Here is a 115343-nt window from a genome sequence, read left to right as displayed (position 1 = left end):
ATGAGAACGCCACCGGCTGGACCAGCTGGGACAGCATCGTATCTCTGGAAAGAATAAACAGCACCAGTGAAATCACCGCGATCTCCCTGAGTCTGTCAGCCACCCGCCCGCTGAGGGCAACCAGCGTGCCGAAGAAAAAGTAGCTGGACAGGCTGACAAATTGCTTTGCCAGCATATCCGCTTTAGCCCCGCTGTAGACCCAGGTGAAATAGTAAAACCAGCCGCAGGAGATCAGGTAAATAATCAGCCAGCAGGTGAACGGCCGGGATTTCATCAAAGGAAAAACCAGCGGCAACAGCGCATACAACGTCAGCTCTGCCTTAATGGTCCACAGCGAACCGTCCATTGACTGGACGGGATTGTTGAGAAACACACCGGGCAGCGAGGGCTGAATAAAATTCATAAAGCTGATATTGGCAAGGGCATATTTCAGCGTGGTTTTACTGAGAAAGAACTCGCTCAGCGGATAAGACGTCAGTGCTGCACCGCTGATAATGCAGGCAACAATAGTAAGCAGATAGGCAGGAATAATACGCCGGGCGCGTTTTTCAGCATAATCGCGCCATGACCTGCATCGGTGAAAACTGAGGGCAATCAGATAACCGCTGATAGCGAAAAAACCTTTTACTGCAAAGCTGCCGCTGAACAGCTGCAACAGAAAATGCAGTGACTCAGAACGCGAAACCGCCGCCCCATGAACCAGCAGAACAATAAAAGCCAAAACCAGTCTCACCAGGTCAAAATTATTTTTATTACTCATCTGTCTGCTTCCTTTCAACGCCCTGAACAGACGGCACAATCAGGCTAACTTCCGTGGTAACTGCTTAAAACGCTAAACCGGATGGATCAGCATAAAAGTCCCGGATACATGATAGCCAGTAACGGACTGTTTTCTGGCGACGGTGTTGTAATAGAGGTAATACAGGAGCATCAGTACCGTTATCGTAACCGCGATAACGCGCAGGATTCTCCGGCATTCAAATACGCAAATGGAGAGCAACACGGGTTCAACTTGCAGAATATAATTCGCCAGTCGTCCCCCGGAGGCATAATCCTGCAGTGCCATTCTCAATCCGCTACCGATAGCAAAAGTCAGTACCAGAAGGTAAAAAAATGCAAACTTCTCAGGCGCGCTATTTTTAATCTTGTCATTCAACAGTAATGCGCTGTAAATAAAAACAAACAGAATGTTTTTGAGATTAGATAAGGTGAAAATTCCCTGTTCCTGTGCCGAATCCCGATCGGCATAGCCCATTGCCCGTTCTCCCAGTGAGCCAAGGTGGGACGAGATAAAGGCAATCACCGACTGACTCCCCATCATAGCCAGCGGAATACAGACCAGGACAATGGCTGCCGGGATATATTTGTTTTTTTTAATTATCAGTGCGGCAGGGATTAACAAAGCGACGATCGCTGTGGCATGGCTGATAAATGAGAGAAACAGTAACCCTGCACTCCCGGCCTTGTTCCTGATGCTCAGGTGATAGACAAATCCCAGAAAAAAGGCGGAGCTGAGTCCAAAGCGGATCTGGTTCAGATCCTTGTTGATAAACAGATGGGCTGAATAGACTGCCAGCGCAACAATCGGTAACGGTGAAAGCTTTCTGAAATAGTGCGCATTGACGCAGACGGAGATCATGCAATAAAAGAAGATAAACACATCAGCGTTAGTGGTGAATATCCTGACCAGGCAGGAGATCAAATAAATGGCTGGCTCATAGCGAAACTGATCCATCGCCGAAGCAAGTCCCAGAATAGTGATTTTAGCGTTGAACTCCTGGAAAAATCTTCGGTACTGGTAGTCATCAACGCCGGAGTGAACATCCCGAATGCCGCCAAAAATAAAAACGACACAAACCACGATAAAGTATATATACATGCGCAGCCATCGCGTTTTTTCCCGTTTGGCAAGGAACACTTCAAGAATGCCCAGTGCGCAAAGAGACAGGCTGATAATCCAGTACATTTCCATTTAATTTTCTTTTCTTTCCCTGAAGAAAAATAATTTATAGCATATCTCTTGACGACAAAAACAGGCATAAAATCTTAATTAACCGACAAATAAAGGAAACAATACTCAAAAAAACAGCAAAGATAATTCCCCAAAATCCTTTTCGGGAAACCTGAAATAAAAATAGTTAATAAAAATATTCAGTCGTGAGTTTTATTCTTGCAGTCGTTCAACCAGGCCACTGCGGCGCAGAGTGCGCATTTTTACCGCGTTATTAAACACGCCACTATCGACATATAAAGTCAGGCGCTGTTTTGCCCGGGTAATCGCGGTATAGACAAGTTCACGGGTCAGCACCGGCGTGAACTGACCCGGCAGTACCAGCAGGGTATGATCGAATTCAGATCCCTGCGATTTATGCACGGTCATGGCAAAAGCGGTATCGTGCGGCGGCAACCGGCTGGGCTGCACCGCTTTAATGGTGCCATCGGGCAGCGGGAAAAATACCTTCAGCGATCCTTCCTCATCATTCATCGCAATACCAATGTCGCCATTAAACAACCCCAGTGTGCTGTCATTACGGGCAATCATCACCGGGCGGCCGACATACCATTTGCCGCTGGCACTGGCACGCTGGATCAACCTTTTCTTCTGCAGCGACGCCTCAATTCGTTCGTTGAGCCCCATGACACCAAATGGTCCCTCGCGCAGCGCGCACAGCAGCTGGAAACGGCCAAAAGCCTCAATCACCTGCTCAGGCATCGCACCCTGCCCCAGCAGTAACAGATAGTCCTGATAACCTGCAACACAGCTGTCAAGAAGATGCAGATACTCTTCGCTGCTGCTGAGAGAGAACCGTTCAATATCGCCGAACCCTGCAGCAAAGACTTTCTCCACCAGGCGGATATCACCGGCATTTACAGCCAGCGCCAACTGCCCGATCCCGGAGGAGGCATCAAAGCGGTAGCTTTTACGCAACAGGCAAATGCTGTCCCTCACAGCGGGCGCGGACGGATTTTCGTTCCCGTCAACCACACAACCGGTAAGCCGCATCAGCTCTTCAGCCCTCCGGCTGCTGTAACCCGTTTCAGCGCAGCGACAGATATCGCCCAGCACCGCGCCTGCTTCCACTGAGGCCAGCTGATCGCGGTCACCAAGGAAAATCACCCTTGCCTGCGGAGGCAGGGCGGCGATCAGATTGGCCATCATCGGTAGATCGACCATCGAGGCCTCGTCTACTATCAACAAATCCAGATGCAGTGGGTTACCCGCGTGATAACGCATGCGCTGGCTGCCGGGTACTGCACCGAGCAGCCGGTGTAAGGTGGTGGCCTCGGCAGGAAAACGCTGCTTTTCAGCCTCGCTGACATCCAGCCGTTGCAGGGCTTTGCCCAGCGACTCCGTCAGCCGCGCGGCGGCTTTACCGGTCGGCGCGGCGAGACGAATACGCAGAACCCCGGCTGAAAGCTCCAGTAATGAAGCCAGCAACTTTGCCACGGTGGTGGTTTTTCCGGTACCCGGCCCGCCGGAAATCACCGCAATCTGACGGGTGATAGCGACTGCCGCAGCAATTTTCTGCCAGTCTTCGGGCTGCTGGCCGAAATGGCGATCCAGCGCAGCCCGCAGGCGGCCTTCATCGAAACCAACCAGCGGCGCATCTTTAATGATAAATCGTGCCACCTGCCCCTCAGACTGCCACATCCGGTGCAGATAAAGGCGCTGCTGGTGCAGCACCAGCGGCGTCGCACGGGAGCCATCGCTCACCGCCTCAGCCGCTGGCAGAAGGGTGTCCCAGTCAGGCTCTCCGGCCATCTGCCAGAGCTGACGGGCCAGTTCCGGATGGCGTCCGCCAAATAACAGCGGTTCAGTAAACCCGCTCAGAGGCAGGCAGACATGCCCTTCCCCTGCCTCAGCGCTGACACAGGCAGCCGCCAGCATCAGCGCGGGCTGATCAGCACCGGCAATCATACGGGCGAACTGAACGTCCAGAGAACGCAGCAGCCGCTGGTCGCAGGCCGCCATCAGCAGCTCAGCCATTCCGCTCATCCTTCTTCCCCTTCTTTACCGGCAAACAGAGCATCCAGCGAGGCAACAAACTCTGCCTGCGGCCGGGTGCGATACACACCGTTCTCACTGGCAGTACCGTCCACGCCGCGCAGGAACAGGTAAATGACACCGCCAAAATGCTGCTGATAGTCGTAATCCGCCAGGCGGTGCCGCAGATAGCGGTGCAGCGCCAGCGTATAAAGCTGATATTGCAGATCGTACCGGTGCGACTGCATGGCCTGCGCCATTGCCGTTGGGGTGTAATCCTCACCCGACTCGCCCAGCCAGTTTGATTTGTAATCCAGCAGATAATATTTTCCCTGCCAGCAGAAAACCAGGTCGATAAATCCCTTCAGCATGCCCTGAACCTGCTGGAAATTCAGCGGCGGGCAACCTGCCGACAGCGGGTCATAGCGGCGCACCAGCTTATCGAGGCTGTGAGCACTCAGCAGGCGCTGGATGGGCAGATAAAATTGCAGCTCAACCTGACGGCTGGTGTCCGGAAGCTGATTCAGGCTGACACCAGAATCATCCAGCGGCGTTTTCAGCACACGTTCCAGCCATTCGGTCATCACCGGCAGCCAGGCGGGATCGTGCCCCTGCGCAGCCAGCTGTTCGCCCAGCCACGCCTCATCAACAGGTTGGGTAAAATCCAGTTCTTCAAACAAGCTGTGAAGAAACGTCCCCGGCGCAGCCCCTCGCGGAAAAGTATGTGGCGTGAGCTGCGCAACTTGCTGGCCGTGCGCCTCACCTGCCGCATCCACATCCAGACGCGGCAACAAATCGAAAGTGACGGCGTGTCCCTGCTGCTGGAGGCCCGAATAGCTGGTCACCCGCCACTCGTCGCGCAGCGACCGGTTAATTTGCTGGCTGCCAAGCTCAGGCAGGGTAGCCTGCACTGGCTGCCAGGGTTCGCTCGCCGGGGCGACTGCCTGCGTGACCGCTACTGCGTCATTTTCCAGCGCCAGCAGTTGCTCACGCAGTTGAGAGGCATCAGCGGCTTCCCCCCGCTGAAGCAGATAGCCAACCGCACTGTGGTGCAGATCGCTGGCACCCTCTTTTTTCCGGTTGCCCTTCACCAGAGGCGCAATTCCCACGCTGCAGTGCCAGACCGAACGGGTCAGAGCAACGTAGAGCAGGCGCAGATCTTCCGCCAGCCGCTCCTGCTCTGCCAGCTCAATACTCTCGGCATCATCGTGTAAATCCAGCAAAGCCTGGAAACTCTGCCGGTCATGATAGATGCCCTGTCCAGCCTCGCGGTAATTGGCGACAAAGGGCAGCCAGACCAGCGGATACTGTAAGCCTTTGGATTTATGAATGGTGACAATCTGCACCAGATGACGGTCGCTCTCCAGCCGCAGCTGCTGGCTGGCCGACTGACCGTTAGGCTGTGCCACTTCCTGCGCCAGCCAGCGCACCAGCGCATGCTCGCTGTCCAGCTGTGCGGATGCCTCCTGCAACAGCTCGCCCAGGTGCAGCAAATCTGTCAGACGCCGCTCTCCGCTTTCAGAGGCCAGCAGGTTTTCGGCTATCTGCCGGTGCGCCATCAGCTCACGCAGCATCGGCAGTACGCCACGCTTCAGCCAGCGCTGCCGGTAGCGGTCGAATTCGTCCACCAGTGCATCCCACTGCCGCTCGTCCTGGCTGAGGGCCTCCAGCGTCAATGCATCCAGACCAAAAATGCTGGTCGCCAGCGCACTGCGTAAGATTCGCTCCTGCTCAGGAGCCAGCACGGCCTGCAGCAGCCACAGCATTTCACGGGCTTCCTGCGTGGTGAACACGCTGTCGCGACTGGAGAGATAAACGGACGGGATGTTGAGGCCATTCAGCGCTTCACGCATGACCGAAGCTTCACCCCGGCTGCGAACCAGAATGGTGATATCTGATGCCTGCACCGGCCTGAGCTTGTCACCTTTACCAACCAGCGCCGTGCCCTGCTGCCCGGCAGTCAGCCAGTGGCAGATCTCGGCCGCGCACTGGCGGGCCATAAATTGTTGGTAATCACTTACCCCCACGCCATCACCCGGCTGTAACCAGAAGCGCAACGCGGGTTGTTCTTTCCCATCCACCATAAAGCGCAATGCGGCATTTGGCCCGGCAGACTGCACGGCAATAAACGGGATCTCGTTGAACAGGAAGGGATTTTCCTGGCGTTTGAACAGCTGATTGACGCTGTTAACCATCGCCGGAGACGAGCGCCAGTTTGTCTCAAGGGTGTAGTGGGCGCTAACTTCGTTACGCGCCTTCATATAGGTGAAGATATCCGCACCGCGAAAGGCATAAATTGCCTGCTTGGGGTCACCAATCAGGAGCAGCGCATTGTCAGGCTGCCGGCCATACAGCGTGCGGAAGATACGGTACTGCTGCGGATCCGTATCCTGGAATTCATCAATCAGCGCGACCGGATAGCGCCCCCGAATAGCCGCGGCAAGTGCCTCTCCACCGGGCTGATGCAGAGCGCTGTCCAGCCTGCCCAGCAGGTCGTCGAAGCCCAGCAGTGCGTTGAGCCGCTTCTCTTTCTGCGTGGCAAAACGGATTTCGCTGAGGGCACGGGCAATCACCAGATCGCGCAGCGACAGCGGCTCTGCGAGAAAACGGTCGATCTGATCAAACAAGGGATGCTGAGGCGGCTCCCCTTTTTTGGTCTTCTCCAGCAGTATCCGCTGACCAAAGCGCTCCAGTTCCTTCGGAAAGGCATAGTCGGCCGTCTCTTCCTGCGCCCACTGAGTGAGTTTTTCCAGCCAGTTAGGTAAGTGCTTACTGCTGTAACTGCGCTTGTCCACGCCTGACAGGGCAATCAGATCGTGCAGATTACCCGCCGCCAGCCACGCGGCTTTCAGCTGGTCAATCTGCGCGATGATTTTCTCATGGCGCTCAGTAAAGGTTTCCTGCAGATCTGGCGGATACTTCAGCGATGGGGCTTCGCCGTTCAGCCACGGTGAGAGCGTTGCCAGCAGCTGTTCCGGTCCCTGCCACATCTGGGTCATCACGCGGGCAATCGGCAGCGGCAACGGATAGCAGTTGCGACGCCAGAAATCCGCCGCTGCCTGACGCCGCAGGGGAAATTCATCCTCTATCAGCTGCTGCTCAAACAGCATGCCGGACTCAAACGCATTAAGGTTCAGCATGCGCTGGCAGAAGCCGTGGATGGTGAATATCCCGGCATCATCCATCTGCCGTTCGGCGGCCAGCAGCTGAGCAGCGGCCTGTGGCAGATCGCCGATCTCCTGCAGCAGCAGGCTCAACATACCATCTGAAGAGTGACCACGGACGCAGGCAATTCGCAGCTGGTGAATATTCTCGCGGATACGGCCACGCAGCTCAGCGGTGGCCGCCTCGGTAAATGTCACCACCAGGATCTCTTCCACTGCCAGCGGTCGGGCATAAGCAGCTTCACCACCCAGCCCCAACAGCAGCCGCAGATAAAGCAGCCCGATGGTGAAGGTTTTTCCGGTACCCGCCGAGGCTTCGATCAGCCTTTCGCCCTGCAGCGGCAGCGTCAGGGGATCAAGACGCTGGGCTGCTGTCATGGCTTATCACTTTTCACCGGGAAAGACTGTTGCAGTTTCGACACTTCCTGCCAGGTGGTGAAACCTTCCGGCGCAGCATAATCCGCCTTGTCGTGCTGGCTGCCGGAGATCTGCGACAGCAGCATCAGGCCCTGCGGAGCAATCACCGCATCATGGAAGAAGGTAGCCAGTTTTTCTGGCGTCAGCGCCTGGATCTGCGCAATCACTTTGGCGCGCGTGTCGAAGTTGTAGTTTTCACGGTTAAAGTCTTTGCTGAAACGTCCGGCCTCTTCATCCAGCGTTTGCGGGCGCTGCTTCAGTTCGTTGATCATCGCCGCCTGATACTGAGCAAAATCTTCTTTGCTCATCTCACGCAGCCGCTTCTCGGCGGTCGGATAAAATGCCTGGAAACGGGTCAGCAGGTAAGCCGGTTGCCTGACGTTACTCTGCAGCAGGAAGCCAATTCCCCACTGACGACCGACCGGCATCTGGAAAGAGAACACCGCGTAACCGAGCTGCTCTTCAGTACGCAGCTGGTTGTAGAACCATGGCTGGATAATCTGGCTGAGCATGGCGCTGCTGGCCACGCTGGTATATTCCTCGTAGCCCAGCGGGATATAGAGCGCGGCCAGCGCGGAATCAGTGCTGCTGCCTGCCTGCTGCAGATTGGCTGACGTTTTCTTGTCGATAAAGAGATACTGGCTGTGCCACCAGCTTTCGCCTGAGCAGTTCAGCTGGGCTTTTACGTCACTGGCCAGCGATTTTACGCTGTCCGCCGTCATATTGCCGACCACCATCATCTCCGGGGTCGATTTCTCCAGCAGCATTTTGCGATAGACATCCAGATCCTGCAGGGTAATTGCAGGGACCAGTTTGCGGCGCTCTGCACGCTGGGTATACGGCAGTTGTGACACCATCTGCGCAGGCTGGATTGCCAGCTCGAAGGCTTTGCCTTTCTCTGCGGCAGCCAGTTGCTGAAGGTACCAGGATTTGGCCTGATCCAGCTGCTGCTGCGTCGGCTGGTAAGTGGCATAGCTTTTCAGTAACGCTTTCATCAACTCCGGCAGATGCTGCGTAAAGCCGCTGGCGTTGAAGGTGACGCCATCATCCTCACTGGTGGAGAAACTGATGCCACCAACGGAAGCCTGCGAGTTCAGCTCATCCAGCGCCAGACCGGCCAGATAATCATTCAGACCATACATCACCTGATTTTTCGCCGTGCTCATCGCCTCTTTGTTACGCAGCGAGAGCGTGATATTGGCCTTTGGATCGTCAGCATAATACTGGCTCGGCATATAGAACACGCGAAGGCCGGGCTGATTGACCAGCTCCTCCGGATGGTCATACTTGCGGTCGGGTTTAATCAGCGTGAAATCGTCCGGAATGTACGGGTTAAGCACCGGCAGTGACAGAGAGATTTTATCGCTGGCGGCCTGCCAGTCGGCAAAGCGCTGTGGAGTGATGGTATCTACCTGATATGGTGCATTAACAAAGTAAGCCATCTTGTTATGTGGCTCGTCCGGGCTGATAAACCAGATGCGGGCATTTTGCGGCGTCATGCCGTCCAGCCGGGCTTTAATCGCCACCGGATCGTACCGATCGGCGATATAAGGCGCATCCAGGGTGTCAGCAACCGGTACACGCAGCATAGTGTCAGCCAGCCACTCGATGTAATCCATATCGCGGGTGATGGACGGGTAGCGGAAGTCCAGGTTCAGAACATGCGCCACTTCATCGAAATAACGTTTATCGATACCGTCGGAGCGCAGCTTATTCAGATAGCTGAACACTGCCGCAATTACCTCATCGCGGTTAGCCAGCCCTTTATCGGTCAGCGAAACGGAAATGGAGAACACCCCACCGTTACGGTCAATGACCGGATCGGCTCCGGCATCAATCGAGTCGGCCAGGCCGCTGCTTTGCAGCCAGTCGGACAACGTATTTTGACTACGGTTACCAATCAGGTAGGCAATCAGCGTGTCGGTTTTGCTGCGGAATTTGTCGCTGTTATTTTCGATACGGAATTCAATTTTCAGCTGCTTACGCGGCTGGGCAGGCACGTAGTGGATAATGATGCCTTTCTGCTTATCGGTTGCTACCGGCACGGTGATATCTGGCACCGTGGCATTACGATTATCCACACGTCCATAAGTATTGGCGGCGATTTTCTGCAGTTCTTCCAGCGGTTTGCTGCTGTAGATCACCGCTTTCATCAGATTCGCGGAATAGTAACGATGGTAAAAACCTTTCAGAGCCTGATGCAGGTTGCTGTCCGGTTTGTCCTTAAGCGTTTCCAGATTCCCTCCTGAAAACAGTGAACCCGGGTGTTCAGGGTTAAGCGTTTCTGCCCCCACCTGTGCCATACGCAGGCCATCACGGGAGCGGGCCATGGTCAGTTCAGCATTCACCGCATGGCGCTCGCGGTCCGCATTGACCGGGTCCAGCAGCGGCTCGGCAATGGCGTCCGCCAGCCGGTCAACGGCAGGCTCCAGCGCGTCATTTTCGACCTCAAGGTAGAAGGCCGTGCGATAAGAGGCAGTGCTGGCATTGTGGCTACCGCCGTGCTTTTTGAGGAATTCAGCGAGGTTATCAGGCTGTGGATAGCGTTTTGAGCCCATCAGCAGCATGTGCTCAAGGTAGTGCGCCAGCCCCTGCTGGTTACGCGGGTTTTCCAGCGATCCCACCGGGATAGTCAGCGCCGACAGGGATTTGGTTGCCTGCGGATCGGAAACCAGCAGCACCGTCATGCCGTTATCAAGGCGGATAGCCTGATACTGGCGCGGATCTTTTTCACTTTTGCGGATCGTTTCAGGGATCGGCTGCCAGCCTGGTTGCGCCTGAGTCAGTGGACTCCAGAAGGTGACAAGCAGAAACAGAGTGGTGAACCAGACTGCATAACGACGCATTCAAACTCCTCAACGTTCTAATCTTCTGTCAGGCCTGCGCAACGCACAAAACGACAGATGTTTATCCCAGAAAGCTCACTTTCGGCTGTGTTTGATAAGCGAGCAGAAAAAAACTCGAAAAATAAGGTTATAAAGTAACACTACAGGATGTCTGACTTAATGTCATTGATCTGCAGCAGCGGCAGCAGCCAGGCTTCCGCGTTAGCCGTAATAACCTGAACGGTGTCCTCATCCAGCGTGCGGAACAGGCGTGCCAGACTGGGATCGCTACTCTCACCCTCCATCTGCATATTCCCCTGCCAGGCCTGCAGCAGTTTTATTCGCGCTTTTGCCTGAGTGCCTTCATCATGCAGAACGGTCAGGGATTTTTCATCAAAGCTGGCCTGCAGCCAGGCTCCACCGGTGCGGGGCAGCAGCAGCAACGGCGCAGACATGCCCTGCCGGTATCCGGCAACGTAACGCTCCAGCCATTCACCCGCCTGCTCCGGCTGCAATGCCGGGAAACGCCACTGGCTCTCTTTACGGCCATACATACGGCTTTCACCGGTTCCGCCAGAGAGACAGTAAACCAGATGCTCAAGCCACAGCGCCAGGCCATCGGTAAAATTCAGCTGGCCGGGACGCCAGCGCAGCAGCCCGTCATCCTGGACCATGGGCAACCAGCCGTTCAACTGCAGCCCACCGACCTGCAGATTGATTTCCTGGCTGGTGGACTCTTTACGTTGCGCCCGGATCTGGCTGGCCAGCTCATTCATATCCGCCAGTTGCTCCTGCCAGAACAGCTCGCCGTAAGCGCCGTACGGCAGGTTCCCGGCCGCACGCTGCCGGTCATACAGTGGTTCAGCGGGCTGATCATCAATCAGTGAATTCAGCAGTTGGGTATTCACCTGGTAGCGGCTCAGGTTGTCCAGCGCGAACGGCTCGGCATCCGGCAGTTCGGGATCGGACAGCAGGAAACTCACACCCAGTCGCTGGCTGAAGAAGGCCCGAACCGGGTGACGCCAGAAGCGGACCAGTTGCTCAAAGTTAAGCTCGGTGATTTCCGCTTCCGGCAGCGGCTGCATAAACGGCGGATGCGGCACTCCGCTGGCATTGGCTGCTGGCAACCACTCTGCCGCGTAACTTTGATACTCAGCCTGTGGTGAGAAGTTTTCAGCCGCGAACGGCATGCGGCTGTGCAGATGCTGAAGATGCTTCTCCACTGCGGCAGCGCTGCTGTCCACGTCGAGATCCTGGTCACCGGGCAGACAGAAACTCTGGCTGATGTATTCCACCAGTTCGCTGACCAGCACGGAAGGGAAGCGCTCTGAGTTGTCCTGGATCGTCCGCCCGATATAGCTGATATAGAGCTGCTGCTGCGCGGAATTCAGCGCCTCCAGGAACAGATAGCGGTCATCGTCCCGGCGGCTGCGATCTCCTTTTTTGGGCTGTTGGCTCATCAGGTCGAAACCCAGCGGCGGCAACGTCCGCGGATAAACACCATCGTTCATTCCCAGCAGGCACACCACCTTAAAAGGGATGGAACGCATTGGCATCAGGGTACAGAAGTTGACCGGTCCAGCGAGGAAGCGCTGGCTGATCCTCTCCTGATCAAGCCGGCCTGCCAGTTCATCGCGCAGCAACGTCAGCGGGATTGGCTGCTGATAGTGCGCCTGGATGCCGTAGCTGATCGCCTGCTGCCACTGCTCTTCTATCAGCGCCAGCGCCGCTTCGGTATCGGCATCTCCGGTGAAAAAGTCAGTGAGCAATTCACGGCACAGCGGCAGCCAGCTCTCCAGCCCGCGCGGCGAGGTCAGCTGTTCACGCCAGCGACGAAGACGCATCAACAATTCCGCCAGGTTTCCCGCCAGCTCGGCAATCAACCCGCTGGATTCATCATAGGGCAGGATCCCCTGCCAGTGCCCGGTCTCGCTGTTCATGGCGTAACCCAACAGCATTCTTGTCAGGCCGAACTGCCAGGTGTGCTGGCCGGTTGGCGGCAGATCCAGATCCCGCACCGTGTCATCATCCAACCCCCAGCGAATACCGGACTCTCCCACCCAATGCCGCAGGCGTCTCAACCCCTCTTCGTCAATGGAGAAATGCGCGGCAACCGCCGGAACCTCCAGCAGCGCAAGGACCTCTTCCGAAGTGAAGCGGCTGTCCGGCAGGCTGAGCAGAGAGATAAATGCCTGTAACGCCGGATGGGCCTGGCTGGCTCGCCGGTCGGAAATTGAAAATGGCAGATAGCGTTCAGACGGAGCGTTGCCAAATACCGCCTGGATAAAGGGCGTGTAGGCGTCGATATCCGACACCATCACAATAATGTCTCGCGGGGAGAGACCGGGATCTTTGGTCATCATATCCAGCAGCCGATCCTGCAAAACCTCAACCTCGCGCTGCGGGCTGTGACAAAGGTGAATGCTCACCGAACGATCGGCAGGATCCAGAAGCCGCTTATTACGGCTGGTTTCCCACTCTTCCTGCTTCAGCCCAATCACCGCCCTGTCTTCCAGCTCCAGCAGGTCATGCTGCAGGCTTTTCAGCAGGGAGACCGGTTCGATATCCACAAAGGCGTCAATCTCCTGGCACTCCATTTGCGCCAGCAGGAACAGGTTGTCGCGCCCCAGTTTGCCCCATGAAGCCAGCAGAGGATTACTGAGCTGCTGTTCGCCCGCCTCGTTAAACAGGCCGGAAGCATCCGCCTGACGGAACAGCGAGCTTTCGCTTTGTTGCCGGTAATGCTGACGCCGCCGGCTTTGCAGCTTCGCCAGAAAAGCATAGTCCTGAATATCGCCCCAGTACTGACGGCAGGGATTGGTGAACAGCAGATGAATATCAATATGTTTACCCAGTGCCTGCAGGGCTTGCAGATACACCGGCGGCAGCGCGGAGATGCCGCAGATAAACACGCGGTCAGGCAGATCGGCCGGGCGCTCGAGGCTCTTTTCCAGCGCAGAAATAAAGCGCGAGTAGAGATTGGCACGGTGCCACTCAGGTTGCCCCAGCTCGCGGGTATACTCTACCAGCGCGGCCCACAGCGGAGCCTGCCACTGCTGCGCTTCACCCAAACCGTCAACGCTAAGCCCCTTTTCCCAACTGTTCAGCCATTCAGGCCGGTAGACCAGATACTGGTCAAACAGGTCTGCTACACGTGAGGCAAGCTGGAATAACTTGCGTTTGTCCTCATCATCAGTCAGATAGTGCCTGAGCATGGCAAATTCATCGCGCGTCAGCATATCGGGCAGGATCGCCATCAGCTTCCAGCTCATGCCTGACTTGTTAAACGCACTCTCTTTCGGGATATCCGGCAACACGCGGACAAACATATCCCAGATAAAGGTGGCGGGCAGCGGAAACGCGATATTAGCGGCAATGCCAAACTGCTCCGCCAGCGACATCTGTAGCCACTGTGCCATCCCCGGACTCTGCACCAGCACCACTTCGGACTGGAAAGGATCGCGCAGCGGCTGGTTTTCAATCTGCCATGCCGCCAGCGATTTCAGCAAATCCAGCTGATTTGAGTGGTAAACGGTAAACATCACTGCTCCTTTTCCGGGGATCGTCTTCTGCGCGAACACTGTAACCCGTCCGTCGTCTGTTGCAAAACATCAGGGATCACAATGCAACTGCTTCAGTTCCGCTTTGCGGCCCAGCGGGCTGATGACCGTCACTGCCAGCAACAGACAACCTTCAGGGCCTGGCCTCTGCATCAGCGAGCTCTGCCAGTCAACGGCCTGATAACCTTCAAAGCGCAGCCATGCCTGCCGCCAGGCCTCCCTTTGCTGTAGCTGTTGCTGAGCCCCTTTCGCCAGCGCCAGCTGATAATGCATCAGCGCAGTGAAACTGAGGGTAAATAACAGTAGAGCCACCAACGTTTCGGGCAGGCTGAAGCCCTGTTGCTCACTCATCCGGCTCACATTCTGCCTCCACTGATAGCGGGCAAAAGTCCAGCCAGCCGTGGGCACTCTTTTCCAGAGAGCCAGCACTGCTCCGCTCCAGCCACTGATAAAAGGCTATTGTGCCTGCTCCACTGTCTCCCCGCAGCAGTACGGGCAGTTTCTCCTGCTCCAGCAGGCAGGCACGCCACGCCTGCGAAGCCAGCGTTTTGCACTGCCAGCCCAACAGTGGAGACCACGATTGCTGCTCGCCCCATGCCAGTGCCGACAGGGCCTGACTGGCCTGCTGAAAATACTGGCGCTCATCCGCCACCAGGCTCAGTGACTCGTCAAGCTGGCGACGGGTGGTGTTCAGTAATGCCGCTGACATCAGCAACAACATAATCACCATGATCATTGCCCCGCTCCCTTGCTCCTTCGTATACCACATCTCTGCTCTCCGGGGTTGATGAGGTTACAGCCGGAGCTCCGTTTACCGACTCTCCTGCGCGGATACATTCACGGCCGTCACCAGGCTTTCCAGCGTCAGAGGATACTGCGGAAAGGCCAGTACATAGCCGCTCAACCTGAGCCGCACCAGCTGTCCTGCCCTGACGACCAGGAATTCTGCCATCTTCGTGGTTGCCGGATCGTTGAGTTTCTCCCAACCACCTGCATCGCACCTCTCCACACCACGCTGGGCTTCGAGATTTCCATCGCGCAGGCGAAAACCGTAAAAATCACTGTTTTCATTTTCCACCCCTTCCCATTTGCCATTGCTGTTTTCATCCCAGCGCAGCAACAGGCAGTTGCCCTGCGGATTGATTGTCAGCGCTTCTCCCGGACAGTCTCCCCGGCAATAACCCGCCCGGCGAACAGCCTTTTCCAGCGTGCTCATCATCAGCCGCAGCTCTTCATGGAGCTGAATACTCATCAGAGTGCGCAAATTCGCCATCTGCAGCGCAGGCAAAAACCTTGCCGCGCCGATCATCAATATCCCGCTGATGACCAATGCGATCAGCATTTCCAGCAGCGTGAAGCCAGCCTGTTTCATGGGCACGAATCCTGGCAAATGCGGACCCTGGCGCGGGAAGATACGATGATATGCCGCTCCCCGGCTGCGTTGGCTATCACTATGCGTCCCGGTTTCGCCACGTTACGGCGACCATAAAAACCCATTCCTTCCGTCACTGAACGCAGCGTTATTTCCGGCCAGGGCGCAACAAAGACCCGACGCTGGCGCTGGCAGGTTAGCTGCAGCGGACCGCTGCCCACACACCAGTTATTGCCGCTGCGTTGCCACAGCAGTTGCTGTCGGTTGTGCCAGTTAGCCTCATTGCGCAGCCTCAGCAGGAAATGCTGGAGCTGGCGCGCGCTGGCATTCAGCCGCTGCTGCTGCTGCCAGTTCTGCCAACCGACCAGGGCAGTCAGCGTCAGCGTGCTGGCGATAATCATCACCACCAGCAGTTCCAGTAAGGTAAAACCGGGATTGATTTTCATCAGCGCAGGATGGTCTTCATCTTAAAAGTCGTCCAGCGTTGAAAAATAATCCTGCGAGACGCCTTCAGCGCAATATCAATCTGTCGTTTGCATTGGCAAAATAGTTGCGGGATATGCCGCAAAAACAGCATGATGTTGCCCTTCTGGCTGGCGAATGCACCAGCTGCATCACCCGAAAAGCGGTCTGGCTCAGGGCATCCACCGCCATTCGTCCGGGAAAAGAGAAGAATGTTATACAGGGTTTGTTATGACTGATGAGTGTGAACTGATTGATTTGGCAGTAACTTTTCCACAACTGACCATCGATATGAAATACGCCACCGCCGACAATATCTGCGGCCAGCCAGTCTACTGTGAAGATCGCTGCCTGCTGCATCCCGATGCCGCAGCGGCGCTGGAAAAAAGCATCAGCATCGCCGCTCTGGCTGGCTATACACTGCTGGTTTATGACGCCTATCGTCCGCAGGCTGCACAGCAGAATTTATGGCAGGCTTGCCCCGACCCCGCCTACGTAGTGGAGGTTTCTCTGGGTTCAAATCACAGCCGAGGTACTGCCGTTGACGTCACGCTGATCGACAGCGAAGGTCAGGTACTGGATATGGGCGCAGGGTTTGATGAAATGCACGAGCGTTCCCACCCTTATTACCCCGGACTTACCCGCGAGGCACTCCGAAACCGGCTGATGCTGAACGCTATTATGTTTGGCGGCGGCTTTACCGGTATCGCTACCGAATGGTGGCATTTTGAACTGCCCGATTCCGGAAGTTACCCCCTGCTGACGGATCGCTTTGCCTGCTATCCGCCCGCCTGACCTGTATTGCTATCAGGAGCGGCGAGTCGCTCCTGATCGAACTCAAATCGCCACTGGCGCTTTAATCGCCGGGTGCGGATCGTATCCTTCGATCTCAAAATCTTCGAAGCGATAGTCAAACAGGGAAGCAGGTTTGCGCTTGATCACCAGCTTTGGCAGCGGGCGCGGCTCACGAGTCAGCTGCAACCGGGTCTGTTCCAGGTGGTTGCTGTACAGGTGCGTATCGCCACCGGTCCAGACAAAGTCACCCACTTCCAGATCGCACTGCTGCGCCACCATATGCACCAGCAGCGCATAGCTGGCGATATTAAACGGCAGGCCGAGGAAGATATCGCACGAACGCTGATAGAGCTGGCAGGAGAGCTTGCCGTCCGCCACGTAGAACTGAAAGAACGCATGGCAAGGGGCAAGCGCCATCTCATCCAGCTCGCCAACGTTCCAGGCGGAAACGATAATACGGCGTGAGTCCGGGTCGCTTTTCAACTGCTGCAGAACTTTGGTTAACTGGTCAATCTCGCAACCATCGGCGGCACCCCAGCTGCGCCACTGTTTACCGTAAACCGGTCCCAGGTCGCCATTCTCATCAGCCCACTCATCCCAGATGGTGACCTTGTTTTCCTGCAGATAAGCGGTATTGGTATCGCCATTGAGGAACCACAACAGTTCATGAATGATTGAACGCAAATGACACTTTTTGGTGGTGACCAGCGGAAAACCTTCCTGCAGGTTGAAACGCATCTGATGACCAAAAATCGACAGCGTGCCGGTACCGGTGCGATCGTTTTTCGGCGTGCCCTCAGCGAGCACTTTCTGCATTAAATCCAGATACTGTTTCATTTTTCCTCACGAAGTTGCTGAGCGCCGCGACGGCGATAGGCCCAGATCATCATCACAATACCGGCGAAAATCATCGGTGTGGAGAGGATCTGCCCCATGCTGATACTGTTGTCAAACAGGCCAAGCTGAGCGTCCGGCTGGCGAAAGAATTCCACAATAAAGCGGAACGCGCCGTAGCCGATCAGGAACAAGCCGGAGACGGCCCCCATCGGGCGGTTTTTACGGATAAAGAAATTCAGGATGATAAACAGCACCACGCCTTCCAGCAGCAGCTCATAAACCTGCGAAGGGTGGCGCGGCAGCACGCCGTAGGTAGACAGCAACGTCTGCCATTCAGGATGCGTTGCCGCCAGCGCGACGTCTTCGCTGCGGGAGCCAGGGAACAGCATTGCCCAGGGCAGATCCGGTGCCACGCGGCCCCACAGCTCGCCGTTGATAAAGTTACCCAGACGGCCGGCACCCAGACCAAATGGGATCAGCGGTGCGATAAAATCAGAAACCTGGAAGAAGTTACGTTTGGTGCGGCGGGCGAACCACAGCATCACGCAGATAACCCCAATCAGACCGCCGTGGAACGACATGCCGCCATCCCAGACTTTGAACAGATATAGCGGGTTATCGAGGAACAGCGGCAGGTTATAAAACAGCACATAACCAATACGGCCGCCAAGGAAGACCCCAAGAAAGCCTGCATACAGCAGGTTTTCCACTTCTTCTTTTTTCCAGCCGCTGCCGGGCTTGTTGGCACGGCGCACCGCCAGCCACATGGCGAAAATAAAGCCTACCAGATACATCAAGCCGTACCAGTGCAGGGAGATCGGTCCGACGGAGAAAATCACCGGATCAAATTGGGGGAAAGCCAGATAGCCGTTAGTCATCTTTCACCATTTTTAGAGTCTGTCCTGACCGGCAGGCGACGGAATTTATTAACCAGTGCGCGCACGACGCTGCATTAAGGCGCGCATCATAGCACAGCGCGAATTAGCGGATCCGGCGGAACTGTAAACTTTATTAAGCTACGGAGATCCCGGATCAGATTATGTCGGGATTGCGCCGGGGGAAACTTTAGCGTCCACCCCGGATCAGGCCACCCAACCCGCGACGTTCCATAAAGGCAGCCACCTGATGGCGGACCTCGGTCGCCAGCTGCGCCCGCAGACCAGATTCAGCCAGCTTGCGTGCCTCTTGATAGTCGAGATGGTGCAGGAGGTACTTGACCCGCGCCACGTTACGACCGTTCATGCTCAGATGGTGGTAGCCCAGGCCGATCAGCAGCGCAACGCAGGCCGGGTCCCCGGCCATTTCGCCACACAGGCAGAGTTCTATTCCGGCCAGCTTCGCCTCTTCCGCAATGGTTTTCAGCGCTCTGAGCATTGCCGGGTGCAGGCTGTCGTACAGGTTAGCCACACGGGTATTGTTGCGATCAACCGCCAGCAAATACTGCGTCAGATCGTTAGTGCCTACCGAGATAAAATCGACCCGACTGGCCAGATGACCGATCATAAAGATCATCGACGGCACTTCAATCATCACCCCGATACGCGGTTTCGGGATCGTATAGCCCAGCATCTCCTCCACTTCCAGCGCGGCGCGGTCGATTAACCGGATCGCTTCATCGATTTCGTCAATGCTGGTGATCATCGGCAGCAGAATACTGAGGTTGTCACTGGCAACGTTAGCGCGCAGCATCGCCCTCACCTGCACCAGGAAGATCTCCGGCTGATCGAGCGTCAGGCGGATGCCTCGCCAGCCAAGACACGGGTTCTCTTCACTGATTGGCATATACGGCAGCTGCTTGTCGGCCCCGATATCCAGCGTGCGCAGGGTGACCGGCTTTTCCAGGAACAGTTGCAACATGCCCTGGTACTGTGCTACCTGCTCTTCTTCAGAAGGGAAGCCGTTTTGCAGCATAAACGGGATTTCGGTGCGGTAGAGGCCCACGCCATCCACCCAGCTCCCCAGCGCTTTTTCGTGTTCGGCACTCAGGCCTGCATTGAGCATAACCTTGACGGGTTCGCCGCTTTTCAACGCGGCCGGGCACTCGACCACGTCTTCAGCCAGCTTGCTCAGTTCGTTTTCTTCGCTGATCAGCCGCTGATATTCCAGCACCAGCACCGGCTCAGGATCGACCAGCAGCTCACCGCGATAACCATCGACAATCAGCAACCTGCCGTTCAGCAGTTCGGGCTGAATATCCGCGCCCATCACCGTCGGGATCCCCATCGCCCGAACCATGATCGCCGCGTGGGAGTTAGATGCGCCATCCCTGACCACCACCCCCGCCAGACGATCGTGCGGCAACTCGGCAAGGGTTGTAGCCGTCAGCTCATCGGCCACCAGCACAAACCGCTCGGGCCAGGTATTGGTGCCCTGCATGGTGTCGTCAAGGTGGAACAGCAGACGTTGGCCAAGCACGCGCAAATCGCCAGAACGCTCACGCAGGTAACTGTCCTGCAGGCTGGCAAACTGGGCGGCAAATTTTTCGATCACCTTTTTAACCGCCCACTCGGCTACCGATCCTTTGTCGATCTCGGCATAGAGATCTTTTTTCAGGCGGTTATCACTCAGCAGGTGGGAATAAAGATCGAAGATTGCCGCGCTCTCTTTGTTGACGCTGGCAGTGAAACGCTTGCTGTAGCGGCGGAACTCGCCAGAGGCTTCATCCATAGCCAGAGAGAGCCTCTCCCGCTCACGCGCCGTATCCAGCGTTGAAGCTGCGAAAACGTTGTCCAGCGAAGGCTGGGTGGTGTCGACCCACCCTGCGGCAACAGCAACGCCCGGAGCAGCCGCCAGCGCGCGAACGCGGGTCTGCCGGTACTGGCCAAACAGGGCATTAAGCTGTGACTGGGAAAGGATGGTCGCCATCTGGGTGGCGAGCGTGACAAGAAACGACTCTTCGCTTTCGTCAAACTGGCGGTGTTCACGCTGCTGCACTACCAGCACGCCAAGCAGCTGGCGACGGCTGATGATCGGCACGCCCAGGAACGAACGGAAGCGCTCTTCTTTGACCGAAGGAACGTATTTAAAACTGGGGTGACTCTGCGCATCTGCCAGGTTGATTGGCTCAGCCAGCCGTCCCACCAGCCCGACGATCCCTTCGTCGAAGGCCAGCGCGACGGTACGGCCACGCGGCTTTTTCAGTCCGCGGGTCGCCATCAGGTAATAGCAGCGGCGATCGTGGTCGGCGAGATAAACCGAACAGACTTCGGTTTCCATCGCCAGGCAGATCTCGTTGACCAGAATATCAAGCGCCTCGGTCAGCCTGGGTGCCCCGGCCACTTTTTCAACTATTTCGCGCAGCTGTGTGAGCATAATCTACGTGGCTTAACCTCTCTTCCGTCGGTAGAGCGCATTTCGCTGTACGGCATTCTCCTGCAGCGGCATTACCACGCCGGCAAACTCCTTCATCACCCGACGATAAACGTCGCGCTTGAAGGACACCACCTGGCGTACCGGATACCAGAAGCTGACCCAGCGCCAGCCGTCAAATTCCGGCGTACTGCTGGTTTGCATGTTGATATCCGCGTCATTGCACAATAATTGCAGAAGAAACCACTTCTGTTTCTGGCCGATACAGACCGGCTTTGTGTCCCAACGCACCAAACGTTTTGGCAACTTGTAGCGTAACCAGTTGCGGGTAGAGGCAAGAATACGCACATCCTTGCGGTGCAAACCGACTTCCTCGAAAAGTTCTCGATACATCGCCTGTTCCGCCGTCTCCCCGGGATTAATTCCCCCCTGAGGAAACTGCCAGGAGTGCTGGCCATATCTTCTGGCCCACAACACTTGTCCCTGCCTGTTACAAATTACGATACCAACATTCGGGCGGTAGCCATCATCATCGATCACTGGACTACCTCAAACTAAAACTCGGATGTTCTGATTGTTTCATACTCCTTACAGGTGGTAAACCACTGGTTTTCGCCGTCAGCACCCGGCAGATGCGGGATAACTCACAGAGTTGAGCAAAGTTATAAACAGAAATCGCCGTTTCAGGGCGATCTTATTCACCTTTTCTGTGGATAGCTTTGTGCAGAACTCTGTTAACCCATGGGGAAAACTTTCTGAACCCTGGCAGGACCTGATCTGAGCCTGGCGGTTAACTCTCTGTGGAAACTAGGATTTATCCGGATATCCCCTCATTACCAACCCTTTTCATCCCTCTGTCACACTCATACTATCCCTCACTGGTGAAAGATCGAACACTGGGGTTTTTATCCACAGGTTATACCACTAAGATGTACAAAAAAGCGCTTAAAATGGGCAAAACTCCCTACGTCAAGGCTGTAAATCGAAACAGTATTATCATAAAAGCCGAGTTATCCCATTTTTCTGTGGATAACAGGGTGTAAGATCCTGTTCATTGCCAGTGACAACTCTGGCATAACCTTAAGCTGGCCTGGGAAAAACTCCCGATTCAGGAATAAAAAAACATGATTTATCATGCTATTATTTCACTTTTGCACAATCTTCTGTGCCAGTGCAGGGAAAGCAAAAAAGAGTGGTCTTTTTTTGAACGGCAACAGAGAGTGATTCATGACCCAACCCTTTATACCGATCCTTCCGCCGGAAAATGAAGCGCAGCTGCTGGAGCGTGCGCGACTGCTGGCTGGCTACACGCTGGGCGAACTGGCACTGCGGGCGAATATTGCCATCCCCCGCGACCTGCGTCGGGATAAAGGTTGGGTGGGAATGTTGCTTGAACGCTATCTGGGTGCCAGCGCGGGCAGCAAGCCGGAGCAGGATTTCGCCGAGATCGGCGTGGAGCTGAAAACCATTCCTGTCGATTCACTTGGCCGACCGCTGGAAACCACATTTGTCTGCGTGGCTCCCCTCACCGGCAATACGGGCGTAGTGTGGCAGACCAGCCACGTTCGCCATAAGCTGGCTCGTGTGCTCTGGGTTCCGGTTGAAGGCGATCGTGCCATTCCGCTGGCTGACCGTCGGATCGGGGCGCCGCTGCTGTGGAGCCCCGATCAACAGGAAGAGGCGCAGCTCAGACAGGACTGGGAAGAGCTGATGGATATGATTGTGCTGGGCCAGGTAGAACGGATTACTGCCCGTCATGGTGAAGTACTGCAGATCCGCCCGAAAGCGGCCAACAGTAAGGCGCTGACCGAGGGTATCGGGGAAAACGGTCAGCCGATCATGACGCTGCCTCGCGGGTTCTATCTAAAGAAAACTTTTACTGCTCCCCTGCTGGCTCGCCATTTTCTGCTGTAACCCTCATAACCAGATAAATGCCCGCTATTTACCAGGATCATGGGTATAGCTTCTGCTGGGCGGGTTGAGTATCCTCTTCGTTTACTTCTCGTTTAGGATGTGATGCTTATATGTTTGAATGGATTGCCGATCCGAATGCCTGGCTGGCGCTGGGTACGCTGACGATTCTGGAAATCGTCCTCGGTATTGATAACATTATTTTCCTGTCTCTGGTGGTGGCGAAGTTGCCAAAACAGCAGCAGAATGCCGCACGCCGTCTTGGCCTGGCCGGTGCGATGATGATGCGTCTGGGTTTGCTGGCCTCGATTGCCTGGGTGATCCGCCTCACCCACCCCCTGTTCACACTGATGGATCACAGCTTCTCCGCCCGGGATCTTATCCTGCTTTTTGGTGGCCTGTTCCTGCTGTGGAAATCAAGCCAGGAGATCCACGAAACGATCGAAGGGAGCGAAGAAGAGCATACGACCAACGTTAACTCCTTTGCCGGTGCCATCGTGCAGATTATGCTGCTGGATATTATTTTCAGCCTGGATTCAGTGATAACCGCAGTGGGCCTTTCTGACCATCTGATTATTATGATGGCTGCAGTGGTGATTGCGGTAATGGTGATGATGTTTGCCGCCCGCAGTATTGGCGAATTTGTTGAACGCCATCCTTCGGTAAAAATGCTGGCGCTGGCCTTCCTTATTCTGGTTGGTTTTACCCTGATTCTGGAAAGCTTCAATATTCACGTTCCGAAAGGCTATATCTATTTCGCCATGTTCTTCTCAATGGCTGTTGAGTGCCTGAATTTACTAAGAAATAAAAAGAATCACACCGGATAAATACTGGCCGGGGTCCCGGCCAGCCTGTCATCCTGTAATATCACTTTACGAAAAAAGTCAATGACACCCCGTGCTTGCTGCACATTTTCGGAGTGTTACGATAGCCGCATTGTGCTTTAGAGCGTAATAATGTCAGACAGATGACAGGCTAAGGGAGCTGAGTATGAAGTGGATGTTTGGCGCGGTTGCGCTGGTGCTGGCAACGCTGGTCAGTGGCTGCAGCAGTGATTACGTGATGGCAACAAAGGACGGCAAGATGATCATGACCCAGGGAAAACCGGAAATTGATAAAGAGACCGGGCTGGTGAAATATACTGATAATGCCGGTCATGAATTACAAATTAACGGCGACGATGTTTCCTCGATTGTCGAACGCTAACGCAAATTTCTGCCACCTGTTGCCGTAAAACGGGTGGCCTCACCGCATTTCCCGATAAATCCCCTCTTCCCCCTGTTGCACACGACGGTTATAGTCAAATGCCGGACCTGGCTGCGCGCCGTTAAGCGCTACCTGAGCGTGAAGTTCGCTGCCAGGTTCCAGACCTTTTAATAATGAAAAAAGGAAGCCGGCAAATGCACTATCATCGTATCCCCCACAGCACTCTTGAAGTCAGCAGCCTGGGGTTGGGCACCATGACGTTTGGTGAGCAAAACAGTGAAGCCGACGCCCATGCTCAGTTAGATTTAGCGCTCAGCGCTGGTATCAACCTTATTGACACCGCCGAAATGTATCCGATGCCTCCGCGCCCGGAAACCCAGGGTTTAACCGAAAAGTACATTGGCAGCTGGCTGAAAGCCCGCGGCAACCGCGAAAAAATCATTCTCGCCTCAAAAGTGGCCGGTCCGGTCCGTGGCGCAGATGCCTCAATCCGTCCGGGTCAGGCTCTCGATCGTAAAAATATCCGCGAAGCGCTGGATGCCAGCCTGAAGCGCCTGAACACCGACTACCTCGACCTGTATCAGCTGCACTGGCCACAGCGCCAGGCCAACTATTTTGGCAAGCTGAACTATGAATACAGCGACAGCACGGCGACCGTAACGCTGCTGGAAACGCTGGAAGCGTTGAATGAGCAAGTTCGTGCCGGGAAAATTCGCTATATCGGCGTGTCGAATGAAACGCCATGGGGCGTGATGCGTTACCTGCAGCTGGCTGAAAAGCATGAGCTGCCGCGCATCGTCAGCATCCAGAACCCCTACAGCCTGCTGAACCGCAGCTTTGAAGTGGCACTGGCGGAGATCAGCCAGCACGAAGGTGTTGAGCTTCTGGCCTACTCCAGCCTGGCGTTTGGCACGCTAAGCGGCAAATACCTTAACGGGGCAAAACCGGAAGGGGCTCGTAATACGCTGTTCAGCCGCTTCACCCGTTACAGCAGCGAGCAGGCGCAGCTGGCAATCGCTGAATACGTCGCGCTGGCGAAACAGCACGGTCTGGATCCGTCACAAATGGCTCTGGCCTTTGTGCGTCAGCAACCTTTCGTTGCCAGTACCCTGCTGGGCGCCACCACGCTGGAACAGCTGAAGATTAACATTGACAGCTACAACCTGACGCTGAATGAGGATGTCCTGCAGGGGCTGGAGGCGATCCACCGCCGCTATACTTTCCCTTCTCCTTAACGCCTTGCTGGCGGGCGGAATTTATTCCGTCCCTGTGGGTAGATTGCAGGGGGCGTTCATTCGCCCCGCCAGGAGGCATCAAAATCTGAAGTTATTCTCACCGCGCGACACGAGTGCGTTTCTGAGCCAGTTGCCATCCCCACAGCACAGCAATCGCCAGCGCGAACAGCGCGCCAAAACCTACCCCGGTAGCCACCGGCGGCGATCCCAGCTTAATTGCCAGCGAATACAGCCCCAGCATCAGCAGCATTGCGCCGTTTTCACCGAGGTTCTGTACCGCAATTGCATTACCTGCCCCCACGCTCTCTTTACCACGCATTTGCAGCAGCGCATTAAGCGGCACCACAAAGAAACCGCCCAGTGCACCGATGGCAATCAACAGTCCATAAGCTCCGGCTGCCGTATGTTGCAGAGAGAAGCAAACCACCGCCACACCGATCAACACGCCAGCAGGCATGCAGCGGCCCACGGTTTTCAGCGTCACCAGCTTCGCTGCAGCGCCAGCACCAACCACTATCCCGATCGCGACCATTGCATTCAGTAGCGTCGGCGTTTTGTTGTCGGTAATGCCCAGCGCCACCGGCACCCACAGCACCAACAGGAAACGCAGCGTGACGCCCGCTCCCCAGAACAGGCTGGTCCCCACCAGCGAGAAGCGGGTTTCGCCGTCACGCCACAGCACGCGGCAGGCACGGAAGAAGGTAGTGGACATCTGTACCGGATGCCAGGTCTGACCCGGCCGGGCCGCTGACAGTGTCGGGATCAACAGATTTGCCGCCACCGCCAGCCCGTAGGCCAGTACGCAGGCAATCAGCGCTGCCAGCAGGTTCCAGTCAGCCAGCACCCCACCGGCGACAGAGCCAATCAGAATAGCTGCAATAGTCGAGGATTCCATCAGGCCATTGGCCTTCACCAAAGTTTCACCGCCGGAGATCTCTCCCAGAATGCCGTACTTCGCCGGGGAGTAGGCTGCAGCCCCCACACCGACCAGGCTGTAGCCGATAAACGGGTTGAAGCCAAAGCAGATCACCAGCGCCCCGAGCAGCTTCAGTGCGTTAGCGAACATCATCACCCGCCCCTTGGCAAAGCTATCCGCTATCTGACCAACAAACGGCGCAAGGATGATGTAAGTGGCGACAAAGACCATCTGCAATACGGGCTGACTCCAGTCCGGATACACCTGCTGCTTAAGGACTGCAAGAGTGGCAAACAGCAGGGCGTTATCGCCAAAGGCAGAGAGGAACTGGGCGGCAATCACCGCCATCATCCCTCGCGACATGATCCCTTCATTGCTGGCGGCATTACTCATCGTTATTGTTCTCCGGTTGCTCAGCCATTTGTTTCAGGGTCACAAAATCTGGTTTGCCGCTGCCCAGCTGCGGCAGCTGTTTCAGAAAACGAATATCGCGCGGTACTGCCAGTTCAGGGCTGCCGATTTCACGGGCGGCACGCTGTAGTTTATCGCGGGTCAGCTCACTGTCCGTGGTAAACAGCACCAGCGCTTCCCCGCGATTTCCATCCGGCTTCATTGAAGCAGCATGCTGCTTCTCAGCCGAAGCCTTCAGCGCAATTTGTTCGACGGTTTCCAGCGAGACCATTTCACCGGCTATTTTGGCAAAACGCTTCATCCTGCCCTGAATCTGGCAAAAGCCGTGATCGTCAAAGTCGACAATATCCCCGGTGTCGTACCAGCCTGCTTCCATCTGACCTTCGCCATTATCCGCCTGTGGCGCTTCCAGCACGCCTGGGTTATCAACGCGCAGATAGCCTTTCATAATGTTAGGGCCACGAAGCTGCAACAGCCCTCCCTGTTCAATACCCGGAACAGAAATAAGCCGGGAATCCATACCCGGCAGGATGCGCCCAACGGTGTGATTTTTCGCGGCCATCGGCACGTTGATTGCCACGACAGGCGCACATTCCGTCACGCCGTACCCTTCAAGAATACGAATACCAAATTTGTCCATCCACGTCTGACGGGTGCCTTCCTGCAATTTTTCTGCCCCGGCCACCACATAACGCAGTCGTGCGAAGTCATAAGGATTGGCAAAACGAGCGTAGTTGCCAAGGAAGGTGGAAGTACCAAACAGCACGGTACAGTTACGGTCATAGACCAGCTCCGGCACGATGCGGTAATGCAGCGGGCTGGGATACAGAAAGACCTGCGCACCGGTCATCAGCGGCGTGAACAGGCCAACCGTCAGGCCAAAAGCATGAAACAACGGCAGCGCAGACATAAAACGATCGCGGGGGGTGAAATCTGCCACCGTCCTGATCTGCTCGACGTTCGCCAGCAGGCTTTTATGCGAGTGCACCACGCCCTTGGGGTTTCCTTCCGAACCGGACGTAAACAGTACCATGGCCGCATCTTCCGGCTGCTGCTTAACGGCAGCCAGTGAAGGGAACAGCAAACGGCTCAGGATCCACAGCTTGTCCTGAGTAGTGACGGTCTCTTTCAAATCCTCCAGGAACACCCATTTAACGTCGGTGATCCCTTCCGGCAGATGCCAGAGCTTGCCTTTATCAAGGAACTGCCGAGAGGTGAATACCGTCTTCACCCCGGCAGCCTTCAGTGCACTGGTCAGTCCTTTCACGCCCGCCGTGTAGTTGAGCATCGCCGGAACGCGACCGCGCATTGAAGCGCCCAACAGCGCGGCAGCAGTCACCGTAGCATTCGGTAGCAGCAGACCAATATACTCACCCTGGGTGGTATAGCGCTCAAGAATGCGTCCGACACCCAGCGTTTTTTTCAGCAGGCCGGTATAGCTGTCTGGCGTGAAATTAACGTCTTCAATGCAGGGTTTGAAATAGCCATAACGCGAGCGGGCGGCCAGAAATGCCTGGTAAAGCGTCTCACGCGGTCGCACCGCCATGCGCGCTTCCATCATAATATGGTGCAGATGCTCACCTGCCAGCTTGCGACGCTCGCGCGCGGTTTTTGCTTCCGGCATTGGCAGTGTGGTCGCAGGCAGAACGGTCAGGCTGATCCGTGGGAACAGGCGACGTTTAAACACACCAGCCAGCCGACCAAACAGCGAGAATTCTGCCCCTTCGATCCGCAGCGGCACTACGGTCGCCTGGGATTTGGCGGCAACAAAACCCGCCCCGTCGTAGATTTTCATCAGCGAACCGGTCACGGTAATGCGACCTTCCGGGAAAATCACCACCGGGCGGCCCTGGCCAATCATCTTCACCAGATGTTTGACCGACATGGGTTTAGTCGGGTCCAGCGGGACAAAATCAATCACCGAACGAACCCAGCGCATATACCACCGATCGCTGATGGAGGAATAGACAGCGAACACCGGTTTTACCGGCAGGAACACGGCCAGCAGCACCCCGTCAAGAAAGGACATGTGATTAGGGACAATCAGGACTTTTTCTTTCGTTAACCCGGATAAATCGCCCCTCAGGCTGCAACGAAACACCAGCCGGAATAGCAGACGAAAAAATGAAAATAACATGCCAACTCCTTGAGCTTAAAAGTTGGCTATAACGATGCAGGATGCAGGGAGATAACTCAATGCGCTGAAGGGAAAAATCGCGTTTCAGGCTGCCAAATTTGAAAGGAGAAGGGGATTTCTCTTATCTGGCAGGCCAGCTTTCAGTGGTCATATGAATTTAATGTGACAGTGCTCAGCTTTATGCCGGGTGCAGAATCGGGTTTCAACGGGTTAAGCCTGGGGGACATTATGGATAACTCTCTAATTTCTAATTAGTTGGCGGGTAAGAAATGGGGGAGTTCTTCCACGACCTTCCCTCCTGACAAAGGTCTGCTGTCTTCCACAGCTAACAACCCTTTTTCTTATCACGACGGACAAATTGTCCTTTCCGCCATAAATACAAAGACCGTACAGCATTATTAATTGCGCCAGATAAACTCGATATAGCAGAATTATAAACCTTTAAAAAAGAAATAAACCACACTTAACGCTGACAATGAGTTTCACGATGTGGCTCTTGTGGTCATTTTTTAGCTGTTTTACATGCTACACGTTCTAGTTTAGTTTGAAGGCAACCTGAACAGAGGGGAGAAAAAATATCTTCTCAGCTGCTGCCCGGGGCCATAACAACTCAAACTACTTTTGGAGCACCGCTATGACGTCCATTTTCCAACATCGGGGATATTTTCTGGCCGCCGGCCTGCTGGCCGCTGGCGCATCATTCAGCAGCGTAACCTTCGCCGCTGACACTAAAACCTGCGAGAAAACCTACACCATCGGTTTCAGCCATCCGGTGGGAGAGTCGCAGTTCGCCATTGCGCTGAAGAAAAAAGTGGTGGCCGCCGGTGAGAAAAACGGCTGCGTAAAAGTGCTGCTGGACAACACCCATCAGAGCAACCTGGAATCTCAGCGCGCCACGCTGGAAAGCTGGGTAACCCGCCGCGTGGACGCGATAGTTGTACTGCCAGTAGAAGCCACCGCGCTGGACGGTCTGCGGATCCAGGCGCAGAAGAAAGGCATGAAGTGGCTGACTTATGCAGGCGCAACCAAAGGCTCCGACGGCTCAGTTGGGTTTGATAACGTGCAGAGCGGCGATCTGGTTGCCAAAGATGCCCTTGCCTGGGTGAAGAAACGTTATCCGGACGGGAAAATTACCGCCGCCGTCACCACCCTCACGCCGCTGAAAGGCTTTGCCGGACGCTGGGAAGAACCGCTGAAGCAGTTTAAAGCAGCCGGGCTGACGGTCGTCTCGCAGCAGGATTGCGCCACCCAGGCCTGCGGTATGCAGATTGCAGAAGACACACTGCGTCAGCACCCCGATCTGCGCGTGTTTATCGGCATCAATGACGATGCGGCTCTGGGTGCCCTGCGCGCCTTTAAAAATGCCGGGATTAAACCGGAAGACGCTTACATCGCCGGGCAGGACGGTACTGTGGAAGGTCTGGAAGCTGTGAAACAGGGCGGGGCTTACCGTGCTTCTGCCGCCATCCTGCTGGACGATCTTGCCCAGTCGATTATCGATAATTCGCTGGCGGCGATCACCGGCAAAGGCCGCACCAACTACGAAACTGCGGTTGAACTTGGCACCCAACGTAACCCTCAGCGTCTTGATGCCCTTATCGCGCAATATAAGGACTGAGTATGAGTCTCGATCTGACCCCGAAGTGTCTGACTATTCGCCAGCTTCGTAAGTCTTTCGACGCGCAGGAAGTGCTCAAGGGCATCGACCTGGAACTGAAAGCGGGTGAAGTTCATGCCCTGCTCGGCCCCAACGGGGCCGGGAAGTCCACTCTGCTCGGTTGTCTGAGCGGCGCGGTAACGCCGGATTCTGGTGAAATCGTTATCGGCGATACGGCCTATAAACAGTTTACTCCCACCTCCGCTTTCGAGGCGGGAATGGCCAGTATTTATCAACACTTTCAGCTAATTGGATCGCTAAGCGTCAGCGATAACATTTTTCTGGTCAATGAGATGCGCACGGCCTTTGGCACCACCCGCCAGCGTGCGCAAAAGAACCGCAGCGTGGAGTTACTGGAATCGCTGGGCGTGGATGTCGATCCCGCCAGCCTGGTGGAAGATCTCAGCGTTGGCGAGCAGCAAACGGTGGAAATCGCCCGGGCTTTGCTGAAAGAGCCTTCCGTACTGATCCTCGATGAACCCACCGCCGCGCTGAGTGAAAACGAAGTGACCGCGCTGCTGGAGCTGGTCCGCCGGTTGGCTCAGGATCATGGCCTGATTGTCATCTACGTTACTCACCTGCTGCGGGAAGTGCTGGAGGTGGCGGATAAAGTCACCGTGCTGCGTGACGGTAACGTCCTGTGGACACGGGAAATTAACGCTCTCAACCTTGCCGATCTGGTTCACGCTATTTCGCCTGAGAGCAATTTCTCACGCGAGCAACAGCAAAAGCAGATTGGCCCACCGCTGTTCACGCTGGACGCATACCGCTCTTCCTGGACCGGTCCGGTGGACCTGACTTTGCATCAGGGTGAAATCGTCGGCGTTTTTGGCCTGCTGGGTTCCGGCCGCACGGACCTGCTTGAAGGGCTGGCTGGTGTGAAGTCAGGGCACGGCGGGCTGAGGCTTTATGACCGTCAGCTGCTCTGCTCTTCCCCGCAGAAAGCCCGGCAGCAGGGGATTGTGCTGGTGGCATCTGACCGTAAAGAGCAGTCTCTGTTTGGCAGTATGAGCGCCAGTGAAAATCTGCTGCTTCCCCACTACTCTGCCCTTTCCCGCCCCTGGCGCCCGGTGAAAAAGGAGCGGGCGATCTTCCACAGGCTGGCAAAGCGCGTTGGCCTGATGCCTGCCGATCCGGACCGGGAAGGCGCTAATTTTTCCGGCGGCAATGCGCAGAAGCTGATGGTTGGCCGCTGGATGACCGACATTGACAGCAGCCATCTGCTGCTGCTTGACGAACCCACTCAGGGAGTGGATGTCGGGGCACGACAGGATCTGTACAGCCTGATACGCGACTATGCCGCACAAAAGGAACACGCGGTGATCTTTGCCTCCAGCGATCCCGAAGAGATTGTGGCGCTGGCCGACCGCGTCATTGTGCTGGTCGATGGCGAAGTGGCCAGCATCGTCGATCCCACTATCGGCGAAGAGAAACTGATAGCCCTGGCGCACGGCTGATCGTGTGTCGCTTCCCTCTTTTTATGGCGAATAATTATGTCTGATACCTTAAAAACACCTGCAGGATCTTCGCTGAAGCGCAGCAAACCGCGATCCTCTCATGGCCTGAAAAGTCTGGGCCTGATGATTACCCGCTGGATCCTTCCCGTGGCTACCGTGGCGCTGATGGCGTGGTTCTCATGGCAGACGCCGGTTTTTTTCACCACCGATAATCTGCTGGCCATCGCCACCCAAAACGCGCCGACGTTTATCGTGGCCGCCATTTTCGCCATGCTGATGATGGCGGGCTATGTGGATCTGTCAGTCGGTTCCGTGCTGGCGCTGGTTGGCGTTTCAGCCGGACTGGCGCTGAACAGCTGGGGATTGGTCCCCGGCATTCTGGTCGGGCTGGCGGTTGGCATAGCCGCAGGCTTGCTGAACGGCGTGCTGATTGGCCTGCTCTCGTTCTCTCCAATTGTCGTTACGCTGGGTGGCCTTGCCGCAGCCCGTGGGCTGGCGCAGTACCTCGGCCAGGGTTCAATCTATGGCTTCCCGGATGCCTTTGCCAACTTTGGTTCTGACAGCTGGCTTGGCCTGCCTAACCTGGCCATTTTCGCCGCAGCGATCTGCCTGATCAGCGTTATCGCCACCACCTGCTTCCCTGTTGGCCGGCAGATTATCGCCATCGGCGTGAATCCCCGCGCGGCCTTTCTGATCGGCATCCGCGTCCGACTGGTGGTCACCCTGTTGTACACCCTGACCGGGCTGGCGGTGGGCATCGCCGGACTGCTGCAAATTGCCCGGCTGAACAGTGCCCCTTCAGGCACGCTGGGCGACGGCTTTGAGGTCATTATTTTGACGGCTGTCCTGCTGGGCGGCGTGCCGTTTACCGGCGGTAAAGGCAGCATCTGGCGCGTACTGGTCGGCGTCTGGCTGATTGGCACGCTGCGCAATGGGCTGATTTTGCTCGATATTGGTACCGAACTGAGCGGCATTATCACCGGTGGCGTGCTGGTGATGGCCGCCGCGCTGGAAGCCATCCGTTACTACATCCACAAAACAAAATAAGGAGGCGCTATGTACCTGATTGGCTATCTTTCTGCCCTGAGCTGTCGTGCCGGAGAAGGTGTGGACGTGATGATCGGCAGCAGCGTCAGTGAAGTCAGCGTTGATGTGGTTCGCCTGATCCACGGCGATGATAATCCGCTGGGGCCAGGTTTTCTCTACCAGCCGGTTGAGCAGATTGCTGCCCGGCAGGTTCAGGCAAGTGAACAGCAGACGCCGATCGGCTCATGGGCTATCAGCCAGCAGCCTGTGCGGCTTGGTCAGCAGGAAACGCTGCAGCTGAGCCTGTCACTGTGGCCCACGCTGCCACCAGCAGAAGGGCTGCAGGGGATCTGCAGCCTGCCTGAGGCAGAGTTCCTGCTGGCGCTGGACAGTGAAGGCTGTCTGGTACTGAGCTGGCAGCAACAGGTTATGCTGAGAACAACAGCGCTGCCGCTGCGCGAGTGGTGCCAGATTGAGATTGAGGCCACAGAGAGTGCCTGCTGGCTGAGGATCAGCGACAGCAGCGGGCAGTCTCCGCATTTTACCGGGCCGGGCGTGCAGTTCAGTGGCAGCAGCAAAGTGCTGCTGGCGGCGGCATCGGTTGAATCCCGTGGTCAGCAGAATTTTCCGCAGGGCGTCTACAACGGCAAAATAGCCCAGCCGGTTATCAGCGTTGCCGGGCAGGTAGTGGCCCGCTGGGCCTTTGAACAGGAGATGAGCACGCAATCTGTTCCGGACAGCAGTGGCAACGGCTGCGAGCTGCAACTGATCAACGCCCCGACCCGCGCCATGACCGGACCTGACTGGCGTAACGATGTTCATGACTGGAAGCAGGAGCCGTCGCAGTTCGATGCGATCCATTTTCATGACGACGATCTGGCCGACGCCTGCTGGCCGGTGACCACGCACGTCGATATCCCGGCCTCACTGGGCAGCGGCGTCTACGCCATCCGGCTTCAGGCTGCCGGGCTGAAGACTGATTATGTTCCGCTGATCGTCCGGCCTGCCGCAGGTATCGCTGCGGCGAAAATCGCCATGGTGATGGCAACCTATACCTATATTGCCTACGCCAACGAACATCTGACCGAAGGCGACTTTGAACAGGGAAGCGAGATCCCGGTCCAGACCGGCGACTGGGAAGATCTGGTCGCCATTCATCAGGAGTGGGGAAAGAGCCACTACGACCTGCACAATGACGGCTCCGGCGTGGCCTACTCCAGTTCGCTGCGCCCCATTCCCAATATGCGCCCCAACTATCGGTTCTGGGGGTTTCATGCTCCACGCCGTTTTTCTGCCGATCTCTATATGGTCTGGTTCCTGACGCAGATGGGGGAAGAGTTCGACGTCATCACCGAGCATGATCTTCATGCAGAGAGCACCACCCTGCTGGCCGGTTATCAGACCGTGATCACCGGCAGCCACCCGGAATATTACAGCGCACCGATGCTTGATGCCTTTGAACAGCATGTTGCTCAGGGCGGCGGGCTGATGTATCTCGGCGGTGACGGATTCTACTGGGTTACCACCCCGTTTGAGGATTTGCCGCATTTGCTGGAGGTTCGAAAATCAGAGGGCCTTCGCCACTGGGATGCCGAACCGGGAGAGCGCTACCATGCCAGCACGGGTGAACTGGGGGGGATCTGGCGAAGCCGCGGCCGCAGTGCGCACCAGCTGTTTGGTGTGGGAATGGGCGGACACGGCTGGGACAATAAAGCGCCGGGTTACCGCCGCAGTGAACGCTCTTATCAGCCGGATGCCGCCTGGGTTTTTGAGGGGATTGAAGATGAGGTGGTGGGCGATTTTGGGCTGATCATGAACGGCACCAGCGGCGATGAAATTGACCGGGCTGACTTCCGCTATGGCACCCCGGCACATGCCATCATCCTTGCCTCTTCAGAACCCCACAGCGAGTGGTATGTGCCTGTTCCGGAAGATGTGACAACTGTATCGAACCGCCTCAACGCACGATATAATCGCGATGTTCGTTCCGATATGGTCCTTGTGGAACATGCTGGCGGCGGCGCGGTATTTTCGGTGGGGTCGATCATTTTCACCGGCGCGCTCCCGGTGAATAACGGGGATAATAACGTCGCCCGCCTGCTGGGAAATGTTATCCGTAACTTCACTGCCAGAAGGTAATATTGACGCCTCCGTGATCGGGAGAACAGCGATGGCGCACTGACTATGAATAATAAACAGACCAGCATGCTTACCAGCTCCGGCTTTGCCCTGGCGGCGGCCGATCAGGTCAGCACGGCGCTGTGGCGAAACACCATTAATAACCGGTTTACCCAGCCACAGTTTCTGGCCCTGAATGGCCTGCTGTATAAACCGGGGATTGGTCATTATGAGCTGGCGGATCGCGTTGGCGTCGATCGGGCGACCATTGGCCCGATTCTCAAGCGCCTGATGGAGCAGGCGCTGGTGGAGCGCAGGAAAGATCCGGCAGATTCACGCCGTTCCATGTTATCTCTCTCTTCTGAAGCCCACGACCTGCTGGCTGAAATGGCTTCGCTGGTGGAAACCGTTGACCGCCAGTTGATGGAGCCGCTCAGCGCGGCCGAACAGGCGGCGCTGGTGCAAAGCTGGGCAATGCTGAGCGAAGAGAACAGCCTGCAGGAGAGGATCGGGTTTGACGATCAGGCAGCCGATCCGGTGATCCCTCCCCTGGCACACTACCCGTGGTTTTTTCTGCGGCAAGCCTGCCGCAACTACCGTCGCCTGTGGCGGGAGCGGGTGGATGAGAACATCAGCACATCACTGTTTACGCTGATGGAAGTGGTTGCAATGAAACCGGAAATTGATATTCGCACCGCCGCGCAACTGGCCTCGATTGAAGAGAGTAACGCCGTCCGGATGGTGATGCGCATGGTGCGAACCCGCATGATGCGTGACCCGCGAGATCCTCATGATGCCCGTCGCTCGCTGCTGTCGCTGACCGCCAACGGGCTGGCAACTTTTCAGGCGCTACAGGCACGCTTTCCGCTGGTGCAGCGAGGCTTAACGCAAAAACTGCCGCCGCTGGCCGTAGAGGAGTTTCACCGCCTGACCCGGCTGGTCGCCAGGCTGTGATCAGCGCATTCTTAATGGCAATCTCATACAGATTGACCACGCTGAATTACTCCGGCAAATTCTTCGCATCCCAACCGCCGCCCAGCGCGGCAATCAGCTCCACGCTGGCAACCCACTGGGTGCTCTGCAGCGACAACAGGCTCTGCTGCGAGCTGAGGCTGGTGTTCTCGGTGGTCGCCACATCCAGGTAATCAATCATTCCGGCCTGATACTGGTTATAAGTTACGCGGGCCGACTCTTTCGCCGCCTCCGTGGCACGCTGCTGCGCCAGCATCTCATCCTGCAGTGTATTCAGTTGAACCAGATAGTTCTCCACTTCCTGGAAGCCGGTCAGCACCGCCTGACGGTAGCTGGCCACCTCTGCATCATAGCTCGCCCTCACCTGCTCAACTTTCGAAGAGGTGGCACCGAAGTCCAGCAGCGTACCGCTGAGTTCCGGTCCCAGCGACCAGACGCGGTTCGGCAGTGAGAGCAGGTTATGGAATGTCGAACTGGAGAAGCCGCCGGACGCGCTCAGCGTCAGGTCCGGATAGTAACCGGCAATCGCCACGCCCACGGCCGCATTGGCAGAGGCTACGTTACGCTCGGCATAGGCGATATCCGGGCGACGCTGCAGCAGTTCGGAAGGCACGGATTGCGGAATGGCGGGCAGCGTGGCGGTGAGTTTAGCGGCTGGCAGGCTGAACTCGGCTGGCGTCTTGCCAGTCAGCATGGCGATGGCGTGCTCAGTCTGCGCCCGCTGCCAGCTCAGATCCAGCGCCGAGGCGCGGGCACTTTCAAGCTGCGCCTGTGCCTGCGCCAGAGTGGCGCGGGATTCGCTGCCTGCCTGGTATTTGTTATTGATAATGGTCAGATAGCGCTGATAGGCATCCACGCTCTGCTGATACAGCGCAATCTGCTGATCCATGATCCGCAGCTGGAAGTAGTCCTGCGCCAGCTCGGACTGAGCGCTGAGGGTGATATTCGCCAGTTCAGCAGCGCTGGCCTGTGCGCTGGCTGTGTTCTCTTCCAGCGTACGCCTCAGTTTACCCCAGATATCCAGCTCCCAGCTGGCGCTGGCCTCAAGGGAGTGGCTGTTGCTGGTGGTTCGCTGCCCACTGCCACTTGTGCTGTTGCCCGCACTGCCGCTGCGGGTAGAGGAGCCGGTATAAGTGGCGCTGGGGAACAGATCGGATCGCGACTCAGAAACCAGCGCCCTCGCCTGCCGGTACTGCGCCTCATACTGCGCGACATTCTGGTTCGAAATCGACACCTGACGCAGCAGCCCGGAAAGGGTTTCATCATGGTAAACCGACCACCACTCACCCTTGCTCTCTCCATCCTGCGGCTGCGCCTCACGCCAGCCTTTCGCCTCTTTATACTGAGCGGGCACATTAGCCGTTGGGCGGTGATAGTCTGGCCCGACGGCACAGCCGCTCAGTAACAGCATCAGCAAAACAGGGGTGAGTTTATTCATTTTCTTTATCATCTTTTATTCAACATGACGCAGGCGGGCCCACTGACGTTTTGTCGCCCGGCTGGCCCGATCAAGATAGAGGTACACCACCGGCGTGGTGAACAGGGTTAACAGCTGGCTCAGCGCCAGGCCACCGGCAATCGCCAGGCCCAGCGGGCTGCGCAGATCGGCATCGCCACCGCTGCCCAGCGCCAGCGGCAGTGCACCGAAGAAGGCTGCCAGGGTAGTCATCATAATCGGGCGGAAGCGCATCAGGCAGGCCTGGGTGATCGCCTGCTGCGGCGTTAATCCCTGCTTACGTTCAGCCGCCAGTGCAAAGTCGATCATCATAATGGCGTTTTTCTTCACGATGCCGATCAGCAGCAGGATGCCGATCAGTGCGATCACCGTCAGTTGGGTATTGGTCAACAGCAACAACAACAGTGCCCCGACACCCGCCGAAGGCAGCGTGGAAAGAATGGTCAGCGGATGAATATAGCTTTCATACAACACCCCCAGCACGATATAGACCGCCGCCAGCGCCGCCAGGATCAGCCACGGCATGGAAGCCGACAGGTCGGCAAAGGCCTTCGCCGTGCCCTGGAAGCCAGCCTGAATGGTATCCGGCAGCGCGATTTTCGCCATGGCGTTTTTAATCAACGCCGACGCCTGTTCCAGCGACACGCCATCCGCCAGATTAAACGCAATGGTGCTGGTCGCCGACTGTCCCTGATGCGCAACGGACAGCGGCGCATTCGCCCCGCTGAAGGAGGCAAAGGCGGAGAGCGGGATCTGATTGCCGGAATCATTGACCACGAACATTTTGTTCAGCATATCCGGGTCACTGGTATAGGAATCCTGCAGCGACATCACCACGTGATACTGATTCAGCGTCTTATACAGCGTCGCCACCTGACGCTGGGCAAAGGCGTTATTCAGCAGCGTATCCAGCATGTTGACGTCAACGCCCAGTCGTCGGGCGCGGTCGCGGTCAATGTTAATCATCACTTCCTGACCGCCAGTCTGTGAATCAGAGTCCACGCTGGTCAGCTGCGGAATGGCTTCAAGCGCCGCTTTCACCTTCGGCGTCCAGATGCGCAGCGTGTCCAGATCGTCGGCCTGCAGGCTGTACTGATAGCTGGCGTTGGCGCTACGTCCGCCGATATGAATATCCTGCGCAGCCATCAGGAACAGCTGCACTCCCGGCACGTTCATGGCCTTCCCGCTCAGGCGATTGGCGACTTCGGTCGCCGTCGCATCACGTTTGTCGTAATCCTTCAGATGGACAAAGAAGTTGGCGGTGTTACGTGAGCCAAACATACCGCTGCCCATTGAGGCCATCACGCCATCCACCGCCGGATCCTGGCCGATCATTTTGGCAAACTGTCTGAGCTTCGGTTCCATCGCCTGGAAGGAGATATTCTGATCGGCGCGCAGCGCCCCCATCAGCAACCCGGTATCCTGGTTCGGGAAGAACCCTTTCTGCACCACCGAGTAGAGGAACAGGTTGAGGACCACCGTCAGGATCAGGCTGAACAGCGTCAGCCGCTGATGGCGCATCACCCAACCCAACGCGGAAGAATAGGCTGCCAGCAAGCGGTTCAGGCCGTTTTCAATCCACTGATAAACAGGATGCGCCCGTCTGGTCACTTCCGGCTTGCGCTTCAGCAACCGTGAACAGAGCATCGGCGTCAGGCTCAGGGAAACCAGCATCGAAATGATCAGCGATACCGTCAGCGTTACCGCAAACTCACGGAACAGTCGCCCAACAATACTGCCCATCAGCAGAATCGGGATAAAGACGGCGACCAGCGAGAGGGTCATCGACAGCACGGTGAAGCTGACCTCCTGCGCCCCTTTCAGCGAGGCGCGAACCGGACTCAGCCCCTCTTCGATATAACGGGTGATATTTTCCAGTACCACGATGGCATCATCCACCACGAAACCGGTGGCGATAATCAGCGCCATCAGCGACAGGTTGTCCAGGCTGTAGCCGAGAATGTACATCACCGCACAGGTGCCAATCAGCGAGACCGGCAGGGCCAGGGCGGGGATCAGCACCGCCTGAGCGTTCCGCAGAAAAACGAACACCACACCAATCACCAGCAGCATTGCCACCAGCAGCGTCTCTTCGGTGTCATACAACGAAGCACGAACATTCGGCGAGCGGTCAACAACGATTTTCAGGGCCACATCGCCCGGCAGATCTTTTTCCAGCGCCGGAAGCTGCGCCTTGATCGCATCGATGGTTTCCAGCATGTTCGCCCCGGCCTGCCGGGTCACGCCGATCATTACCGAAGGCGTACCGTTGTAGTAGCCGACGTTGTATTTGTCCTCTACCGAGTCATACACGGTGGCAACATCGCTGAGATGAATGGCCTTACCGTTCTGATAGCTGACCACCAGATTACGGTACTGACTGGCCTGCTCCAGCTGGCCGTTGCTGTCCACCACCCAGGACTGCTTACCGCCCTGCAGCATCCCTTTCGGCAGATTGGTGGTGCTGTTGGCAATAGCTTCGCGCACCGTATCCAGCGACACGCCGAAGTGGGTCAACATCTGTGGCTGCAGGTCGATCCTGACCGCAGGCAGCGCACTGCCCATCAGCGACACATCACCCACGCCCTGAACCTGAGCGATCTTCTGGTCAATTTTACTGTCGGCCAGATCGTACAGATAGCCTTTGGAGCGGGTGTCCGATGTCAGCGCCAGCATCACAATCGGCGCATCGGATGGGTTAGCCTTACGGTAGGTCGGCAGCGAGGCCATGCTGCTCGGCAGCAGACTACGGGCCGCGTTGATCGCCGCCTGCACATCGCGCGCCGCCCCGTTAATGTCACGGTTAAGATCGAACTGCAAAATAATATTGCTCGACCCCTGCGAGCTGCTGGAGGTCATCTCGGTGATCCCGGCGATTTCCCCCAACGAGCGTTCCAGTGGCGTGGCGACCGTGGCCGCCATCGTCTCCGGACTGGCTCCTGCCAGTTTGGCGGAGACCATAATGGTCGGGAAATCCACCTGCGGCAGCGGAGCCACCGGCAGCAAACGGTAGCCCAGCGCGCCCAGCAGCAGCAAAGCCAGCGTCAACAGCAGCGTGGCGACAGGCCGGAAAATAAACAGGCGCGTCATTTGCTCTGTACCGCTTTACGCATTCTGCGGCGTCCACGCTCTGCCATGCGGTCAAACCACAGGTAGATGACCGGCGTGGAGAACAGCGTCAACACCTGGCTGAAGATCAGCCCGCCGACGATCACCAGACCCAGCGGCTGCCGCAACTCGGCACCGGAGCCGGAAGCCAGCATCAGCGGCAGCGCGCCCAGCAATGCCGCCATGGTGGTCATCAGGATCGGCCGGAAGCGCAGCAGGCAGGCTTGGTGGATCGCTTCCCTCGGGCTGAGGCGCTGCTTCTTCTCCGCTTCCAGCGCGAAGTCGATCATCATAATCGCGTTCTTTTTCACGATGCCGATCAGCAATATCACCCCGATCAGCGCAATCAGGCTGAACTCACTGTCTGCCAGCAGCAGCGTCAGCAGTGCGCCCACTGCCGCAGAAGGCAGCGTGGAGAGAATAGTCACCGGATGGATAAAACTTTCATACAGAATGCCCAGCACCACGTACATGGTCAGCAGCGCGGCGAGGATCAGCCACAGCGTGTTGCTGGTGGCACTCTGGAACGCTTCGGTTTCCCCCTGATAACGCAGCGTGATGCTGGAAGGCAGCGCCAGGCTTTGCTGGGTTTCCGCTATGGCTTTCTGCGCATCTTCCAGCGAGTAACCCTTACTCAGGTTAAAAGAGATCGTCACTGCCGGGAACTGGTTCAGCCGCATATGCACCAGTGAGCCAATCCGCTGATGGATGGTGGCGATTGAGGTCAGCTTCACCATCCCGGTCTGGGTACTGCTGGTCGAAGATGAGGTTGAACTGCTGCTGCCCGAAGAAGACGATGAGGAAGACGACGAGCTGCTGCCGGAAGTTGACGACCCGGAGCTGTTCGACGTCGCCAGATAAATATCGTCAAACGAGGCCGGTGACTGCTGATACTTCGGTGCCACTTCCAGTACCACGCGGTACTGATTCGACTGGGTGAAGATGGTCGACACCAGCCGCTGACCGAAAGCGTTATACAGCGCGGTATCCACATCAGAGGCGGTGATGCCATAGCGGGCCGCCGCATCGCGGTTCAGGTCAACATAAGAGACCTGCCCCTGATCCTGCAGATTACTCACCACCGAGCTGAATTCCGGCCGCTTTTGCAGCGCGGCAACCAGCTGTGGCGACCACTTGACCAGGTTTTCACTGTCGGCATCATCCAGCGAGAACTGATACTGATCCGGCGTGACCTGATCGTTGACCGTCAGATCCTGTGCGGCCTGCATATAGAGCTGGATGCCCGGCACGTTCTGCGTCGCCTGTTTCAGTTCGGCAATCACTTTATCGGCCCGCTCATCACGCTCGTCAAACGACTTGAGGTTAATCTGCAGGCGCCCGCTGTTCAGGCTGGTATTGGTGCCGTCAATGCCGATGGTTGAGGAGAGGCTGTCCACCGCCGGGTTCTTCAGTACGATCTCCGCCAGCTGCTGCTGACGCTTCGCCATTTCACCGAATGAGACATCCTGCGAGGCAACGGTGACGCCCTGGATCAGCCCGGTATCCTGGGTCGGGAAGAAGCCTTTGGGGATCACCACATACAGCAGTGCGGTAAACACCAGCGTCGCCAGCGCCACCAGCAGTGTTAAACGCTGATGGTTGAGAACGATGGTCAGCAGGCGGTCGTAGCCCGCGATCAGCTTATCGAAGAACTGGCCGCCTTTGCGGTAGAAGCGGCTCTGGCGCTCCTCCGGAATATGGTGCAGCAAATAAGCACACAGCATCGGCGTGAGCGTCAGCGACACCAGCATCGACACCAGAATCGACACCGCCAGGGTGATAGCAAACTCGCGAAACAGGCGGCCAACCACATCGCCCATAAACAGCAGCGGGATCAGCACGGCAATCAGCGAGAAGGTCAGGGAGATAATAGTAAAGCCGATCTGGGCTGAGCCTTTCAGCGCGGCCTCCATCGGCGTTTCGCCCTGCTCCAGCCGCCGGGAAATGTTCTCCACCACCACGATGGCATCATCGATGACAAAGCCGGTGGCGATGGTCAGCGCCATCAGCGACAGGTTGTTCAGACTGAACCCGGCGAGATACATCACGCCAAAGGTACCCACCAGCGACAGCGGCACGGCCACGCTGGGGATCAGCGTGGCGGCGACGTTGCGCAGGAACAGAAAGGTCACCATAACCACCAGCGCAATCGACAGCATCAGTTCAAACTGCACGTCGCTGATTGAGGCACGGATAGTTTGCGTGCGGTCAGAGAGGATCTGCACTTTTACGCCATCGGGCAGCGCGGCCTGCAACGTCGGCAGTTGAGCCTTGATGCCGTCAACCACCGAAATCACGTTCGCCCCCGGCTGGCGCTGCACGCTGATCACAATAGCCGGAGTGTTGTTGGCCCAGGCAGACTGGTAGGTATTCTCCGCGGCTTCTTCGATATGGGCAATATCATGCAGCCTGAGCGCCGCGCCGTTCTGATAAGTCAGGATCAGGTTGCCGTACTCGTCAGCGGTGCGCAACTGATCGTTGGCATCAATAGTGACGGAGTGATACTTGCCGTCAAAACCGCCTTTTGAACCGTTAACGTTGCTGTTGCTGATTAACGTATTGACGTCTTCCAGCGTCAGCCCATGCGCCGCCAGCGCTTTCGGGTCCATCTGCACGCGGATCGCCGGCTGATGACCGCCCGCCAGCGTCACCATCCCGACGCCTGAGATTTGCGACAGCTTCAGCGCAATGCGGGTATTCACCAGGTCCTGCACTTTAATCAGCGGCAAGGTATCGGAACTGGCTGCCAGGGTGATCACTGCCGTATCCGCCGGGTTCACTTTTTTATAGGTTGGCGGATTGGGCAAATCGTTTGGCAACAGGCTGTCCGCAGCGTTGATCGCTGCCTGCACTTCCTGTTCGGCAACATCCAGCGACAGATCGAGCGAGAATTTCAGGGTAATCACCGAGGACCCGCTGGAGCTGCTGGAGGCCATCTGGCTTAAGCCCGCCATCTGTCCGAGCTGCCGTTCCAGCGGCGCGGTGACCGATGAAGCCATCACGTCCGGACTTGCGCCCGGATAGAGAGTGGTGACCTGAATGGTCGGATAGTCCACCTGCGGCAGCGCCGAGGTGGAGAGGAAGCGGTAGGCAAAAATACCGGAGATCAATACGCCAATCATCAGCAGGATGGTGGCGACCGGACGCTCTATAAAAATGCGGGAAGGATTCATTGCGCTTTCGGTTTCCCGCTGGCCGCTTTGGTTTCAGAGGCGGTCACCACCGACACTTTGCTGCCGTCGCTGAGACGGTCGATCCCTTCCGTCACCACCTGCTCGCCAGCGGTCACGCCTTCAAGAATCGACTGCTGAGTATCACCCAGTGCCGGACCGGTTTTCACCGCTTTACGCGACACCGTCTGGTCTTTGTTAATAACGTAGACAAAGCTGCCGTCACTGCTCAGTTGCAGCGCCTGGGCAGGGATCACCGTCGCCTGGTTCAGCGTGCCGGTTTGCAGCCGCAGATTGACAAACTGATTCGGATACAGCGCCTCATCCTGATTATCGAACAGCGCTTTCAGCTCTACCGTCCCGGTGCTGGTGTCGATCTGATTGCTGATAAACTGCACCCTGCCCTGAGCAAGCTCTTTGCTGCCGTCCTGATCAAAAGCAGTGGCGGGCAGGCTCTGGCCGTTATGCAGCGCCCTGACCAGCGTGGAGATGTTGCTCTGCGGCACGCTGAAAGTTACCGCAGCGGGCTGCGTCTGAGTAATTGTGACGATGCCGGTGGTGTCAGTAGAGTGCACCATGTTACCGGCATCCACCAGGCGCAGACCGGCGCGGCCGGAGATTGGCGAAGTGACGCGGGCAAAATCAATGTTCAGCTTCGCCGCATCAATCTGGGCCTGTTCGGCTTTGATCGCGCCGCGGTACTGGCCAACGGTGGCAATCTGCGTGTCCAGATCCTGGCGGGATAACGAGTCCTGCGCAAACAGCTTGCGGTAGCGGGACAGCGTCAGTTCGGCACTTTTCAGCTGTGCCTGATTCTGGTTCAGATCGCCCTGATACTGTGCCAGGGTTGCCTGATAACTGCGCGGGTCAATCTGCGCCAGCAGCTGCCCGGCTTCTACCTTCTGCCCTTCGGTGAAATAGACCTTCATCAGTTGTCCGTCCACCCGGCTGGTTACCGTTACCGTGGCATTCGGGATCACCGTACCCAGCGCGGTCAGATACACCGGCACGTCTGCGGTGGTCACCTCTCCGGCGTGAACCGGCGTGGGGCCTGACATCATCATGCCACCGGGTCCACCATGTGCTCTTCCCCCACCCGGCGGCCCGCCTGCACCCTGCGGTCCGGCAGAGCCATGCGGCCAGAAACGCCAGATCAGAAGCGCCACGATAATAACCAGGATCAGAAGAAGGATTTTCTTACGCAGTGAAGGTGAGGTTTTCGCAGTCGATAGGGTCATGAGGCTCTGTTGAGTCAAGTGAAGTAAAAAGACAAGCAGTTCGCAACCACCTGAAAAAGTCAGGCCAGCAAAAACTGGCCTGAAGCTATTATGATTGAGCACGCTGATTAATTTCCATCCTCATAACGTAAGGATTTCGTTAATCATTGTCTGCCAATCATGATTTCCATCCACCACCCAGCGCTTTATACAGTGTTATTTGCTGGTTCAACTGCCCTAACTGAGTGGTTATGAGCGACTGCTGTGCGGCATACAGCGATCGCTGCGCCACCAGCACATTCAGATAATTGTCCACTCCCTCCTGATAGCGGATATGGGCAAAGTCGTAGTTCTTCTGGTTTGCCTGTTCATCCTGCAGGCGCGCGGTTAGCTCATCCTTATAGGTATCCTGACCGGCCAGCGCATCACCCACTTCTTTGAACGCGGTCTGAATCGACTTCTCATAGTCAGCAATTTCAATGCGTTTCTGCAGGTGAGCGATATCAAGATTAGCCGAGTTCACTCCACCGTCAAAGATGGGCAGATTGATACCTGGCCCAAATGACCAGGCTGCGGTGCCGCCTTCCAGCAAATGGCCCAGGCTGCTGGAGGTTGAACCGCCGGAGGCCGTCAGGCTGATACTTGGGAAGAATGCCGCACGCGCCGCGCCAATGTTGGCGTTGGCTGCTTTCAGGGTATGCTCTGCAGCAATAATATCCGGGCGGCGGGTCAGCAAATCGGACGGCAACCCGGCTGGCGTCGCCGGGAAATGCCACTCTTTATCCAGCTTCGCGTTGGCCAGTATATCCGCGGGCAGGTTGGTGCCAACCAGCAGGGCCAACGCATCGACATCCTGCCGTACCTGGCGGGTGTAGGTTGCCACATCGGCCTGTGCGGTGCGCACAGAGGTCTCTGCCTGCACCAGATCCTGCTCGCTGCTGACGCCGCCATCGAAGCTGCGTTTGGTCAGGTTGTAAGAGTCCTGCTGGCTCTTCACCGTGTCCTGCGCCAGCTTCAGCAGCTCGTTATCGGCACACAGCGACAGGTAGCTGGAAGCCACTTCGGAGATCAGGCTGATTTGCGTCGCCCGCTGAGTGGCTGCTGTAGCCAGATAACTCTCCAGAGCCCGATCGCGCAGGCTGCGCAAACGGCCAAAGAAGTCCAGCTCCCAGGCACTGACGCCCAGGCTGGTGTTGAACTCATGGTAGGTGATCGGGCCGGTCGAAGCGGTGTTATACAGGTTGCCAGGAATATGAGCGGCCGTTTCCGAGCCGCTTGCACTGATGGAAGGCAGCAATGCTGCCCGGTCGATCTGCACCTGTGAACGAGCCACATCGACGTTCAGCGCCGCCACCCGCAGGTCACGGTTATTCGCAAGCGACATGGCAATCAGCTTGTGCATCACCGGATCGGTGAAGAAATTCTGCCAGCTGATATCCGCACCATTGCCCGCCGTCTCCTTCCCCTGCTGGTCATAGTGCGCCGCCACCGGCAACGCAGGACGCTGATATTTCGGCTCCATGGTACAGCCGCTCAGAACCAGTATCATTGCCAGCGGCAGCAGTGCCAGTGAATGAGTCTTGTGCATCAGTCTTTCACCTCAGTTTTTGTTTTTTTCTTGCCGGAGAAGCGCTGGGCCACCACAACGTAAAACATCGGCACAAAGAAGATGGCGAGGAAGGTGGCGGTAATCATCCCGCCGACCACTGCCGTACCGATTGAGTGCTGGCTGCCCGCGCCCGCACCATGAGAAATGGTCAGCGGCACCACGCCCAGCACGAAGGCCATTGAGGTCATGATGATCGGACGGATACGCAGTCTTGCGGCTTCCATGGCAGCCTCCACCAGCCCCTTGCCCTCTCTCTCATGCAGCTCTTTGGCGAATTCAACAATCAGGATGGCGTTTTTCGCCGCCAGCCCGACGGTGGTCAGCAGCCCCACCTGGAAGAACACATCGTTTTCCAGCCCACGCATCAGCACGGCAAGGATCGTCCCGAGAACCCCCAGCGGCACCACCAGGATTACCGAGAACGGAATCGACCAACTCTCATACAGCGCAGCCAGGCACAGGAACACCACCAGAATCGAGATGGAGTACAGCGCCGGGGTTTGTGAACCGGAAGTCTGCTCTTCATACGACAGGCCGTGCCACTGAACCCTGAAGCCTTTCGGCAGCTTAGTGGCAATCTCATTCACCGCCTGTACCGCTTCACCCGAGCTGTAGCCCTGCGCCGGAGAACCCATGATTTCCACCGCCGAGACGCCGTTAAAGCGTTCATAGCGCGGCGAACCGTATTCCCACTTGCCGCTGCCGAAGGCGGAGAACGGCACCATATCGCCGCTCGAGTTACGGAAGTACCATTTGTTGAGATCTTCCGGCGTCACGCGGGAACCGGCGTTGCCCTGCAGATAGACCTTCTTCACGCGGCCGTTGTAGATGAACTGGTTCACATAGCTGGAACCCCACGCCGTGGAGAGCGTGTCGTTGATGTCTTCCAGGCTCAGCCCCAGCGCCCGGGCGCGCTCGTCGTCGATGATCAGGTGATACTGCGGTTCATCTTCCATGCCGTTCGGACGGGTTGCCATCAGGCGTTTGTCCTGCGCGGCCATGCCAAGGAACTGATTACGGGCCGCCATCAGCGCCGCATGCCCCTGGTTATTGGTGTCCTGCAGGAAGAAGTCGAAACCGGTTGCATTACCCAGTTCCAGTACCGCAGGAGGCACCAGCGCAAAGACTTTGGCGTCTTTCAGCGTGGAGAAGTGGGCCATGGTACGCTGCGCCAGCTTCTGCACCGTCTGATTGCTGTTGCGCTGGTCCCACGGCTTCAGCAGCACAAACGACATGGCGGTGTTTTCACCCCGGCCTGAGAAGCTGAAGCCGTTTGGTGAGAACACCGAACTGACTTCAGGCTCGTTCTTCAGCAGCCAGGACTGAATGTCATCCAGCACCTGCTGCGTGCGCTCAGAGGAAGCGTTGGCAGGCAGCGTGGTCTGCATCATCATCACGCCCTGGTCCTCATCCGGCAGGAACGAGGTCGGCACGCGGGTGAACAGATAACCGGTCACGCCGACCAGCACCAGATAGATCACCAAAAACAGGTTACGTTTGGAGATCACCGTTCCCACGCTGTTGGTGTAGCGCAGCGTCCCGGCATCGAACTTACGGTTAAACCAGCCGGCCATGCCTTTGGTTTTGTGCTCCGCCGAGCCAGGTTTGAGGAGGGTGGCGCACAGGGCCGGAGTGAAGATCAGTGCCATCAGCACCGACAGCGCCATCGCCGAGACGATAGTAATAGAGAACTGACGGTAGATGACGCCCGTCGAACCGCTGAAGAAGGCCATCGGCAGCAATACGGCGGACAGCACCAGTGCGATCCCAAACAACGCCCCCTGAATCTGCTCCATGGACTTTATCGTGGCGGCTTTAGGATCCAGCCCCTCGTCGTGCATCACACGCTCGACGTTTTCCACCACCACGATGGCATCATCCACCAGCAAGCCTATCGCCAGCACCATCCCAAACATCGTCAGGGTGTTGATGGTGTAGCCGCAGGCCGAAAGGATCCCGAAGGTGCCCAGCAGTACCACCGGCACCACCATGGTGGTGATCAGCGTGGCCCGCAGATTCTGCAGGAATACCAGCATCACCAGGAACACCAGAGCAATCGCTTCGAACAGGGTTTTCACCACTTCTTCGATCGATGCGCTGACCACCGGAGAGGTGTCGTAAGGGAAGGTCACCTGCACGCCTTCCGGCAGTGAAGATTTAATGCCGTCCACGGTGGTGCGTACCGCGTTGATCGCATCCAGTACGTTAGCCCCACTGGCCAGACGCAGAGCGATACCGGCAGAAGGTTTGCCATTATAGGTGGCCGAGATGCTGTAGTCCTGCGGACCCAGATCCACTTTCGCCACGTCTTTCAGACGCACCTGTGAGCCATCCGGATTCACTTTCAGCAGAATGTTTTCAAACTCTTTCACCGACTGCAGGCGCGTTTTACCGATTATCGTCGCACTGTATCTGGCACCAGGAATCGTCGGCAGGCCCGCCAGTTTCCCGCTGGAGATCTGCACGTTCTGCTGGTTAATGGCGGTGGAAACATCACTCGGGATCAGCTGATATTTATAAAGTTTTGCCGGATCGATCCAGATACGCATGCCGTATTCCGAGCCCAGCACCATGAAGTCGCCGACGCCTTTGGTGCGCGAGATCGGATCTTCCAGTTTTGAAACCAGCAGGTCCGCAAGGTCGCCGTTGCTCATCTTGCCGTTGTTGGCGATCAGGCTGACCACCAGCATAAAGTTGGCCTGATATTTACGGACGTTAATCCCCTGCCCGGTCACTTCGGTCGGCAATTGCGATTCCGCCAGCGACACCTTGTTCTGTACCTGAACCTGGGCAATATCCGGATCGGTGCCCTGATCGAAAGTAACAATGATGGTGGCGCTGCCGTCGCTGTTACTCTGCGATTCGATATAGCGCATGTTATCAATGCCGCTCAGCTGCTGCTCAATCACCTGCACCACGGTGTTCTGCGTGGTTTCGGCGCTGGCACCCGGATAGGTCACCTGGACCGAGATCGCCGGAGGGGCGATGTTGGGATACTGGTTAATTGGCAGCTTGAAGATCGACAAGCCCCCGACCAGCATCACAATGATCGCCACCACCCACGCAAAGATGGGGCGCTCAATGAAGAATTTAGACATCAGATTTCCTCTACTGCGCTGAAGGATCGGTGGTGGTCAGATTGGCCTGCGGAGCGGCTTTGGGCTGACTTTCAGTCGCACTGACCTTGCTGCCGCCCTTGACGTTTTGCAGCCCGTCCACCACTACCCGATCTCCGGTTTTCAACCCGGAAGTCACCAGCCATTTCCCGTTGATCATTTCACCGGTGGTGATGGTCTGCTGAACCACGGTGCTGTCCGCGTTAACCAGATAGACGTAAGGCTTGCCTTTGGTGTCATGCATGATCGCTTCCTGCGGCACGAGAATGCCCTGGTCGGCGACGCCCTGTGGGAAGCTGGCATGGACGAACATGCCCGGCAGCAGTACGCGGTTCGGGTTCGGGAACGAGGCACGCATGGTGACGCTGCCAGTCCCCTGATCCACAGTGACTTCAGAGAATTCCAGCTTGCCCTGCTGCGGGTAGGTCGAGCCGTCTTCCAGCTGCAACTTCACCGCGGCTGCGTTGTCACCCACGGCCTGCAGCTTGCCATCAGCCAGCGCGCGACGCTGACGCAGCAAATCCTGCGAGGATTCGCTGACGTCCACATAGATCGGGTCAAGCTGCTGGATGGTGGTCAGATAACTGGTCTGTCCGTTGGTGACCAGCGCCCCTTCAGTTGAAAGTGAACGACCAATATGGCCAGAGATTGGCGCACGCACTTTGGTGTAGTTGAGATTGACCCGTGCCGTTTCCATATCAGCCTGTGCCTCCCGCGCCGAGGCGACCGCATCGTCATAGGTCTGCCCGCTGATGGCATGAGCCGCGGCCAGCGGTTTGTAGCGCTGGGCGAGCTTGCTGGCATTGGTCAGCGTGGCTTCGGCCTTGTCATAGGCCGCCTGGTAACTGGCCGGGTCGATCTGATACAGCGGCTCGCCAGCCTTCACTTCGCCGCCTTCGGTAAACAGCCGCTTGAGAATGATACCGCTGACCTGCGGGCGAACTTCGGCCGTCCGCACGGCAGTGGTACGTCCTGGCAACTGAGTAAAAAGCGTAACGGGCTCGCTGCGTAAGGTGGTTACCCCGACGGATGCAGGCTGATTGCCGGCACCGGGCGTGGGAGTCTGGTCACAGGCGGCCAGCAGGAAAATCAGGCTTACCGGGAGAATCTGTAGGCGCATGGTGAATTCTCAATATAAGGAAAAAAGAATAGTAATGAGAGTGATCATTCTCATAAAAGAGAATAATTATATGAGGGCCTAAATGATGAAAATGTTAAGTTTGCGCTAAGTTATTTGTCGAAACGCTACCGGTAAGCACTTCGTGCTGAAACAGGGCAATTCAGCCACGCAATCGTTTTCATTTCGTGCTTTTCAGCCTTTGGGTTCTGTACCGCGTCGACGCAGCTCGCGCCTGGCCAGCTCTTTCAGCCCGCAGGCGAGCGTGATGTTATCGTGGTCAGTGAGGGTTCTCAGCTGGTCATGCAGCTCGGCGTGAATACGCAGTTGAAATGCGGCCGATCGGCCACCCAATTTCGGCGTTCTGTCTTTGAGTTTGGCCATAGGCGTCCAGTCCGGTAAGCGAAAAAACGCCCCTTTCAGCGCTACCAACACAGGAAGGGGCTGGCACTGCTGCCAGCCTTTGTTCTTGCAGGAAAACTCCGGATATCAAAACGCGATATCCACACCCCCCCGGAACACGGATTCGTCGCCCCGGTCGGCAATATGCTTATCCATCCGCAGGAACAGGCGGGCGTCTTTAGCCTTGCCGATATCCAGCCGCAGGCCGTACCACTGCGAGTCCCGATCGAGGGTCATGCCGGGGATGGCGAAGCTTTGTCCATCCGATCCAGTCCCCACCCATTTAGCATTCACATCCAGCGATGGGTTGGTGAAAGCGTGCTGATATTCTCCGTAGACCGACAGCATCGACCACCACTGCTGTACTGTGAACAGGGGGGCGCTCAGGTTCAGGCCGGTCAGCCCGACCGTCCGGCTGTAACGGGCGCTGTCGCCCTGTAATCCCAGCGCACTGCCTTCGTCGCTGAAGCCGCCGGTGTAGAGCTGGCTCAGCTTCATCCCTGCGTAAGGCTCCAGCGTCAGCCGGTCGTTCAGCGACCAGCGGTAACCGGTTTTGATCAGGCCCTGCCAGCTATCATTGCGGGTTTCTGCTGAAGTAGCCTGCACGCCATCCACCAGCAGCACCCGGTAAAGCTGAGTGTCACCATGCTGATAGCTCAGATTGGCCTGCCAGATCCAGGCTGGCGTTACGGCGTACTGACCGTAAAGCATCAGCCCCTGCAGGCTGTTGGTGCTGTTGCCGCCGCTGCCGTCATAATCCGCCCGGATCTGGCTGTCCGTAATGGCTGCACCCAGTCGCAGACCTGTTATATCGAAACTGCTGTCCAGCCCGATTGCGGTGGTGTTGATGCGATAGTGGCTGCCCAGATAGCCATCCTGCTGTAAATCGCCGTGTAGCGTGCCGGTTTCCGCCCAGAGGCCATAAGGCTTCTGCTGCGCGGGATCCAGACGGTTGCTCAGCAACTGGTTCTGGTAATCCAGGCTGTTGAAAAGGATGGCATTGCCGCTGGCATGAGCCTGACCGGAGAGCGAGTCCAGCGCGGCACGCGCAGCGGCACTGCTGCCAATTTGTTGTAAAGCGGCGGCGTTTTGCAGCAGATCTTCCTGTTGCGCCGAGCGCCCTGCCTGGGTCGAGTAACTGTCCGCAACCTGAAACGCCTGCTCAACGTTGGCCGCACTCTTCAGGGTCGCCCCGCTGAGGCCCGCAGCCTGAGCAGCCTGAACCGTGTTAACCCGCTGGAAGTGCCCGTTCACACTGTTTGCGCTGTAGTCGACCGAACCCTGCAGGAACACGCCGGTATCCACGCTGGCAAACTGTCCGCTGATCCCCTGCCCACTCTGCAAAAGAGACTCGCTGGTCTGCACAATATAGGTATTAGAGGGCAGAGTGACCTGCAACGCACCGTTCAGCGTTGCCGGGCCAGCGACCGTGAGCGGCTGGGAGAGCGTCACCCGCAGCGTACCGTCAGCACTTTGCTGATAGCTGCCCACCACATGCAGGGCACCCGCCGAAGTGGTGACCACCGAGCCCTGATTACTCAGGTTGCCGCCAATGTTACCTTTGCCTGCCAGCACGCCGCTGCCGGTCACCTGCACGTCACTGGCCACCGAACCATCAATATACAGGCTGTTACTCTGCACTCTGGTCGCTCCGGTATAGGTGTTGTTACCGGTCAATGTCAGCACGCCGCCTGCATCGCTGGCGCCGGAGACAATCAGGCCACCATTACCGCTGATATTGTTGGAGAAGATGTAATTTCCGGCGGAGAGCGCAGCGGTGAAATCATCGCCGTAAAACATCCCCGGACCGTTCAGAGCCCTGTCAACATTGACGTTCCCCCAGCCAAATGTGTCGTTGTAGGGGCGACCATTCGCGCTGTCGGAGGCGGCGCCTGCCACAGCATCACTGTGATAATCCGCCGTGGTTAACAGGGTTTGCTGGAGGTTATAACCGGTCATCCATGGGAATTGCGCCGACACTCTCGATGCGGCTCCGGCCACGCGAGGTGCAGAAAAGGAAGTACCGTACTTACGTGCAAGAGTGCCGTCATCCTGCAGGTAGTCGGCATAGCCCGGTGCAGCAAGACACCAGGCTGCGACATCACCGCAGGCATCAAATACATACAGTTCAGGAGGACGGCTGCCCTGTGCCACGGTGTAACCCGGCAGATAACCGGTGACGGCAATCAGCCCTTTTTGCAGGCTGGCATCGTTATAAATCAACGGCACCTGGGCATTGGGAGAAGGCGTGGAGCTGCCATTATTCCCCGTCACCACCACGCCCAGCGCGTTAGCGTTGACGATGCTACTCAGGCTGTCGCGAAGCGCATCGTAACGCCCGCTCTGACCAGCGCTTGCCAGTTCGGCTGACGTAGTCAGACGCTCGTCAGAAGCGTATGACATATTGATAATCTTAACCCCGTTACTCAGCAGGCCGTTGATCGCCTTCTGTGTGTCCGTGTAGTAAAAAAGATTATTACTGGAGGCCTGAGCTATCCATAACTCACTGTCCGGCGCAACGCCACCGGTGAAGGAGCCTTCTGCCAGTCCGGCCAGGGTCAGGGCGACGACGGTGCCGTGTCCCGAGTGCCCCTGATTATCATTCAGGGTCTGACTGGCACCCGCCAGGGACGAAGTGAAATGAATATCGGCATAATTGAATTCTGAACGATCTGCGGCCAGACCGGAGTCAACGATCCCGACTTTAACCTTGCTGGACGTCGCCACAGGCGTACTGGGTGTTGGAGCAGGCGTGGGGGCGGGAACCACTGTTTCACTACTGCCTCCTCCCCCACCGCCACCCCCGCCGCCACAGCCATTCAGCAGCAGGGTACTTATCAGTACGGCCAGTATCGAGAGCGAAGGTGTGGTTGAGAGCACATAAGCAGGTCTTATAATTTGCACGGGAGCCTCTTTAACCGCATAGCGGCAAATAACGGTATCCATGCCGGAATACAGTCAGTTGTGATTACTGCATGGGATACAAATAAGTTATCTGGTCGGACCGTTTCTAATCGCAGGAACAGCTGAGGTTTCGCAGAGGTATTTATGCGTTAAAGTTTTTTAACAGAGCGGGAATTTGGGCTAAAAAAAACCCACGCATCCGCGTGGGTTGGTGCAACTGAACAGGGTGTAAATCTGCCGGGAGCAGATTGCATTCTCACCAATCAATACCTCTGGGACTTCCATCCTCGCAGGTGAGTACCCGGCCTGCCAGCAGCAAAACGCAACGGAGTTAGCGAAAATGCTACCAGCTGTAAAACCTTTGCCGCTTTGTTTACCGGCCTTTTCCGGCGGTAAATTATGAGCCGCTGTGAGTGGCGTAGAGCGCGTCCGGTGCCACGTTCATATGCTTAAGGACCGGACCAATAATGTTGCCGAAGACCGGCGCGGCAACCGAGCCACCGAAGTGATCGCCAGCGGTTGGGTGGTTGATCATAATTACCAACGCCACCTGCGGATTACTCGCCGGGGCCACACCTGCGGTGTAGTTGATGTAACCGCCATCGTATTTGCCGCTGGTGCCCATTTTCTCCGCCGTACCGGTTTTTATCGCCAGACGATAGCCCGGCACTGCCGCACGCACCCCACTACCGCCAGGCAGTGCATCACTCTCCATCATATGCACCACCGAGCGGACCGTATCTTCGTCAGCCACTCTTGTTCCCATTACCGGCGGCGTCACCTTGGTGATCGACAACGGCCGGTATACCCCGAACGATCCCAGCGTGGCGTATTCACGGGCAATCTGCAGCGGCGTCACGCGCAGGCCATAACCGAACGAGAAGGTAGCGCGTTCGATATCTGCCCAGCGCTCACGGTGCAGCGGGAAATAGCCCACGCTTTCACCGGTCAGCCCCAGCCCGGTTGGCCTGCCCAGCCCGAAGGAGCGGAAAGTGTTAACCAGCACCTCTGCAGGCATCGCCAGCGCAATGTGTGACACGCCGATGTCGCTCGATTTCTGCAGGATGCCGGTCATGGTCAGACGAGGCCAGTGGCCAACGTCACGGATCAGGTGGCCGTTAACCCGATACGGCGTGGTATCCAGCACCGAATCCGGACGAACCAGCTTGCGGATCAGCCCTTCCATCACCACCAGCGGCTTAACGGTTGATCCCGGTTCGTAGCTGTCATTGATGGCAGCGTTACGCATCTGTGCCGGGGAGACATCGCTGAAATTATTGGGGTTAAACGACGGATAGGAAGCCATCCCTAAAATCTCGCCGGTGTCGATCTTAATCAGCACTGCGGCACCGGAATCGGCTTTGTTCAGCAGCACGCCGTCGCGCAGCTTGCTGTACATGGTGTACTGATCGAACTTGTCGATGCTGAGCTGCACGGTTGGCGGCTGACGCGGGGGCTCATAGTTGATCATCGCCACAATATTGCCGTGAGCATCCTGGCGGTATTTCTCCACGCCCGGCGTCCCCTGCAGAACTTTATCAAAGCCTTTTTCCAGCCCGTTCAGCCCGTTGTTATCCGCTCCGACGATACCGATCAGCGGTGCGGTAGCCTCACTCATCGGGTAGAAACGGCTGTCATCATAAACGGTGGTAATGCCGGCCAGGTGTAGCTGGGCGATGTCTTTGGAGATCCCCAGCTCAATCTTGCGGCCAAGATACAGGAAGCGGCGATTTGGGTTAGCATTGATCTGTTGGGCAATCTGTTCAGGACGCTGATCCAGCGCGTTAGCCAGATACTCCCATTTTGCACTGGTGAAATCAGGGTGCGCTTCCAGCACGCGCTGTGGGTCAGCGATGATATCGCGCGAAGGCACGCTCAGGGCCAGCGCCTCACCGTTACGATCCAGCAGAGTGCCACGGTTGGTCGGGATCGCCACCGTGCGCAGGGAACGTTCATCCGCCTGCTTTTCCAACATGGGGTGGTTGATCAGCTGAACGTCGCCCACCCAGGCTAACAGTAAAACCAGACAGCCAAACACGCCGAGGCAGATCAGACGGAAGCGGACAGGATTGAAAGGCGTTTTAGCCTGGTCTTTTGCCAATAATTTCTTTAAGCGGGGCATCGGTCTTCTACTAGCTGGTCAGGGTAACTGACTGGGAGTTATACAAAAAATGCCGTCATGAGAACAGGGAAACTGTGTTTCAGCCTGTGATTGTGCCGCAGCGCGCAGATTATGCACACCGGTTTATTCCGAATATTCAGGAAGTTATTGTGCTTGTTGCGGAGTTCAGACAAAAAAAACCTGCGCATCTGCGCAGGTCGGTGAAACAAAGCATAAATACTTTTTGATGTTCACCCATCAATACCTCTGGGACGTAAACTGTAGCAATCTGGCCGACTCGCCCGCCAGCCAGGATTCGCAACAGTTACCCGCAAAATGTAACCACCTATGTGATTCTTATGCAGTTTTGCAACCTTTAGGCCACAACCCCCTAACGGCGGAAAACAGGTCCGCTGAGTGTCAGGGAGAAACTACACCGAAGCCAGCTTGATCTCTACCAGGCAACTCATTGCATTTGGTCCCTGAGTCAGCGAAGAGGTGCCGATATCCAGCGTCAGGACGTTTGGATTACCCGCGCGGTCATAAGGCCGCCAGGCTTTACCGAAGCCCGGATCAAACCAGGCTCCGGTGGAGATCAGTACCACGCTGGGGCTGACGCCTGCTGTCAGCCGCACCCCCGCCAACATCCGGCCACGTTCGTTACTGACGTCAATCACATCACCGTCGTTGATACCGCGCGACTGCGCATCGTCCGGATGCATCCACAGCGTTTCATGCCCGGCGGTTTTATTTGCCTGCACCGATGGCGTGGCGTCCATCTGGCTGTGTAAACGATCGCCCGGCTGGATCGAGATCATATGCAGTGGGAAGCGCTGCCTGATTTCAGCTCCCAGCCACTCTTTCGGCGGCTGCCATTCCGGGTGTGGCGCGAAATCATCCAGCCGGTAGCCAGCGATGGTCTCGCTGAACAGCTCGATTTTGCCGCTGGCGGTTTTAATCGGGTTGGCAAGCGGGTCCTGACGGAACGCTTCCATAAAGATGAAGGGCTTGCCCCCCTCAGGCACTTCCGCATAGCCCTCTTTCCAGAAGACCTGAAAATCTGGCCAGCTGATCCCTTTAAGCTGATGCGCCTCAGCACACTGATGATAAAGATGCTCAATCCACTGCATTTCATTGCGGTTTTCAGTGAAGGTTTCGCGGTAGCCCAGACGTTCGGCCAGGTCGGCAAAAATATCAAAATCGTTGCGCGCCAGATGCTGCGGCCTGATTGCCTGATGCATCGCCAGCACGAAGCGATCGCGGGAGGAACCGCCAATATCGTTACGCTCCAGCGTGGTGGTCACTGGCAGCACAATATCGGCCATCTGCGCCGCCGGGGTCCAGACGATATCCTGCACGATCACCGTGTCCGGCTTCTGCCAGCCCTCGACCAGCCGGTTCAGCTGTTGATGATGGTGGAAAGGATTGCCACCCGCCCAGTGGATCAAATGGATATCCGGATAGGTCTGCGTCTGCCCCTGAAAAGCGTACGGTTCGCCGGGATGCAGCAGCATATCGCTGATGCGGGCCACCGGAATGGCGCGGTCAGCAATCGGGTTCACGCCGGTGGACATCAGCGGGGCCGGGCCTTCAGTACGGGGATTGCCCACGCTGTTCATTGAGCCGTGGCCAAAGGAGAAACCGGCTCCAGGCAGGCCAGGCTGACCAAGCATCGACGAGAGCGCAATCATCATCCAGTAAGGTTGCTCACCACGATGCGCGCGCTGCACGGAATAAGAACAGGTGATAAAGCTGCGTTTGCCCACCAGCTGTTTCGCCAGTTGCTCAATACGCGGTGCCGGTATGCCGGTGATGTCGCTGGCCCATGCCGGCGTTTTCGGCGTGCCGTCCGTTTCTCCAAGCAGATAGCTGCGCAGCTGCGGATAACCCACGCAGTGGGTGGCGAGAAATGCGTTATCCACCGCGCCAAGGCGCTCAATTTCAAAACCCAGCGCCAGCATCAGTGCCACGTCGGTATTCGGGCGGATCGGGATCCACTCCGCGTTCACAAACTCCGGGCAGTCATCGCGCATCGGGCTGATGTTAATCACCGGCGTGCCTTTCGCTGCCAGTGCCTGCAGCGCAGGTTTAAGGCTGTGCTGCCCTGCTCCACCGGAAGCCACCTGGCTGTTTTTCAGTGCCAGACCGCCAAAGGCGACAAAGATCTCACAGTGCTTAACCACCTCCGGCCAGTCGGTGACGCGACCGGTGAGCGGCATGTAGGTGCCGATAACGTAGGGCAGGAAGAACTGCGCTGCGCCCCAGCTGTAGTTGCCCAACTGATCAACACCGCCGCCGCCGGTAAAGTAGAAACGGCGGACCAGAGTGCGGGCATGATTAACACGGCCTGCCGATGACCAGCCATATGAACCGTTGAAGATGCCGGAGGCACCGTAGCGATCCCGCACGCGGCGATTCTCTTCAGCCACCAGATCCAGCGCGGTTTCCCACTCCACCTCAACGAAATCTTCCCGGCCGCGCAGCGTGCGGTCACTTTTCTCGCGGGACTTCAGCCAGGAACGGCGCACCATCGGCTTGCGGATACGCTTATCGGAATAGACCAGCTCCGGGATGGTATTGAGCATCGGCGACGGATCCTGATCGGCGAAGAAAGGCTCACAGCGCAGCAGCTTGCCGTCTTCCACCACGGCAGTGAAAGCGCCCCAGTGGGCGAGGTGTGGCACTCTTATGATAGTCATCAGGCGATCCCGCAGGTTTTATCGTTATGTGAAAGTCAGAATAGCATTCTTAGCCACGAAATTTGAATCACAAAACGGGCCGCTGTTGCGGGCTGATTTTATCCAGCTTTGCGACACCGCTTGCATTCTGTCTGCTTGAAGTAACAGGAGAATTCCGCAACACTGAAGGCAATGTAAACGTTTACCCAGGAAGGCATCTGACCTATGGCTACCATTAAGGATGTTGCCAGGCTCGCCGGAGTTTCCGTCGCCACGGTCTCCCGCGTAATTAACAACTCGCCGAAAGCAAGTGAGCACTCACGCCTGGCCGTTAACAGCGCAATGGAAGCGCTGAAGTATCACCCAAACGCCAACGCACGCGCCCTGGCGCAGCAGTCCACCGAAACTATGGGGCTGGTAGTGGGCGATGTTTCCGACCCTTTTTTTGGCGCTCTGGTGAAAGCTGTGGAGCAGGTGGCCTATGAGACCGGCAACTTTTTGCTGATTGGTAACGGTTACCACAATGAGCAAAAAGAGCGGCAGGCTATCGAGCAGCTGATCCGCCATCGCTGCGGCGCACTGGTGGTGCACGCCAAGAAGATCCCCGATGAAGATTTAGTCCCGCTGATGCAGCAAATTCCCGGCATGGTGCTGATCAACCGGGCGCTGCCGGGCTTTGAGAAGCGCTGTATTGCGCTGGATGACCGCTACGGGGCCTGGCTGGCCACCCGCCATCTGATCCAGCAGGGACACCAGAACATCGCGTTCATCTGCTCCACCCACCCGATTTCGGATGCGGAAGATCGCCTTCTGGGCTATTACGACGCGCTGCGCGAACATAATCTGCCCTGCAATGACCGTCTGGTCGCACTGGGTGAACCGGATGAGGTGGGAGGAGAACAGGCGATGACCGAGCTGCTGGGCCGGGGTAAGCCTTTTACCGCCGTCGCCTGTTACAACGATTCAATGGCCGCTGGCGCGCTGGCGGTACTGAGCGATAACGGCGTGCGGGTGCCGGAAGAGATGTCGCTGATTGGCTTCGATGATGTACTGGTCTCGCGCTACGTCCGTCCACGGCTGACCACGGTACGCTACCCGATCGTGACCATGGCACAGCAGGCCGCAGAACTGGCGCTGGCCTTAGCCAATAATCAGCCGTTGCCGGAAGTGACGAATATGTTCAGCCCGACGCTGGTGCGCCGTCATTCTGTGGGGTCGCCGGGTTAACTCAGCGACTTGTGACAGAGCGCACTGGCTTATCCGGGTAATCCAGTGCATCGCCGATATAGCCCCTGCCAGTCGGTAACCTGTTCCCGGTGCGCCAGCGCCTCGCTGAGGGGCACAATTTTCAACTCTTAACCGCTTCGTTGCTCACTGTTTCCCCTCACTCTGCGACAACAAATGGGCCGCAGGATTACCTCTCCAGCGCCAGCAGTTCCTGTACGGTTTGCGCACGGCGGATCTGACGCGGCTGACCGTTCTCAAACAGCACTTCCGGCAGCAGAGGACGGCTGTTGTAGTTAGAAGACATTGATGCGCCGTAGGCTCCAGTGTCGTGGAACACCAGATAGTCGCCCACTTTCACCGCAGGCAGCGCGCGCGTTTCCACTTTGCCCCCTTCCTGCTGGGTGAACACATCGCCGGATTCACACAGCGGTCCGGCCACCACGCTCTCCAGAGTTTGCTGCTCGTTCAGCTCGCGGCCATCGCCCGCCATGGCGGAAATGTGGTGATAGCTGCCGTACATCGCCGGACGCATCAGGTCGTTAAAACCGGCATCCACCATCACGAAGTGGCGGCTACCCATCTGCTTCACGGCACGGACCTGTGAAACCAGCACGCCAGACTCAGCCACCAGGAAGCGACCGGGTTCAATCTCCAGTTTAACCGGATGTCCCAGATGCTGCGCAACACGCTGGCGCGCAGCGTCCCACAGGCCAAAATAGTGGTCGGTATTGATTGCTTCTTCACCAAAGTGATAAGGGATCGACAGGCCGCCACCGGCTGAAATCGCCTGCAGATCCTGGCCGAAACTGACCACCTGATCCACCATCGCATCACACACCTGCTCCAGATGAGCATAATCCACACCCGATCCGATATGCATATGGATGCCAACCAGCCTGAGCTGGTGATGCTGAATGGCTTCCAGCGCCAGCGCCATATCGCCGTGCCAGATACCGTGCTTGCTGTTTTCGCCGCCGGTGTTGGTCTTCTGGCTGTGCCCATGACCAAAGCCAGGATTCACGCGCAGCCACACCGGATGGCCGGGAGAGATTTCACCCAGCTGATGCAGCATATCGACAGAACCGGCGTTAACCGGGATCTTCAGTTCGGCAATGCGGTTCAGCGTTGGCTGGTCGATAACATCGGCGGTAAAAACGATTTCATCGCCACCGGGTATGAAACCTGCCACCAGCGCACGCTCAATCTCGCCAAGAGAAACTGAATCCACTTTCACTCCGGCTGCATGCATCAGACGCAGGATATGAATGTTTGAGCAGGCTTTCTGCGCGAAACGCACCACGTCAAACTGCCGTAGCTGCGCAATACGATCGCGGATGATGCTGGCGTCATAGGCCCAAATCGGGCCGCCGTACTGGCGCACCAGTGGCAGAAGGTTATCGCGCGTCAGCGCAGTTTCGGTATTGGTGAGCAGGCGTGGCATCAGTTTTCTCCTGAGAATATGCCGCTATTACGCCACAGCCCGGACAGGATGAAAAATATCTGTTTTAATGAAGTCTATTCATCCATGATATGGCTTTGCATCCCTGCACAGGAACCGATCATGGCAGGCATCACGCTGCGGCATATCGAAATTTTTCACGCGGTGGTTACCACCGGCAACCTGACGGAAGCCGCCACGCTGCTGCATACCTCGCAACCTACGGTAAGCCGGGAGCTTGCCAGGTTCGAAAAGCTGACCGGACTTAAATTGTTTGATCGGGTACGGGGACGCCTGCAGCCTACCGTGCAGGGACTGCGGCTGTTTGAAGAGGTGCAGCGATCCTGGTACGGACTTGATCGCATCATCAATGCCGCTGAAGGGCTACGGCAGTTTCAATGGGGTGAACTCTCCGTGGCCTGTCTGCCGGTTTTCTCCCAGTCACTGCTGCCACTGCTGTGCCAGCCTTTTCTGCAACGCTACCCCGAAGTCAGCCTGAATATCATTCCTCAGGAATCTCCCCTGCTGGAAGAGTGGCTGTCGGCCCAGCGTTATGACCTGGGACTGACCGAAACCAACGTGACACCAGCAGGAACAGAACGCACCGAACTGTTTACCGGGCTGGAAGTATGCGTGTTACCGGAAGACCATCCGCTGGCAGATAAAACCTGCCTGACGCCGCAGGATTTCAGCGGGCAGAACTACATCAGCCTGTCGCGTACCGACAGCTATCGCCAGCTGCTGGATAATCTGTTCAACGAGCAGGGCGTTCAGCGAAGAATGGTGATGGAAACGCACAGCGCGGCGTCGGTGTGTTCGATGGCCAGGGCAGGCGTGGGCGTATCGGTGGTGAATCCGCTAACGGCGCTGGACTATGCCGGTAGCGGTGTAGTGATCAGACGCTTCAGCGTGGATGTGCCTTTTACCGTCAGCCTGATCAGGCCGCGCCATCGGCCCTCTTCCGCGCTGGTCGAGGCCTTCAGCGCCCATCTGCAGCAGCACATCAGCCTGTTCAACCAGCGCCTGGCTGCATTGCTGGGTTAGGCGCGGGCGGTCTGGGCCTGTCCGCCGGAACGACGGAAGGTAAACAGACACAGTAGCAACCCGGCAGCGGCCAGCACCGCCGCCACAACTGGCACGGCGGTCAGGCCAAAACCTCCGCTAATCACTGCCCCCCCCGCCCAGGCACCAAAAGCATTGCCGATATTGAAAGCGGAAATATTCAGCGTGGAGACCAGATTCGGGGCATCTTTGCCGTGGCGCACCACGTTAATCTGCAGGCCGGGAACGATAGCAAAGGTCGCCATCGCCCAAAGGAACAGGGTGATCTCCGCCAGCCACAGTGCATGGCTGGTCCAGCTGAAGAGCAGCGAGAACAGCGCAATCAGCGAGAAGCTGAGGATCAGGCTGAAGGAGACTTTCCAGTCCGCCAGCTTGCCGCCGAGAATATTCCCAACCGTCAGACCGCCGCCAATCAGGAACAGCGTCCAGCTCACGCCTTTATCGCTGATGCCGGTCACCTCCAGCAGCAGCGGCGCAATGTAACTGAACAACGCAAACATCGCGGCGGCAAAAAACACCGTCATCAGCAGCGACAGCCATAACCTGCCGTTGCCCAGCGCGCTGATTTCGCTCGCCAGATGGACTGGCTTCTCTTCTTTATTTTCCGGCAGGCTGACAATCAGCGAGATAAACGCCAGGATGCCGATAACCGCCACGCCCCAGAATGTCGCACGCCAGCCAAACATCTGGCCGAACCAGGTACCCAGAGGCACGCCCAGCACGTTTGCCAGCGTGAGGCCGGTAAACATCAGGGCCACTGCGGAAGCCTGTTTGCCAGGCGCAACCAGGCTGGCAGCCACCACTGCGCCGATACCAAAGAAAGCACCATGACAAAGAGCAGTGATTACGCGAGCCATCATCAGCAGGTTATAGCTGTAAGCCAGCGCGCAGAGGACGTTGCCAATAATAAAAATCGACATCAGCAGGATTAGCGTGCGCTTACGCGGTAGCTTCGCGGTGAGCAGGGCCATTATTGGCGCCCCGATGGCGACCCCAAGGGCATAACCACTGATCAGCCAGCCTGCGGAAGGGATCGACACCTGCAAGTCACCCGCCACTTCCGGCAGCAGCCCCATAATGACAAATTCCGTGGTGCCGATGGCAAAAGCACTCAGTGCCAGTGCCAGTAAGGAAACGGGCATCTCTCTTTCTCCACAAGTTTCAATAAGATCCCCGGCAGGACAAAGCCAGCGCACAGGGCAGAAAGGATAAAATGTGACTACCGGGATTATTTGATCTGCGTCACAATATTATTAAAGCACAGCTGTCCGGTGCCTGATACCCCGCGCACAACAAGGGTGTATTGCCTGAGACGCAACAATCAGGGCCAGATGCCCCCCTTGAGTTTGCCGAAACAGGAATTTCGCTGATAAAAGCAGCCGAGATGCCATCTTTACGAAATCTTTATTGTCTATACTTTGCCTGATTACATAATACTTTTTGAACAGTCCGGACTAAGAACGATCTTAGATTCGCCTGACAAAGCCACGAAAAATTGTCATTTACAGGAGAATGCATCAGGCTTTGTGTTAAGTGAAAAGCGTAAAGGTTTTTGAGTGTTAGCCGATACCTCGATGAAGGATCCAACGGGCGTTTCATGAGCTGTGCTTGATCTATCCATTGTCGGGGACCAAAGATGAGATGTGCTATTTGCCTGCTGGCCCTGATGCTGGCAGGCTGTTCAGTAGGAAAATATGAGTACAGCCGCGAGGCGGAAAAACGGGTTGATATGACCGTAACCGGCATTCCTACGGTGCTGGGTATTGGTACGTTGGGTACCACCATTCCGCTGACGTCAGAATATAGTCTGACCGCCGCCCATGTGGCTAAATTCTCCCTCTACCGCGTCAAATCCTGGCACCCGGAGTGCGATCTGGCGGTGGTGTATCACCACAATGATAATTTTCAGCCACCGCATTTTCGTAACGGGCATATCGGCGACAAAATTAATCTCTACGGTTACAGCTTCATATCAGCCATGCCGGTGGCATCCACCGGAACTAACCTGGTGAACACCGGGCTGAAGAACGAGTGGAACAAGCTGAGCTGCGTGGTGGTGGCTTCCGATGCGGGCGTGGTGAAAGGCATGTCCGGTGGCGCGGTGTATAACGCCTCGGACGACTCTGTTGGCGGGGTTATTGTCGGCTACTCTAACCGGATTAACGATCTGAAAACGGGCAAGACGTTATATAAAGATGTCTCTTTGTACGTTCCCTATGCCCGCTTTAAAGAGTGGCTGGACGCGGCAGTGAAGTCGTAACAGGGATGTCACCTCGCGCGGGATGGCCCAGTGAGGAACCAATCCAGAGCGTCCTGAGCAGCATTACTCAGGACGCTGTCTCAGTCAGAATTCACGTTTTACAATAACGTAGCCGGTAAAATCGACTGAACACTCATTATTATTAACGATTGCTTTAAAACCCTCTGACACCAACATATCGGGCTTCAAACTGAAACTCACCATTCCAGAAGAACTGCGCTTTTCTGGCATGATATTCCCACGGCATTCCTTTTCTCCTTGTGGTCTGAATATTCCCTCTTTGTTCTACGCCTGAGTTCAGCCTGCTACCAGCAAAAAAAAATTCCGCTAAAGTTAACTTCCGAAAATCAGAAGTCCATCAAGTTTTGTTTACTGCCAGCCTTTACCCAAATGATGCGGTAGAGGCCAGATAAAAGCGTTCAGTTTTATGACAGCATAAACTCCACCGCTGCGCTGGCATGAATAGCGGTGGTGTCGAATACCGGAACAGGGCAATCCGTGGCCTTTAGCAACAATCCGATTTCGGTACAGCCAAAGATCACCCCTTCAGCGCCCTGTTCCACCAGCCCGGCAACCACCTGACGATAGTAAGCGCGTGAGGTTTCGGTAAAAATACCAAGGCAAAGCTCTGCAAAAATGATGCGGTTCACTTCCTGCCGTTCAGCTTCACCAGGAACCAACGTTTCAATACAGTGCTCTGCCAGCAGGCGACCACGATAGAAATCCTGCTCCATGGTATAGCGGGTGCCAAGCAGCGCCACACGGCTCATCTTCTGCTCTTTGATCGCCGCTGCCGTACCGTCTGCAATATGTAGAAACGGCAGGCCGCTCTGTTCTTCAATGGCACCGGCCACTTTATGCATGGTGTTGGTACAGAGCACGATGCCTTCCGCGCCAGCCTCTTTCAACGACACCGCCGCCTCTGCCAGCATCTGTCCTGCCTTCTGCCAGTCGCCGCTGGCCTGGCAGGCTTCAATCTCGTGAAAATCCACACTGTACAGCACCAGCTTAGCCGAGTGCAGGCCCCCCAACTGCTGCTTAATCCCTTCATTTATCAGGCGATAATAAGGCACGGTAGATTCCCAACTCATGCCACCAATCAGTCCCAGCGTTTTCATCACCGTTTACCTGTTTATCTCATCTGGCAAACACTATTCTGCATCTCTTGCCAATTTACAACCCGCTATTTTACCTGCCTCGTGCAACAAATGCCTTTTTAGTGGTCATTAGTGAAGGTGCAAAACCAGAACACCGGGATCGGAATTGGTTAAGCATAACTTATGCAATATTATCATCTCTGTACAACTTTCAGCAGAAATAGTGAACTTTCGACGCTAAAACCCACCGCTTTCCCTGAATTTTTTTCGTAAAAAAAATGATGATAATCAGGATATTCCTTTCCGGAAATTAAAGGAAATATTTAGATCTCTAATGTTTAATGCTTCCTGACCGATACCGTAAAAATCTATACAGCAGCCTTTTTTCGCCAGTTCATGGCTACATTTTCTTTCATGATGCAGGAGTTTCTATGAGACAGGCTGGAGCATTCAGCGGGTTTACTAATATGAAAGTCGGCTACAAACTGGCTTCCGGGTTTTCATTAATCATCATTTCGCTGGTGATGATAGGCGTCATCTCGCTAATGTCGCTGGCAGGTATTCAGGACAATGCACAACGACGCTCCTTAACAATTGATATGGTGGGGTCTTTTTCCCAGGCAAAACTAAACCGTACGCTTTATCAGTACACCAATGACACCGACTATGCAGACAAAAATGGCCAGGCGCTTCAGGAGATGGTCAGGCAGCATCACACTCTGGGAGAATTCCAGTGGGACAATGAAGGCCAGACGCTGGTGGAAGAAATTGGTCACGCTTTGAAAGACTATTCCGATCTGCGCGATATTTTAATTTCAGATATGAAAAGCATGATGGGCAAGGCCATTCTGCTGCGTGAGCTGCCTTTCCTGGAAACAGCCCGTCAGCTGGATGAACTGTCTTCCGCCAGTCTCTCCCCGGAAATGGCCTATACTGCCGCCCAGCTTTCAACCACGCTAAAAGAGATCAAGCTGGTACTGCTTGACGTTACCACCACCCCGACACCACAAAATCTGCAGTTACTGGAAAATCTGATTAGTCGGGCCACGACGCTGACGACTTCACTGAATACCAATGCCAGCCCTCAGCTGATTGCGCTGACCGGCAGCATCAACGACGCCATAAGCGCTTCCCGACGCAGCCTCAGCGGATTTGATCAGGTCTGGCAGGAGCATAAAAAAGCGGCCCAGGAGCTTGCAGGTCGCGCGAAGCAGTTTGATGACTCGATAAATAAAATGTTTGTGTATCAGTCAAAAAACTCGCGGCATTTTATAGACTCCTCAACATGGACGATTGGCAGTATTGCTCTTGCCGCAGCCCTTGCCAGTATAATCATTGCCCGCCTTATCAGCAGCAGTATCACTGTGCCTTTGAAGCGAAGTCTGCAGGTGGCACAGCAAATCGCAGCCGGTGATTTGACCACGTCAGTGAGCAGTACACGTAAGGACGAACCCGGGCAACTACTTCAGGCAATTGGCGCGATGAATGATAATCTGAAAGAGATTATTCATTCTGTGAAAAACGGCATCCAAAGTGTCATGCTGGCATCGGGCGAAATAGCCGAGGGCAACAATGACCTCTCTTCACGTACTGAAGAGCAAGCCGCCGCCGTAGTGGAAACAGCAGCCAGCATGGAGCAGCTCACCGCGACAGTGAAACAAAATACCGATAATGCGCGCAATGCCAGTACCCTGGCCGTCGCGGCTTCACACCAGGCCGCACGCGGTGGTGAGATTATTGGTCAAATGACGCAGAGCATGAAATCTATTAAAGAGAGTTCGGCACAGATTGCAGATATCACTTCAGTGATTAACAGCATTGCCTTCCAGACCAATATTCTGGCGCTGAACGCCGCCGTTGAATCCGCCAGAGCGGGTGAACATGGCAGAGGCTTTGCGGTGGTTGCAGAAGAAGTCCGGGCTTTGGCACAGCGTAGCGCCACTGCCGCAAGGGAAATCGAGGGGCTGATCGCCAATTCCGTTGCTCAGGTAGAGGAAGGTGCCTCTCACGTTGAAGGAGCCAGCGATAGCATGATCGGCATCAGAGACTCTGTCACACAAGTCAGCGAACTGATGACGGAAATCGCCACGGCGTCAGAAGAGCAAAATCGTGGTATTGAGCAGATTGGCCGCGCGATGACGGAAATGGACAGCACAACACAACAAAATGCCGCACTGGTTGAGCAATCTTCTGCTGCTGCCAATGCGCTGGAAGATCAGGCCCAGCAGTTGAATAATCTGATTGCCGTTTTCCGGGTAGAGGAAGCCCATGCCAACCCCGCGGTTTCACCACCGGTAAAAATGATGAGCAACAGACGTGGAGAGGTTGCGCTCAGTCAGTCACCGGGCTGGACAACGTTCAATACCTGAATCACACAGGGCAGCAGGAACACTCAGCCACCGGCAAAAGATGGCTGAGGTTGAAGATCAAAATCAGGCTCAGGGGCCTGATTTTGCATCTCATCTCCCCAAAGTGTCCACAGAGTTGCAAGAGGAGGCGTAAAACGGTACTTTTTCATATCGGAAGAAAAAAAGTACAAATATCTTTTTTTGCATCAGCTTTGACAGGGCAAATCACCTTGTCACAGGTTTAACACAGCAACTGCCGCACCGCAGAATGCACTGGATCACCGGGAGATATGCCGTTATGGAAAAGGAACTTTATGTCAGCAGTGTTATCAAAAAACATCTTGAAACCAGGTTAGGTGAACTGGGAAGTTTCACCTGGGCATACGTTGTTATATCAAAAAACAATATGTCGATTATTCAGCACGCGACTAATTATCCGGCTGAATGGGTGAAACTTTATCAGGATAATAACCTGCAGTTTACCGATCCGGTTGTTATCACTGCACTAAACCGGCTGACACCTTTTTCATGGGATGAAAAAATCACCATCGGTAATGAACCGTTCTTTTCCAGCATTTTCGAAAAGGCCAGGCTTTTCAGCGTAATAAATGGCTATACCTTTGTTTTGCATGATTATAAAAACAATATGGCCACGCTCTCTTTGATCATTGACCCCAGTAAAAAAGATGAAGTAGAACAGTGCATTAACCTTAATAAAGGGATTTTAAATTTATTACTCGCTGCCGTTCATGAAGAGTATCTGGCACTCACCCTGCTCTCGAAAAAAAGTGAATCAACTTCATCCAACAGGAACCTGTTTACTGAGCGGGAAAACGAAATTCTTTATTGGGCCAGCGTCGGAAAAACCTATGCGGAAACCGGAATGATTCTGGGAATAAAAACGACCACGGTAAAATTTCACATGTCGAACATTGTCAGGAAGCTGGGTGTGACAAATGCCAGGCATGCAGTGCGTCTCGGCATGGAGCTTCACCTGGTTAAACCCGTCAGTTAGTTAATTATGAAAAAGCTTCTTCAGACAATGGCCAGCGATTCAGGAGATCCTCATTCAGACTGCCCTCTTCCCCGATAATTTTTGCCTTCAGTGCCTGCTGGCTTTCATCATCGACATGCCCCAAAACCAGATACACCGGCTCTTCTTTCTCTGACTGGCCCGTTTCCAGCAGCGTAATACGCCAACCTGAATTCCTGATAATTTGCATCATAGGATGGCTGGCTACGGCAATAATGCCATCATATTGATTCTGTCTTGCAAAGTTTATCAGGGACAGAAATAAAACCTTCGTTACGGGGAAGCGTGGCCCCGCTAAAGTTTTAGCTCTTTTTTTATCGACAAAAAAACGAGTGGATTCAATATAGTTACCTTCAGGAATATCAACCTTATCGAAAAAAGAGGAGAAGGTATCGACAAGCATATTTTTATTCCGCATTTCAATAATTCGACTACCGCATATTACCTTCTCATCTTTCACCCCATAAATGTATTTTGTATTTTCATTATCAAACTCATCAGTTTCCATTCCACCCGTGCAGTTTACTGCCCACTGAAGCCTGTCTTTAAATATATTTTTCCTCAAGATAAAAATATCTTCTGATTTTTTGCAATCTAAAGTTGAGTAATTAGAACAATAAATATTAAGCATAATGTTACCTGTGTTTAATTTAGATAAGTGAAACTATCTGAGAACACAGGCGAAGTTCTCCGGTCATTATGCCGAGACGGGAGGATGATATTATTAAGCGTCAATAAACGGTAGTAAGATTTTAAAAAACGATATAAAAAATACTTATAGCTCAGGGAAGAGAGAAAAGTTACAGGGATTTTTTCAGTCAGCATGAACCCCGTCTGAAAGAGAATTCCAGACTACTGAATTAACAGGGATATGGGAAATATGCAGGGAATAATTGCGTTGAAGGAGCGAATGACATTCGCTCCTTTTTTACGCCTCCACCAGCCAGCACCCGTATTTTTTGCACCGGCACCAGCAGGGAGAGGATTACTTACCGGATGGACGCAGTGCCGGGAACAGGATCACGTCGCGGATAGTGTGGCTGTTGGTAAACAGCATTACCATGCGGTCGATACCGATGCCGAGGCCCGCCGTAGGTGGCAGACCATGCTCAAGCGCCGTCACGTAGTCTTCGTCGTAGAACATCGCTTCGTCATCCCCGGCATCTTTGGCATTGACCTGCTGCAGGAAACGCTCAGCCTGATCCTGCGCATCGTTCAGCTCGGAGAAGCCGTTACCGATTTCACGGCCGCCGATAAAGAACTCAAAGCGGTCGGTGATTTCCGGATTGTGGTCGTTACGACGAGCCAGCGGTGACACTTCAGCCGGGTATTCGGTGATGAAGGTTGGCTGGATCAGATGGCTTTCCGCCGTCTCTTCGAAGATCTCGGTCACGATGCGGCCCAGGCCCCAGCTCTTCTCGATTTTGATGCCCAGTGACTGCGCAATGGCTGCCGCTTTATCAAACTCGTCGAGGTCGGCGAGGTTGGTTTCCGGACGATATTTCAGAATCGCTTCTTTCATCGTCAGCTTCTCAAACGGCTTGCCGAAGTCGAACTCCTGCTCACCGTAAGGCACCACCGTATTACCCAGCACATCCTGCGCCAGCGTGCGGAACAGGCTTTCGGTCAGCTCGATCAGATCCTTGTAATCCGCATACGCCATATAGAGTTCCATCATGGTGAACTCAGGGTTATGGCGCGGCGAAATACCTTCGTTACGGAAGTTACGGTTGATTTCAAACACACGATCGAAGCCACCAACCACCAGACGCTTCAGGTACAGTTCCGGGGCGATACGCAGATACATGTCGATATCCAGCGCATTGTGATGGGTGATAAACGGACGGGCTGATGCACCGCCAGGGATCACCTGCATCATTGGCGTTTCAACTTCCATAAAATCACGACCGACCATAAAGCGGCGGATACCCGCCATGATCTGCGAACGAATTTTGAAGGTGTTGCGGGATTCGTCGTTAGAGATCAGATCAAGATAGCGCTGACGGTAACGGGTTTCCTGGTCGGCCAGGCCGTGGAATTTATCCGGCAGCGGGCGCAGGGCTTTGGTCAACAGGCGCAGTTCGTTGCAGTGAATGGACAACTCGCCAGTTTTGGTTTTAAACAGCTTTCCGCGGGCACCGACGATATCGCCAAGATCCCACTTTTTGAACTGCTCGTTGTAGATGCCCTCAGCCAAATCATCGCGGGAAACGTACAGCTGGATGCGGCCGCCGACGTCCTGCAAAGTCACGAAAGAGGCTTTGCCCATGATACGGCGGGTCATCATACGACCGGCAACACTGACCTCAACACCCAGCTCTTCCAGCTCTTCATTTTCTTTGGCATCGTAATCAGCATGCAGTCGATCTGAAAGGCTGTCGCGGCGGAAGTCATTCGGAAATGCCACGCCGTTTTCACGCAGCGCGCTGAGCTTTTCGCGACGCGCTTTCAGTTCGTTATTCAGCTCAAGTGCGGCATCAGCGCTTTGCGGTTGTTGTTCAGACATGTCAGTTCCTTATAGCCCTGCTTTCAAACTTGCTTCAATAAATCGGTCCAGATCGCCATCCAGCACCGCCTGGGTATTACGGGTTTCCACACCGGTGCGCAGATCCTTGATGCGGGAGTCATCCAGCACGTAAGAACGGATTTGGCTGCCCCAGCCGATATCGGATTTGTTATCTTCCAGCGCCTGTTTCTCAGCGTTTTTCTTCTGCATTTCCAGTTCGTACAGCTTCGCCTTCATCTGCTTCATCGCCTGGTCTTTGTTTTTGTGCTGAGAACGGTCATTCTGACACTGCGTCACGGTATTGGTCGGGATGTGGGTAATACGGACCGCAGATTCGGTTCGGTTAACGTGCTGACCACCGGCACCAGAGGCGCGGTAAACGTCAATACGCAGGTCGGCCGGGTTGATCTCGATATCAATATCTTCGTCCACTTCCGGATAGATAAACGCGGAGCTGAACGAGGTGTGACGACGGCCGCCGGAGTCGAACGGGCTCTTACGTACCAGACGATGCACGCCGGTTTCGGTACGCAGCCAGCCAAAGGCATAGTCGCCCATGATGCGCAGCGTGGCAGACTTGGTGCCCGCAACGTCACCTTCAGACTCTTCGATAATTTCGGTTTTGAAGCCTTTTGCTTCGGCCCAACGCAGGTACATACGCACCAGCATGCTGGCCCAGTCCTGAGCTTCAGTGCCGCCGGAACCGGCCTGAATATCCACGTAGCAGTCAGCGCTGTCATACTCGCCGGAGAACATGCGGCGGAATTCCAGCTCACCGAGCTTTTTCTCCAGCACGTCCAGCTCAGCCACCGCTTCGTTGAAGGTGTCTTCATCGTCGGCTTCAACGGCCAGTTCGAGCAGGCCAGAAACGTCTTCCAGTCCCTGACTCATCTGATCCAGCGTGGCGACAATGGCTTCCAGTGAGGAACGCTCTTTGCCCAGCGCCTGGGCGCGGTCAGGTTCATTCCACACGTCCGGCTGTTCCAGCTCGGCGTTAACTTCTTCTAAACGTTCTTTCTTGGCATCGTAGTCAAAGATACCCCCTGAGAACGCCGCTGCGCTCAGAGAGATCCTGAATCCGGTTCTTAACAGGATTAATTTCAAACATGATTTTTGATTCTTCCAGGGGCCTGAATGTAACTCAGCAGTTTAACTGAAAATGTGGGCGGATTACAGCGGCCAGAGGTGGTCGATGATCAGCTGCACGCTGCGGTTGCCGCGAAACTCGTTGATATCCAACTTATAGGCCAGCTCAACCTGCTTCACGCTTGGGTCAGGCCACAGTGCGGTGTCGATGTTGAAAGCGATGCCGTCGAGCAGCGGTCCGCCACCCAGTGGTTCGATCATCACCTTCAGATGACGTTCCCCCACCAGGCGCTGCTGGATCAGTTTGAACTTGCCGTCAAACTGCGGCTCCGGAAAGGACTGGCCCCACGGCCCGGCTTCCCGCAGCAGTTCAGCTGTTGGCAGCGTCAACTCCTGCGCCATCAGCTCGCCGTCTGACCAGATCACGCCCTGCAGTGATTCCGCATCCAGCCACTCGCCGACCAGGTCGCCAAAGCGCTGGCGGAACTCGTCAAACTTCGCTTCTTCCAGTGACAGACCGGCCGCCATGGCATGACCGCCAAACTTCAGCATCAGCCCAGGATTCAGCGTGTCCAGCCTTTCCAGCGCATCGCGCATGTGCAGCCCGGCAATGGAGCGTCCCGAACCTTTCAGCACGCCGTCACCCGAGGGAGCAAAAGCAATCACCGGTCGGTGGAAACGCTCTTTCAGCCGGGAAGCCAGAATGCCCACCACGCCCTGATGCCACTCCGGATGATACATGGCAATGCCCAGCGGCAGCGCCTCGCTACTGCTCTCAAGTTTGTCGCACAGCGCCAGCGCCTCCGTTTGCATGCCCTGCTCAATCTCTTTGCGCGTCTGGTTCAGCGCATCGAGTTCGCTGGCCAGCATTCTGGCCTGCGCAATGTCCTCACTTAGCAGCAATGCCACGCCGACCGACATATCGTCCAGTCGCCCGGCCGCGTTCAGCCGTGGCCCCAGTGCAAAGCCCAAATCGTTGGCAGCCAGCTGGCGGGCATCGCGGTTCGCCACTTCCAGGAGTGCCTTGATCCCGGCACGACATTTCCCGGCGCGGATGCGGCTCAGCCCCTGCCAGACCAAAATACGGTTATTGGCATCCAGCGGCACCACATCCGCCACCGTGCCCAACGCCACTAAATCCAGCAGTTCAGCCAGATTGGGCAATGTTTCTGCACCGCTGTCGCGCAGACGGGCACGCAGTGCCAGCATCAGGTAGAAAGCCACGCCCACGCCTGCCAGCGATCGCGACGGGAACTCGCAGCCGTCAAGGTTAGGATTAACGATCGCCTCTGCCTCCGGCAGCGTCTCGCCCGGCAGGTGGTGATCGGTGATCACCACCGCAATGCCCTTCTCATGCGCGAGGCTGACGCCAGCATGGGAGGAAATACCGTTATCCACGGTGACGATCAACTGAGCGCCACGAGCGGCAGCCTGCCCGACCACTTCCGGACTCAGACCGTAGCCATCATCAAAGCGATTTGGCACCAGATATTTGACGTTACGTCCGCCCATGCTGCGCAGCGCCAGTACCGTCAGGGCCGTACTGGTTGCACCATCGGCGTCAAAATCGCCGACGATCATAATGCACAGGTTGTCACTAATGGCCTGCTGCAGAATTTCAGCCGCCCGCTCAATGCCATCCAGGGAGTGGAAAGCGTGAAGGTTTTTTGCCCCACGCTCCAGCTCTGTCGCCAGTTGAACACCACGGTGCAGATAAAGGCGGCGAAGCAGAGGATGTAGATCGTCAGGAAGATTACAGCCTTCCGCCGCCTCACGGCGACGGAGTTCGGTTTTACTGTTCACTGCGCTCAGCCACCCTTCTGGCTGTCAAGCATCTGCTTCATTTCCTGCGGCCCCTGGTAGCCTGGGATCATCATGCCGTTCTGCAGCAGAATAGCTGGCGTACCCTGAATACCGTACAGAATACCCAGTTTATAGTGCTGAGCCAGGTCGATATTGCAGTCTGCCGGAGCAACGGCTTCGCCTTTCATCGCGGCATCAAAGGCTTTGCGGCGGTCTGCTGCGCACCAGACTGATTTCATGTCTTTGGCAACCTGACCGTTCATGCCTTCCCGTGGAAAGGCAAGGTAGCGCACGGTGATGCCCAGTGCGTTGTAGTCGGCAATCTGGGTGTGCAGCTTGCGGCAGTAGCCACAGGTGATATCGGTAAACACTGTGATCACATGCTGCTCTTTCGGCGCTTTATACACGATCATCTGGTCACTGAGCGCATCCACTTTTTTCTCCAGCAGCTTGTTAGTCACGTTAACCGGCTGCCCGCCGCTTACGTCATACAGTGGCCCCTGAATAAACTGTTTACCGTCTTCGGTGATGTACAGCACGCCACTTTCAGTCAGCACGGTTTTCATGCCTGGCAGGGTTGAAGGCTGGATCTCAATCTGCTGCAGGCCCAGCTTTTTCAGTGACTGCTGGATGGCTGCATCATCAGCGTGGGCAAAACCGGTGACTGCCGTTATCAGCAGGGAAAGCAAAAGGTGACGCTTCTTCATTTAATGTCCTTAAAGCCTCATTCTCGGGCCGTTTAATCTTCGCGCCAGGCGCGGGAGACGCTGTTGTAAAGAGTGCCCCGCTAAGCGCGAGGGTGATGCTGTTGATGTAACTGACGCAGCCGCTCGGTGGCGACGTGCGTATAAATCTGGGTGGTCGACAAATCACTGTGCCCCAGCAGCATCTGGACAACGCGCAAATCGGCACCGTGGTTCAGCAGATGAGTGGCAAACGCATGGCGCAGCACGTGCGGGGACAGTTTCTCGCTGTCGATCCCTGCCAGTGTGGCGTAATGTTTAATCCGATGCCAGAAAGTTTGCCGGGTCATTTGTTGCGCGCGGTTACTGGGAAACAGCACGTCGAGGGTCTGGCCATTGAGCAACCACGGCCGCCCATACTCAATATACTGCTCCAGCCAGTGCACCGCCTCTTCCCCCAGCGGCACCAGCCGTTCTTTGTTGCCTTTACCAATCACCCGGACCACGCCCTGACGAAGGCTGACATTGCTCAGCGTCAGGGTGACCAGTTCGGTCACGCGCAGGCCGGTGGCATACAGCAACTCCAGCATCGCTTTATCGCGCAGTTCAAGGGGAATTTCGGTGGACGGTGCCTGCAGCAGGCGGTCAATCTGCGCTTCACTGAGGTCTTTCGGCAGGCGCTGCGGCAGTTTAGGAGAAGAGAGCAGCGCGCTGGGATCGTCTTCACGCAGTTTCTCACGGTAGAGATACTGAAACAGACGACGCATGGCGCTGAGCAGGCGTGCCGAGCTGGTAGCCTTATAGCCGCCCTCAACACGTCCGGCCAGAAAGCCCTGCAAATCAACCGTATCTACCCGCAAAAGATCGGATTCATGGTGGGCTAACCAGCCCGCCAGCGACATCAAATCAAGACGATAAGAGGCCACGGTATTTTCCGCCAGGTTGCGCTCAATCCATAAGGCATCAAGAAACTGTTCGATCAGGTCGCTGTCCTGCACGTCATCCCCTTTGTTCACCCGTGCGGCGAAAAAAGCCGTCAAAGTTCAATTCTGATATAATCCGCGCCATTGCACCATGCACAATGAGTTAACCGGATATGAATATTGGTCTCTTTTACGGTTCCAGCACCTGCTATACCGAAATGGCAGCAGAGAAGATCCGTGATTTCATCGGCGAAGACCTCGTCACCCTACACAATCTGAAAGATGACTCACCGCAGCTGATGGAACAGTACGACATGCTGATCCTCGGCATTCCCACCTGGGACTTCGGCGAACTGCAGGAGGACTGGGAAGCCATCTGGACCGAATTGCCTGCGCTGAATCTTACCGGTAAAGTGGTGGCACTGTATGGTATGGGCGATCAGGCCGAATACAGCGAATGGTTCCTGGATGCGCTGGGTATGCTGCATGACGTGCTGGCTCCGCTGGGCGTGAAGTTTGTCGGCTTCTGGCCTAACGAAGGTTACGAGTTCACCAGCAAAAAACCGCTGACCGCAGATGGCCGCCAGTTTGTTGGCCTGGCGCTGGATGACGTCAATCAGTTTGAAGCAACTGACGAGCGCATTGCGCAGTGGTGCGAGCAGATCCTGACGGAAATGGCTGACACGCTGTAATCCTGCCAGCCGTCTAAGCGGCATGTCCAGCACTGAGCAGTTGCTGTCGCAGTTGCCGCCATTCCTCCTCGGCCATACTGTCGCGCACCAGCCACAGCTTTTCCTGCTCGCCTCTGGGCGTACGTAGCGCCAGCAGGATCGCCTGTCGGGTCATCCACGGCCGCCCGCAGATTTGCCAGCGTTTCTGGCGCCACTGCATTTGCCGTCCTTCCAGCAGGGCAATATCCCCTTCCCGGCTGCGAATACGCCGCTGGCTGCGCACGCACTCGAACACCACCAGCGTCAGCAGTAACATCCACACCACCGTGTAGCTGGCAGGCCAGGGAGCCAGCAGCAGCAACAGGATCACCACACCATGCAGCAGCAGCGAGACCCATTGCGCACGCCAGGAGACCCGCAGATCAGAGTGCCACAGGGCCACGTTGCTGGTTTCGCTGCTGGATCAGGTGCACCATTCGCTTCAGTTCAGCATCGGCCGGTTCGCCGTGATTCATCAGCCAGTTGAACAAATCGGGATCGTCACTCTCCAGCAGGCGAACAAACACATGTTTATCGCTGTCGCTCAGTGAATCATATTCATACTCGAAAAACGGCATGATGGAGATATCCAGTTCACGCATGCCGCGACGGCAGGCCCAGTGAACGCGGGCTTTATTACTAATATCCATTTTTTCCATCGTCAGTCAGTCAAACATGCTGGCTAGTGTAACGCTTTTTCGCCGGGATGTTGATGCAGCAATTTTCTGCTTTTGTGCCGCTTCGCAAAGCAGGTGCATGTGTTGCAGGGTTATCACACGTTTTGTGCGTCGTTTCCAGGAAACAGGTTGCAAAGCCGGTCGGCTCTTTTAACATGACTGGCAGGGTTTACCTTAAATCAGGAATACATCATGCCGACTTTATCTTTTCCGCCTCGTCAACCTGCGGCCTCGGCACGCCTGCCGCTTACGCTGATCTCGCTGGAAGAGTGGGCGTTGGTTAACGTTACCGGCGCAGATCGCGTCAGCTACCTGCAGGGTCAGGTGACGCTGGATGTGGCTGCACTGGGTGCGGCTGACCACCTCCCTGCTGCCCATTGTGATGCCAAAGGCAAAATGTGGAGCAACCTGCGCCTGTTCCATCGCGGTGAGGGACTTGCCTATCTGGTGCGCCGCAGCCTGCGCGACACGCAGATTACCGAACTGAAAAAATATGCCGTGTTCTCCAAAGTCACCATCGCCGCCGATGACGAAGTCATACTGCTCGGCGTGGCTGGCTTTCAGGCACGCACAGCTTTAGCCAGCTTCTTTGACACGCTGCCGGATGCTGAAACTCCGGTGGTGCAGCAGGATGATACCACCCTGTTATGGTTTGCCCTGCCCGCTGAGCGTTTCCTGCTGGTCACTCACCGTGATAAAGCCCTGGCTCTGCGCGAAGCGCTGGACGGGCAGGCGCAGCTGACCGACAGCGCCCAGTGGCTGGCACTGAATATTGAAGCCGGTTTCCCGGTAATTGATGACGTGACCAGCGCGCAGTTTATTCCGCAGGCCACCAATCTTCAGGCGCTGGATGCCATCAGCTTTAAGAAAGGCTGCTACACCGGTCAGGAGATGGTTGCCCGTGCAAAATTCCGTGGTGCCAACAAGCGTGCGCTGTTCTGGCTGGCCGGGAGCGCCGGGCGAGTTCCCGCCGCTAATGACTCGCTGGAAATGAAGCTGGGAGAAAACTGGCGTCGCACCGGAACTATTCTGTCGGCTTGCCAACTGGATAACGGTGAGGTTTGGGTTCAGGCGGTGCTGAATAATGACCTGGAACCAGACAGCGAGCTGCGTGTGCAGGGTGATGATGGCGGCAAGCTGACGATCCAGCCGCTGCCGTACGAGCTGAGTTAACCTGACGAAGCCATCCGGGTAAGTTAATAAAAACTGAGCTTGATGAAAATAGTCTCTGCATTATCAAAATCAGTCCCTGCGCGGTGAGTCGGTCTGTTAAAGGACTGACTCACCTTTGGCCTATGAGTCGTTGCCTGTTCATCTCACCTTTAGCATCTGAATCATTGCCCATTCATCACGAAACATAGAGATAGATAGCCAGGAAGTGGCAGATGCTGCCGCCCAGCACGAACCCATGCCAAATCGCGTGGTTATACGGGATCCGCTTCGAGACATAAAAGATCACCCCCAGCGAATAAATCACCCCGCCCGCCGCCAGCAGCCAGACACCTCCCGGTGAGAGCTTAATGGCCAACTGATAGATAACAATCAGCGACAGCCAACCCATCAGCAGATAGGTGATCACCGACAGCGCCTCAAAGCGGTGAACAAACGCCAGTTTGAACAACACCCCAATCAGCGCCAGGCTCCAGATAATCACCATCAGTCCGTGTGCCAACGGCGACTTCAGACCGACCAGTAAAAAAGGAGTGTAAGTGCCCGCTATCAAAATATAGATAGCGCAGTGATCCAGCTTTTTAAGCCAGTATTTCGCCCGCTGGTGTGGAATCGCATGATAAAGGGTGGAAGCCAGAAACAGCAGGATCATACTGCCGCCATACAGGCTGTAGCTGATGATCGCCATGATGTCAGCCTGGCTGTCTACCGCCTGGATCAGTAGCAACACCAGACCGACGATACCAAAAATAAAACCAATGCCGTGGCTGATGCTGTTTGCCACTTCCTCGGCAAGGGAATAGCCGTGCGCTAATAACGTTTTTTCGGCCATATTCTCATACTCTCCCTACTCTGAAGCGGGCTTATTGACCGCGCAAGATACGTAAAATCAACGCTCGGTACTGACTCTGAGTATTGGCCAGCACGCCCGAAAATTGAGCACGATTAGCGTAGCTGAGAATGATTTCAGAGTACACATGTAAGCTAAAAATAAACTGTGAATGCCTGTAACACGAACAGCACATAACTATAGGTTCGGCAGATTTCGCGGAGATGACACGGTGGATGGCACGGGTAAAACGCCTGCCTCAGAATGGCAAAATCTGCTAAGGTAGTGATTCTCCGGAATTTGAGCGCCGCTATGTTTACCCATCATAACCTTGCCACCCTGAACGGCCTGGAACTGCAGGTCTACAACTATGCGATAAAAAATCGTGACAAGGTCATGTATATGACCATTCGCGAGCTGGCCGATGCCGCCGCGGTCTCCACCACCACCGTGCTGCGGTTTTGCCGGAAGATGAATTGCGATGGCTATTCCGAATTTCGTATTCGTTTTAAATTGTACCTTGAGCAGGAACAGCAGCTTCCGGGCCAGTCCGGAATCAGCGAAATCGTCAGTTTTTTTAAAAGTATTAATAATACCGAGTTCGAAACATTAATAGCGGAAGCGGTCGAGCATCTGATTAAAGCTGAACGTATTATATTTGTCGGTGCCGGAACCTCCGGTACTTTAGGAAAATATGGCGCGCGTTTTTTCTCCAATGTCGGTAAGTTCAGTAGTTACATTGATGATCCTTATTATCCGGTTAACAGTGATATGTATAAAGACGCGGTAGCGATTATATTATCTGTTTCAGGTGAAACGCCGGAGATATTGCGTCTGGCCACGCAATTCAGCCTTCATCACTGCCAGGTGATTTCAATTACCAATAATGATAACTCCTCGCTGGCCCGCATGGCCGACTTCAATCTCTCGTACCATATGCCACAGCTGCGCATGGCCGGGGAGTATGACGTCACCACTCAGGTGCCAGTGATCTATATTCTGGAAACCATTGGTCGTCAACTCGCCAGCCTGCTGAAATAAAAAACATCCTGTTTTTTTGATGTGACAAATCACCTGCGGGTGAATTTGTTATATCGTGACATTCTTCGCCACCTTGTTACACTCGAAATAATAACAAAACCGAACATCCCGGAGAATTTTTTCCCACGTGATGAGTGTACCCTGGCGAGGAATAATCATGGCTCTGAATTACGATAAGGCTGCTGAGGAGATTATTGAATTGATTGGCGGCAATGCTAATGTGATCAATATCACACATTGTGCCACAAGACTGCGGTTTATATTAAAAAGCCACGATGAAGTTAATAAAGATCAATTAAAACGGGTGAAAGGTGTTATTACCGTAATTGAAGCCAGTGGCCAGTTACAGGTGGTGATTGGCAATCATGTCGGCGAGGCCTTTCAGGCCGTGCTGAAGCGGGTCAATATTGATGATAATGCCGCAATGGCTGCCCCGAACGTGGGCATCGTCAGCCGCCTGATGGACATTATCTCCAGTATTTTCGCCCCGTTCCTCTATCCGCTGGCGGCCTGTGGCGTGCTGCAGGGTATCCTCTCACTGGTCACCGCGCTGGGCTGGATGGATCAGGCCAGCGGCGCGTATCGCATTCTGAATTTAGTCTCGTGGACCGGCTTTACTTTCCTGCCGGTAATGGTGGCCTTCACCGCCGCAAAGAAATTTAACGTTAACCCTTTCACCGCCGTAATTGCAGCCTGTGCACTGATCAGTCCGGATTATATGAACATGCTGGCCGCCAACAAAATCGTACTGGCGAACTCGGCAGATCCCGCCATGCAGCAACTGATGAAAGAAGCGATCGCGACCCCGGACATCGCCAAAATTCTGGTGGAAGTTGTGGGAATTCCGGTTAATGCACCGACGCTGGATTTCTTCGGCATTCCGGTAAAATATCTGACTTACACCGCCTCAGTGATCCCGATCATCCTGATGGTCTGGGTGATGTCGTATGTTCAGCACTTCTTTGAGCGCATTTTGCCGCTGGTGATCCGCAACCTGTTCACGCCGCTGTTCTGCATCGCAATCATGGTGCCGATGACGCTGCTGGCCTTCGGGCCGATTGGGAATGCGATAGGCGGCGCAATCGGCGGCGTTTACAACACGCTGTACCACCTCAGCCCGCCGATAGCCGGATTTGTGGTTGGCGCACTGTGGATGCCGCTGGTGACGTTGGGCGTTCACTGGGGGATTACACCGGTCACCGTCGGTAACTATGCCACGCTGGGTTACGACACTTTTACCGGACTGCAGGCCTCTCCGGTCTTTGCGATGGCCGGAGCCACCTTCGGCGTCTGGCTTAAAGCGAAAGATGCCGAAATGAAACGGATCGCTCTGTCAGCAGGCATGACCGCGCTGTTTGGTATTACCGAACCGGCAATCTATGGCGTAGCGCTGCGGCTGAAGCGGCCAATGATCTGCGGTTGCCTGGCCGGAGCCGTCGGGGGAGCCGTGGCCGGATTCTTTAATGCCGTCTCCTGGAGTTACTGTCTGCCGGGCATTGCGGTGCTGCCAGTGTTTTTCAAAGAGGGGCACATGCCACAGTTTATCGGCTTCCTGCTGTCAATCAGCGTGGCCTTTGCGCTGGGCGCGGTGTTCACCTGGTTTGCCGGATTTAAAGAGCAGCCGGGGGATAAAGCGCGCAGCACCAGTTCACTGAAACCTTCACAGGCCTGATTTGCCACTAAAAATGTATCAGCTATAAGGACGGAATTGATGACCACACATCAGCAGTTACCAAAAGATTTCCTCTGGGGAGGTGCCGTTGCCGCGCATCAGGTTGAAGGCGGCTGGGATCAAGGCGGTAAGGGCGTCAGCATTGCAGATGTTCTTTCCGGCGGCGCTCACGGCGTGGACCGGGTGATGACCGATGGCATTCAGCCAGGCTACAGCTACCCCAACCATCAGGCGGTGGAATTTTACTCCCATTATAAAGAGGATGTGGCGCTGTTCGCCGAGATGGGATTTAAGTGCTTCCGTACCTCAATCGCCTGGACGCGCATCTTCCCCAACGGCGATGAGCTGGAGCCGAATGAAGCGGGCCTGCAGTTTTATGACGACCTGTTCGATGAGCTGTTGAAATACAACATCGAGCCGGTGATTACGCTGTCGCATTTCGAGATGCCTTATCACCTGGTGAAAGAATATGGCGGCTGGCTGAACCGCAAAGTGGTTGATTTCTTTGTGCGCTTCAGCGAGGTAGTGCTGGAACGTTACAAGGGCAAAGTGAAGTACTGGATGACCTTTAACGAGATCAATAACCAGCGCAACTGGAAATATCCGCTATTCGGCTACTGCTGTTCCGGCGTGGTATTCACCGACCACGATAAGCCCGAGCAGGCGATGTATCAGGTACTGCATCACCAGTTCGTTGCCAGCGCGAAGGTGGTCAAACTGGGTCATGAGATCAATCAGGATTTCCAGATTGGCTGCATGATTGCCATGGTGCCGCTTTACCCGTGGTCCTGCCATCCGGATGACGTGATGCTGGCCCAGGAGGCTATGCGCGAACGCTATCTGTTCGGCGATGTGCATATGCGTGGCTACTACCCCTCCTACATCCTCAACGAGTGGGCGCGTAAGGGTTATCACATTGAGATGCAGCAAGGGGATGCTGAAACGCTGCGTGAAGGCTGCGCCGACTATATTGGCCTGAGCTACTACATGAGCAACGCGGTGCAGGCCAATGCACAGGGCAGCGGCAGCGCAGTTTCCGGCTTTGAAGGCAGCGTGCCAAACCCTCATGTGAAAGCCTCCGACTGGGGCTGGCAGATCGATCCGGTCGGGCTGCGTTACAGTCTTGCCGCCCTGTACGAGCGCTATCAAAAACCGTTATTCATCGTGGAAAACGGCTTCGGGGCAATTGATCAGGCCGGGCCTGACGGGCAGATTAACGACGATTACCGCATTGCCTATCTGCAGGCGCATATCGAACAGATGAAGCTGGCGGTGTTTTACGATGGGGTTGAGCTGATGGGCTATACGCCGTGGGGATGCATTGACTGCGTCTCCTTCACCACCGGCCAGTACAGCAAGCGCTACGGCTTTATCCACGTCGATAAAAATGATGATGGCAGCGGCACACTGACCCGCTCGAAAAAGAAAAGCTTCGGCTGGTATCAGCAGGTGATTGCCAGCAACGGCGAATCTCTCTGAAAAAGCGCAGGGTCGCCATATATGGCGACCAATCTATCTGACCGAAGACTCCGTTCTTTTAACGCCCACCGGCCGCATCAATAAAGGTGCCGGTGACGTAGGAGGCCTCTTCGCTCAGGAGCCAGCTGATAGCCTGAGCGATCTCTTCCGGCTGGCCGCCACGCTGCATCGGAATAACCGGAGCCACACGATCCACCCTGCCCGGTTCACCGCCGTCGGCATGCATTTCTGTGTAAATAAAACCGGGCCGCACGCCATTTACGCGGATGCCGTGCGCTGCCACTTCCAGCGATAATCCTCTGGTCAGCGTATCCATCGCGCCTTTGGAGGCTGCGTAATCTACGTATTCTCCCGGCGCACCAGTACGGGCAGCAGCAGAGGACACATTAACAATCGCCCCACCTTCTCCCCCATGATGGCACCCCATCCTTTTAACCGCCTCGCGACAGCACAAGAAAGTCCCGGTCACATTGGTGGCAAACATCCGGTTAATCCTCTCCGCCGTCAGTTGCTCAACCGTTGACTGCTGAAACAGGATCCCGGCATTGTTCACCAGCACGCTCAGCGTCCCTGGCAGGCTGTCGATCTGCCGGAACATCGCCATCACCTGCTCCTCATCTGCAATGTCCGCCTGCAGGGTAAATCCCTGGCCACTGTGCTGATGGATAATCTTTACGACCTCTTCCGCAGCTTCCTTATGCCGATGGTAATTCACCACCACACAGTATCCCTGACGGGCCAGCAGAATACTGGTAGCCCGGCCAATACCCCGGCTGCCTCCGGTCACTAATGCGATTTTCATCTGCCACTCCGCAATAAAAAAAGGGCACGTCATGTGCCCTTTTTACTGTAGTCAAAAATCAGCAGAACTACTCGTATTCGCTCATCGGTACGCAGGAGCAGAACAGGTTACGGTCGCCGTAAACGTCATCAAGACGTTTAACGGTTGGCCAGTATTTGTTTTCACTGCCTGTCGGGAAGACCGCCAGCTCGCGGGTGTACGGGTGTGACCACTCGCCAACAATTTCCATCTGCGTGTGCGGTGCATTGACCAGCGGATTATCTTCCGCAGGCCATTCACCTGCTGCCACGCGACCGATTTCCATGCGGATTGACAGCATCGCATCGATAAAGCGGTCCAGCTCAATTTTGCTTTCCGATTCGGTTGGCTCAACCATCAGCGTTCCGGCCACCGGGAAGGACATCGTCGGCGCATGGAAGCCATAGTCAATCAGGCGCTTGGCAATATCCAGCTCGCTGATACCGGTCTGCTCTTTCAGCGGACGAATATCCAGAATACATTCGTGCGCCACGCGACCGTCACGACCGGTGTAGAGGATTGGATAGGCTGACTGCAGGCGGGTAGCGATGTAGTTAGCATTAAGGATAGCCACAGAGCTGGCCTGCTTCAGACCTTCCGCGCCCATCATACGAATGTACATCCAGCTGATTGGCAGGATGGACGCACTGCCGAACGGTGCGGCAGAAACAGCGCCCTGCTGCGTCAGCACGCCATCAATCTGCACCACACTGTGGCCCGGCACAAACGGGGCCAGGTGGGCTTTCACGCCGATTGGGCCCATACCTGGACCGCCGCCGCCGTGCGGGATACAGAAAGTTTTATGCAGGTTGAGGTGTGAAACATCCGCGCCAATGTAGCCCGGCGTGGTGATACCGACCTGCGCATTCATGTTCGCGCCGTCCAGATAAACCTGGCCGCCGTACTGATGAACGATCTGACAAACCTCGCGGATAGTTTCTTCATACACACCGTGAGTCGACGGGTAAGTCACCATGATGCAGGAGAGCGCGTCGCCGGTCTGTTCAGCTTTTACCCGCAGGTCGTGCAGGTCGATGTTACCCTGCTTGTCACAGGCAACCACTACGACTTCCATCCCCGCCATCTGCGCAGAAGCCGGGTTGGTGCCGTGCGCAGAGCTTGGGATCAGGCAGATATTACGCCCGCCTTCATTGCGACTTTCATGGTAGCGACGGATTGCCAGTAAACCAGCATATTCGCCCTGTGCGCCGGAGTTAGGCTGCATGCACAGTGCATCATAACCGGTCAGCTGCACCAGCCACTGGGAAAGCTGACCGATCATCTGCAGATAGCCGGTAGCCTGATCGGCCGGGCAGAATGGATGCAGCTCGGAGAACTCCGGCCAGGTGACAGGGATCATCTCTGCTGCGGCGTTCAGTTTCATGGTGCACGATCCCAGCGGGATCATCGCCTGGTTCAGCGCCAGATCTTTGCGCTCCAGGCTGTGCATGTAACGCATCATCTCAGTTTCGCTGTGATGACGGTTGAAGACCGGGTGGCTGAGGATCGCGTCCTGACGCAGCAACGCAGCTGGCACTGACTGGCTGTTTGCCGCGACAGCAGCATCTAACTGGTCAATATCCAGGCCGTGGTTTTCACCCAGCAGAATAGAGAACAGCGCGGCGACATCTTCGCGCAGCGTGGTTTCATTCAGGGTGATGCCAACGGCGTTATGGATATCAGTGCGCAGGTTGACACCAAAACTCAGCGCGCGATCCAGCACCGCAGCTTTGTCGGCCACTTCCACTGTCAGGGTATCGAACCAGTGCTGATGGCGCAGCGTCAGGCCACCTTTCTGCAGGCCCGCCGCCAGAATATCGGTCAGGCGGTGAATACGTGAAGCGATGCGCTTCAGCCCCACCGGTCCGTGGAACACGGCATACAGGCTGGCGATGTTGGCCAGCAGCACCTGAGAGGTACAGATGTTGGAATTCGCTTTCTCGCGGCGGATGTGTTGCTCCCGGGTCTGCATCGCCATACGCAACGCAGTGTTCCCTGCGGCATCGCGGGAAACGCCGATGATACGACCCGGCATAGAACGTTTGTGCTCGTCGCGGGCGGCAAAGAAGGCCGCGTGTGGACCGCCGTAGCCCATTGGCACGCCAAAGCGCTGAGCGGAACCGAACACGATATCCGCACCCTGTTTACCCGGAGCCTGCAGCAGGACCAGCGACATAAAGTCAGCCGCAACAGCGACGATCGCCTTGCGCTCTTTCAGCTCAGCAATCAGGCTGGTGTAGTCATGCGCTTCTCCAGTTGTGCCGACCTGTTGTAACAGCACGCCAAACACTTGCTGGTGATCCAGCACTTTCTCCGCCTTATCGACCAATACCTCGAAACCAAAGGTTTCTGCACGGGTGCGCACCACATCCAGTGTTTGCGGGTGAATATCATCAGCCACGAAGAAGCGATTGGCCCCCTTCAGCTTGCTGACGCGCTTCGCCATCGCCATCGCTTCAGCGGCGGCTGTCGCTTCGTCCAGCAGTGAGGCAGAAGCGATATCCAGACCGGTCAGATCCAGCGTGACCTGTTGGAAATTAAGCAGCGCCTCAAGACGCCCCTGGGACACTTCCGGCTGATAAGGGGTGTAAGCGGTGTACCAGCCCGGATTTTCCAGCATATTACGCAGGATCACCGGCGGGGTGAGCACCGGGGTGTAACCCATGCCGATATAGGATTTGTAACACAGGTTCTGACTGGCAATGGCCTTCAGCTCCGCCAGTGCCTGATGCTCAGTCAGGGCATCACCGATCGCCGGTGGACCAGGCAGCTGAATATCCGCTGGTACGATAGAGGCGATCAGGTCGGTGAGAGAGCGGGCACCGGTGGCATTTAACATCGCACTCTGCTGCTCCTGCGATGGGCCGATATGGCGTTCGATAAACGCGCCGGTGTGTTCAAGCTGGCTGAGAGTCTGGGTCATTAGCAACAAATCCTGATTACGGGTTATTCGTCGATGCTGGTTTTATAAGCATCGGCATCCAGCAGTGAATCCAGTTCAGATTCATTGCTGGCTTTAATACGGAACAGCCAGCCTTCCGCATACGGGGCGCTGTTAACCAGCTCCGGCTCGCCGTCCAACGCATCGTTCACGGCAATCACTTCACCGCTGATCGGGGCATAGATATCAGAGGCCGCTTTTACGGACTCGGCCACGGCGCAGTCATCGCCCTGGCTGTAGGTGTTGCCCACATCCGGCAGATCAACAAACACCATATCGCCCAGCAGTTCCTGGGCGTGTTCGGTAATCCCGACGGTGTAAGTGCCATCGGCTTCTTTACGCACCCACTCGTGGCTGTCACGGTATTTCAATTCATTTGGTACATTGCTCATCGCCAGCTCTCCTGAAGTTATTATTGGTCGGCTTGCCGTCAGGGGCCGCCCGCGGCTTAATTGCCTGTTATGCGACCGGTTTACCGGCGCGAACAAAAATCGGTTTGGTGACTTTCACCGGCATTTCACGGTTGCGGATCTGTACGATAGCCTGTTCGCCAATCCCCGCAGGGACGCGGGCCAGCGCAATGCTGCACCCTAAAGTGGGAGAGAAGGAGCCGCTGGTGATCACCCCTTCCTGCAGATTGCCCTGAGCATCGGTAAAACGCACCAGCAGTTCATTACGCAGCACGCCCTTTTCGGTCATGATCAGGCCGACCAGCTGTTCGGTGCCCTTTTCACGCTGGGCTTCCAGCGCTTCACGACCAATGAAATCACGATCTTCAGGCTGCCATGCCACGGTCCACCCCATATTGGCGGCCAGCGGAGAGATCCCCTCATCCATCTCCTGACCGTATAAATTCATCCCCGCTTCCAGACGCAAGGTGTCACGTGCGCCCAGGCCAGCTGGCTTCACGCCCGCAGCGACCAGCTTCTGCCAGAAGTCTGCTGCCTGATCGTTTGGCAGCGCAATTTCATAACCGGCTTCACCGGTGTAACCCGTGGTGGCAATAAACAACTCCCCTGCCTGCACGCCAAAGAAGGGCTTCATTCCGGCGACGGCCTGACGCTGGGCATCATTAAACAGGCTCTGTGCTTTGGCCTGAGCATTCGGGCCCTGCACGGCAATCAGCGACAGGTCGTCACGCTCAGTCAGCTGCACGCCAAACGGCTCAGCATGTTGGGTGATCCAGGCCAGATCTTTTTCGCGGGTAGCAGAGTTGACCACCAGACGGAAAAAGTCTTCGGTCATAAAGTAAACAATCAGATCGTCAATTACGCCAGCCGAAGCATTCAGCATTCCGGTGTACAGGGCTTTACCTGGCTGGGTCAGTTTGGCGACATCGTTGGCAAGGAGGTAGCGCAGGAAGTCGCGAGTGCGGGCTCCACGCAGGTCGACAATGGTCATGTGCGACACGTCAAACATACCGGCATCGGTACGGACCGCGTGATGTTCATCCATCTGGGAGCCATAGTGTAGCGGCATCATCCAGCCATGGAAATCCACCATGCGTGCGCCGCAAGCCTGATGTTGTTCGAACAAGGGGGTCTGCTGAGTCATATCATTCCTGTGCTTTGCTGGTTGTCCGGTGCCTGCCCTGGCAAAATCACGCCTGGCGCAAACGTTACCCTGGCTCTGAACTTACCACCGAATGCGGCCATTAACCATAAGTTAAACGGGGTCGAATCGGTATGGTGCAGCGCGGAGACGCTGTTTAGTTTCCAGAATTTTTCACCACAAATCTGCGCCAAACCGCACATAAACTGCAGGTATCAATAAAAAAGTCAGTTTAAAAATAGCGAATCGGCCCCTGGCGGCTGAAATCCCGCTGCACTAAAATAAATAATGCATAAAAAAATATAATGCGAAGTGAGCGGTTAAATTAGAATTTTTCAAACGATGATCCAAAATGGAGCACAGGGAATAGCGGGTTCAACGACGAAGACGGTATGCAGGCTACACGCCTAATCAGGGTCAACAGGGAAAACAGATATTGCCGGAAGGAAAGGGAAATAGTGACCGCGGTTTCCCCGGAAAAAAGGTCAGCGGCAGAGAGCGTGAAGTCAGGGCAGCATTGCGCTACCCTGGTCAGACAGCTTAGCGCAGCCACTCCGGCAGGTCGTTAAGGCCCATCGCCTGCTTCAGCAGACGCGGCTTAACGCCCGGCAGAGTGTCGGCCAGGCTCAGACCGATATCCCGCAGCAGTTTTTTCGCCGGGTTATTGCCATTAAACAGCTCACGAAAGCCCTGCATCCCTGCCAGCATCATTGCCGCACTGTGCTTGCGGCTGCGTTCATAGCGACGCAGATAGAGGTGCTGACCAATATCTTTGCCCTGCTGGTGCAGACGCTTCACTTCACCAATCAGCTCTGCCGCATCCATAAAGCCGAGGTTCACCCCCTGCCCTGCCAGCGGATGAATGGTGTGTGCCGCATCTCCCACCAACGCCAGACGATGTGCTGCAAAATTACGAGCATAACGCCCCATCAATGGGAAAGTTTTGCGCTCGCTTTCAACGTTGCACAACCCCAGACGCAGATCGAAGGCCACAGACAGCTGCTGATTGAACAGCTCTTCCGGCATTGATTGCAGACGTGTCGCTTCCTGCGGCGGCAGGGACCAGACAATGGAGCTGAGATGCGAATCGCTTAGCGGCAGGAAAGCCAGAATGCCCTCGCCGTGGAAAACCTGACGCGCGACGGCATCGTGCGGTTTCTCAGTACGGATGTTGGCCACCAGCGCGTGGTGCTCATAGTCCCAAAACGCCAGCGGGATATCCGCCTTGTTGCGCAACCACGAGTTGGCGCCGTCTGCTGCGATCAGCAGTCGCGCACTCATCATCGTGCCGTCATTCAGGGTCACAAATGCTTCGTTATCCCCAAAAGCCACCTGCTGCAGTTCAGCTGGCGAAATCAGCGTGATATCACTCAGCTCACTGGCTTTGTTCCACAATGCCTGATGGATAACCGCATTCTCAATAATGTGCCCCAGATGCGCCAGCCCCTGCTGCGCGTCATCAAAGGCAATCTGCCCAAAGCTGTCGCGATCCCAGACTTCCATGCCGTGATAGGCACTGGCACGACGGGCAAGAAGGCTGCTCCAGACGTCCAGGTGCTGCAGCAGGCGTTCGCTGGCGGCATTGATTGCGGAAACCCGCAGCGCAGGCGCAGCATCGTCAGCCAGCGCAACCGGCGTTTCTCTTTCCAGCACGGCCACCTTCATCCCGCTGCCCTGCAGGCCGCAGGCCACAGCCAGACCGACCATGCCGCCTCCGGCAACGATCACATCATAGGTTTGCATCACTGCTCTCTCCTTAACGCTCAACCCAGCCCAACGTGCGCTCGGCCAGCAAATTACGCACCAGCGGCAGGGAATCCATCGCCATCAGGCCCAGATTTCGTCCCACCACCAGCGGTGTGTAGCGATTAGCAAACAACCTGACCAGACTGTCTGTCATGCCAATGGTTGCCGCGGCATCCGGCTGCCGCCGCTGCTGATACTGCTGCAGAATATTGTAGCTTCCCACATCCTGTCCGGATCGCCATGCGGCGGCAACGGTTTCCGCCAGCGACATGACATCACGGATACCTAAATTAAATCCCTGACCCGCAATCGGATGCAGCGCCTGAGCTGCGTTACCGACCAGTGCCAGGCGATGAGAAACATGCTGAGAAGAAGCCTGCAGCTGCAGAGGATAGCTATGGCGCTGCCCCACCTGGGTGAAATGACCCAGACGCCAGCCAAAAGCTTTTTGCAGTTCGTCGAGGAAATGCCGATCGCTCCAGCCATCTACCTGCTCTTTATCGGCCAGCGGGTGGCACCAGACCAGCGAACTGCGACCGCCTGACATCGGCAACAGCGCCAGCGGGCCATGCTCGGTAAAACGTTCAAAAGCCCGTCCGTTATGAGGCTGCTGCGTGGAAACATTGGCGATCACCGCGACCTGCTGATAATCCTGCGCCTGCCACTGAATACCGCAAGATGCGGCCACCGCAGAGCGGGAGCCATCAGCCGCCACCAGTAGCTGCGCTTCAAGCGTTTCTCCATTGTCCAGCGTGACGCTAACTTGCTGCTGAGTACGCACCACCCCCGACACTTTTGCCGGGCAGCACAGACGCACGCCAGGCGCTTTTTTCAGCAGGGCAAACAAACGCTGCCCGACATCATGCAGCTCAACGACCTGCCCCAGAGCGGAAATTGCATACTCTTTTGCCTCCAGAGAGACGAAACTCGCATGACCGCGATCGCTGACGTGCACATCGATGATCGCCGTTGCGCACTCCTTCAGCACGGGCCACAGATTGATCGCCACCAGCTGCTGGCAGGTTCCTTCGGCAAGAGCAATCGCCCGGCCATCATAGCCCGGATGCGCCCGGCTGTCCGGGGCTAAAGCCTCGACCAGCGTCACCGGCATCTTTCCTTTGGTAAGATGAGAAATAGCCAGCGCCAGCGTGGCTCCCGCCATTCCTCCTCCTGCGATTACAATGCTCATTTCGCCTTCGCTGCCGCCATTAATGCTTCAATTTCATCGGCATCTTTCACCACGGTGTCGGTCAGATTTTCGTTGCCGTCTTCAGTGATGATGATGTCATCCTCGATACGAATGCCGATACCGCGATATTCCGCTGGCACATCCGCATCCGGGGCAATATACAGGCCCGGCTCGATGGTGATCACCATTCCGGGTTCCAGAATACGGTCACGGTCGTTGCCGTAGAAACCGACGTCGTGTACGTCCAGGCCCAGCCAGTGGCTGAGCCCGTGCATAAAGAACTGGCGATGAGCCTGCTCAGCAATCAGCGTGTCCACCTCACCTTTCATTACGCCCAGTTTCACCAGCCCGGTTACCATGATGCGCACCACTTCCGCATTGACCTCGCGGATGCTGGTACCAGGGCGGAACAGCTCCAGCGCCTTGTACAAAGAAGCCAGTACGATGTCGTAGACTGCACGCTGAGGCGCGGTAAATCTGCCGTTCACCGGGAAAGTACGGGTGATATCGCCAGCGTAACCCTGCAGTTCACAACCTGCGTCAATCAGCACCAACTCGCCATCACGCATCTGGCACTCATTTTCGGTGTAGTGCAGGATGCATCCGTTCTCACCCGCGCCGACGATGGTGTTGTAAGAAGGGAATCTGGCACCGTGGCGGTTGAATTCGTGGTGGATCTCACCTTCCAGCTGATATTCATACATTCCCGGGCGGCACTGCTGCATGGCGCGGGTGTGGGCCAGTGCGCTGATCCTCCCCGCTTCACGCAGGATGGCCTGCTCCTCCGGAGATTTAAACAGCCGCATCTCATGCACCCACGGCCGCCAGTCAGTGATGCTTGCCGGAGCAGTCAGATTCTGGCGCGAGCCGCGACGCAGTTTTTCCAGCGCCGCAAACAGCAGCGAATCGGCTTCAGCGTACTGTCCCTGAGCGTGATAAACCACGTCCAGCCCGTTCAGTAATTGAGGCAGTTGCTCGCTGATGTCGCTGAAAGGCAGTGCGCGATCGACTGACAGCATCGAAGGTGCGGCATCCTGCCCCAGGCGACGGCCAAACCAGATTTCAGCGGTCAGATCGCGAACCCGGTTGAACAACACGCTGTGGTTATGGCTTTCATCGCTTTTAATCAATACCAGTACCGCTTCCGGCTCGTTGAAACCGGTGAAGTACCAGAAATCACTGTTCTGGCGATAGGGATACTCACTGTCGTTGCTGCGGGTCGCTTCTGGCGCGGCAAAAATCACCGCAGCGCTGGCCGGGGCCATTTTTGCCAGCAGCGCCTGGCGACGACGCACAAACTCTTGCTGTGTCATCAGCTTCTCCTGAATGCACTCCATGTTAGGGGCCGACCGTTAATGCAGGGTCGGTTTTTTCACTTCCACGGCGGTTGGGCTGGTGCGGGTAAAGGTGTCGTGGCAGAGCAGCGCAGCTACCCGCACATATTCGATCACCTCTTCCAACGACTGCTCCAGCTCCTCCTGATCTTCGTCTTCATCATAGCCAAGCTGCGCAATAGTGCGCAGATCGTCGATAGCTTCGCCGGTTTCACCCTTCACTTTGTCCAGCTTCGGCTGTGAAACGCCCAGTCCCAGCAGGAAGTGGTTCACCCAGCCCGCCAGCGCATCAGCGCGGTCGAACACGGTAATATCATCATCCTCCGGCAGGTAAAGCTGGAACAGGAAGCCCTCATCCTCCAGCGAATCACCGATGCCCTGATGCAACTGTTGCAGCGGCAGCGCCAGAGACTGGGAGAAAGCCATCCCCTCGTTGGTCAGGTCATGAACCAGCGCCTGCCAGCTACTGTCCTTGTTGCCACCACACAGCAATCCGCTGATCAAACCATGCATTTCAGCAGGCGTCATACCCACACCCTGCTGCGTCAGTACTGAGGCCAGCGCGTCATAGCCCGGCATTGTGTTTGTTAGTGACATACGTTTTGGTCGTCGTTGGCTGATTAAGTTCGTGTTATGCTACCACCAGGTGCCTCAACGATTCCAGAAAGGGGTTGTTTCTTCTGTATGGGGTAGTTATAGTCGCTTACCCTCCCAACCCATTGAGCGGTAAGGGAGATTGGCGGCGAAGTAATCAGTCAGGATGGTTTCATGTCTGCTCAACCCGTAGATATTCAAATTTTTGGCCGTTCGTTAAGAGTGAATTGTCCGCCTGAACAGCAAGATGCGCTGAACATGGCTGCCGAGGACCTCAATCAGCGGTTGCAAGATTTAAAAGTTCGCACTAGAGTCACAAATACTGAGCAGCTGGTTTTCATCGCTGCCCTGAATATTTGCCATGAGCTGGCGCAGGAAAAAAATAAAACCCGCGACTATGCCAGTAACATGGAACAACGTATCCGGATGCTGCAACAGACCATTGAGCAGGCATTGCTTGAGCAGGGTCGCATAACGGAACGAACAGGTCCTCAATTCGAATAACACATCAGCGTTTACTGTGTTACAGTGACGGTGAAGTAAAAATTTCTCTGAGATGTTTGCATGCGGGCCCGTCCCCTGAGCCGATATTTCATACCAACAGAGTGTGTTGCTCTGTAACCTGTGAGCAAGCTCGGTCAGTCCGAGAAGCCTGATGGTTGCGACGACACATTCACCTTGAACCAAGGGTTCAAGGGTTACAGCCTGCGGCGGCATCTCGGAGATTCCCTCCTCAGTTTTACCGGCAACGTTTTCTGGCTTCGGGCCACGAACCATTCGCCACCTGAACACCTTTCACTGTAAGCTTCCGGTTTCCCGGCAACTTAAACGTTATCTCCTGATACGGTGAAATTCATGTCCCTCAATCTTCTCGATCGCCAGGATATTCGTACCCACGTTCGCCATCTGCGTCGTGCCCTGACGCCCGGACAGCAGCAGCTGGCTGCCGTACAGGCCGCTGAACGTGCGCTGAACTTTGCTCCCATCCAGCAGGCGAAAAAAATAGCCCTGTTTCTCTCTTTTGATGGCGAGCTGAATACGCGACCGCTGATTACCAGACTCTGGCAGCATAAACAGGAAGTTTACCTGCCGGTGCTTCATCCCTTCACTGAAGGACAGCTGCTGTTTATCCGCTACGATTCCGAAACGTCACTGCAGCCTAATCGCCTGCGGATTCCCGAGCCGCCACTGGATATCCGTAATCTGGCAACGCTGAGCGAGCTGGATGTGCTGATGGTTCCTCTGGTAGCGTTTGATGCACAGGGGCAGCGTCTCGGGATGGGAGGAGGCTTTTATGACCGTACGTTGCAGAACTGGCAGCAGCATGGCTTTCTGCCGGTCGGGCTGGCGCATGATTGTCAGCAGGTGGAAGCCCTGCCAGTGGCGGAGTGGGATGTGCCGTTACCAGCGATGATTACACCCTCGAAGATCTGGCAGTGGTGAAAAGATAAACGGTTAACGGGCATGTGGGGCTTAGTAAAACAGACGAGCGCGAATGACGCCCGAAAGTTACCTGCCCGAACAACAGACGAGCACCAATGGTGCCCGCCATTTCCCTGCTCAGTACAACAGTCGGGCGCGAATGGTGCCAGGAATAGCCTTCATCAGCTGCAGAGCCGTGTTAGCCACATCCTGCGGCGCATCAATATCGATCACCACATAGCCCATTGAAGGGGTAGTTTGCAGATACTGTGCTGCGATGTTGATCCCCTGCCCGGCGAAAATGTTGTTGATCGCGGTCAGCACGCCAGGGCGATTCTCGTGGATGTGCAACAGGCGACTCTGGTCGCCATGCATTGGCAGGGAAACTTCCGGGAAGTTAACCGCCGACAACGTCGAGCCGTTATCCGAGTATTTAGCCAGTTTGTCGGCCACTTCGCTGCCGATGTTTTCCTGCGCTTCCTGGGTGGAACCGCCAATGTGCGGCGTCAGGATCACGTTATCAAACTCGCAAAGCGGAGAATTGAACGGATCGCTGTTGGTTGCCGGTTCTTCCGGGAACACATCGATTGCGGCACCCGCCAGGTGTTTGTCGGCCAGCACTTTGCACAGCGCCGGAATATCAACCACTGTCCCGCGTGATGCGTTAATCAGCAGTGAACCTGGCTTCATCATCGCCAGCTCTTCCGGACCCATCATGTTTTGGGTCGACTGGGTTTCCGGCACGTGCAGGCTGACCACGTCGCTCATATTCAACAGGTCGGACAGATGACGGATCTGGGTCGCGTTCCCCAGCGGCAGCTTGTTCTCAATATCATAGAAGAACACATGCATGCCCAGGCTTTCAGCGAGCACGCCCAGCTGCATTCCGATATGGCCGTAACCAACGATACCCAGCTTTTTACCACGCGCTTCAAACGAGCCCACGGCCAGTTTATTCCAAACGCCACGGTGTGCTTTAGCATTCGCCGCAGGGACGCCACGCAGCATCAGCAGCAGCTCGCCAATGACCAGTTCAGCTACGGATCGGGTGTTGGAGAAAGGCGCGTTGAATACCGGGATCCCTCGTTTTTCTGCTGCTTTCAGATCGACCTGGTTGGTGCCGATACAGAAACAGCCCACGGCGACCAGCTTCTCAGCCGAGGCAAAGATCTCTTCGGTGAGGTGTGTACGCGAGCGGATACCGATAAAATGCGCGTCACGGATCGACTCTTTCAGAGCTTCGCTGTCCAGTGCGCCTTTATGAAATTCGATGTTGGTGTAGCCAGAAGCACGCAGATTATCTACGGCTTTCTGATGTACGCCTTCCACCAACAGGAACTTAATCTTGTCTTTCTCCAGTGATACTTTTGCCATTTCCCGACCCTATTTAGCAGACTTCAGAAGTGGCTGGCATAAGCCAGCCTTCTGTCAAAATATCAAAAATTACGCCTGCGGCAATACAAACGATTGCCTGCATCACAGCACGGGCAGGAAGCAGACAGGCACAAATCAACAGATAATCAGGGCACGATGAATATCGTCAGAAGGATCGCCCTGTGAGTGAAGCTTATGTGACATAAGTCACCGAATTTCGGCATGAAAAGAAAAGATGTTTTTTTGCAGAAATTAACCGGCGCCGGAGCGGCGCCAGTGAGATCATTTTTCTATGGTCTTCACGCCGGAGGCGGTACCAATCAGCGCAATATCCGCTGCCCGCGCGGCAAACAGCCCCACGGTAACCACGCCAGGCAAGGCATTAATGGCCTTTTCCAGCGCAATCGCGTCGAGGATTTTTAAGTTGTGCACGTCGAGGATGAAATTGCCATTATCCGTCACCACGTTCTGGCGATATTCAGGCAGGCCGCCCAGCTTCACCAGCTCCCTGGCAACATAGCTGCGCGCCATCGGGATCACCTCCACCGGCAACGGGAATTTACCCAGCACATCAACCTGCTTGGACTCGTCAGCGATGCAGACAAATTTATCCGCCACCGCAGCGATGATTTTCTCGCGGGTCAGGGCTGCGCCACCGCCTTTGATCATCTGCATAAAACCGTTGATTTCATCTGCGCCGTCAACGTAGACCGACAGTGAATCCACCTCGTTAAGATCGAAAACCGGGATCCCCAGGCTTTTCAACTTAAGGGTTGAGGCCTCAGAACTGGAGACCGCCCCGTCAATTTGCTGCCTGATCGAACCCAGTGCATCAATAAAATGCGCGGCGGTCGAGCCTGTGCCCACACCCACGATGGTGCCCGGTTTTACGTATTCCAGCGCGGCCCAGCCAACGGCCTTTTTCAGTTCATCCTGCGTCATGGTATGTTTACAATCCGTGCTGCTACAGTGTGGCGTTAGTATAAACAACCCCGCCGCGTCAGGGCAGCATTTGTTGTCCGTTAACAGACACAACCCACAAAGCCGTGCCGGATAAACACTCTGTTACGCAGGGCAAAGTGACAAAAATATGGCATAGTGCAGTTTCCATACCTGAGGAGAGTTAAACGAACCAATGAAACGCCCGGATTATCGAACGCTTCAGGCGCTGGATGCAGTGATCCGCGAGCGCGGTTTTGAACGCGCCGCACAAAAGCTTTGTATTACCCAGTCGGCCGTTTCCCAGCGAATCAAGCAGCTGGAAAACATGTTCGGCCAGCCGCTGCTGGTGCGAACCGTTCCTCCACGCCCGACCGAACAGGGGCAAAAGCTGCTGGCTTTATTACATCAGGTCGAGCTGCTGGAAGAGGAGTGGCTGGGCGATGAAAATGGCGGTACTACGCCGCTGCTGCTATCGCTGGCGGTCAACGCCGACAGTCTGGCAACCTGGTTACTGCCCGCGCTGAAAACGGTGCTGACCGACTCGCCGGTTCGCCTGAATTTGCAGGTGGAAGATGAAAGCCGCACCCAGGAAAGGCTGCGTCGCGGTGAGGTAGTGGGAGCCGTCAGTATCCAGCCACAACCGCTGCCAAGTTGCCTGGTGGATCAGCTGGGCGCGCTGGATTACCTGTTCGTTGGCTCGAAAGAGTTTGCCGCACGCTATTTCCCTAACGGCGTGACCCGCTCCGCGCTGCTGAAGGCTCCGGCGGTTGCGTTTGACCATCTTGATGATATGCATCAGGCGTTTTTGCAGCAAAACTTCGATCTCTCCCCGGGCAGCGTGCCCTGCCATATCGTTAACTCGTCAGAGGCCTTTGTACAACTGGCCCGTCAGGGCACCACCTGCTGTATGATCCCGCATCTGCAGATTGAGCGTGAGCTGGCCGAAGGTGAGCTGATTGACCTGACGCCGGGTCTGTTCCAGCGCCGTATGCTGTACTGGCACCGTTTTGCGCCGGAAAGCCGTCTGATGCGCAAAGTGACTGACGCGCTGATCGCCCACGGCCATCGCGTGCTGCGCCAGACCGACTAGCGATAAAAAAAGGGGCCACCAGACCCCTTTAAAGTAATGACTTACTGGTTATGCTGCAGTTCAAATACCACATCGACCTGATCGTCAAAATGAATGCTTTGCTGCTCATATGTCTGTGCGGCGGAGGTCATCGGTGCCGCATCGGCCGTCTTGAACATTCTGGCAACCGGCATTGGCTGGTAGTTAGCCACGTGGTAACGGATGCTATAGACCGGCCCCAGCTTGGCATTAAAGCCCTTCGCCAGTGCACCCGCCTGCTGGGTGGCATCATCAATTGCAGCCTGGCGGGCCTTATCGCGATACTGGTCAGGATTCGCCACACCCAGTTCTACAGAGCGGATTTCATTCAGGCCAGACTTTAGCGCGCCGTCCAGCAGCCCGTTCAGCTTCTCCAGCTGGCGCACAGTAACCTGCACCTGGCGCACCGCACGATAGCCCTTCAGCTCCGACTTACCGTCTTTCAGATAGTCATATTCCGGCTGGGTGCGCAAGTTGGCAGCATTGATATCTTTCTTCTCAATGCCGTTTTTCTGCAGGAAATCAAAATACTGTGCGACGCGGGCATCGGCCTGCTTCTTCGCCTCTGCAGCCTCTTTCGAAGAGACGCTCACTTCAATTGCCAGCGTGGCAATATCCGGCGTGGCATCCACGCTCGACTGGCCTGAGGTCACTACGTGCGGGCCATTAGGCAATTCATCCGCCAGCGCTAAAGCGGGGACAGTTCCAAATCCAATCATTGCGGCCAGGGCCAATTTAGTAAGCTTCACTGGGTTCCTCCGTGGGGCTTTCAGTCACATCATGGCTGACTGACGGCGGCAATATGCCTCGCCGTCAGAGTATTGTTCCGATTAAACGCAACATTCTGGTACAGATTATTGCGTTTTCAGCTATCACGCTATGACAGTAATTCCTGGAATGAGTTCCTTTTTACCCCTGGCCCAGCGCCTGCAGAGCCAGTTTGGCTGCAATCCCCCACATCATGACTCCAACCAGCGCGTTGATGATCCGCTGCGCTTTAGCGTTATTCAGCACCGGTGACAACCAGGCGGCCAGCAAGGCCAGACCGAAGAACCACAATATGGACGCACTCACTGACCCGAGGGCAAACCAGCTACGCGCCTCCGGAGGTAACTGACCGCCAAGGCTACCCAGTACCACAAAGGTATCAATATAGACATGCGGATTAAGCCAGGTGACGGCCATCATGGTGGCAAAAATTCGCCAGCGCCCCTGCTGCATGACCTTTTCAGAACTTAACTCAATATCCCCTCTGAAAGCAGTGCGTAACGCTCCCCAGCCATACCACAGCAGAAAAGCCACGCCGCCCCAGGTCACCAGATTGAGCAGCAGCGGAGACTGGGTCAGCAACGCGCTTCCCCCAAATACGCCACCGCAAATCAGCACGATATCGCTCAGCGTACACAGCCCCGCTGTCATCAAATGATACTGACGACGCACGCCCTGATTCAGTACTAATACATTCTGCGGACCCAAAGGCAGGATTAACGCGGCACCGAGAGCCATGCCCTGAAAGAAAACGGATAACACAGTGACTTCCTCACTCTTCAGTAATTGCCGGCGAGTTTACAGGGGCTTTAATATTAGAGGAAATGGAAAAATCTAATGATTCATCAGCATCGCTAATAATGATAAGCAAAGAAAAGGCGACACGGCGGCCGCCCTTAACAAGCTGATTATTCAGGCTTTGGCAGAGTGCCGGCAGAGATTTTCTGCTCAGCCTGCTGCATCTGGGCAGCCTTATCGTGATGCAGGTGGACATCCATCTGCGGATAAGGAATACCGATTTCATGAGCATCCAGCGTACGCTTAAAGTTCTTCATCAGGTCCCAGTAGACATCCTGCAAATCACCTGCCTTACTCCAGCAGCGCACCACGAAGTTTACGGAGGAGGCTCCCAGCTCATTCAGGCCAATCTGCACGCCCATATCCTGCAACACGCGAGGCTCAGCATCGACCACTTCGCGCAACAGCTTCAGCACTTCATCCACGTCTGCGTCGTATGAAACGCCAATGATGAACTCATTACGGCGCACCGGTTCACGCGAAAAGTTGACGATGTTACCGGCGATAATTTTACCGTTCGGCACCACCACAATCTTGCCATCGGCAGATTTCAGCGTGGTGGAGAAGATCTGCACATTTTGCACGGTACCCATGATGCCGATATCAATAAAGTCACCGGTGCGGAAAGGACGGAAGGTCACCAGCAGCACACCAGCCGCCAGATTCGCCAGCGACCCCTGCAGGGCCAGACCGATAGCCAGGCCGGCGGCACCCAGAACGGCAATCACCGAGGCTGTCTGCACCCCAACACGTCCCAAAGCGGCAATAAGGGTAAAGGCAATCACCCCGTAGCGCACCAGCGCGGACAGGAAGTCGGCAACGGTGGCATCGATATGACGGGCAATCAGCACCTTGTTCAGGGTGTTAGAAATAATTCGCGCCACGATCATCCCGATGATGATGATGGCAATTGCCGCCACGATATTGACGGCATAGCTGAGCAGCAGCGCCTGGTTACGCACCAGCCAGCCTCCGGCGTTGTTGATGCCATTTACTACGTTAAGATCTTCCATTTGATTATCCTGTTGATGTTCCCGAAGGAAGTAAGCAGTTATTCATTACCAGCCAGACTGGCATCCCAAACGTCAAGCGTAACCAAAAACGACGCTTACTGCCAAATATCGTGGGAAATTAATAATTTGTTACCAGCAGACAAAAAAAAGGCCCCTTAGCGGGGCCTTACGGAGCTCAGGAAGCAAAAATTACAGAACGTCTACCGCGTTCAGCTCTTTGAATGCCTGCTCCAGACGAACGATCATCGAAGACTGAGAAGCACGCAGCCAGACGCGCGGATCGTAGTACTTCTTGTTAGGCTTATCTGCGCCTTCCGGGTTACCCAGCTGGGCCTGAAGGTAGCCTTCGTTCTTTTTGTAGTACTGCAGGATGCCGTCCCAGGTTGCCCACTGAGTATCAGTATCGATGTTCATTTTGATTACGCCGTAGCTGATAGATTCTTCAATCTCAGCAGCTGAAGAACCGGAACCACCGTGGAACACGAAGTCCAGGGAGTTGTGCGGCAGGTTGTGTTTCTTGCTGACGTATTCCTGAGAGTTTTTCAGAATTTTTGGCGTCAGCTTAACGTTGCCTGGTTTGTACACACCGTGCACGTTACCGAAAGAGGCCGCGATAGTGAAACGTGGGCTGATAGCGTTCAGTTTTTCGTAAGCGTAATCAACGTCTTCTGGCTGAGTGTACAGAGCAGAAGCGTCCATGTGGCTGTTGTCCACGCCGTCTTCTTCGCCACCGGTACAACCCAGTTCAATTTCCAGGGTCATATTGATTTTCGCCATACGAGTCAGATATTTGCTGCAGATCTCGATGTTTTCTTCCAGTGATTCTTCAGACAGGTCGATCATGTGTGAAGAGAACAGTGGTTTGCCGGTTTTGGCGAAGTGAGCTTCACCCGCTTCCAGCAGACCGTCGATCCATGGCAGCAGTTTTTTCGCGCAGTGGTCAGTGTGCAGGATAACCGGCACGCCGTAGTGTTCAGCCATCAGGTGAACGTGGTGTGCACCAGAGATCGCACCGAAGATAGCGGCAGCCTGTGGCTTGTCTGATTTCAGACCTTTACCCGCGATAAAACCTGCACCGCCGTTAGAGAACTGGATGATGACCGGAGCTTTTACTTTCGCAGCAGTTTCCAGTACGGCATTGATGGAGTCGGTGCCCACGCAGTTCACTGCTGGCAGTGCGAATTTGTTTTCTTTCGCAACTTTAAAAATTTTCTGTACGTCGTCACCGGTGACAACACCTGGTTTTACGAAATCAAAAATTTTAGACATGTTTTTGTCCTGTTTCGTCGGTCGTATGAGAGATTCGGAGCCTGGCACCCCAGGCAGATCGTTACGACGGGGGCAGCCCCCCGCCCCAGAGATTACTGTTTCGCGCGCTCTTCAAGCATAGCGACTGCTGGCAGAGTTTTGCCTTCCACGAACTCCAGGAAAGCGCCGCCACCGGTAGAGATATAAGAGATCTTATCTTCAATACCGAACAGGTCGATGGCCGCCAGCGTATCACCACCACCGGCGATAGAGAATGCGTCGCTGTCTGCAATGGCTTTCGCCACAATTTCAGTCCCTTTACGGAAGTTAGGGAATTCAAACACGCCGACCGGACCGTTCCACAGAATTGTTTTGGCTTCTTTCAACAACTTAGCCATCGCCAGCGCGGTTTCATCACCGAAGTCCATGATCTCTTCATTATCATTAACTTCAGTGACTTTCTTCACGGTGGAAGGCGCAGTTTCAGAGAATTCCGTGCCCACGCGGGAGTCGGTAGGGACCGGGATTTTAAATTCGTCACGCAGTTTTTTCGCTGCCTCGACGAAATCTGGCTCGTACAGGGATTTACCAACGTTGTTGTCGATAGCCACGAAGGTATTAGCGATACCGCCCCCCACGATCACCGTGTCAGCAATTTTCACCAGAGAGTTCAGCACGTCAAATTTAGTGGAAACTTTAGAGCCACCCACCACGGCAACCATTGGGCGGGCCGGGGTTTTCAGTGCTTTGCCCAGCGCTTCCAGTTCGTTGGCTAACAGCGGGCCTGCACAGGCCACAGGAGCGAATTTGCCCACGCCATGGGTGGAAGCCTGCGCACGGTGAGCCGTACCAAAAGCATCCATTACAAAGACATCACACAGCGCAGCATATTTTTTGGACAGCGCTTCGTCGTCTTTCTTTTCGCCTTTGTTGAAGCGAACGTTTTCCAGCACGACCAGTTCGCCTGCAGCGATATCAACACCGTCCAGATAGTCTTTTGCCAGACGTACCGGTGAGGAGAGTTTGTCTTTCAGGTAGTTTACGACAGGCAGCAGGGAGAACTCTTCATTGTATTCACCTTCGGTCGGGCGACCCAGGTGAGAGGTAACCATCACTTTTGCACCCTGCTTCAGGGCTGCTTCGATGGTCGGCAGCGAAGCACGGATACGTGCATCTGACGTCACTTTCCCTTCTTTCACTGGCACGTTCAAGTCGGAGCGGATGAGTACACGTTTCCCAGCAAGATCCAGATCGGTCATCTTAATTACAGACATGGTGAATCCTCTCGTTGATTCTCTAAGTTTTGACAGGCGCAAACCGCGCCCTACCTGAAACCGCTTGCGGCCATCGCTAACGTCGTGTCGATCATTCGGTTAGCAAAGCCCCATTCGTTGTCGCACCAGACCAGCGTTTTGATCAGGTGCTGACCGCTGACCCGCGTTTGGGTGCCGTCCACAATGGCACTGTGCGGATCGTGGTTAAAATCTATGGAGACTAACGGTAATTCCGTATAGTCAACTATACCACTAAATGCCCCTTCTGAGGCATTTTGCAACAGCGCGTTGACCTCGCAGGCGCTGACGGCTTCACGCACGCTGACGCTCAAATCAATCGCCGTCACGTTAATCGTCGGCACGCGCACGGCGATAGCTTCAAAACAGTCGCTAAATTTTGGAAAAATACGCGAGATGCCAGCAGCAAGCCGGGTATCCACCGGAATGATTGACTGGCTGGCCGCGCGGGTACGCCGTAAATCGGTGTGATAAGCGTCAATCACCTGCTGATCGTGCATCGCAGAGTGAATGGTGGTGACCGTACCCGACTCAATGCCGAAGGCATCATCCAGCAGTTTAATCACAGGAATAATACAGTTGGTGGTGCAGGAAGCGTTGGAGACGATCAGGTCGCCGGGTTTCAGCTCTTTTTCATTCACACCGTAGACCACGGTGGCATCCAGATCGTTACCGCCTGGGTGAGAAAACAGCACCTTTTTCGCCCCGGCTGCCAGATGGGCCTCGCCATCGGCGCGGCTGCCATAAACGCCGGTGCAGTCAAGCACCACATCGACGTTCAGTTCACGCCAGGGTAAATCGCCAATCTCTGCCCGGTGGAGAATACGGATAGCGTCTTCTCCGACCCACAGCAGATCGCGCTCCTGGCGAACATCCCAGGCAAAACGACCGTGGCTGGTATCGTATTTCAACAGGTGCGCCATCCCGGCGGCTTCCGCCAGCTCATTGATGGCCACTACGGTGATTTCAGCACGGCGTCCGGTTTCATAGAGCGCGCGCAGTACATTGCGCCCAATGCGACCAAATCCGTTAATGGCAATGCGAACCGTCATATCACTCCTGCATCAGAATTCAGTGCAAAACTGGGGCATTAGCCTGAGCCAGACGTCCGCATTTGTACAGGGAATTCTTGCGCTACTGCAACTGCATATAACCTGTGTTTCGTCAGCGATAACGCCAACTGAAACGGTTCAGCCACAATAAAGATAATGCGGAATAATTGGAATGAGGAAGATCAATCGAAGCACTGAAACTCTGACAAAGATCACATTTAATAATGGAGTTGCGCAAAATAAGACCAGCGCCCGGTCAGGTGAGAGTAAAGTAATGACTCGGACAGCGACTTCTGGCTACCGGAGGTTAACATAATCATCTCAATATGAACTACAACCTGCTTTGGATTGTCTGGCTGGTCTGGGCTGCAGCGTTGATTGTCTGGGGGTTGGGCTGGGAAGCGTCACGGGCATTGATCCGTCAGTACCCTGGCCTGCTGCCCGGGCTCTCTCTGGCGATTATCGCTGGAGCTTTGTTAAGGAATTTATTATTCGATAAGGATATGACCATGTTTAAACGTAAAGAGAACATCATCACCCCGACAGAAACTCCCCTTGCCCCGCAGCGGAGCAGTGAACCGGATGAAGGTTCCCTGCGGCCTGACAGCGATTTTCACGATGATTTTTCCGTTGCCGATTTCACCACAGCATCTGACACCACCACTATCCCCGAAACCTGCGTGATCGACGGTGAAATCAGAGCCGTGGGCGATATTCATATCAACGGCGCGGTTAACGGGAAAATCAACTCGGAGAAAACGGTGTTCGTGCAGAAAAGTGGTCGGGTGGAAGGCGAAATATTTGCCAACCGGATCGAGATAAGCGGTGAGCTGAAAGGGCTGTGCCGCAGCCGGGAAGTGGCGATCAACGCTAACGGCTTCCTGGATGGGACCATCGAATGCGAGTCGCTGTCGGTCAACCAGAATGGACGTTTCTACGGATTGTCAAAACCCTGGCAGCAGCAACCTGAGCAGGAACAACCCCCCGCCATCGTGAAGCAGAAAGTCGTCGAGCCGGTCATGCCGCTCAATCAGGATTTCCATTTGAGGGAACAGACGTTAATGCAGTAAGGCGGGAACAAGGTTCGCCCGCTGATGCAGGCGAACCTCCGGTATTACAGCAGCTCTTTCGCTTTAGCGACCACGTTATCCACGGTGAAGCCAAAGATTTCGAACAGCTTCTCAGCAGGCGCTGACTCACCGAAGGTGGTCATGCCAACGATCGCGCCGTTCAGGCCGGTGTATTTGAACCAGTAGTCAGCGATACCCGCTTCAATGGCCACACGAGCGCTGACCGCTTTAGGCAGCACGGATTCGCGGTAAGCGGCATCCTGCTGGTCGAAAGCATCAGTGGAAGGCATGGAAACCACGCGAGCTTTACGCCCTTCTGCCGTCAGTTTGTCATATGCACCCACTGCCAGCTCGACTTCAGAGCCGGTGGCAATCAGGATCACTTCTGGCTGACCATCGCAATCCTTCAGCACGTAAGCACCGCGGGCGACGTTCGCCAGCTGCTCAGCAGTACGATCCTGCTGTGCCAGGTTCTGACGGGAGAAGATCAGCGCGGTTGGACCGTCGTGACGCTCAATACCGTATTTCCACGCTACCGCAGATTCAACCTGGTCACACGGACGCCAGACGCTCATGTTCGGCGTGACACGCAGGCTGGCAAGCTGCTCAACCGGCTGGTGAGTAGGACCGTCTTCGCCCAGACCGATGGAGTCGTGGGTATAGACCATCACCTGACGAATTTTCATCAGCGCGGCCATGCGGGCTGCGTTACGCGCGTATTCCACAAACATCAGGAAGGTTGCGGTGTAAGGCAGGAAGCCACCGTGCAGCGTGATACCATTGGCGATAGCAGTCATACCGAATTCACGCACGCCATAGTGGATGTAGTTGCCCGCTGCGTCTTCGTTGATCGCTTTGGAACCGGACCACATCGTCAGGTTGCTTGGTGCCAGGTCGGCAGAGCCACCCAGATATTCTGGCAGCAGCTTGCCAAAAGCTTCCAGCGTATTCTGGGAAGCTTTACGGCTGGCGATTTTCGCCGGATTAGCCTGAAGCTGTTCAATGAACTTCTGTGACTCTGCCTGCCAGTTTTCCGGCAGCGCATTGCTCATACGGCGTTTAAACTCAACCGCCAGTTCAGGATGAGCTTTAGCGTAGGCCGCGAACTTCTCGTTCCAGGCTGCCTCTTTAGCCTGGCCTGCCTCTTTCGCATCCCACTGAGCGTAAATGTTCTGTGGAATTTCGAATGGTGCGTAGGTCCAGCCCAGCTGCTTGCGGGTCAGCGCAATCTCTTCTTCACCCAGCGGAGCGCCGTGTGAATCGTGAGTTCCTGCTTTATTTGGCGAACCGAAACCGATGACAGTTTTGCACATCAGCAGCGATGGCTTATCGCTGACGGCCTGAGCTTCTTCCACCGCTTTTTTGATAGCGTCAGCATCATGACCATCGACGCCCCGCACCACATGCCAGCCGTAAGATTCAAAGCGTTTAGCCGTATCGTCGGTGAACCAGCCTTCAATGTGACCGTCGATAGAGATGCCGTTGTCGTCGTAGAAGGCAACCAGTTTGCCCAGCTTCAGGGTTCCCGCCAGCGAGCACACCTCGTGGGAGATACCTTCCATCATGCAGCCGTCACCCATGAACACATAGGTGTGGTGGTCAACAACATCGTGGCCTGGGCGGTTGAACTGCGCCGCCATTGTGCGCTCGGCAATCGCCATACCCACGGCGTTGGCAATCCCCTGCCCCAGCGGACCAGTGGTGGTTTCCACACCAGCGGTGTAGCCGTATTCCGGGTGACCTGGAGTTTTAGAGTGCAGCTGACGGAAGTTAGCCAGTTCAGAAATTGGCAGATCGTAGCCGCTGAGGTGCAGCAGGCTGTAGATCAGCATTGAACCGTGACCGTTAGACAGCACAAAGCGGTCGCGGTCGGCCCACAGCGGGTTGGTCGGGTTGTGGTTCAGGAAATCACGCCACAGGACTTCGGCGATATCCGCCATCCCCATAGGTGCGCCCGGGTGGCCAGATTTGGCTTTCTGTACCGCATCCATACTTAAAGCGCGAATGGCATTGGCAAGCTCTTTACGAGAAGACATGTTCTACTCCAGGTCGGATTAAACGCTTCGCCGTCCTTAACCTATTTTAATCAATGAGTTATCAGGCAAAGTTGTAAAAGTCGACCCTCAATGTACATGAAAAACAGGGGTCATGTACATGGCGAAAAGTGCAAAATATCGGGGCCAGACTTGCACTTTTCTGGCACAGGCGCTATGCATGGGTTGGGAAAAAGCGGCATCGCCGTTTTATTGACCCGCACTATTTTCAGCCTCATGGAGCAGGCTTCTGATTTTAATACCTTATTATGGAATGGAATAAAATTATGACGTTACGGACATCTCTTATCGCGCTGGCCCTTACAACCGCACTTTCAGGCTGTCAGAACTTTGACAGCACCACGCTGATGCAGTCAGGTGCACAGGCCTTTCAGGCCGCCACTCTCAGCGATGAACAGGTGAAGGAGCTCAGCGTAAAATCCTGCGAGCAAATGGACAGCGAAGCGCAAATCGCTCCTGCCAGCAGCGTCTATACCCAGCGGCTGAATAAGATTGCCGCCGCCCTGGGCGATAACATCGACGGCACACCAGCTAACTACAAGGTCTATCTCACTAAAGACGTCAATGCCTGGGCAATGGCCAATGGCTGTATCCGTGTTTATAGCGGGCTGATGGATATGATGACCGATAACGAAGTCGAGGGCGTGCTGGGCCATGAGATGGGCCACGTTGCGCTGGGACATACGCGCCGGGCCATGCAGGTGGCTTACGGCGCAACAGCAGTCCGCTCAGCGGCAGCTTCCGCAGGGGGCATTGCGGCCACGCTTTCGCAGTCGCAGCTTGGTGATTTAGGTGAGAAGCTGGTCAATGCACAGTTCTCACAGAAGCAGGAGTCGCAGGCGGACGATTATTCGTTTGTTTTACTGAAAAAACGCGGTATCAACCCGGAAGGACTTGTGACCAGTTTTGAGAAACTGGCAAAAATGGATAGCGCCGCATCCAGCTCAATGTTTGATTCTCACCCGTCATCCGCATCCCGCGCTCAGCACATCAGGGATCGCATCGCTTCAGGGAAATAAGCGTCCGGGCCTGCCTGGTTGGGGCAGGCCTTTATTGTTTCCAGCCACACCTTTAATCGAAAGGGAAGAGAGTTCGGTTCTCGTCACAAACACTGGATTATTCGTAGAAACTTAATCCGTGAGCTACGTCTTACAGCCGGAAGGATGTGGTGAAAAAACACTCCCCCCCTGTACGTTGGTGGATGAACCACAGACAAGGAGATGTCAATGATAAGCAAGCCTACAGATATCCGAATCATCCCTGAAGAGTATGGTTTTCCGCTGAAACTGAAACCCCGCTACGACAACTTTATCGGTGGCCGCTGCGTTCGGCGGTTACAAACAATCCGGAATTGGGCGTGAAACCCGCAAGATGATACTCGACCACTATCAGCAGACCAAATGCCTGCTGGTGAGCTATTCCGATAAACCCTCAGGATTGTTTTGATAAAACAGGGCGACGGGAACGTCGCCCCTCTTTCTTACCGCTCAGCTACTGCTGCGAAGGATCACAGAGCCGTTGTTTACTGCGCAGCTTTATTGACGGCCTGCACGTGCAGCATATCCAGCGCCAGCGTTGCTGCCGCCAGCGCGGTCAGGTCTGACTGATCATAACCCGGTGCGACTTCAACCAGATCCATACCCACAATGTTCAGACCCTGCAGACCGCGTACCAGCTTGGTAGCCTTGTCCGTGGTCAGGCCACCGATTACCGGCGTACCGGTACCAGGAGCATGCGCCGGATCCAGACAGTCGATATCGAAAGTCAGATAAACCGGCATATCGCCAACGATCTGTTTCACCTGCGCAATGATGTCATCAACGCTGCGGTCGTTAACCTGAGCGGCATCCAGCACGTTGAATCCCAATGAGGCGTCAAATTCTGTACGGATACCGATCTGCACCGAGCGCTGCGGATCGATCAGGCCTTCTTTCGGTGCATGATGAAACATGGTGCCGTGATCGAATGTTGGGCCGTTGGAATAAGTATCGGTGTGCGCATCGAAGTGAACCAGCGCCATTTTACCGAAGTGTTTGGCATGGGCGCGCAGCAGCGGCAGCGTGACGTAGTGGTCACCACCGAAAGTCATCATGCGCTTACCGTTGGTCAGCAGTTTTTCAGCATGTGCCTGCAGCTTGTCACTAAGATCCTGGGAGTCGCCGAAGGCATAAACCAGGTCACCACAGTCAACCACATTCAGACGCTGACGCAGATCGAAATCCCACGGCCAGCGGCACCCTTCCCATGCCAGGTTGGTGGAGATCTGGCGGATCGCACCAGGGCCGAGGCGGCTGCCAGGGCGGCCGGACGTCGCCGCATCAAAAGGAACGCCAGTGATCACCCACTCGGCGTCGCTGTCGTAAGGCTGGAAGTTAACAGGGAAACGCATGAAACCGAAGGCGTTTGAAACCAGGGAGTTATCATACTGATTGCCCAGGGTGTTATACATAGAAGAGTCCTCTAAGATCTGTCGATGCCTTGTTAATGAAATACCAGATGAAAAAAAACCCCTCCCCGTCGACAGACCCGACGGAGAAGGGTTTATTCAAATCAGCTGTAGCTTGAACAAATTATCGGACGAAATTCCTCATGGCGCAATAGTGCCAGACCGTCGATTGTTCTTGCTTATGACCGCTCGCACACTCCCTGACAGATTACCGCTGGCATCACAGCGTCTCAGCACAGGCACGACAGACAATAACATTGATAACTTTTAATTGAAGTACCAGACAAAAAACTTAAACATTTCACAACAGCAATGCAGATAAATAAAAAAAATTACAGGACTTGTTTACCTGCAGTTTAAATTAAGCAACGATCAACAATGAAACATAAGAATTATCTTAATAATTCATGTCGAAATTGATCCATATCAAATTCCATGCGAGACGCCATATTAAAAAATAAGTATACTTCGCGGCTCTGAAATGAGGCCGATATGATTAATACCGTTAATGCAAAAGAGAAAAAGTATGTGGCGTTATTCTCCATCTTTGCTTTTATTATTATTTCGGCCGCCACTATTATTTTCTCCTTCAAAAAAACATATCTGGAGGTGGAAATCGCAGCGACCAACTTCACTCAGGTTTTGCTCAACAACTTCTACACCAACGAAAATGTTGCTGATGCCATTTCTGTAAGATACCTGCAATACAAAACAAAAGTTCACAAGAGTACACTTTCTGCCGATCTGAAATTAGAGCACGATACAAAAAGCAACATCTCAGGCATCAATATTTATGATGACCCGAGCAACCCCAATTTCACCGGCACATTGCAGATTACTGCAGGAGCGGAAGATCAGGTCGCTTTAAAAGTCGCAAAAAGCATTGATTAAATATTCAGAACCTTTCGTTTTGGCGATAACTATAAAAATCGCTACCATTATTTTTACGACCGTAACGAACGCTACATCTACCTGACTCATCATACCCCTGTCAGTAAATATGTCTTTGTTCCTTCCCGTGCCAGTAACTTTAAAATATTTGGTATCCACCCAGAATACATCGTGCGTAAGTTTACCCGGGACCCGCTCAAAATGGGCATCACCAGCACAGAAATTTACAGAGATCAGCTGACTCAAAATGCATCATACAGCGTGGTCAGCTATGTGTACGATCTCAGTGATGTCGAGTCAAAAAAAATCCTTGGGGCAATGATGCTAGATTATACTGCTGAAGATCTGCATGACATTTTTGCGGGCCTCTCTTCTTCAGTAAATGAAAAATATGTCAGTGCTAAAGTCATCTCGAATGACTCAGGGAAAGAGATCTTCTTCCTTGGAGACAGAGAACACAGCTGTAAAATCATTAAAAAACTCTCGGCGAAGTATAAGGTTGAGTTCAGCATAGATTTCTGGCTCTTTATACTCCATGACAGGTTGGCTCTTATCTCGTTAATTGCCTCCTTTATCCTTTCTCTGATGACCTATGTGCTCTGTTTTAATTACCTTAAAAAAAGTGGTAATGAGAACATCACCGATCACCTGACGAAAAGTTATAACAGAAAAGCGCTGGAACTGGTTCGAACGCCTGAAATCGGTGAAACCGTGTCTGTTGTCGTCACTGATTGCAATAAGTTCAAACAAATCAATGACACTTACGGCCATGATACGGGAGATAAAGCTCTGGCTTTCCTTTCCCGGGTTATCTCCGGCAATATCAGACGTTCATCTGATGTGCTTATCCGCCTTGGCGGGGATGAGTTCTGCATTATTTTTAAAGATACGGAAAGCCGGGTCGCCGGGGAGTGCATGCAAAGGATCAACAGTCAGATTAAGGCATTCAGGGAAGATATTCCATTATCCCTTTCCTGGGGAATTGTGGAGATCCGGCCCGGTGAGGATGTCTATCATGCCATTAATCGCGCCGATGTCATCCTCTACGAAAATAAAAAATGAAGAGAATCTGTCATGTTAAATAAGAGAGAACTGAGAAAAAATCTGCACTACGGGATCGTAAATAACGAGCTTTATGCCGTGTTTCAACCCGAAGTGAGCACACATGACAAGCGTATCTATTCTGTTGAGTCACTTGTCCGCTGGCGCCACCACGACCAAGAGGTGCCGCTGAACCAGTTTTGCCATCTGCTGCAGGAAGACAGCCTGGGGCATCAGGTTTTCCTGTTTATGCTGAAGGAAGCAGTCACCATGCTGGAAATTCTCAAAAAGCAAGGTATGCAGCACAGTATCAGCCTGAACATTTCAACACCTACCCTCGCCCTGCCGGATCACGGCTCAGAGATAGTGGATTTTCTTGCCAGAGCTGGTGTCAGCACTTCTGACATTAAATTCGAATTGGTGGAATGCGTGGATGTCCGGGCTGACAGGGTGATTCAGGACAATATTAACCATTTAAAATCAGCTGGCTATGATGTGCTGCTCGACGATTTTGGCGCGGGCGGTTTTTATATGGGCAACAGCAACGTGGTGGATTTTGACGCAATTAAGCTGGACAGAGATCTCTGCACCTGCTCCTGGTCCAATAAGCTGAAAGAGAAGATTATCATTTCTCTCTCTGAATATGGCCGCCAGTATGGCAAAAAGATCATCGCGGAAGGGGTGGAAACTGAGGAACAACATGAGCGGCTCAAAGCGGCCGGGGTCAATATTTTTCAGGGATATCTGTTTGCTTTACCAATGCGTAAAGAGAAACTGATCCCATGGATCACCAGCTTCACCGGCAACGCAGCATTAATTTAAAGGTTGAGCCGCAAGCGGCTCAACCCGACAATATTACTCGTCTTCCAGGTAGGTATAACCGTACAAGCCTGACTCAAATTCTTCCACAAACTGAGCGCGCAGATCTTCGTCCAGATCGCTCTGACTGACCTGATTACGGAAGTGCGTCAGTAGCTCTTTGGGATCCAACTGCACATATTCCAGCATGTCAGCCACGGTATCCCCTTCGTCGGACAGCTGAACTTCCACGCTGCCGTCGGTAAAGGCAAACACGTCAACCGCTTCGGTATCACCGAACAGGTTGTGCATGTTGCCGAGGATCTCCTGATACGCCCCGACCATAAAGAAGCCCAGCATCGGTGGATTATCCACGTCGTACTGCGGCATCGGCATCGTGGTGGCAATACCGTCACCATCCACGTAGTGGTCGATGGTGCCGTCAGAGTCACAGGTGATATCCAGCAGAACCGCACGGCGCTCCGGCGACTTATTCAGCCCTTCCAGCGGCAGTACCGGGAACAGCTGGTCAATACCCCACGCATCCGGCATAGACTGGAACAGCGAGAAGTTGACGTAAATCTTATCCGCCATCCGCTCCTGCAGCTCATCAATGATTGGACGGTGAGCACGGTTGCTCGGGTCCAGGTGCTGCTGAATATAGTGGCAGATGCTCAGGTAAAGCTGCTCGGCCCACGAACGCTGCCTGAGATCATAAGTCCCCTGCGAATAGCCGGTGTGGATATCGAACAGGTCCATCTGGCTGTCGTGCAGCCATTCACGCAGCGAGCGGCGGTTGTTCGGCTCGTGCATCTCCTGCCAGGTATCCCACATGCTGATGATTGGGCGAGGGGAGTCTTCGGAAGGCGCATCTGGCGTGCTGAACTCGTTGCGCTCAACGCCGATGATATTAGAAACCAGCACGGTGTGGTGAGCGGTAACTGCACGACCAGACTCGGTGATCACCGTGGGGTGCGGCAAGTTATGCTCTTCGCAGGCATCACCGATGGCCCAGATCACATTATTGGCATATTCGTTCAGACCATAGTTCACCGAGCAGTCAGACTGCGAGCGGGTCCCTTCATAGTCCACACCCAAACCGCCGCCAACGTCGAAGCACTGAATATTGACGCCCAGCCTGGCCAGTTCCACGTAGAAACGGGCAGATTCACGAACGCCGGTCGCGATATCGCGAATGTTGGCCATCTGTGAGCCAAGATGGAAGTGCAGAAGCTGCAGGCTTTCCATCCGCCCCGCTTCGCGCATGATGTCCACCAGCTTCAGAACCTGAGTGGCTGACAGACCAAATTTCGATTTTTCACCGCCGCTGGACTGCCATTTACCCGAGCCTTGAGAAGCCAGACGCGCACGAATACCCAGACGCGGAACCACGTTCAGGCGTTCAGCTTCTTCCAGCACCAGCTTCACTTCGGTCATTTTTTCCAGCACCAGATAGACCTTGTGGCCCATCTTCTCGCCGATCAGCGCCAGGCGGATGTACTCGCGGTCTTTGTAGCCGTTACAGACGATCACCGAGCGGGTCATTCCGGCATGCGCCAGCACCGCCATCAGTTCCGCTTTTGAACCGGCTTCCAGGCCCAGTGGCTCGCCTGAGTTGATCAGGGATTCAATGACGCGCTTATGCTGGTTAACCTTGATCGGATATACCAGGAAGTAGTCGCCACGATAGCCGTAAGATTCACGCGCGCGTTTAAACGCGGCGTTAATAGAGCGCAGGCGATGCTGCAGGATCTGCGGGAAACAGAACAGCGCGGGCAGACGCTGGCCTTCGGCCTCACGCTCTTTAACCAGCTTAGCCAGATCGACTCGTGCTTCCGGCACGTCCGGATCCGGACAAACGCTGATATGACCCAGTTCGTTCACGTCGTAGTAGTTATTGCCCCACCAGGCAATGTTATAGGTGCGCAGCATCTTGCTGGCATCTTGATCGCTCATGGCAACCTCCTGCATTGAGCGGAGTACACCCTGTTCGCCTGCTGACGAACCCTTGATAGTTTTGATGTCGTCAGACATTGCGAGCCTCAAATTTTAATGATGCGGAACAGTTGACTACTATCGCAGGGAAAACCTGTGACAACAACCTATTACGAAGCGACGAATTCAGCATAAAACGCTGAAACGCACTATAAGGCAGTA

86 protein-coding genes, 1 other RNA gene and 1 pseudogene (1 of these 88 cut by a window edge) are annotated in these 115343 nt (G+C 55.4%); 30 read left to right on the top strand and 58 right to left on the bottom strand.

The genetic code is table 11. The features are described 5' to 3' along the window. The 10 genes from GSQ70_RS19045 to GSQ70_RS19000 all read right to left on the bottom strand — a co-directional run. Positions 1–760 carry the 5' portion of an acyltransferase gene (locus GSQ70_RS19045; protein ID WP_158784000.1) on the bottom strand. It extends 284 nt beyond the left edge of the window, so only the first 760 of its 1044 coding nucleotides appear in the window; the start codon lies at positions 758–760; its stop codon lies off the left edge, out of view. Between the two features lie 72 nt (positions 761–832). Beyond that, positions 833–1972, bottom strand: a complete 1140-nt coding sequence (locus tag GSQ70_RS19040; protein ID WP_158783999.1) for an EpsG family protein — start codon at positions 1970–1972, stop codon at positions 833–835. Positions 1973–2164: 192 nt separating this feature from the next. Further along, complete coding sequence (recD, locus tag GSQ70_RS19035; RefSeq protein ID WP_158783998.1) at positions 2165–3997, bottom strand: exodeoxyribonuclease V subunit alpha; 1833 nt, start codon at positions 3995–3997, stop codon at positions 2165–2167. Next, entirely contained in the window at positions 3994–7527 is a 3534-nt protein-coding gene (recB, locus tag GSQ70_RS19030) for an exodeoxyribonuclease V subunit beta (RefSeq protein ID WP_158783997.1), read from the bottom strand. The genes recD and recB overlap by 4 nt, the downstream gene beginning before the upstream one ends. Beyond that, complete coding sequence (gene ptrA / locus GSQ70_RS19025; RefSeq protein WP_158783996.1) at positions 7524–10412, bottom strand: pitrilysin; 2889 nt, start codon at positions 10410–10412, stop codon at positions 7524–7526. Before ptrA ends, recB begins: the two co-directional genes overlap by 4 nt. A gap of 140 nt (positions 10413–10552) precedes the next feature. Next, a complete protein-coding gene (gene recC, locus GSQ70_RS19020) occupies positions 10553–13933 on the bottom strand; it encodes an exodeoxyribonuclease V subunit gamma (RefSeq protein WP_158783995.1) in 3381 nt (1126 codons plus the stop codon). Positions 13934–14002: 69 nt separating this feature from the next. Next, positions 14003–14302, bottom strand: coding sequence for a prepilin-type N-terminal cleavage/methylation domain-containing protein (locus tag GSQ70_RS19015; RefSeq protein WP_158783994.1), 300 nt, complete (start codon positions 14300–14302; stop codon positions 14003–14005). Next, the gene (locus GSQ70_RS19010; RefSeq protein WP_233268365.1) at positions 14295–14720 is read right to left on the bottom strand and encodes a DUF2509 family protein; all 426 of its coding nucleotides are present in this window, start codon (positions 14718–14720) and stop codon (positions 14295–14297) included. The genes GSQ70_RS19015 and GSQ70_RS19010 overlap by 8 nt, the downstream gene beginning before the upstream one ends. Positions 14721–14762: 42 nt before the next feature. After that, entirely contained in the window at positions 14763–15323 is a 561-nt protein-coding gene (locus GSQ70_RS19005; protein WP_199257282.1) for a prepilin peptidase-dependent protein, read from the bottom strand. Then, complete coding sequence (locus tag GSQ70_RS19000; RefSeq protein WP_158783992.1) at positions 15320–15769, bottom strand: prepilin peptidase-dependent protein; 450 nt, start codon at positions 15767–15769, stop codon at positions 15320–15322. The genes GSQ70_RS19005 and GSQ70_RS19000 overlap by 4 nt, the downstream gene beginning before the upstream one ends. 247 nt (positions 15770–16016) lie before the next feature. On the opposite strand from GSQ70_RS19000, the gene ddpX reads away from it, so the two are divergent. Next, a complete protein-coding gene (gene ddpX, locus GSQ70_RS18995; RefSeq protein WP_158783991.1) occupies positions 16017–16580 on the top strand; it encodes a D-alanyl-D-alanine dipeptidase in 564 nt (187 codons plus the stop codon). A gap of 42 nt (positions 16581–16622) precedes the next feature. Here ddpX and thyA read toward each other — a convergent pair whose 3' ends face one another. The 4 genes from thyA to rppH form a co-directional block, all read right to left on the bottom strand. Beyond that, on the bottom strand, positions 16623–17417 hold the full coding sequence (thyA, locus tag GSQ70_RS18990) for a thymidylate synthase (protein ID WP_158783990.1): 795 nt from the start codon (positions 17415–17417) through the stop codon (positions 16623–16625). After that, positions 17414–18295 (bottom strand): prolipoprotein diacylglyceryl transferase, encoded by an 882-nt coding sequence (gene lgt, locus GSQ70_RS18985; RefSeq protein ID WP_158783989.1) that lies wholly within the window; start codon positions 18293–18295, stop codon positions 17414–17416. Before lgt ends, thyA begins: the two co-directional genes overlap by 4 nt. 187 nt (positions 18296–18482) lie before the next feature. After that, complete coding sequence (gene ptsP / locus GSQ70_RS18980) at positions 18483–20729, bottom strand: phosphoenolpyruvate--protein phosphotransferase (protein WP_158783988.1); 2247 nt, start codon at positions 20727–20729, stop codon at positions 18483–18485. A 12-nt stretch (positions 20730–20741) separates the two neighbouring features. Further along, the gene (gene rppH, locus GSQ70_RS18975; RefSeq protein WP_147199635.1) at positions 20742–21266 is read right to left on the bottom strand and encodes an RNA pyrophosphohydrolase; all 525 of its coding nucleotides are present in this window, start codon (positions 21264–21266) and stop codon (positions 20742–20744) included. A 687-nt stretch (positions 21267–21953) separates the two neighbouring features. Here rppH and mutH point away from each other — a divergent pair. The 4 genes from mutH to GSQ70_RS18955 all read left to right on the top strand — a co-directional run bounded on the left by mutH (position 21954) and on the right by GSQ70_RS18955 (position 25078). Then, positions 21954–22640 (top strand): DNA mismatch repair endonuclease MutH, encoded by a 687-nt coding sequence (gene mutH, locus GSQ70_RS18970; protein WP_158783987.1) that lies wholly within the window; start codon positions 21954–21956, stop codon positions 22638–22640. Positions 22641–22750: 110 nt separating this feature from the next. After that, positions 22751–23464, top strand: a complete 714-nt coding sequence (locus GSQ70_RS18965; RefSeq protein WP_158783986.1) for a TerC family protein — start codon at positions 22751–22753, stop codon at positions 23462–23464. A 163-nt stretch (positions 23465–23627) separates the two neighbouring features. Then, complete coding sequence (locus GSQ70_RS18960; RefSeq protein ID WP_158783985.1) at positions 23628–23843, top strand: YgdI/YgdR family lipoprotein; 216 nt, start codon at positions 23628–23630, stop codon at positions 23841–23843. A gap of 194 nt (positions 23844–24037) precedes the next feature. Beyond that, on the top strand, positions 24038–25078 hold the full coding sequence (locus GSQ70_RS18955) for an NADP(H)-dependent aldo-keto reductase (protein WP_158783984.1): 1041 nt from the start codon (positions 24038–24040) through the stop codon (positions 25076–25078). Positions 25079–25175: 97 nt separating this feature from the next. On the opposite strand, the gene lplT is transcribed toward GSQ70_RS18955, so the two are convergent. Together lplT and aas are read right to left on the bottom strand one after the other, a co-directional pair. Continuing rightward, the gene (gene lplT / locus GSQ70_RS18950; protein ID WP_158783983.1) at positions 25176–26387 is read right to left on the bottom strand and encodes a lysophospholipid transporter LplT; all 1212 of its coding nucleotides are present in this window, start codon (positions 26385–26387) and stop codon (positions 25176–25178) included. After that, entirely contained in the window at positions 26380–28542 is a 2163-nt protein-coding gene (gene aas, locus GSQ70_RS18945; protein ID WP_158783982.1) for a bifunctional acyl-ACP--phospholipid O-acyltransferase/long-chain-fatty-acid--ACP ligase, read from the bottom strand. Before aas ends, lplT begins: the two co-directional genes overlap by 8 nt. Before the next feature lie 634 nt (positions 28543–29176). Here aas and GSQ70_RS18940 point away from each other — a divergent pair. The 5 genes from GSQ70_RS18940 to GSQ70_RS18920 are packed head-to-tail and all read left to right on the top strand — an operon-like array spanning position 29177 to position 35754. Next, positions 29177–30160, top strand: a complete 984-nt coding sequence (locus tag GSQ70_RS18940) for a sugar ABC transporter substrate-binding protein (protein WP_158783981.1) — start codon at positions 29177–29179, stop codon at positions 30158–30160. 2 nt (positions 30161–30162) lie between these two features. Beyond that, on the top strand, positions 30163–31656 hold the full coding sequence (locus GSQ70_RS18935; RefSeq protein WP_158783980.1) for a sugar ABC transporter ATP-binding protein: 1494 nt from the start codon (positions 30163–30165) through the stop codon (positions 31654–31656). Between the two features lie 36 nt (positions 31657–31692). Further along, positions 31693–32703 (top strand): ABC transporter permease, encoded by a 1011-nt coding sequence (locus GSQ70_RS18930; protein ID WP_158783979.1) that lies wholly within the window; start codon positions 31693–31695, stop codon positions 32701–32703. A 9-nt stretch (positions 32704–32712) separates the two neighbouring features. Further along, entirely contained in the window at positions 32713–34821 is a 2109-nt protein-coding gene (locus GSQ70_RS18925; protein WP_158783978.1) for a N,N-dimethylformamidase beta subunit family domain-containing protein, read from the top strand. A 45-nt stretch (positions 34822–34866) separates the two neighbouring features. Next, entirely contained in the window at positions 34867–35754 is an 888-nt protein-coding gene (locus tag GSQ70_RS18920; protein WP_158783977.1) for a MarR family transcriptional regulator, read from the top strand. 46 nt (positions 35755–35800) lie between these two features. Here the strand turns inward: GSQ70_RS18920 and GSQ70_RS18915 are convergent, their stop codons facing one another. From GSQ70_RS18915 to GSQ70_RS18865, 11 genes are all read right to left on the bottom strand, one after another. Further along, positions 35801–37210, bottom strand: a complete 1410-nt coding sequence (locus GSQ70_RS18915) for an efflux transporter outer membrane subunit (RefSeq protein ID WP_158783976.1) — start codon at positions 37208–37210, stop codon at positions 35801–35803. Between the two features lie 15 nt (positions 37211–37225). After that, complete coding sequence (locus GSQ70_RS18910) at positions 37226–40318, bottom strand: multidrug efflux RND transporter permease subunit (RefSeq protein ID WP_158783975.1); 3093 nt, start codon at positions 40316–40318, stop codon at positions 37226–37228. Further along, complete coding sequence (locus tag GSQ70_RS18905; RefSeq protein ID WP_158783974.1) at positions 40315–43509, bottom strand: efflux RND transporter permease subunit; 3195 nt, start codon at positions 43507–43509, stop codon at positions 40315–40317. Before GSQ70_RS18905 ends, GSQ70_RS18910 begins: the two co-directional genes overlap by 4 nt. Continuing rightward, the gene (locus GSQ70_RS18900; RefSeq protein WP_158783973.1) at positions 43506–44744 is read right to left on the bottom strand and encodes an MdtA/MuxA family multidrug efflux RND transporter periplasmic adaptor subunit; all 1239 of its coding nucleotides are present in this window, start codon (positions 44742–44744) and stop codon (positions 43506–43508) included. Before GSQ70_RS18900 ends, GSQ70_RS18905 begins: the two co-directional genes overlap by 4 nt. A gap of 157 nt (positions 44745–44901) precedes the next feature. Beyond that, on the bottom strand, positions 44902–46311 hold the full coding sequence (locus GSQ70_RS18895; protein ID WP_158783972.1) for an efflux transporter outer membrane subunit: 1410 nt from the start codon (positions 46309–46311) through the stop codon (positions 44902–44904). Beyond that, positions 46311–49430, bottom strand: coding sequence for an efflux RND transporter permease subunit (locus tag GSQ70_RS18890; protein ID WP_158783971.1), 3120 nt, complete (start codon positions 49428–49430; stop codon positions 46311–46313). Before GSQ70_RS18890 ends, GSQ70_RS18895 begins: the two co-directional genes overlap by 1 nt. Positions 49431–49440: 10 nt before the next feature. Then, complete coding sequence (locus GSQ70_RS18885) at positions 49441–50568, bottom strand: efflux RND transporter periplasmic adaptor subunit (protein ID WP_158783970.1); 1128 nt, start codon at positions 50566–50568, stop codon at positions 49441–49443. A 192-nt stretch (positions 50569–50760) separates the two neighbouring features. Further along, complete coding sequence (locus GSQ70_RS18880; RefSeq protein ID WP_158783969.1) at positions 50761–50949, bottom strand: toxin-antitoxin system HicB family antitoxin; 189 nt, start codon at positions 50947–50949, stop codon at positions 50761–50763. Between the two features lie 105 nt (positions 50950–51054). Next, a complete protein-coding gene (locus GSQ70_RS18875; RefSeq protein WP_233268364.1) occupies positions 51055–53871 on the bottom strand; it encodes an autotransporter domain-containing protein in 2817 nt (938 codons plus the stop codon). Between the two features lie 397 nt (positions 53872–54268). Next, a complete protein-coding gene (locus GSQ70_RS18870) occupies positions 54269–55993 on the bottom strand; it encodes a penicillin-binding transpeptidase domain-containing protein (RefSeq protein ID WP_158783967.1) in 1725 nt (574 codons plus the stop codon). A 410-nt stretch (positions 55994–56403) separates the two neighbouring features. Further along, on the bottom strand, positions 56404–58671 hold the full coding sequence (locus GSQ70_RS18865; protein ID WP_158783966.1) for a molybdopterin guanine dinucleotide-containing S/N-oxide reductase: 2268 nt from the start codon (positions 58669–58671) through the stop codon (positions 56404–56406). A gap of 204 nt (positions 58672–58875) precedes the next feature. On the opposite strand from GSQ70_RS18865, the gene galR reads away from it, so the two are divergent. After that, positions 58876–59877, top strand: coding sequence for an HTH-type transcriptional regulator GalR (gene galR, locus GSQ70_RS18860; protein ID WP_158783965.1), 1002 nt, complete (start codon positions 58876–58878; stop codon positions 59875–59877). A 187-nt stretch (positions 59878–60064) separates the two neighbouring features. Here the strand turns inward: galR and lysA are convergent, their stop codons facing one another. Further along, a complete protein-coding gene (gene lysA, locus GSQ70_RS18855) occupies positions 60065–61318 on the bottom strand; it encodes a diaminopimelate decarboxylase (RefSeq protein ID WP_158783964.1) in 1254 nt (417 codons plus the stop codon). A 120-nt stretch (positions 61319–61438) separates the two neighbouring features. Between lysA and GSQ70_RS18850 the strand changes: the two genes are divergently transcribed. Beyond that, positions 61439–62359 (top strand): LysR family transcriptional regulator, encoded by a 921-nt coding sequence (locus GSQ70_RS18850; RefSeq protein WP_158783963.1) that lies wholly within the window; start codon positions 61439–61441, stop codon positions 62357–62359. On the opposite strand, the gene GSQ70_RS18845 is transcribed toward GSQ70_RS18850, so the two are convergent. Then, entirely contained in the window at positions 62356–63519 is a 1164-nt protein-coding gene (locus tag GSQ70_RS18845; RefSeq protein ID WP_158783962.1) for an MFS transporter, read from the bottom strand. The two genes, GSQ70_RS18850 and GSQ70_RS18845, sit on opposite strands and share 4 nt — an antisense overlap. Positions 63520–64013: 494 nt before the next feature. Here GSQ70_RS18845 and GSQ70_RS18840 point away from each other — a divergent pair, with 494 nt between their 5' ends. Beyond that, complete coding sequence (locus GSQ70_RS18840) at positions 64014–64637, top strand: serine protease (RefSeq protein WP_158783961.1); 624 nt, start codon at positions 64014–64016, stop codon at positions 64635–64637. A 425-nt stretch (positions 64638–65062) separates the two neighbouring features. Here the strand turns inward: GSQ70_RS18840 and GSQ70_RS18835 are convergent, their stop codons facing one another. Further along, on the bottom strand, positions 65063–65755 hold the full coding sequence (locus GSQ70_RS18835) for an amino acid racemase (protein WP_158783960.1): 693 nt from the start codon (positions 65753–65755) through the stop codon (positions 65063–65065). Between the two features lie 410 nt (positions 65756–66165). Here GSQ70_RS18835 and GSQ70_RS18830 point away from each other — a divergent pair, with 410 nt between their 5' ends. Together GSQ70_RS18830 and GSQ70_RS18825 are read left to right on the top strand one after the other, a co-directional pair. Then, positions 66166–68103 (top strand): methyl-accepting chemotaxis protein, encoded by a 1938-nt coding sequence (locus GSQ70_RS18830; protein WP_158783959.1) that lies wholly within the window; start codon positions 66166–66168, stop codon positions 68101–68103. A 277-nt stretch (positions 68104–68380) separates the two neighbouring features. Continuing rightward, positions 68381–69097 (top strand): LuxR family transcriptional regulator, encoded by a 717-nt coding sequence (locus GSQ70_RS18825; protein WP_158783958.1) that lies wholly within the window; start codon positions 68381–68383, stop codon positions 69095–69097. A 4-nt stretch (positions 69098–69101) separates the two neighbouring features. Here the strand turns inward: GSQ70_RS18825 and GSQ70_RS18820 are convergent, their stop codons facing one another. From GSQ70_RS18820 to xerD, 6 genes are all read right to left on the bottom strand, one after another. Next, on the bottom strand, positions 69102–69746 hold the full coding sequence (locus GSQ70_RS18820) for an acyl-homoserine-lactone synthase (RefSeq protein ID WP_158783957.1): 645 nt from the start codon (positions 69744–69746) through the stop codon (positions 69102–69104). Between the two features lie 354 nt (positions 69747–70100). After that, positions 70101–71621 (bottom strand): lysine--tRNA ligase, encoded by a 1521-nt coding sequence (gene lysS / locus GSQ70_RS18815; RefSeq protein ID WP_158783956.1) that lies wholly within the window; start codon positions 71619–71621, stop codon positions 70101–70103. A 9-nt stretch (positions 71622–71630) separates the two neighbouring features. Then, a protein-coding gene (gene prfB, locus GSQ70_RS18810) for a peptide chain release factor 2 (RefSeq protein WP_158783955.1) occupies positions 71631–72729 on the bottom strand; the annotation gives its coding sequence in 2 pieces (ribosomal slippage) (positions 71631–72653 and positions 72655–72729; 1098 coding nt in all). 62 nt (positions 72730–72791) lie between these two features. Beyond that, entirely contained in the window at positions 72792–74510 is a 1719-nt protein-coding gene (recJ, locus tag GSQ70_RS18805; RefSeq protein WP_158783954.1) for a single-stranded-DNA-specific exonuclease RecJ, read from the bottom strand. 5 nt (positions 74511–74515) lie between these two features. After that, positions 74516–75217, bottom strand: coding sequence for a bifunctional protein-disulfide isomerase/oxidoreductase DsbC (gene dsbC, locus GSQ70_RS18800; RefSeq protein WP_158783953.1), 702 nt, complete (start codon positions 75215–75217; stop codon positions 74516–74518). 80 nt (positions 75218–75297) lie between these two features. After that, the gene (gene xerD / locus GSQ70_RS18795) at positions 75298–76191 is read right to left on the bottom strand and encodes a site-specific tyrosine recombinase XerD (protein ID WP_158785374.1); all 894 of its coding nucleotides are present in this window, start codon (positions 76189–76191) and stop codon (positions 75298–75300) included. Between the two features lie 98 nt (positions 76192–76289). Between xerD and fldB the strand changes: the two genes are divergently transcribed. Next, positions 76290–76808 (top strand): flavodoxin FldB, encoded by a 519-nt coding sequence (gene fldB, locus GSQ70_RS18790; RefSeq protein ID WP_158783952.1) that lies wholly within the window; start codon positions 76290–76292, stop codon positions 76806–76808. A gap of 13 nt (positions 76809–76821) precedes the next feature. Here fldB and GSQ70_RS18785 read toward each other — a convergent pair whose 3' ends face one another. Continuing rightward, positions 76822–77229, bottom strand: a complete 408-nt coding sequence (locus GSQ70_RS18785; protein ID WP_158783951.1) for a protein YgfX — start codon at positions 77227–77229, stop codon at positions 76822–76824. After that, complete coding sequence (gene sdhE / locus GSQ70_RS18780; RefSeq protein WP_158783950.1) at positions 77210–77476, bottom strand: FAD assembly factor SdhE; 267 nt, start codon at positions 77474–77476, stop codon at positions 77210–77212. Before sdhE ends, GSQ70_RS18785 begins: the two co-directional genes overlap by 20 nt. Positions 77477–77695: 219 nt before the next feature. Between sdhE and ygfZ the strand changes: the two genes are divergently transcribed. After that, positions 77696–78676 (top strand): tRNA-modifying protein YgfZ, encoded by a 981-nt coding sequence (gene ygfZ / locus GSQ70_RS18775; protein WP_158783949.1) that lies wholly within the window; start codon positions 77696–77698, stop codon positions 78674–78676. 175 nt (positions 78677–78851) lie between these two features. Here the strand turns inward: ygfZ and GSQ70_RS18770 are convergent, their stop codons facing one another. After that, positions 78852–79505, bottom strand: coding sequence for a hemolysin III family protein (locus GSQ70_RS18770; protein WP_158783948.1), 654 nt, complete (start codon positions 79503–79505; stop codon positions 78852–78854). 309 nt (positions 79506–79814) lie between these two features. Between GSQ70_RS18770 and GSQ70_RS18765 the strand changes: the two genes are divergently transcribed. The 3 genes from GSQ70_RS18765 (at position 79815) to GSQ70_RS18755 (ending at position 83694) form a co-directional block, all read left to right on the top strand. Further along, complete coding sequence (locus GSQ70_RS18765) at positions 79815–80543, top strand: MurR/RpiR family transcriptional regulator (RefSeq protein WP_158783947.1); 729 nt, start codon at positions 79815–79817, stop codon at positions 80541–80543. 157 nt (positions 80544–80700) lie between these two features. After that, positions 80701–82215, top strand: coding sequence for a PTS transporter subunit EIIC (locus tag GSQ70_RS18760; protein ID WP_158783946.1), 1515 nt, complete (start codon positions 80701–80703; stop codon positions 82213–82215). A gap of 39 nt (positions 82216–82254) precedes the next feature. After that, the gene (locus tag GSQ70_RS18755) at positions 82255–83694 is read left to right on the top strand and encodes a 6-phospho-beta-glucosidase (RefSeq protein ID WP_158783945.1); all 1440 of its coding nucleotides are present in this window, start codon (positions 82255–82257) and stop codon (positions 83692–83694) included. A 58-nt stretch (positions 83695–83752) separates the two neighbouring features. On the opposite strand, the gene GSQ70_RS18750 is transcribed toward GSQ70_RS18755, so the two are convergent. The 8 genes from GSQ70_RS18750 to GSQ70_RS18715 form a co-directional block, all read right to left on the bottom strand. Then, the gene (locus tag GSQ70_RS18750; RefSeq protein WP_158783944.1) at positions 83753–84496 is read right to left on the bottom strand and encodes an SDR family oxidoreductase; all 744 of its coding nucleotides are present in this window, start codon (positions 84494–84496) and stop codon (positions 83753–83755) included. A 67-nt stretch (positions 84497–84563) separates the two neighbouring features. Then, positions 84564–87437, bottom strand: coding sequence for an aminomethyl-transferring glycine dehydrogenase (gene gcvP / locus GSQ70_RS18745; RefSeq protein WP_158783943.1), 2874 nt, complete (start codon positions 87435–87437; stop codon positions 84564–84566). A gap of 23 nt (positions 87438–87460) precedes the next feature. After that, positions 87461–87847 carry a glycine cleavage system protein GcvH gene (gene gcvH, locus GSQ70_RS18740; protein WP_158783942.1) on the bottom strand — a complete coding sequence of 129 codons (387 nt, stop codon included), beginning with the start codon at positions 87845–87847 and terminating at the stop codon, positions 87461–87463. Positions 87848–87914: 67 nt separating this feature from the next. After that, positions 87915–89009 (bottom strand): glycine cleavage system aminomethyltransferase GcvT, encoded by a 1095-nt coding sequence (gcvT, locus tag GSQ70_RS18735; RefSeq protein ID WP_158783941.1) that lies wholly within the window; start codon positions 89007–89009, stop codon positions 87915–87917. 537 nt (positions 89010–89546) lie between these two features. Next, complete coding sequence (gene ubiI, locus GSQ70_RS18730) at positions 89547–90749, bottom strand: FAD-dependent 2-octaprenylphenol hydroxylase (RefSeq protein WP_158785373.1); 1203 nt, start codon at positions 90747–90749, stop codon at positions 89547–89549. Between the two features lie 13 nt (positions 90750–90762). Continuing rightward, entirely contained in the window at positions 90763–91941 is a 1179-nt protein-coding gene (gene ubiH, locus GSQ70_RS18725) for a 2-octaprenyl-6-methoxyphenyl hydroxylase (protein WP_158783940.1), read from the bottom strand. Next, positions 91938–93254: a Xaa-Pro aminopeptidase gene (gene pepP / locus GSQ70_RS18720; RefSeq protein ID WP_158783939.1), complete on the bottom strand. Its 1317-nt coding sequence runs from the start codon at positions 93252–93254 to the stop codon at positions 91938–91940. The genes ubiH and pepP overlap by 4 nt, the downstream gene beginning before the upstream one ends. Before the next feature lie 39 nt (positions 93255–93293). Continuing rightward, the gene (locus GSQ70_RS18715) at positions 93294–93872 is read right to left on the bottom strand and encodes a YecA family protein (RefSeq protein ID WP_158783938.1); all 579 of its coding nucleotides are present in this window, start codon (positions 93870–93872) and stop codon (positions 93294–93296) included. Positions 93873–94043: 171 nt separating this feature from the next. Between GSQ70_RS18715 and zapA the strand changes: the two genes are divergently transcribed. The 3 genes from zapA (at position 94044) to GSQ70_RS18700 (ending at position 95312) form a co-directional block, all read left to right on the top strand. Continuing rightward, positions 94044–94373 carry a cell division protein ZapA gene (gene zapA / locus GSQ70_RS18710; protein ID WP_158783937.1) on the top strand — a complete coding sequence of 110 codons (330 nt, stop codon included), beginning with the start codon at positions 94044–94046 and terminating at the stop codon, positions 94371–94373. Positions 94374–94414: 41 nt separating this feature from the next. After that, positions 94415–94598: non-coding RNA, 6S RNA (gene ssrS, locus GSQ70_RS18705), on the top strand. A gap of 126 nt (positions 94599–94724) precedes the next feature. After that, the gene (locus GSQ70_RS18700) at positions 94725–95312 is read left to right on the top strand and encodes a 5-formyltetrahydrofolate cyclo-ligase (RefSeq protein ID WP_158783936.1); all 588 of its coding nucleotides are present in this window, start codon (positions 94725–94727) and stop codon (positions 95310–95312) included. Positions 95313–95429: 117 nt separating this feature from the next. Here GSQ70_RS18700 and serA read toward each other — a convergent pair whose 3' ends face one another. Together serA and rpiA are read right to left on the bottom strand one after the other, a co-directional pair. Continuing rightward, on the bottom strand, positions 95430–96665 hold the full coding sequence (serA, locus tag GSQ70_RS18695; RefSeq protein ID WP_158783935.1) for a phosphoglycerate dehydrogenase: 1236 nt from the start codon (positions 96663–96665) through the stop codon (positions 95430–95432). A gap of 282 nt (positions 96666–96947) precedes the next feature. Then, entirely contained in the window at positions 96948–97607 is a 660-nt protein-coding gene (rpiA, locus tag GSQ70_RS18690; RefSeq protein ID WP_158783934.1) for a ribose-5-phosphate isomerase RpiA, read from the bottom strand. Between the two features lie 193 nt (positions 97608–97800). Between rpiA and GSQ70_RS18685 the strand changes: the two genes are divergently transcribed. Then, a complete protein-coding gene (locus GSQ70_RS18685) occupies positions 97801–98697 on the top strand; it encodes a LysR family transcriptional regulator ArgP (protein ID WP_158783933.1) in 897 nt (298 codons plus the stop codon). A gap of 41 nt (positions 98698–98738) precedes the next feature. Here GSQ70_RS18685 and GSQ70_RS18680 read toward each other — a convergent pair whose 3' ends face one another. The 6 genes from GSQ70_RS18680 to epd form a co-directional block, all read right to left on the bottom strand. Further along, positions 98739–99464 carry an oxidative stress defense protein gene (locus GSQ70_RS18680; RefSeq protein WP_158783932.1) on the bottom strand — a complete coding sequence of 242 codons (726 nt, stop codon included), beginning with the start codon at positions 99462–99464 and terminating at the stop codon, positions 98739–98741. A gap of 160 nt (positions 99465–99624) precedes the next feature. Then, positions 99625–100245, bottom strand: coding sequence for an arginine exporter ArgO (argO, locus tag GSQ70_RS18675; RefSeq protein ID WP_158783931.1), 621 nt, complete (start codon positions 100243–100245; stop codon positions 99625–99627). A 146-nt stretch (positions 100246–100391) separates the two neighbouring features. Further along, positions 100392–101294, bottom strand: coding sequence for a small-conductance mechanosensitive channel MscS (gene mscS / locus GSQ70_RS18670; RefSeq protein WP_158783930.1), 903 nt, complete (start codon positions 101292–101294; stop codon positions 100392–100394). Positions 101295–101483: 189 nt separating this feature from the next. After that, positions 101484–102563 (bottom strand): class II fructose-bisphosphate aldolase, encoded by a 1080-nt coding sequence (gene fbaA / locus GSQ70_RS18665; protein WP_158783929.1) that lies wholly within the window; start codon positions 102561–102563, stop codon positions 101484–101486. A gap of 92 nt (positions 102564–102655) precedes the next feature. Continuing rightward, a complete protein-coding gene (gene pgk / locus GSQ70_RS18660) occupies positions 102656–103816 on the bottom strand; it encodes a phosphoglycerate kinase (RefSeq protein WP_158783928.1) in 1161 nt (386 codons plus the stop codon). Between the two features lie 50 nt (positions 103817–103866). Continuing rightward, on the bottom strand, positions 103867–104886 hold the full coding sequence (gene epd, locus GSQ70_RS18655; protein WP_158783927.1) for an erythrose-4-phosphate dehydrogenase: 1020 nt from the start codon (positions 104884–104886) through the stop codon (positions 103867–103869). 326 nt (positions 104887–105212) lie between these two features. Here epd and GSQ70_RS18650 point away from each other — a divergent pair, with 326 nt between their 5' ends. After that, the gene (locus GSQ70_RS18650; RefSeq protein WP_158783926.1) at positions 105213–105956 is read left to right on the top strand and encodes a polymer-forming cytoskeletal protein; all 744 of its coding nucleotides are present in this window, start codon (positions 105213–105215) and stop codon (positions 105954–105956) included. A gap of 44 nt (positions 105957–106000) precedes the next feature. Here GSQ70_RS18650 and tkt read toward each other — a convergent pair whose 3' ends face one another. Continuing rightward, positions 106001–107992 carry a transketolase gene (gene tkt / locus GSQ70_RS18645; RefSeq protein WP_158783925.1) on the bottom strand — a complete coding sequence of 664 codons (1992 nt, stop codon included), beginning with the start codon at positions 107990–107992 and terminating at the stop codon, positions 106001–106003. Positions 107993–108276: 284 nt separating this feature from the next. Between tkt and GSQ70_RS18640 the strand changes: the two genes are divergently transcribed. Together GSQ70_RS18640 and GSQ70_RS18635 are read left to right on the top strand one after the other, a co-directional pair. Further along, the gene (locus tag GSQ70_RS18640; RefSeq protein ID WP_158783924.1) at positions 108277–109029 is read left to right on the top strand and encodes a M48 family metallopeptidase; all 753 of its coding nucleotides are present in this window, start codon (positions 108277–108279) and stop codon (positions 109027–109029) included. Positions 109030–109330: 301 nt separating this feature from the next. After that, positions 109331–109456: pseudogene (locus GSQ70_RS18635) on the top strand (aldehyde dehydrogenase family protein); the annotation flags it as partial. Positions 109457–109532: 76 nt separating this feature from the next. On the opposite strand, the gene speB reads toward GSQ70_RS18635, so the two are convergent. Then, on the bottom strand, positions 109533–110459 hold the full coding sequence (gene speB, locus GSQ70_RS18630) for an agmatinase (RefSeq protein ID WP_158783923.1): 927 nt from the start codon (positions 110457–110459) through the stop codon (positions 109533–109535). 489 nt (positions 110460–110948) lie between these two features. Between speB and GSQ70_RS18625 the strand changes: the two genes are divergently transcribed. Genes GSQ70_RS18625 through GSQ70_RS18615 form a run of 3 tightly spaced genes read left to right on the top strand, consistent with a single transcriptional unit; the run spans position 110949 to position 113210 of the window. Beyond that, entirely contained in the window at positions 110949–111347 is a 399-nt protein-coding gene (locus tag GSQ70_RS18625; protein WP_158783922.1) for a hypothetical protein, read from the top strand. Then, positions 111348–112409, top strand: a complete 1062-nt coding sequence (locus tag GSQ70_RS18620; RefSeq protein WP_255455440.1) for a diguanylate cyclase domain-containing protein — start codon at positions 111348–111350, stop codon at positions 112407–112409. A gap of 12 nt (positions 112410–112421) precedes the next feature. Further along, positions 112422–113210 (top strand): EAL domain-containing protein, encoded by a 789-nt coding sequence (locus tag GSQ70_RS18615; RefSeq protein WP_158783920.1) that lies wholly within the window; start codon positions 112422–112424, stop codon positions 113208–113210. Between the two features lie 33 nt (positions 113211–113243). Here the strand turns inward: GSQ70_RS18615 and speA are convergent, their stop codons facing one another. After that, the gene (speA, locus tag GSQ70_RS18610) at positions 113244–115220 is read right to left on the bottom strand and encodes a biosynthetic arginine decarboxylase (protein ID WP_158783919.1); all 1977 of its coding nucleotides are present in this window, start codon (positions 115218–115220) and stop codon (positions 113244–113246) included. Positions 115221–115343 lie beyond the last annotated feature (123 nt).

The organism is Pantoea sp. BAV 3049 (assembly GCF_009765445.1).
In the GTDB taxonomy this organism is placed as follows: domain Bacteria; phylum Pseudomonadota; class Gammaproteobacteria; order Enterobacterales; family Enterobacteriaceae; genus Erwinia.
Note: the sequence above shows the minus strand (reverse complement) of the source record. Positions and strands in the feature narration are given on the sequence as shown.

What these genes read in the sequence shown, in the direction of transcription:
- GSQ70_RS19040 (WP_158783999.1), bottom strand. Translation starts at nt 1,972, where the DNA reads ATGGAAATGTACTGGATTATCAGCCTGTCTCTTTGCGCACTGGGCATT.
- recD (WP_158783998.1), bottom strand. Translation starts at nt 3,997, where the DNA reads ATGAGCGGAATGGCTGAGCTGCTGATGGCGGCCTGCGACCAGCGGCTG.
- recB (WP_158783997.1), bottom strand. Translation starts at nt 7,527, where the DNA reads ATGACAGCAGCCCAGCGTCTTGATCCCCTGACGCTGCCGCTGCAGGGC.
- ptrA (WP_158783996.1), bottom strand. Translation starts at nt 10,412, where the DNA reads ATGCGTCGTTATGCAGTCTGGTTCACCACTCTGTTTCTGCTTGTCACC.
- recC (WP_158783995.1), bottom strand. Translation starts at nt 13,933, where the DNA reads ATGTTTACCGTTTACCACTCAAATCAGCTGGATTTGCTGAAATCGCTG.
- GSQ70_RS19015 (WP_158783994.1), bottom strand. Translation starts at nt 14,302, where the DNA reads ATGAGTGAGCAACAGGGCTTCAGCCTGCCCGAAACGTTGGTGGCTCTA.
- GSQ70_RS19010 (WP_233268365.1), bottom strand. Translation starts at nt 14,720, where the DNA reads ATGTGGTATACGAAGGAGCAAGGGAGCGGGGCAATGATCATGGTGATT.
- GSQ70_RS19005 (WP_199257282.1), bottom strand. Translation starts at nt 15,323, where the DNA reads ATGAAACAGGCTGGCTTCACGCTGCTGGAAATGCTGATCGCATTGGTC.
- GSQ70_RS19000 (WP_158783992.1), bottom strand. Translation starts at nt 15,769, where the DNA reads ATGAAAATCAATCCCGGTTTTACCTTACTGGAACTGCTGGTGGTGATG.
- ddpX (WP_158783991.1), top strand. Translation starts at nt 16,017, where the DNA reads ATGACTGATGAGTGTGAACTGATTGATTTGGCAGTAACTTTTCCACAA.
- thyA (WP_158783990.1), bottom strand. Translation starts at nt 17,417, where the DNA reads ATGAAACAGTATCTGGATTTAATGCAGAAAGTGCTCGCTGAGGGCACG.
- lgt (WP_158783989.1), bottom strand. Translation starts at nt 18,295, where the DNA reads ATGACTAACGGCTATCTGGCTTTCCCCCAATTTGATCCGGTGATTTTC.
- ptsP (WP_158783988.1), bottom strand. Translation starts at nt 20,729, where the DNA reads ATGCTCACACAGCTGCGCGAAATAGTTGAAAAAGTGGCCGGGGCACCC.
- mutH (WP_158783987.1), top strand. Translation starts at nt 21,954, where the DNA reads ATGACCCAACCCTTTATACCGATCCTTCCGCCGGAAAATGAAGCGCAG.
- GSQ70_RS18965 (WP_158783986.1), top strand. Translation starts at nt 22,751, where the DNA reads ATGTTTGAATGGATTGCCGATCCGAATGCCTGGCTGGCGCTGGGTACG.
- GSQ70_RS18960 (WP_158783985.1), top strand. Translation starts at nt 23,628, where the DNA reads ATGAAGTGGATGTTTGGCGCGGTTGCGCTGGTGCTGGCAACGCTGGTC.
- GSQ70_RS18955 (WP_158783984.1), top strand. Translation starts at nt 24,038, where the DNA reads ATGCACTATCATCGTATCCCCCACAGCACTCTTGAAGTCAGCAGCCTG.
- lplT (WP_158783983.1), bottom strand. Translation starts at nt 26,387, where the DNA reads ATGAGTAATGCCGCCAGCAATGAAGGGATCATGTCGCGAGGGATGATG.
- aas (WP_158783982.1), bottom strand. Translation starts at nt 28,542, where the DNA reads ATGTTATTTTCATTTTTTCGTCTGCTATTCCGGCTGGTGTTTCGTTGC.
- GSQ70_RS18940 (WP_158783981.1), top strand. Translation starts at nt 29,177, where the DNA reads ATGACGTCCATTTTCCAACATCGGGGATATTTTCTGGCCGCCGGCCTG.
- GSQ70_RS18935 (WP_158783980.1), top strand. Translation starts at nt 30,163, where the DNA reads ATGAGTCTCGATCTGACCCCGAAGTGTCTGACTATTCGCCAGCTTCGT.
- GSQ70_RS18930 (WP_158783979.1), top strand. Translation starts at nt 31,693, where the DNA reads ATGTCTGATACCTTAAAAACACCTGCAGGATCTTCGCTGAAGCGCAGC.
- GSQ70_RS18925 (WP_158783978.1), top strand. Translation starts at nt 32,713, where the DNA reads ATGTACCTGATTGGCTATCTTTCTGCCCTGAGCTGTCGTGCCGGAGAA.
- GSQ70_RS18920 (WP_158783977.1), top strand. Translation starts at nt 34,867, where the DNA reads ATGAATAATAAACAGACCAGCATGCTTACCAGCTCCGGCTTTGCCCTG.
- GSQ70_RS18915 (WP_158783976.1), bottom strand. Translation starts at nt 37,210, where the DNA reads ATGAATAAACTCACCCCTGTTTTGCTGATGCTGTTACTGAGCGGCTGT.
- GSQ70_RS18910 (WP_158783975.1), bottom strand. Translation starts at nt 40,318, where the DNA reads ATGACGCGCCTGTTTATTTTCCGGCCTGTCGCCACGCTGCTGTTGACG.
- GSQ70_RS18905 (WP_158783974.1), bottom strand. Translation starts at nt 43,509, where the DNA reads ATGAATCCTTCCCGCATTTTTATAGAGCGTCCGGTCGCCACCATCCTG.
- GSQ70_RS18900 (WP_158783973.1), bottom strand. Translation starts at nt 44,744, where the DNA reads ATGACCCTATCGACTGCGAAAACCTCACCTTCACTGCGTAAGAAAATC.
- GSQ70_RS18895 (WP_158783972.1), bottom strand. Translation starts at nt 46,311, where the DNA reads ATGCACAAGACTCATTCACTGGCACTGCTGCCGCTGGCAATGATACTG.
- GSQ70_RS18890 (WP_158783971.1), bottom strand. Translation starts at nt 49,430, where the DNA reads ATGTCTAAATTCTTCATTGAGCGCCCCATCTTTGCGTGGGTGGTGGCG.
- GSQ70_RS18885 (WP_158783970.1), bottom strand. Translation starts at nt 50,568, where the DNA reads ATGCGCCTACAGATTCTCCCGGTAAGCCTGATTTTCCTGCTGGCCGCC.
- GSQ70_RS18880 (WP_158783969.1), bottom strand. Translation starts at nt 50,949, where the DNA reads ATGGCCAAACTCAAAGACAGAACGCCGAAATTGGGTGGCCGATCGGCC.
- GSQ70_RS18870 (WP_158783967.1), bottom strand. Translation starts at nt 55,993, where the DNA reads ATGCCCCGCTTAAAGAAATTATTGGCAAAAGACCAGGCTAAAACGCCT.
- GSQ70_RS18865 (WP_158783966.1), bottom strand. Translation starts at nt 58,671, where the DNA reads ATGACTATCATAAGAGTGCCACACCTCGCCCACTGGGGCGCTTTCACT.
- galR (WP_158783965.1), top strand. Translation starts at nt 58,876, where the DNA reads ATGGCTACCATTAAGGATGTTGCCAGGCTCGCCGGAGTTTCCGTCGCC.
- lysA (WP_158783964.1), bottom strand. Translation starts at nt 61,318, where the DNA reads ATGCCACGCCTGCTCACCAATACCGAAACTGCGCTGACGCGCGATAAC.
- GSQ70_RS18850 (WP_158783963.1), top strand. Translation starts at nt 61,439, where the DNA reads ATGGCAGGCATCACGCTGCGGCATATCGAAATTTTTCACGCGGTGGTT.
- GSQ70_RS18845 (WP_158783962.1), bottom strand. Translation starts at nt 63,519, where the DNA reads ATGCCCGTTTCCTTACTGGCACTGGCACTGAGTGCTTTTGCCATCGGC.
- GSQ70_RS18840 (WP_158783961.1), top strand. Translation starts at nt 64,014, where the DNA reads ATGAGATGTGCTATTTGCCTGCTGGCCCTGATGCTGGCAGGCTGTTCA.
- GSQ70_RS18835 (WP_158783960.1), bottom strand. Translation starts at nt 65,755, where the DNA reads ATGAAAACGCTGGGACTGATTGGTGGCATGAGTTGGGAATCTACCGTG.
- GSQ70_RS18830 (WP_158783959.1), top strand. Translation starts at nt 66,166, where the DNA reads ATGAGACAGGCTGGAGCATTCAGCGGGTTTACTAATATGAAAGTCGGC.
- GSQ70_RS18825 (WP_158783958.1), top strand. Translation starts at nt 68,381, where the DNA reads ATGGAAAAGGAACTTTATGTCAGCAGTGTTATCAAAAAACATCTTGAA.
- GSQ70_RS18820 (WP_158783957.1), bottom strand. Translation starts at nt 69,746, where the DNA reads ATGCTTAATATTTATTGTTCTAATTACTCAACTTTAGATTGCAAAAAA.
- lysS (WP_158783956.1), bottom strand. Translation starts at nt 71,621, where the DNA reads ATGTCTGAACAACAACCGCAAAGCGCTGATGCCGCACTTGAGCTGAAT.
- dsbC (WP_158783953.1), bottom strand. Translation starts at nt 75,217, where the DNA reads ATGAAGAAGCGTCACCTTTTGCTTTCCCTGCTGATAACGGCAGTCACC.
- fldB (WP_158783952.1), top strand. Translation starts at nt 76,290, where the DNA reads ATGAATATTGGTCTCTTTTACGGTTCCAGCACCTGCTATACCGAAATG.
- sdhE (WP_158783950.1), bottom strand. Translation starts at nt 77,476, where the DNA reads ATGGATATTAGTAATAAAGCCCGCGTTCACTGGGCCTGCCGTCGCGGC.
- ygfZ (WP_158783949.1), top strand. Translation starts at nt 77,696, where the DNA reads ATGCCGACTTTATCTTTTCCGCCTCGTCAACCTGCGGCCTCGGCACGC.
- GSQ70_RS18770 (WP_158783948.1), bottom strand. Translation starts at nt 79,505, where the DNA reads ATGGCCGAAAAAACGTTATTAGCGCACGGCTATTCCCTTGCCGAGGAA.
- GSQ70_RS18765 (WP_158783947.1), top strand. Translation starts at nt 79,815, where the DNA reads ATGTTTACCCATCATAACCTTGCCACCCTGAACGGCCTGGAACTGCAG.
- GSQ70_RS18760 (WP_158783946.1), top strand. Translation starts at nt 80,701, where the DNA reads ATGGCTCTGAATTACGATAAGGCTGCTGAGGAGATTATTGAATTGATT.
- GSQ70_RS18755 (WP_158783945.1), top strand. Translation starts at nt 82,255, where the DNA reads ATGACCACACATCAGCAGTTACCAAAAGATTTCCTCTGGGGAGGTGCC.
- GSQ70_RS18750 (WP_158783944.1), bottom strand. Translation starts at nt 84,496, where the DNA reads ATGAAAATCGCATTAGTGACCGGAGGCAGCCGGGGTATTGGCCGGGCT.
- gcvP (WP_158783943.1), bottom strand. Translation starts at nt 87,437, where the DNA reads ATGACCCAGACTCTCAGCCAGCTTGAACACACCGGCGCGTTTATCGAA.
- gcvH (WP_158783942.1), bottom strand. Translation starts at nt 87,847, where the DNA reads ATGAGCAATGTACCAAATGAATTGAAATACCGTGACAGCCACGAGTGG.
- gcvT (WP_158783941.1), bottom strand. Translation starts at nt 89,009, where the DNA reads ATGACTCAGCAGACCCCCTTGTTCGAACAACATCAGGCTTGCGGCGCA.
- ubiI (WP_158785373.1), bottom strand. Translation starts at nt 90,749, where the DNA reads ATGCAAACCTATGATGTGATCGTTGCCGGAGGCGGCATGGTCGGTCTG.
- ubiH (WP_158783940.1), bottom strand. Translation starts at nt 91,941, where the DNA reads ATGAGCATTGTAATCGCAGGAGGAGGAATGGCGGGAGCCACGCTGGCG.
- pepP (WP_158783939.1), bottom strand. Translation starts at nt 93,254, where the DNA reads ATGACACAGCAAGAGTTTGTGCGTCGTCGCCAGGCGCTGCTGGCAAAA.
- GSQ70_RS18715 (WP_158783938.1), bottom strand. Translation starts at nt 93,872, where the DNA reads ATGTCACTAACAAACACAATGCCGGGCTATGACGCGCTGGCCTCAGTA.
- zapA (WP_158783937.1), top strand. Translation starts at nt 94,044, where the DNA reads ATGTCTGCTCAACCCGTAGATATTCAAATTTTTGGCCGTTCGTTAAGA.
- GSQ70_RS18700 (WP_158783936.1), top strand. Translation starts at nt 94,725, where the DNA reads ATGTCCCTCAATCTTCTCGATCGCCAGGATATTCGTACCCACGTTCGC.
- serA (WP_158783935.1), bottom strand. Translation starts at nt 96,665, where the DNA reads ATGGCAAAAGTATCACTGGAGAAAGACAAGATTAAGTTCCTGTTGGTG.
- rpiA (WP_158783934.1), bottom strand. Translation starts at nt 97,607, where the DNA reads ATGACGCAGGATGAACTGAAAAAGGCCGTTGGCTGGGCCGCGCTGGAA.
- GSQ70_RS18685 (WP_158783933.1), top strand. Translation starts at nt 97,801, where the DNA reads ATGAAACGCCCGGATTATCGAACGCTTCAGGCGCTGGATGCAGTGATC.
- mscS (WP_158783930.1), bottom strand. Translation starts at nt 101,294, where the DNA reads ATGGAAGATCTTAACGTAGTAAATGGCATCAACAACGCCGGAGGCTGG.
- fbaA (WP_158783929.1), bottom strand. Translation starts at nt 102,563, where the DNA reads ATGTCTAAAATTTTTGATTTCGTAAAACCAGGTGTTGTCACCGGTGAC.
- pgk (WP_158783928.1), bottom strand. Translation starts at nt 103,816, where the DNA reads ATGTCTGTAATTAAGATGACCGATCTGGATCTTGCTGGGAAACGTGTA.
- epd (WP_158783927.1), bottom strand. Translation starts at nt 104,886, where the DNA reads ATGACGGTTCGCATTGCCATTAACGGATTTGGTCGCATTGGGCGCAAT.
- GSQ70_RS18650 (WP_158783926.1), top strand. Translation starts at nt 105,213, where the DNA reads ATGAACTACAACCTGCTTTGGATTGTCTGGCTGGTCTGGGCTGCAGCG.
- tkt (WP_158783925.1), bottom strand. Translation starts at nt 107,992, where the DNA reads ATGTCTTCTCGTAAAGAGCTTGCCAATGCCATTCGCGCTTTAAGTATG.
- GSQ70_RS18640 (WP_158783924.1), top strand. Translation starts at nt 108,277, where the DNA reads ATGACGTTACGGACATCTCTTATCGCGCTGGCCCTTACAACCGCACTT.
- speB (WP_158783923.1), bottom strand. Translation starts at nt 110,459, where the DNA reads ATGTATAACACCCTGGGCAATCAGTATGATAACTCCCTGGTTTCAAAC.
- GSQ70_RS18625 (WP_158783922.1), top strand. Translation starts at nt 110,949, where the DNA reads ATGATTAATACCGTTAATGCAAAAGAGAAAAAGTATGTGGCGTTATTC.
- GSQ70_RS18615 (WP_158783920.1), top strand. Translation starts at nt 112,422, where the DNA reads ATGTTAAATAAGAGAGAACTGAGAAAAAATCTGCACTACGGGATCGTA.
- speA (WP_158783919.1), bottom strand. Translation starts at nt 115,220, where the DNA reads ATGTCTGACGACATCAAAACTATCAAGGGTTCGTCAGCAGGCGAACAG.